Origin of the sequence: Shewanella loihica PV-4 (assembly GCF_000016065.1) — a bacterium.
Taxonomy (GTDB): Bacteria; Pseudomonadota; Gammaproteobacteria; order Enterobacterales; family Shewanellaceae; genus Shewanella; species Shewanella loihica.
Genome location: NC_009092.1, coordinates 4,091,159 through 4,206,501 on the forward strand (window position 1 = coordinate 4,091,159; position 115,343 = coordinate 4,206,501).

93 protein-coding genes, 3 tRNA genes and 7 rRNA genes (2 of these 103 running past the window's edge) are annotated in these 115,343 nt (G+C 53.1%); 49 read left to right on the forward strand and 54 right to left on the reverse strand.

What is annotated here, in order from left to right:
- From SHEW_RS17725 to ampD, 7 genes are all read right to left on the reverse strand, one after another.
- Positions 1 to 1,035, reverse strand: partial view of an EAL domain-containing protein gene (locus tag SHEW_RS17725; RefSeq protein ID WP_011867224.1) — the beginning only. The gene continues 3,420 nt to the left of window position 1, outside the view; only the first 1,035 of its 4,455 coding nucleotides appear in the window; the start codon lies at positions 1,033 to 1,035; its stop codon lies beyond the left edge, outside the window.
- Positions 1,036 to 1,177: 142 nt separating this feature from the next.
- Positions 1,178 to 2,605 (reverse strand): dihydrolipoyl dehydrogenase, encoded by a 1,428-nt coding sequence (gene lpdA / locus SHEW_RS17730; protein WP_011867225.1) that lies wholly within the window; start codon positions 2,603 to 2,605, stop codon positions 1,178 to 1,180.
- A 153-nt stretch (positions 2,606 to 2,758) separates the two neighbouring features.
- Positions 2,759 to 4,711 carry a pyruvate dehydrogenase complex dihydrolipoyllysine-residue acetyltransferase gene (gene aceF / locus SHEW_RS17735; RefSeq protein ID WP_011867226.1) on the reverse strand — a complete coding sequence of 651 codons (1,953 nt, stop codon included), beginning with the start codon at positions 4,709 to 4,711 and terminating at the stop codon, positions 2,759 to 2,761.
- Between the two features lie 11 nt (positions 4,712 to 4,722).
- On the reverse strand, positions 4,723 to 7,389 hold the full coding sequence (aceE, locus tag SHEW_RS17740) for a pyruvate dehydrogenase (acetyl-transferring), homodimeric type (protein WP_011867227.1): 2,667 nt from the start codon (positions 7,387 to 7,389) through the stop codon (positions 4,723 to 4,725).
- A gap of 69 nt (positions 7,390 to 7,458) precedes the next feature.
- Complete coding sequence (pdhR, locus tag SHEW_RS17745) at positions 7,459 to 8,211, reverse strand: pyruvate dehydrogenase complex transcriptional repressor PdhR (RefSeq protein WP_011867228.1); 753 nt, start codon at positions 8,209 to 8,211, stop codon at positions 7,459 to 7,461.
- 238 nt (positions 8,212 to 8,449) lie between these two features.
- On the reverse strand, positions 8,450 to 9,301 hold the full coding sequence (gene ampE / locus SHEW_RS17750) for a beta-lactamase regulator AmpE (RefSeq protein WP_011867229.1): 852 nt from the start codon (positions 9,299 to 9,301) through the stop codon (positions 8,450 to 8,452).
- A gap of 62 nt (positions 9,302 to 9,363) precedes the next feature.
- The gene (gene ampD, locus SHEW_RS17755; protein WP_041406754.1) at positions 9,364 to 9,909 is read right to left on the reverse strand and encodes a 1,6-anhydro-N-acetylmuramyl-L-alanine amidase AmpD; all 546 of its coding nucleotides are present in this window, start codon (positions 9,907 to 9,909) and stop codon (positions 9,364 to 9,366) included.
- Positions 9,910 to 10,194: 285 nt separating this feature from the next.
- Between ampD and nadC the strand changes: the two genes are divergently transcribed.
- Both nadC and SHEW_RS21030 read left to right on the forward strand, forming a co-directional pair.
- Positions 10,195 to 11,076, forward strand: a complete 882-nt coding sequence (gene nadC, locus SHEW_RS17760; protein ID WP_011867231.1) for a carboxylating nicotinate-nucleotide diphosphorylase — start codon at positions 10,195 to 10,197, stop codon at positions 11,074 to 11,076.
- Positions 11,077 to 11,983: 907 nt separating this feature from the next.
- Positions 11,984 to 12,337 (forward strand): type IV pilin protein, encoded by a 354-nt coding sequence (locus SHEW_RS21030; RefSeq protein ID WP_011867232.1) that lies wholly within the window; start codon positions 11,984 to 11,986, stop codon positions 12,335 to 12,337.
- 167 nt (positions 12,338 to 12,504) lie between these two features.
- Here SHEW_RS21030 and SHEW_RS17770 read toward each other — a convergent pair whose 3' ends face one another.
- Entirely contained in the window at positions 12,505 to 13,875 is a 1,371-nt protein-coding gene (locus tag SHEW_RS17770) for an O-antigen ligase family protein (protein ID WP_011867233.1), read from the reverse strand.
- 341 nt (positions 13,876 to 14,216) lie between these two features.
- Between SHEW_RS17770 and pilB the strand changes: the two genes are divergently transcribed.
- From pilB to mutT, 7 genes are read left to right on the forward strand one after another with little or no spacing between them, the layout of a single operon-like run.
- Complete coding sequence (pilB, locus tag SHEW_RS17775) at positions 14,217 to 15,926, forward strand: type IV-A pilus assembly ATPase PilB (protein ID WP_011867234.1); 1,710 nt, start codon at positions 14,217 to 14,219, stop codon at positions 15,924 to 15,926.
- 36 nt (positions 15,927 to 15,962) lie between these two features.
- A complete protein-coding gene (locus tag SHEW_RS17780; protein ID WP_011867235.1) occupies positions 15,963 to 17,231 on the forward strand; it encodes a type II secretion system F family protein in 1,269 nt (422 codons plus the stop codon).
- A 38-nt stretch (positions 17,232 to 17,269) separates the two neighbouring features.
- Complete coding sequence (locus SHEW_RS17785; protein ID WP_011867236.1) at positions 17,270 to 18,181, forward strand: prepilin peptidase; 912 nt, start codon at positions 17,270 to 17,272, stop codon at positions 18,179 to 18,181.
- A 20-nt stretch (positions 18,182 to 18,201) separates the two neighbouring features.
- Positions 18,202 to 18,807: a dephospho-CoA kinase gene (gene coaE, locus SHEW_RS17790; RefSeq protein WP_011867237.1), complete on the forward strand. Its 606-nt coding sequence runs from the start codon at positions 18,202 to 18,204 to the stop codon at positions 18,805 to 18,807.
- Positions 18,808 to 18,815: 8 nt separating this feature from the next.
- Complete coding sequence (gene zapD / locus SHEW_RS17795; protein ID WP_011867238.1) at positions 18,816 to 19,550, forward strand: cell division protein ZapD; 735 nt, start codon at positions 18,816 to 18,818, stop codon at positions 19,548 to 19,550.
- A gap of 48 nt (positions 19,551 to 19,598) precedes the next feature.
- Entirely contained in the window at positions 19,599 to 19,811 is a 213-nt protein-coding gene (gene yacG / locus SHEW_RS17800; RefSeq protein ID WP_041407493.1) for a DNA gyrase inhibitor YacG, read from the forward strand.
- Positions 19,812 to 20,201, forward strand: coding sequence for an 8-oxo-dGTP diphosphatase MutT (gene mutT, locus SHEW_RS17805; protein ID WP_011867240.1), 390 nt, complete (start codon positions 19,812 to 19,814; stop codon positions 20,199 to 20,201).
- A 905-nt stretch (positions 20,202 to 21,106) separates the two neighbouring features.
- Here the strand turns inward: mutT and rrf (SHEW_RS17815) are convergent.
- From rrf (SHEW_RS17815) to SHEW_RS17875, 12 genes are all read right to left on the reverse strand, one after another.
- Positions 21,107 to 21,222, reverse strand: a 5S ribosomal RNA gene (gene rrf / locus SHEW_RS17815).
- A 113-nt stretch (positions 21,223 to 21,335) separates the two neighbouring features.
- A 23S ribosomal RNA gene (locus SHEW_RS17820) occupies positions 21,336 to 24,228 on the reverse strand.
- A gap of 251 nt (positions 24,229 to 24,479) precedes the next feature.
- Positions 24,480 to 26,024, reverse strand: a 16S ribosomal RNA gene (locus SHEW_RS17825).
- Between the two features lie 1,635 nt (positions 26,025 to 27,659).
- A 5S ribosomal RNA gene (gene rrf, locus SHEW_RS17835) occupies positions 27,660 to 27,775 on the reverse strand.
- A gap of 9 nt (positions 27,776 to 27,784) precedes the next feature.
- Positions 27,785 to 27,860 (reverse strand) — tRNA-Thr (locus SHEW_RS17840).
- An 83-nt stretch (positions 27,861 to 27,943) separates the two neighbouring features.
- Positions 27,944 to 28,059: ribosomal RNA gene (gene rrf / locus SHEW_RS17845) — 5S ribosomal RNA — on the reverse strand.
- 113 nt (positions 28,060 to 28,172) lie between these two features.
- Positions 28,173 to 31,065, reverse strand: a 23S ribosomal RNA gene (locus SHEW_RS17850).
- A 244-nt stretch (positions 31,066 to 31,309) separates the two neighbouring features.
- A tRNA-Ala gene (locus tag SHEW_RS17855) sits at positions 31,310 to 31,385 on the reverse strand.
- Between the two features lie 114 nt (positions 31,386 to 31,499).
- A tRNA-Ile gene (locus tag SHEW_RS17860) sits at positions 31,500 to 31,576 on the reverse strand.
- A gap of 119 nt (positions 31,577 to 31,695) precedes the next feature.
- Positions 31,696 to 33,240, reverse strand: a 16S ribosomal RNA gene (locus SHEW_RS17865).
- Together the 16S, 23S and 5S rRNA genes with 3 tRNA genes alongside form the textbook arrangement of a ribosomal RNA operon.
- A gap of 721 nt (positions 33,241 to 33,961) precedes the next feature.
- On the reverse strand, positions 33,962 to 36,685 hold the full coding sequence (gene secA / locus SHEW_RS17870; protein ID WP_011867241.1) for a preprotein translocase subunit SecA: 2,724 nt from the start codon (positions 36,683 to 36,685) through the stop codon (positions 33,962 to 33,964).
- 58 nt (positions 36,686 to 36,743) lie between these two features.
- Positions 36,744 to 37,643, reverse strand: coding sequence for a M23 family metallopeptidase (locus SHEW_RS17875; protein WP_011867242.1), 900 nt, complete (start codon positions 37,641 to 37,643; stop codon positions 36,744 to 36,746).
- A 27-nt stretch (positions 37,644 to 37,670) separates the two neighbouring features.
- On the opposite strand from SHEW_RS17875, the gene SHEW_RS17880 reads away from it, so the two are divergent.
- Positions 37,671 to 38,126, forward strand: a complete 456-nt coding sequence (locus SHEW_RS17880; RefSeq protein WP_011867243.1) for a DUF721 domain-containing protein — start codon at positions 37,671 to 37,673, stop codon at positions 38,124 to 38,126.
- A 3-nt stretch (positions 38,127 to 38,129) separates the two neighbouring features.
- On the opposite strand, the gene lpxC is transcribed toward SHEW_RS17880, so the two are convergent.
- The 15 genes from lpxC to mraZ all read right to left on the reverse strand — a co-directional run bounded on the left by lpxC (position 38,130) and on the right by mraZ (position 55,106).
- Positions 38,130 to 39,050, reverse strand: a complete 921-nt coding sequence (lpxC, locus tag SHEW_RS17885; protein WP_011867244.1) for a UDP-3-O-acyl-N-acetylglucosamine deacetylase — start codon at positions 39,048 to 39,050, stop codon at positions 38,130 to 38,132.
- Positions 39,051 to 39,228: 178 nt separating this feature from the next.
- Positions 39,229 to 40,404, reverse strand: a complete 1,176-nt coding sequence (gene ftsZ / locus SHEW_RS17890; protein ID WP_011867245.1) for a cell division protein FtsZ — start codon at positions 40,402 to 40,404, stop codon at positions 39,229 to 39,231.
- 34 nt (positions 40,405 to 40,438) lie between these two features.
- Positions 40,439 to 41,674, reverse strand: a complete 1,236-nt coding sequence (gene ftsA / locus SHEW_RS17895) for a cell division protein FtsA (RefSeq protein WP_011867246.1) — start codon at positions 41,672 to 41,674, stop codon at positions 40,439 to 40,441.
- Between the two features lie 3 nt (positions 41,675 to 41,677).
- Positions 41,678 to 42,442, reverse strand: a complete 765-nt coding sequence (locus tag SHEW_RS17900; protein WP_011867247.1) for a cell division protein FtsQ/DivIB — start codon at positions 42,440 to 42,442, stop codon at positions 41,678 to 41,680.
- A 143-nt stretch (positions 42,443 to 42,585) separates the two neighbouring features.
- Positions 42,586 to 44,040 carry a UDP-N-acetylmuramate--L-alanine ligase gene (gene murC, locus SHEW_RS17905; RefSeq protein WP_011867248.1) on the reverse strand — a complete coding sequence of 485 codons (1,455 nt, stop codon included), beginning with the start codon at positions 44,038 to 44,040 and terminating at the stop codon, positions 42,586 to 42,588.
- Positions 44,033 to 45,127: an undecaprenyldiphospho-muramoylpentapeptide beta-N-acetylglucosaminyltransferase gene (gene murG, locus SHEW_RS17910; protein WP_011867249.1), complete on the reverse strand. Its 1,095-nt coding sequence runs from the start codon at positions 45,125 to 45,127 to the stop codon at positions 44,033 to 44,035. Before murG ends, murC begins: the two co-directional genes overlap by 8 nt.
- Complete coding sequence (gene ftsW / locus SHEW_RS17915) at positions 45,128 to 46,342, reverse strand: cell division protein FtsW (protein WP_011867250.1); 1,215 nt, start codon at positions 46,340 to 46,342, stop codon at positions 45,128 to 45,130. It lies immediately after the preceding gene.
- Entirely contained in the window at positions 46,335 to 47,666 is a 1,332-nt protein-coding gene (gene murD, locus SHEW_RS17920; protein WP_011867251.1) for a UDP-N-acetylmuramoyl-L-alanine--D-glutamate ligase, read from the reverse strand. The genes ftsW and murD overlap by 8 nt, the downstream gene beginning before the upstream one ends.
- A gap of 6 nt (positions 47,667 to 47,672) precedes the next feature.
- Positions 47,673 to 48,755: a phospho-N-acetylmuramoyl-pentapeptide-transferase gene (gene mraY / locus SHEW_RS17925; RefSeq protein WP_011867252.1), complete on the reverse strand. Its 1,083-nt coding sequence runs from the start codon at positions 48,753 to 48,755 to the stop codon at positions 47,673 to 47,675.
- On the reverse strand, positions 48,755 to 50,125 hold the full coding sequence (locus tag SHEW_RS17930) for a UDP-N-acetylmuramoyl-tripeptide--D-alanyl-D-alanine ligase (protein WP_011867253.1): 1,371 nt from the start codon (positions 50,123 to 50,125) through the stop codon (positions 48,755 to 48,757). Before SHEW_RS17930 ends, mraY begins: the two co-directional genes overlap by 1 nt.
- Positions 50,122 to 51,591: a UDP-N-acetylmuramoyl-L-alanyl-D-glutamate--2,6-diaminopimelate ligase gene (murE, locus tag SHEW_RS17935; protein ID WP_041406759.1), complete on the reverse strand. Its 1,470-nt coding sequence runs from the start codon at positions 51,589 to 51,591 to the stop codon at positions 50,122 to 50,124. Before murE ends, SHEW_RS17930 begins: the two co-directional genes overlap by 4 nt.
- Positions 51,588 to 53,324, reverse strand: coding sequence for a peptidoglycan glycosyltransferase FtsI (locus SHEW_RS17940; protein ID WP_011867255.1), 1,737 nt, complete (start codon positions 53,322 to 53,324; stop codon positions 51,588 to 51,590). The genes murE and SHEW_RS17940 overlap by 4 nt, the downstream gene beginning before the upstream one ends.
- A complete protein-coding gene (gene ftsL, locus SHEW_RS17945) occupies positions 53,321 to 53,635 on the reverse strand; it encodes a cell division protein FtsL (protein WP_011867256.1) in 315 nt (104 codons plus the stop codon). The genes SHEW_RS17940 and ftsL overlap by 4 nt, the downstream gene beginning before the upstream one ends.
- A 37-nt stretch (positions 53,636 to 53,672) precedes the next feature.
- A complete protein-coding gene (gene rsmH / locus SHEW_RS17950; RefSeq protein ID WP_011867257.1) occupies positions 53,673 to 54,614 on the reverse strand; it encodes a 16S rRNA (cytosine(1402)-N(4))-methyltransferase RsmH in 942 nt (313 codons plus the stop codon).
- A gap of 33 nt (positions 54,615 to 54,647) precedes the next feature.
- Positions 54,648 to 55,106, reverse strand: a complete 459-nt coding sequence (gene mraZ / locus SHEW_RS17955) for a division/cell wall cluster transcriptional repressor MraZ (RefSeq protein ID WP_011867258.1) — start codon at positions 55,104 to 55,106, stop codon at positions 54,648 to 54,650.
- 414 nt (positions 55,107 to 55,520) lie between these two features.
- Here mraZ and SHEW_RS17960 point away from each other — a divergent pair, with 414 nt between their 5' ends.
- The 3 genes from SHEW_RS17960 to SHEW_RS17970 all read left to right on the forward strand — a co-directional run bounded on the left by SHEW_RS17960 (position 55,521) and on the right by SHEW_RS17970 (position 57,830).
- Entirely contained in the window at positions 55,521 to 56,231 is a 711-nt protein-coding gene (locus SHEW_RS17960) for a peptidase (protein ID WP_011867259.1), read from the forward strand.
- Positions 56,228 to 57,355, forward strand: coding sequence for a PepSY domain-containing protein (locus SHEW_RS17965; protein ID WP_011867260.1), 1,128 nt, complete (start codon positions 56,228 to 56,230; stop codon positions 57,353 to 57,355). The genes SHEW_RS17960 and SHEW_RS17965 overlap by 4 nt, the downstream gene beginning before the upstream one ends.
- 166 nt (positions 57,356 to 57,521) lie before the next feature.
- A complete protein-coding gene (locus SHEW_RS17970) occupies positions 57,522 to 57,830 on the forward strand; it encodes a hypothetical protein (RefSeq protein WP_011867261.1) in 309 nt (102 codons plus the stop codon).
- Positions 57,831 to 57,872: 42 nt separating this feature from the next.
- Here the strand turns inward: SHEW_RS17970 and glpK are convergent, their stop codons facing one another.
- From glpK to leuA, 7 genes are all read right to left on the reverse strand, one after another.
- Positions 57,873 to 59,369, reverse strand: a complete 1,497-nt coding sequence (gene glpK, locus SHEW_RS17975) for a glycerol kinase GlpK (protein WP_011867262.1) — start codon at positions 59,367 to 59,369, stop codon at positions 57,873 to 57,875.
- An 11-nt stretch (positions 59,370 to 59,380) separates the two neighbouring features.
- Positions 59,381 to 59,878 (reverse strand): nuclear transport factor 2 family protein, encoded by a 498-nt coding sequence (locus tag SHEW_RS17980; protein WP_011867263.1) that lies wholly within the window; start codon positions 59,876 to 59,878, stop codon positions 59,381 to 59,383.
- Positions 59,879 to 60,104: 226 nt separating this feature from the next.
- A complete protein-coding gene (locus SHEW_RS17985; RefSeq protein WP_041406760.1) occupies positions 60,105 to 61,457 on the reverse strand; it encodes an outer membrane protein transport protein in 1,353 nt (450 codons plus the stop codon).
- A gap of 566 nt (positions 61,458 to 62,023) precedes the next feature.
- Positions 62,024 to 62,629, reverse strand: coding sequence for a 3-isopropylmalate dehydratase small subunit (leuD, locus tag SHEW_RS17990; RefSeq protein ID WP_011867265.1), 606 nt, complete (start codon positions 62,627 to 62,629; stop codon positions 62,024 to 62,026).
- A gap of 9 nt (positions 62,630 to 62,638) precedes the next feature.
- The gene (leuC, locus tag SHEW_RS17995) at positions 62,639 to 64,039 is read right to left on the reverse strand and encodes a 3-isopropylmalate dehydratase large subunit (protein ID WP_011867266.1); all 1,401 of its coding nucleotides are present in this window, start codon (positions 64,037 to 64,039) and stop codon (positions 62,639 to 62,641) included.
- Positions 64,039 to 65,133 carry a 3-isopropylmalate dehydrogenase gene (gene leuB, locus SHEW_RS18000; RefSeq protein ID WP_011867267.1) on the reverse strand — a complete coding sequence of 365 codons (1,095 nt, stop codon included), beginning with the start codon at positions 65,131 to 65,133 and terminating at the stop codon, positions 64,039 to 64,041. The genes leuC and leuB overlap by 1 nt, the downstream gene beginning before the upstream one ends.
- A gap of 55 nt (positions 65,134 to 65,188) precedes the next feature.
- Positions 65,189 to 66,760, reverse strand: a complete 1,572-nt coding sequence (gene leuA / locus SHEW_RS18005; RefSeq protein WP_011867268.1) for a 2-isopropylmalate synthase — start codon at positions 66,758 to 66,760, stop codon at positions 65,189 to 65,191.
- A gap of 581 nt (positions 66,761 to 67,341) precedes the next feature.
- Here leuA and SHEW_RS18010 point away from each other — a divergent pair.
- Positions 67,342 to 69,027: a nucleotidyl cyclase domain-containing protein gene (locus SHEW_RS18010; protein ID WP_150099987.1), complete on the forward strand. Its 1,686-nt coding sequence runs from the start codon at positions 67,342 to 67,344 to the stop codon at positions 69,025 to 69,027.
- Positions 69,028 to 69,096: 69 nt separating this feature from the next.
- Here the strand turns inward: SHEW_RS18010 and recQ are convergent, their stop codons facing one another.
- Complete coding sequence (recQ, locus tag SHEW_RS18015) at positions 69,097 to 70,929, reverse strand: DNA helicase RecQ (protein ID WP_011867270.1); 1,833 nt, start codon at positions 70,927 to 70,929, stop codon at positions 69,097 to 69,099.
- A 238-nt stretch (positions 70,930 to 71,167) separates the two neighbouring features.
- On the opposite strand from recQ, the gene SHEW_RS18020 reads away from it, so the two are divergent.
- The gene (locus SHEW_RS18020) at positions 71,168 to 71,632 is read left to right on the forward strand and encodes a thioesterase family protein (RefSeq protein WP_011867271.1); all 465 of its coding nucleotides are present in this window, start codon (positions 71,168 to 71,170) and stop codon (positions 71,630 to 71,632) included.
- Between the two features lie 156 nt (positions 71,633 to 71,788).
- A complete protein-coding gene (rarD, locus tag SHEW_RS18025) occupies positions 71,789 to 72,676 on the forward strand; it encodes an EamA family transporter RarD (protein ID WP_011867272.1) in 888 nt (295 codons plus the stop codon).
- On the opposite strand, the gene SHEW_RS18030 is transcribed toward rarD, so the two are convergent.
- The 5 genes from SHEW_RS18030 to radC form a co-directional block, all read right to left on the reverse strand.
- Positions 72,647 to 73,186 carry a hypothetical protein gene (locus SHEW_RS18030; protein ID WP_011867273.1) on the reverse strand — a complete coding sequence of 180 codons (540 nt, stop codon included), beginning with the start codon at positions 73,184 to 73,186 and terminating at the stop codon, positions 72,647 to 72,649. The genes rarD and SHEW_RS18030 overlap by 30 nt on opposite strands.
- Before the next feature lie 186 nt (positions 73,187 to 73,372).
- Positions 73,373 to 74,695, reverse strand: coding sequence for an amino-acid N-acetyltransferase (gene argA, locus SHEW_RS18035; protein WP_011867274.1), 1,323 nt, complete (start codon positions 74,693 to 74,695; stop codon positions 73,373 to 73,375).
- A gap of 323 nt (positions 74,696 to 75,018) precedes the next feature.
- On the reverse strand, positions 75,019 to 75,192 hold the full coding sequence (rpmG, locus tag SHEW_RS18040) for a 50S ribosomal protein L33 (protein WP_007651290.1): 174 nt from the start codon (positions 75,190 to 75,192) through the stop codon (positions 75,019 to 75,021).
- 6 nt (positions 75,193 to 75,198) lie between these two features.
- Positions 75,199 to 75,435: a 50S ribosomal protein L28 gene (gene rpmB, locus SHEW_RS18045; protein WP_011867275.1), complete on the reverse strand. Its 237-nt coding sequence runs from the start codon at positions 75,433 to 75,435 to the stop codon at positions 75,199 to 75,201.
- Between the two features lie 123 nt (positions 75,436 to 75,558).
- Positions 75,559 to 76,236 (reverse strand): RadC family protein, encoded by a 678-nt coding sequence (gene radC / locus SHEW_RS18050; protein WP_041406764.1) that lies wholly within the window; start codon positions 76,234 to 76,236, stop codon positions 75,559 to 75,561.
- 135 nt (positions 76,237 to 76,371) lie between these two features.
- On the opposite strand from radC, the gene coaBC reads away from it, so the two are divergent.
- From coaBC to folE, 5 genes are all read left to right on the forward strand, one after another.
- On the forward strand, positions 76,372 to 77,568 hold the full coding sequence (gene coaBC, locus SHEW_RS18055) for a bifunctional phosphopantothenoylcysteine decarboxylase/phosphopantothenate--cysteine ligase CoaBC (protein WP_011867277.1): 1,197 nt from the start codon (positions 76,372 to 76,374) through the stop codon (positions 77,566 to 77,568).
- Positions 77,565 to 78,023: a dUTP diphosphatase gene (dut, locus tag SHEW_RS18060; RefSeq protein WP_011867278.1), complete on the forward strand. Its 459-nt coding sequence runs from the start codon at positions 77,565 to 77,567 to the stop codon at positions 78,021 to 78,023. Before coaBC ends, dut begins: the two co-directional genes overlap by 4 nt.
- 130 nt (positions 78,024 to 78,153) lie before the next feature.
- Complete coding sequence (slmA, locus tag SHEW_RS18065) at positions 78,154 to 78,747, forward strand: nucleoid occlusion factor SlmA (protein WP_011867279.1); 594 nt, start codon at positions 78,154 to 78,156, stop codon at positions 78,745 to 78,747.
- 149 nt (positions 78,748 to 78,896) lie between these two features.
- Positions 78,897 to 80,861 (forward strand): alpha/beta hydrolase family protein, encoded by a 1,965-nt coding sequence (locus tag SHEW_RS18070; RefSeq protein ID WP_011867280.1) that lies wholly within the window; start codon positions 78,897 to 78,899, stop codon positions 80,859 to 80,861.
- A gap of 225 nt (positions 80,862 to 81,086) precedes the next feature.
- A complete protein-coding gene (folE, locus tag SHEW_RS18075) occupies positions 81,087 to 81,731 on the forward strand; it encodes a GTP cyclohydrolase I FolE (protein WP_011867281.1) in 645 nt (214 codons plus the stop codon).
- An 81-nt stretch (positions 81,732 to 81,812) separates the two neighbouring features.
- Here folE and pyrE read toward each other — a convergent pair whose 3' ends face one another.
- Positions 81,813 to 82,454: an orotate phosphoribosyltransferase gene (gene pyrE, locus SHEW_RS18080; protein WP_011867282.1), complete on the reverse strand. Its 642-nt coding sequence runs from the start codon at positions 82,452 to 82,454 to the stop codon at positions 81,813 to 81,815.
- Positions 82,455 to 82,537: 83 nt separating this feature from the next.
- On the reverse strand, positions 82,538 to 83,251 hold the full coding sequence (rph, locus tag SHEW_RS18085; protein WP_011867283.1) for a ribonuclease PH: 714 nt from the start codon (positions 83,249 to 83,251) through the stop codon (positions 82,538 to 82,540).
- A 181-nt stretch (positions 83,252 to 83,432) separates the two neighbouring features.
- Between rph and SHEW_RS18090 the strand changes: the two genes are divergently transcribed.
- From SHEW_RS18090 to SHEW_RS18100, 4 genes are all read left to right on the forward strand, one after another.
- On the forward strand, positions 83,433 to 84,296 hold the full coding sequence (locus tag SHEW_RS18090) for a YicC/YloC family endoribonuclease (protein WP_011867284.1): 864 nt from the start codon (positions 83,433 to 83,435) through the stop codon (positions 84,294 to 84,296).
- A 179-nt stretch (positions 84,297 to 84,475) separates the two neighbouring features.
- Positions 84,476 to 84,706, forward strand: a complete 231-nt coding sequence (locus tag SHEW_RS20470; protein WP_011867285.1) for a helix-turn-helix domain-containing protein — start codon at positions 84,476 to 84,478, stop codon at positions 84,704 to 84,706.
- A complete protein-coding gene (locus SHEW_RS18095) occupies positions 84,699 to 86,654 on the forward strand; it encodes a DUF2075 domain-containing protein (RefSeq protein WP_011867286.1) in 1,956 nt (651 codons plus the stop codon). The genes SHEW_RS20470 and SHEW_RS18095 overlap by 8 nt, the downstream gene beginning before the upstream one ends.
- Before the next feature lie 136 nt (positions 86,655 to 86,790).
- Entirely contained in the window at positions 86,791 to 87,402 is a 612-nt protein-coding gene (locus tag SHEW_RS18100) for a paraquat-inducible protein A (protein ID WP_011867287.1), read from the forward strand.
- A gap of 120 nt (positions 87,403 to 87,522) precedes the next feature.
- Here the strand turns inward: SHEW_RS18100 and SHEW_RS18105 are convergent, their stop codons facing one another.
- The 4 genes from SHEW_RS18105 to SHEW_RS20180 form a co-directional block, all read right to left on the reverse strand.
- Positions 87,523 to 88,809: an acetyl-CoA hydrolase/transferase family protein gene (locus SHEW_RS18105; RefSeq protein ID WP_011867288.1), complete on the reverse strand. Its 1,287-nt coding sequence runs from the start codon at positions 88,807 to 88,809 to the stop codon at positions 87,523 to 87,525.
- 179 nt (positions 88,810 to 88,988) lie between these two features.
- Complete coding sequence (locus tag SHEW_RS18110) at positions 88,989 to 90,053, reverse strand: phosphotransferase enzyme family protein (protein ID WP_011867289.1); 1,065 nt, start codon at positions 90,051 to 90,053, stop codon at positions 88,989 to 88,991.
- Positions 90,046 to 90,990 (reverse strand): NTP transferase domain-containing protein, encoded by a 945-nt coding sequence (locus tag SHEW_RS18115; RefSeq protein WP_011867290.1) that lies wholly within the window; start codon positions 90,988 to 90,990, stop codon positions 90,046 to 90,048. Before SHEW_RS18115 ends, SHEW_RS18110 begins: the two co-directional genes overlap by 8 nt.
- An 88-nt stretch (positions 90,991 to 91,078) precedes the next feature.
- Complete coding sequence (locus tag SHEW_RS20180) at positions 91,079 to 92,272, reverse strand: hypothetical protein (protein WP_011867291.1); 1,194 nt, start codon at positions 92,270 to 92,272, stop codon at positions 91,079 to 91,081.
- Between the two features lie 239 nt (positions 92,273 to 92,511).
- Between SHEW_RS20180 and gmk the strand changes: the two genes are divergently transcribed.
- From gmk to SHEW_RS18240, 24 genes are all read left to right on the forward strand, one after another.
- Positions 92,512 to 93,135, forward strand: coding sequence for a guanylate kinase (gmk, locus tag SHEW_RS18125; RefSeq protein ID WP_011867292.1), 624 nt, complete (start codon positions 92,512 to 92,514; stop codon positions 93,133 to 93,135).
- 59 nt (positions 93,136 to 93,194) lie between these two features.
- On the forward strand, positions 93,195 to 93,476 hold the full coding sequence (rpoZ, locus tag SHEW_RS18130; RefSeq protein ID WP_011867293.1) for a DNA-directed RNA polymerase subunit omega: 282 nt from the start codon (positions 93,195 to 93,197) through the stop codon (positions 93,474 to 93,476).
- A gap of 13 nt (positions 93,477 to 93,489) precedes the next feature.
- Positions 93,490 to 95,595: a bifunctional GTP diphosphokinase/guanosine-3',5'-bis pyrophosphate 3'-pyrophosphohydrolase gene (gene spoT / locus SHEW_RS18135; RefSeq protein ID WP_011867294.1), complete on the forward strand. Its 2,106-nt coding sequence runs from the start codon at positions 93,490 to 93,492 to the stop codon at positions 95,593 to 95,595.
- A 34-nt stretch (positions 95,596 to 95,629) separates the two neighbouring features.
- Positions 95,630 to 96,013 (forward strand): deaminase RidA, encoded by a 384-nt coding sequence (ridA, locus tag SHEW_RS18140; RefSeq protein ID WP_011867295.1) that lies wholly within the window; start codon positions 95,630 to 95,632, stop codon positions 96,011 to 96,013.
- A 68-nt stretch (positions 96,014 to 96,081) separates the two neighbouring features.
- On the forward strand, positions 96,082 to 96,786 hold the full coding sequence (trmH, locus tag SHEW_RS18145) for a tRNA (guanosine(18)-2'-O)-methyltransferase TrmH (protein ID WP_011867296.1): 705 nt from the start codon (positions 96,082 to 96,084) through the stop codon (positions 96,784 to 96,786).
- Positions 96,787 to 97,127: 341 nt separating this feature from the next.
- Entirely contained in the window at positions 97,128 to 98,783 is a 1,656-nt protein-coding gene (locus tag SHEW_RS18150) for an AMP-binding protein (RefSeq protein WP_011867297.1), read from the forward strand.
- Positions 98,784 to 98,959: 176 nt separating this feature from the next.
- Positions 98,960 to 99,892 (forward strand): calcium/sodium antiporter, encoded by a 933-nt coding sequence (locus tag SHEW_RS18155; RefSeq protein ID WP_011867298.1) that lies wholly within the window; start codon positions 98,960 to 98,962, stop codon positions 99,890 to 99,892.
- A gap of 199 nt (positions 99,893 to 100,091) precedes the next feature.
- Positions 100,092 to 100,757, forward strand: a complete 666-nt coding sequence (locus tag SHEW_RS18160; protein ID WP_011867299.1) for a tetratricopeptide repeat protein — start codon at positions 100,092 to 100,094, stop codon at positions 100,755 to 100,757.
- Between the two features lie 100 nt (positions 100,758 to 100,857).
- Positions 100,858 to 101,949 (forward strand): sensor histidine kinase, encoded by a 1,092-nt coding sequence (locus SHEW_RS18165; RefSeq protein WP_011867300.1) that lies wholly within the window; start codon positions 100,858 to 100,860, stop codon positions 101,947 to 101,949.
- 7 nt (positions 101,950 to 101,956) lie between these two features.
- Positions 101,957 to 102,553, forward strand: coding sequence for a response regulator transcription factor (locus SHEW_RS18170; RefSeq protein ID WP_011867301.1), 597 nt, complete (start codon positions 101,957 to 101,959; stop codon positions 102,551 to 102,553).
- A 144-nt stretch (positions 102,554 to 102,697) separates the two neighbouring features.
- Positions 102,698 to 104,773 (forward strand): ATP-dependent DNA helicase RecG, encoded by a 2,076-nt coding sequence (gene recG, locus SHEW_RS18175; RefSeq protein ID WP_011867302.1) that lies wholly within the window; start codon positions 102,698 to 102,700, stop codon positions 104,771 to 104,773.
- Between the two features lie 126 nt (positions 104,774 to 104,899).
- Positions 104,900 to 105,772, forward strand: a complete 873-nt coding sequence (locus SHEW_RS18180) for a DUF3014 domain-containing protein (RefSeq protein ID WP_011867303.1) — start codon at positions 104,900 to 104,902, stop codon at positions 105,770 to 105,772.
- 192 nt (positions 105,773 to 105,964) lie between these two features.
- Positions 105,965 to 106,699, forward strand: a complete 735-nt coding sequence (locus SHEW_RS18185) for a beta-ketoacyl synthase chain length factor (protein WP_011867304.1) — start codon at positions 105,965 to 105,967, stop codon at positions 106,697 to 106,699.
- Positions 106,692 to 107,513, forward strand: coding sequence for a lysophospholipid acyltransferase family protein (locus SHEW_RS18190; protein ID WP_011867305.1), 822 nt, complete (start codon positions 106,692 to 106,694; stop codon positions 107,511 to 107,513). The genes SHEW_RS18185 and SHEW_RS18190 overlap by 8 nt, the downstream gene beginning before the upstream one ends.
- Complete coding sequence (locus SHEW_RS18195; RefSeq protein WP_011867306.1) at positions 107,491 to 107,745, forward strand: phosphopantetheine-binding protein; 255 nt, start codon at positions 107,491 to 107,493, stop codon at positions 107,743 to 107,745. The genes SHEW_RS18190 and SHEW_RS18195 overlap by 23 nt, the downstream gene beginning before the upstream one ends.
- Positions 107,746 to 107,753: 8 nt before the next feature.
- Positions 107,754 to 108,002 carry an acyl carrier protein gene (locus SHEW_RS18200; RefSeq protein ID WP_011867307.1) on the forward strand — a complete coding sequence of 83 codons (249 nt, stop codon included), beginning with the start codon at positions 107,754 to 107,756 and terminating at the stop codon, positions 108,000 to 108,002.
- The gene (locus tag SHEW_RS18205; protein ID WP_011867308.1) at positions 108,002 to 108,550 is read left to right on the forward strand and encodes a COG4648 family protein; all 549 of its coding nucleotides are present in this window, start codon (positions 108,002 to 108,004) and stop codon (positions 108,548 to 108,550) included. Before SHEW_RS18200 ends, SHEW_RS18205 begins: the two co-directional genes overlap by 1 nt.
- Entirely contained in the window at positions 108,547 to 109,908 is a 1,362-nt protein-coding gene (locus tag SHEW_RS18210; RefSeq protein ID WP_011867309.1) for an AMP-binding protein, read from the forward strand. Before SHEW_RS18205 ends, SHEW_RS18210 begins: the two co-directional genes overlap by 4 nt.
- Complete coding sequence (locus tag SHEW_RS18215; RefSeq protein ID WP_011867310.1) at positions 109,901 to 110,272, forward strand: ApeI family dehydratase; 372 nt, start codon at positions 109,901 to 109,903, stop codon at positions 110,270 to 110,272. Before SHEW_RS18210 ends, SHEW_RS18215 begins: the two co-directional genes overlap by 8 nt.
- Positions 110,272 to 111,990, forward strand: coding sequence for a glycosyltransferase family 2 protein (locus SHEW_RS18220; RefSeq protein WP_011867311.1), 1,719 nt, complete (start codon positions 110,272 to 110,274; stop codon positions 111,988 to 111,990). The genes SHEW_RS18215 and SHEW_RS18220 overlap by 1 nt, the downstream gene beginning before the upstream one ends.
- Complete coding sequence (locus tag SHEW_RS18225) at positions 111,991 to 113,553, forward strand: HAL/PAL/TAL family ammonia-lyase (RefSeq protein ID WP_011867312.1); 1,563 nt, start codon at positions 111,991 to 111,993, stop codon at positions 113,551 to 113,553.
- A 10-nt stretch (positions 113,554 to 113,563) separates the two neighbouring features.
- Positions 113,564 to 113,998 (forward strand): acyl-CoA thioesterase, encoded by a 435-nt coding sequence (locus SHEW_RS18230; protein WP_011867313.1) that lies wholly within the window; start codon positions 113,564 to 113,566, stop codon positions 113,996 to 113,998.
- Complete coding sequence (locus SHEW_RS18235; RefSeq protein WP_011867314.1) at positions 113,995 to 114,768, forward strand: outer membrane lipoprotein carrier protein LolA; 774 nt, start codon at positions 113,995 to 113,997, stop codon at positions 114,766 to 114,768. Before SHEW_RS18230 ends, SHEW_RS18235 begins: the two co-directional genes overlap by 4 nt.
- A protein-coding gene (locus SHEW_RS18240; RefSeq protein WP_011867315.1) for an MMPL family transporter crosses the window boundary here: on the forward strand, positions 114,765 to 115,343 show its 5' portion. It continues 1,947 nt past the right edge of the window; 579 of the gene's 2,526 nt are visible here — the first part of the coding sequence; it begins with the start codon at positions 114,765 to 114,767; its stop codon lies beyond the right edge, outside the window. Before SHEW_RS18235 ends, SHEW_RS18240 begins: the two co-directional genes overlap by 4 nt.

Below are 115,343 nucleotides of genomic sequence, written 5' to 3' on the forward strand. Positions count from 1 at the left end.
AATCTGATAAGGGGCGTTGCGTGTAAAGTTGTCCAGCACGAAATCGGGATCGTCGGCGATGATCGCCAGGCCATCACCCGAGCCACCGACCCAGACCAGGTCGTTGTCGTCCACCGCCAGGTCATAGATGTAGTCGAGATCCGCCGCCAGTTTCAGTTCATTGCTAAAGTGCTTTATCTCAAGGGTGTCCGGGTGCCACTTGATCAGCCCCTCGCGCCCCGACAGCCACAGAAAGCCGAGCTTATCCTGGGCCATCTGGGTCACGTAGAAGGGGATCTGCTCTACCTTCTCCAGGGTTAACGAATCCGGGTAGACACGATACAGGCCGTTGCTCGAGCCCAGCCACAAACGCCCCGCCCTGTCTTCGAACAGGTTCTTTATCTGGCCCTGCTCTTCGGTCCAAGGGAAGATGCCTCTGAGCATCCCCAGGCTGTCTCTAAGCTGCAGCTCATAGCTCTTACCAACGATCAGCTGGGCATCGCCAAATTGCGACAGCACAAACCAGGGCATATCCGGGTCGCTCGGCAAGGCACTGATAAAGGTGAGCGTCATCGCCTTATAATCGAGTCGGTACAGCTCGCCGACATAGCTGAGCAGCACATAGCTACCATCTTTCTGGCGGGTGACCGCCTGCAGCCCGCTGGGATGAAACTCGGGAAACAGCTTGTCGCTGCCCAGCTGGACAAACTCATCTTTGACTATGTCATACAGGTAGGTGTTGGCATAACTGCTGACCAGCAGATGTTGCTTACTCAGGGATTCGGTGAGATAGATATATTCGTCGGAGAGGCGGATATGGTTGGCGTCTTTATCGATACGCCGCGCCTTGGTATCGCTGATGCGGTACAGCCCCTGCTCAGTGGAGAGCCAGGTATAGCCATACTCATCGAAGCTGATGTCGTTTACCGTGGCATTGTTGAGGCCGTCCCGCGCGCTAAAGACCCTCTGTACCAGATCGCCCGCTATACTTGGCGCGGTAAAGCCAATCATGAAAAGCAAACAGCCTAGTAAGCGTAACGCCTGGGTAAAACTCATAGAGGATCCCATCTCAGACAGACAGCACAACGGGGTTGGGGCATAGCGCGAGAAACTTATTATTGTTACAAAAATATAATATATAAGTTAGCCAGCCAAAAAAAAAGCGCTCAATGAGCGCTTTTTCGGATTTCAGAAGCAATTACTTTTTCTTCTTTGCCTTAGGGTTAGGCAAATCGGTAATTGAACCTTCGTAGATCTCAGCCGCTAGACCAACAGACTCATGCAGTGTTGGGTGAGCGTGGATGGTCAATGCCAGATCTTCGGCATCACAACCCATCTCGATAGCCAGACCGATCTCACCCAGCAGCTCGCCACCATTAACACCCACGATAGCACCACCGATCACGCGATGAGTTTCCTTATCGAAGATCAGCTTAGTCATACCCTCTGAGCAATCAGAGGCGATTGCACGACCACTCGCCGCCCATGGGAAGCTTGCTGTCTCGTAAGCGATGCCTTGCTCTTTAGCTTCTTTCTCGGTCAGACCAACCCAAGCCACTTCAGGATCTGTGTAGGCGATTGATGGGATCACCTTAGGATCGAAGTAGTGCTTCATGCCAGCAATCACCTCGGCAGCGACGTGGCCTTCATGCACACCTTTGTGTGCCAGCATAGGCTGACCCACGATGTCACCGATAGCATAGATGTGTGGCACGTTGGTGCGCATCTGCTTGTCGACATTGATGAAACCGCGCTCATCGATGTTTACGCCAGCCTTGTCGGCGTCGATCAGCTTGCCATTAGGTGTACGGCCAATAGCCACCAATACTGCGTCGTAACGCACTGGCTCGGTCGGTGCCTTCTTGCCTTCCATAGAGACATAGATACCGTCTTCTTTCGCTTCAACGGCAGTCACCTTGGTCTCAAGGATCAGGTTGAACTTGTTCTTGATCTTCTTGGTGTAGACGCGAACGATATCTTTATCGGCAGCAGGGATAACCTGGTCGAACATCTCAACCACGTCGATTTCACTACCCAGTGATGAGTAAACGGTACCCATCTCAAGACCGATAATACCGCCGCCCATGACCAGCAGCTTGCCAGGCACTTCTTTCAGCTCAAGCGCATCGGTCGAATCCCAGATGCGTGGATCTTCATGAGGAATGAAAGGCAGTTGAATTGGACGAGAACCCGCAGCGATGATCGCTTGCTCGAAGTGAACCACTTTCACGCCGTCTTCGCCGGCAACTTCGATGGTGTTAGGACCGGTGAACTTACCCAGGCCGTTAACCACGTTCACTTTACGCATCTTAGACATGCCGCCAAGACCGCCGGTCAGCTGGCTGATAACACTCTGCTTAAACTCACGTAGCTTATCGAGATCGATCTGTGGCTCGCCAAATACCACACCGTGGTTTGAGATGGCCTTAGCTTCTTCGATCACCTTTGAAACGTGCAGCAGTGCCTTAGATGGGATACAACCCACGTTCAGACACACACCACCTAGGGTGCTGAAACGTTCTACGATAACAGTCTCCAGGCCTAAGTCGGCAGCACGGAATGCTGCTGAATAACCTGCAGGGCCTGCACCTAAAACCACTACCTGAGTTTTGATTTCGTTACTCATGTTTTCCTCTATTCTTTCTCATTGTGTTGGGAGGAATTCCGGCCCAACCCATTATGACGCCAGCTTTTTGAACGTTAGTTCTTGTAAGGTGGCCGCATTTTAACCTTTCAAGGAGTTAAACAAAAGGCTACTCATGGTGAGTAGCCTTCATCATTACAAAATAAGTGTGCGTATGTCGGACAGCATACTTGACAGGGTCACGCTGAAGCGTGCCGCCATGGCGCCGTCGATCACACGGTGGTCGTAAGATAAAGAGAGCGGCAACATTAACTTAGGCTCGAACTCTTTACCATTCCACTTAGGTTTAATTTCAGACTTAGAAACCCCTAAGATCGCCACGTCAGGATAGTTAACGATAGGCGTAAATGCCGTACCACCGATGCCACCCAGGCTAGAGATGGTGAAACAGCTACCCTGCATGTCGGCCGCTTTCAGCTTGCCGTCACGGGCCTTAACCGAGATCTCCATCAGTTCGGCCGACAGCTCTATGATGCCTTTCTTGTCGACATCACGAACCACAGGCACAACCAGACCGTTTGGCGTATCAACCGCCACACCAATATGGTAGTACTTCTTCTTGATCAGCGACTCACCGTCGGCGCTCAGGCTGGCGTTAAACACTGGGAACTGCTGCAGTGTCTTGGCAACCGCCTTCATCATGAAGACCAGAGGCGTGATCTTAACGCCAGTCTTCTGCTTGGCGGCAATCTCGTTTTGCTGCTTACGGAAGGCTTCCATCTCTGTGATGTCGGCTTCGTCGAATTGAGTCACGTGTGGAATAGTGACCCAGTTACGGTGCAGGTTAGGTCCAGATATCTTCTGGATACGGCTCAGCGGCACTTCTTCCACTTCACCGAACTTAGCGAAATCAACCTTAGGCGCTGCAATCACCTGCAGCCCCCCCTCACCGGCGCCCACGCTAGTGGCCGCAGAGGCTTTAGGACGAGACAGTTCATACTTGATAAAGGCCTGAACGTCTTCCTTGAGAATACGTCCCTTAGGACCAGTACCAGTTACCTGAGTCAGGTCTGCACCAAACTCGCGAGCCAGACGGCGAACCGCTGGCGAGGCGTGTACGGCACCGGTTACCGGCTTGCTACCGGCACTCGGGTGATGGGGCACAGGCGGCTTGCTCGCCGCAGGCGCTGGTGCGCTGGCTTGTGCAACTGGCGCAGGTGCTGCAGCGGCCGGAGCAGGAGCGGCAACAGGCGCACTCGACTGTGTCTCTATGGTCGCGATGACGCTGCCCTGAGAAACCTTGTCGCCCACCTTAACGGTCACAGAAACCAGCTTACCGGCGAACGGTGCAGGGACTTCCATGGTGGCCTTGTCGGTTTCCAGGGTGATCAGGCCTTGGTCGGCCTCAATCACATCACCGGCCGCAACCAATACCTCGATAACATCGACGTCAGACGCATCGCCGATATCGGGCACGCTAATCTCTTTCACTTCGATGCTGGCAGCGGCCGCTGGCGCAGCCTCTGCGCTTGGTGCTGGAGCCGCGCTTGCCGCAGGAGCCGCAGCTTCACCGCCGCTCACCTCAAGCATCAGAACCAGAGAGCCTTGAGAGACCTTGTCACCAACGGCCACTTTCATCTCTTTCACCACACCGGCTGCAGGTGCAGGTACTTCCATGGTCGCCTTGTCAGTTTCAAGCGTGATAAGCCCTGTGTCGACATTTATGCTGTCGCCCACGGCCACCAGCACTTCAATCACGTCGACATCTGAGGCATCGCCGATATCCGGCACTGTCACTTCAATCACTTGTGCAGAGGCTGGCGCTGAAGCAACAGGCGCTGCCGGAGCGGGTGCAGCTGGAGCGGCAACAGGTGCAGATTCTGCTGGTGCAGGCTCGGCGGCCTGCGCCTCACCCGCTTCCATCATGGCGATAAGTGTACCTTCAGAGACGGTATCGCCCACGGCTACCTTAATCTCGGCAAGCTTACCGGCGAAAGGCGCAGGAATATCCATGGTCGCCTTGTCGCTTTCGACGGTAATGATCGATTCTTCGGCGGCGAGGGTATCGCCTACCGCAGCACAGATCTCGATAACCTGTACTTCATCCCCACCGATATCGGGGACTAAAACTTCTTTTAATTCAGCCATGCTCTATCCCCTTACGCGAACTGTGGGTTGATCTTGTCAACATCGATGCCGTACTCGGCAATTGCTTGCGAGAGTACTTCAACTGGCAACTCGTTGCGGTCAACCAGCGACTTCAGTGCGGCGATCACGATGAACTTGGCATCCACTTCGAAGTGGTGACGCAGGTTCTCGCGGCTGTCACTGCGGCCGAAACCGTCGGTACCCAGCACCTTGTAATCGGTAGGAACATAGGCGCGTAGCTGCTCGCCATATATCTTCATATAGTCGGTGGCAACAACGGCTGGAGAATCGCTAGACAACACCTGGCTGATATAAGCCTGCTTAGGCGTTTCGGTTGGGTGCAGCATGTTGTAACGCTCTGCCGCCTGACCGTCGCGAGTCAGCTCGTTGAAGCTGGTCACGCTGAATACGTCTGACGAGATACCGAAGTCTTTCGCCAGCGCCTGCGCCGCCTTACGAACTTGTTCAAGGATGGTGCCACAGCCCATTAGCTGTACCTTACCCTTGCCGCTACCAGACACTGATTCCAGCTTGTAGATACCCTTGACGATACCTTCTTCGGCACCCTCTGGCATCTCAGGCTGAACATAGTTTTCATTCATCGTGGTCAGGTAGTAGAAGATATCTTCCTGGTTTTCGCCATACATGCGACGGATACCGTCTTGAACGATAACTGCAATCTCATAACCATAGGTCGGGTCGTAAGAGATACAGTTAGGAATAGTGTTAGCCAATACGTGGCTGTGACCATCCTGGTGCTGCAGACCTTCGCCGTTCAGGGTAGTACGGCCTGACGTGCCACCAACCATGAAGCCACGAGCACGCATATCACCTGCCGCCCATGCCATGTCGCCGATACGTTGGAAACCAAACATAGAGTAGTAGATGTAGAATGGGATCATTGGCGTATCGTTAACCGAGTAGCTGGTCGCCGCTGACACCCAAGAAGACATGGCGCCTAGCTCGTTGATACCCTCTTGCAGTACCTGGCCCGACTTGTCTTCGCGGTAGTAAGCCACCTGATCCGAGTCTTGTGGTACGTACTTTTGTCCTTCGTGAGCATAGATACCCACCTGACGGAACAGACCTTCCATACCGAAGGTACGCGCCTCATCCGGGATGATAGGGACAATGTTCTTACCTATCTTCTTATCTTTCAGCAGCGCAGTCAGAATACGGACGAACGCCATTGTGCTTGAGATCTCACGACCGTTAGAGCCCTTGAGGATAGAGTCGAAGATCTTCAGTGAAGGCACTTCGAGGTCTTCACTGAACTTCTGACGGCGAGCAGGCATAGAACCGTGCAGCGCGGCGCGGCGTTCCTGAAGGTACTTCACCTCTTCCGAATCTGGACCTGGGTGATAGAAAGGGATCTCTTCTAGCTTGTCGTCAGGGATAGGGATATTGAAGCGATCGCGGAAGTAACGTACGGCGCTGATGTCCATCTTCTTAACGTTGTGCGCGATGTTCTTACCTTCACCGGCATCACCAAGACCATAACCTTTAACTGTCTTAGCCAGGATTACGGTTGGACGACCCTTAGTGTTCTTAGCGTGTTGCAGCGCGGCATAGATCTTCACTGGATCGTGACCACCACGGTTGAGGCGCCAGATGTCGTCGTCAGACATGTTAGCAACCATCTCGGCCGTTTCAGGGTACTTACCGAAGAAGTGCTCACGGGTATAAGCGCCACCTTTGGCCTTACAGTTTTGGTATTCGCCGTCGACGGTTTCTTCCATCAGCTGCAGCAGCTTACCGCTGGTGTCGCGAGCCAATAGCGGATCCCAGTAGCGACCCCAGATGACCTTAGCCACTTCCCAGCCAGCGCCGCGGAATTCGCCTTCAAGCTCTTGAATGATCTTGCCGTTACCACGTACAGGACCATCTAGACGCTGCAGGTTACAGTTAACGATGAAGACCAGGTTGTCCAGCTCTTCACGAGCGGCCAGACCGATAGCACCTAGCGTTTCTGGCTCGTCACACTCACCATCACCCAAGAAGCAGTATACGGTTTGCTCAGAACAATCTTTCAGACCACGGTCGGTCAGGTATTTCAGGAAACGTGCCTGATAGATAGCCTGGATAGGACCCAGACCCATAGAAACTGTTGGGAACTGCCAGTAGTCAGGCATCAACTTAGGGTGCGGGTAAGATGATAGACCCTTGCCGTCCACTTCCTGACGGAAGTTAGCCAGTTGATCTTCGGTCAGGCGACCTTCGAGGAAAGAGCGCGCATAGATACCAGGAGCGATATGACCCTGGAAGTAAACCAGGTCACCACCATCCTTCTCGTTTGGCGCACGGAAGAAGTGGTTGAAGCAAACATCGTAAATGGTTGCACTAGAGGCGAAACTGGAAATGTGGCCACCCAGCTCAAGATCTTTCTTCGAACCACGCAGTACCATGGCCAAGGCGTTCCAACGAATGATGGCGCGAATGCGACGCTCCATCTCTTGGTTACCTGGCATATGAGGTTCCTGACCGGCAGGAATCGTGTTGAGGTAGGCGGTGGTCGCCTTATAAGGCAGATGTGTACCGTTACGACGAGCCTTGTCGATTAGTTTCTCAAGAAGAAAATGAGCACGTTCCGGACCTTCTTGCTCTAATACGGCTTGTAATGAATCGACCCACTCTTGAGTCTCTAACGGATCTAAATCTTGCAGCATATGTTCAGACATTTCGCAGTCCTTCCCTATATACATTAATTGTATGAATTGAATAATAAAAAGTGGCAGCTAGACCTAAGCCTACGCGCCACTCTTCAAACGGCGCAGACTACGCTGCAACCGGCTATCTTCTTCCCTCACAGACAACATCACTTCCTCAATGTAGCTTAGATGCTCGTTTGAGGCTTCTCTTGCGGCTTCGGGATCACGGCGCACGATGGCGGCAAGAAGATCTTGCCTATGCTCGTTCGCCATTTTAGAGGCATCAGCTCTGCGCTTTAGCAACTCTAGGTTTTGCGCCACATTCTTATGCAGCACGGGAGATAAACTCAGTACCAAGTGCAGCATAGCCACGTTGTGAGAGGCCTCGGCAATGGCGCGATAAAAACACACGATCGCCTCTGCCTTCGCCTCGATGTCAGACGCAGCTTCTACCGCTTGGATTTTTTCTTTGATGTTTTGCATGTCGGCATCGGTACCCCGAAGTGCCGCAAAGTAAGCCATCATGCCTTCAGTGGCGTGACGAAACTCGAGAAGATCATACTGACTCTCGGAATCGCTGTGCATCAGCTCCACAATAGGATCGGCAAGACTCTGCCAAAGTTGCTCTTTGACATAGGTACCACCGCCTTGACGACGCAGCAGCAAGCCTTTTGCTTCTAACTTTTGAATTGCTTCACGAAGAGATGGTCGAGAGACTTCGAATTGCAGTGCCAATTCACGCTCTGGTGGTAATTTCTGACCCGGTTGCAGACTCCCCTCCAGGATCATCTGCTCCAGCTGATTCATGATCACGTCAGAAATTTTTGGCTGGTTGATTTTGCTATAAGCCATATGGCCCTCAGCTCCTATTGTAAATTGGTCTTACCAATTTAATTGACTGAGCGCACTTTATCAAATCACATTTCAGATGTCCAGTTCGTGATCTGCTTCATGTAAACTCACGATTTGTGAGAATAGCTTATATTTATGATTAAGGGGTCTGACCATTGCTCCAAGCACCTAGAGTTGGCATTAAGCAGAAGCAAGGAGGCGAGTCAGGCGCTAAATAGCCACCGGTCTCGCCCAGTCCCTACACTACCACCCCGAAGATCGTCAGCAAAGAGAGACCGATCACGAGTAAGATAAAGTTTCGCTTACTCAACTGTAGCAAAGAGATGGTCGATTGGACGCAAATTGGTGTAGGTGAATTAAATTCAACTGTCTCTGCCGCCAAGGCAACCTCGGAAATCACATCTCGCGCAGGACAGCGCCAGCATAGTGCCTGCTGCCGCCAACGGCTAAATGCCAGCGAAAAGTGGCCACTGAGTACGTAACCCAGCGCGATCAAGCGGCTCGGCAGCCAATCTAGTAGCATCAAGGCGGTATCCACTAAGGGAAGATCCGCGCCTCGGCTCTTGGCATCGTCTGAGAAATAACGCACGGTACAATAAAGTACGGCACCGGCCGGTCCGAAGAAGATAAGGTATAAGGCCACGGCACCATAGAAACGGTAGTTAAGCCAGGCAACGGTTTGCCCGACCTTCTCGCCAAGATCCTGCTCGGAAACGGCATTGAGTGACACATAGGGATCGAGCTCATCGGCAAAATGGTAACAAGCCTGGGCATCGCCGCGGCAGGCTGCCTGTATATACTGTTTGAAGACCTGACGCTGTTTGAGATGACTAAAACAGAGAATCGACACCCCAACCCAGAGCCCAAGGCTCAACAGCCCCCAAAACATGCCGGCCACGAACCAGGCCAGCACCTGCACAGCTATCGCTGGCAGAATCAACGCAATCGCCATCATAAGGTCATTGGTTAGCTGCTTGCGACCAAAGAAACTCTTGGCATACAAGGCTAATAGGGTTTCTAGCTGCCATGCCTGGGGTAATAGCTTGAGGCGCTCAATCATGATCGCCAACAATAAGGAAAACAGTGCCATCTTACTCCCCTCTCCCTTCCATCTGATTATTTTACTTTTGGTCAATGAAACTATTGAGTAGCTTAGCCAGTCACTAGGCTGACGCGATATCTGTGCCAGTCGAAACTCTCACCCGGATCTGTCTTACGCCCTGGCGCGATGTCACTGTGCCCGACGATAAGATTTCTATTGAGCATAGGATATGCGTCAAACAAGACCAAGGTTAATTGCGTGAGCCGCTCATACTGCTCGTCGGTATAGGCGAGGCTATCTGTTCCTTCAAGCTCTATACCTATGGCAAAGTCGTTACAACCCGTTCGCCCTGCAAACGAGGAAACGCCTGCGTGCCAGGCGCGATCATCACAGCTAACATACTGCACCAACTCGCCGTCTCGCCGGATCAAAAAATGTGCCGACACCTCTAACCCTTGTAGGTCGCAAAAACTTTCATCGGCCTGAATATCCAAACAACCTTGAAAAAGCTGATCGATATAGGGCAAGCCAAACTGCCCGGCAGGCAGGCTAATGTTGTGGATCACCAGCAGGCTCACCTCATCATCTGGACGGGCATTAAAATGTGGCGAGACACATTGTCGACACTCTCGAATCCAACCTTTATGCAATGTCATGTTAGCCACAGACCAATCTACCTCCAAACAATATCAAGCCGTTAGCACTTTAACCCAATTCGGATAATAGCTGCCAGTCACACGAGACCAATGATTACAAATCGGCACAAATTGCGTCTATCTTCACCGCGTAGCGCTAAATATCCCTGCTTTTTCAATCAGGGATTTGTTACTATTAACGGCATATAGCTAAGTGCTCGCAGCCTTTGAATCAAGAGAGATAACCCATTCGAGCCACAAGTGATGCGCTCAGGGAGTGCGGCGAGCCGCCATGAGGAAAGAAAGATGCTGGAAAATGACATTAGATTAGCCGTCAAAGTCGCACTCGAAGAAGATTTAGGTTTTCAGGCCGATTCAAATCTTACTGCCGAAGAAAAGTTAAGTCTGGATATCACGGCTCAGCTTATTCCTAGTGATAAGTATGCGCAGGCTAGCTTGATCACCCGCGAAGAAGGGGTCTTTTGTGGTAAGGCCTGGGCAGAACAAGTCTTTAACCAGCTAGGTGGTGAAGTTGCCTTACATTGGCATGTGGACGATGGCGATCTCGTCTTACCGAACCAAGTGCTTTGTGAAATGTCAGGTTCGGCCCGTGCCATCCTGACCGGTGAGCGCACCGCGATGAACTTCATCCAGACACTATCAGGCGTTGCCACCCTAACCAAACTCTATGTCGACAGACTGGCGGGCACCCACTGCAAGCTATTAGATACCCGCAAGACGATTCCAGGTCTGCGCACGGCGCAAAAATATGCCGTCACCTGCGGTGGTGGCAAGAACCATCGTATCGGCTTGTTCGATGCCTTCCTGATCAAGGAAAATCACATCATGGCCAGTGGCTCAATTGCCTCTGCCATTAATGCCGCCCGCCAGCTTGCCAGCGATAAGCTAGTGGAGGTCGAAGTCGAAAGCATAGACGAACTCAAGCAGGCACTCGATGCCGGCGCCGATATCGTCATGCTCGACAATTTTGACGTCACCATGATGATAGAGGCGGTAGAGCTAAATAATAGCTATAACGAAAACCAGCGTGTAAAACTCGAGGTATCGGGCAACGTGACGCTAGACACCATCTCAGATTATGCCAAGACAGGCATAGACTACATTTCAGTCGGCGCCCTCACTAAGCACGTCAAGGCGCTGGATTTGTCGCTACGACTCAAAGACTAGTTTAGAGTCGCTATAACCTGAACGACTATTACCAGCTGTCAGTCTGATCACCAACCAGACTGGCAGCAACATTTTAGCAACAAACAATCTTCTTAATTACTATTGTTCAAAAACCAATCGCCCGATAAACACTATGAGCGCAGCTAAAAATTTGACACTGTTGCGATGAGTGCCAATTTTTCGGTCAAAGTCATAATTACGCTATAACTTTTTTTACAAAAAAAAATTTTATTAGACAAATTCACCATCAAATTAGTACTTTGATGCGATTTACGGTTCCCTTTTTGTTAACTTTGTACTAACTTTGGCTATAGGCGAGATGGCCCTTTCGGCCAGCTTACCATGAAGGTAAACCGACTTAGTAAGTCGGAAGCATTAATTATCGTTAATTGAAGATTTTCTAGACTAGCGACAAGTTTAATGAAACATACCGTTAACAATCTCTGTGTTTGCGAGAGCGCGATACGGGCAAACATTAAACAAGTCACAGCTTAAAAGCCTGCTGGAAAAAGTTAAGATGCTGACGATAAAGATATGATTTCTACTGACTAAATTGCCAAATGGTGCAGTTTGCCGAATGAAGATTAATCAAACTTAGAGTGAAAGCCAAGAATGTAGAGGTAAAGCATGGTAAAAATTGCCAGCTTACCGAACTCATTTTAGGAATTCATAAAATACTAGTTGATAGCAATAACGATTTGACCAAGGACGACGTCAAAAGCTACGCAGGAGCAAGCTGAAATAGCGGTCTCAGCACCACATTCTAAGGTAGTGGCTATGATATTGGTTACTTGTACAAGTTTAACTATTACTATAGGGTTAACACTAGAATAGTTGTGCTGCCATCCTGCTATAGTCAGCATTAGGATGAGTCGAATCAGAGTTCTGTCAAACGGAGAGAGTAAAAATGAAAGGTATCAAGAAGACTAACGCTAAGGGTTTCACCCTGATTGAATTAATGATCGTTGTTGCAATCATCGGTATTCTCGCCGCAATTGCACTGCCTGCTTACAAAGAGTATGTAAACAAAGGTAAGATCAATGCCTGCCTAGGCGAAGCGACTGCCTATGTTAAAGCTGCATCAGCTGCGGTAATTGGTGAAACAACAATTCCCGATTTCGCTCCAACCTCTTGTACAGGGGCTATTACTAAGCCTACAAACCTGGCCTCTCTGACAGGTACAGCAACTACTAAAGCGCAAGACGAGAACACCACAACTATTAGTTGTGACTGGCCAACGGCTACTTGTAAAGCATCTTAATGTATAAAGATCTGAAAAAAGGCCGCTAGCTCGGCCTTTTTTTTTACTGCGTAAATCCTTTCAATTCTCAGCCAATCCATTTGAATTTTACTCTGCAAAATAATTGCATGATGCAAAAATCTGCATAAAACTTTAAAAAACAACTCGATATTTCACCTTCGAAAAACTTAATTCATCACATTTCCTCTCAACCATATCCGAGGGAAGAAGCCAGCAGAGAGTCCTTCATGATTGTATGAAATAAACATTACCGCCGAAAAAAACGTAACGACTAAGAACTGCATTATTATAATCCAACGTTTAATGCGACAATCATCAATACAATCATTTTGCTGTGGGCTAGATATAGATAAAGCTAATACAAGAGAAAACAATAATTGAGAAAAAGGCATGACTAGTACTCCACTCAACTGTGAATAGCACAACCCAGACAGCAAAGAAAAATAAAATGGATATTTTGAAAAAGACTCGTTTATTCCTACCGACTTCAAAACGTTAAATACAACATGCAATGCCACCATAACAAAAATCAAACAAACCAATACACCATTCTCATATAAAACTTGCATAATAATATTGTGGGGATGCGCATGGGGAAAGGGCTTTCCTTCTGCCCAGGTGAAACTCATCGGACCAAACCCCAACCAAGGAGAATCAGGAATAGCCTTCAATATAAACAACCAAAAATCCAATCGACCTGAGCTAGTCGTTCTGAGTTGAAATGTTACATTATCAAAAAGATAATAAGGAATTATCTTAATTAGTAACAACCACAGCAAGATACCAAAGGCCAATGGCCGTAACACCTCATAAAGAAAGCCTATTCGCCTTTCTCTTTCCAAGTTAAATAAGAACAAAATAAAAACCAGAAAAAGTGATAAAATTGCACCACGAGCATCGGTCTGAAGAAATACTAACCAGTGCAGCGTCACAATAAAAACAGAGAGCTTCTTAAACTTCCTCAAACCATCACAACAGAATGGAATATATAACAATGGAACAATCATAACCTGCAACTGATTAAAGAACCTTGCATTAGTATAATCAGAAATCAAACCGTGAATATCGAAGCTATTGACATCCACATAGGAGAAAATCAAAAACAGAGAGTACTTAAAAAGAGTCAGTAGTGAAAAGAACAAAACACCAGCAAACAATACGGAACACAACGTTTTTTCATCTAAACTTCTTAATGACACCGAAAAAAAATAAAACGCTGTTATTAACATACAAATGTTGGTTACATCAACAAATGCCCAGAACACATGCCGACTAAAGAGTGCAGACACCAATAACAACAAAACGAAAACAGTAAAACCAACTGCCTTATAAAAAGATACATGAAAGGTTATATCTTGCTTAGTGAAACAAAGGCCTAACAAACACAACCATATAAAGCCAACAACCAAAAATCTTTTCAGATCATATTCATTTTCAAGCCCTAATAAAAAATACAAGTCATAAGAAAAAAGTGTTCCTGCAACGAAAATAATAAATAAACCAACAAACACTCCTAACGCATACACTCTTGTAGTCATTTCTCCACCTAAAATAGCACACAGCCTCCATAGACATTAGCATACAGGAACACTAACTAGTAACCACTCGCTTTTATTAAAATTTTCGCCCTTGCACCTTACTAGGTTTAAGAGACTAAACAACAAAGCACAAGACACCACAACTGTGGCACTTTCATTGCCTAAACTCACTCTTTGACTAATTTGGCGATATTGTCAAAATATTGTCAACAAAAGGAATTTTTACTAATACCGTCACTAAGCTCGTCTCTACAAAAAAAGCATATTTTCTATATTGACAAAAATGACAAATCCATAAAAAAGCGTTACTATTTTAGAACTTCTGTTCATTTGGAGCACTCATGCCTTCAACCGGTCTACATTTGGGATTATCGACCCTTTTTATTCGCAAAGGACTACTTAGCGAAGAGCAATTGTCAGAAGCCGTAGATCTATCCCGTAAAAACAAGCAACCTCTAGTCAGTACTTTAATTGCTACCAAAGTGCTTTCAGCTAGGGAAGTGGCAGAGCTATGCTATGAAGAGTATGGTACGCCTTTGTTGGACTTAAATGAATTTGATATCAGCAGCATTCCGGAAGCATTCCTAAATAAAAAGCTAATTGAAAAACACAAGTGTCTTCCATTATTCAAGCGTGGAAACCGTCTATATATAGGGACTTCCGATCCTACCAATATTGCAGCATTAGAAGACTTTCAATTTAGTGCAGGGTTACATGCGGAGGCGATTCTCGTTGAAGATGACAAACTAACAGTCGCTCTTGAGAAGGTTTTAGAAGAAGATATCTCTGCGCTCGATTTAGATGGCATAGATGAAGATTCACTATCCGGCATTGAAATTACAGATACCGACAAGCGCCAGGAAGAACAACAGGGCGACGCAAGTGACGATGCTCCTATCGTCATATATATAAACAAGATACTCACCGACGCCATACGTAAAGGCGCGTCAGACTTACACTTCGAACCTTATGAAAAACGCTATCGTATTCGATTTCGCATCGATGGTATTTTACATGAAGTATCAGAACCTCCTGTTAACTTATCAGGACGAATTTCAGCGCGTCTAAAAGTAATGTCAAAACTCGATATCGCCGAACGTCGAGTTCCTCAAGATGGCCGAATTAAGATGAAGCTGTCTCGCACTAAATCTATCGATTTTCGTGTCAGCACCTTGCCGACAATTTGGGGCGAAAAGATCGTAATGCGTATCTTAGACTCCTCTTCTGCCCAACTCGGAATTGAAAAGCTCGGCTACGAAAATGATCAACGCAAACTCTATGAAGAAATGTTGGCAAAACCTCAAGGCATGATCTTGGTAACCGGCCCTACAGGCTCAGGTAAAACAGTATCCCTTTATACAGGCCTTAATATTCTCAATACCGAAGAGCGCAACATTTCAACCGCTGAAGACCCAGTCGAAATTAACTTAGAAGGCGTCAATCAGGTTCATATTAACTTGAAGGCTGGACTCACCTTCGCCTCGGCGCTGCGCTCTTTCTTACGTCAAGATCCCGATGTGGTCATGGTGGGTGAGATACGTGACTTGGAAACCGCCGAAATTGCCATTAAAGCAGCACAAACCGGTCACTTGGTACTTTCGACCCTTCATACCAACTCGGCTGCCGAAACGCTAACTCGTCTGATAAATATGGGCGTCCCAGGTTACAACATTGCCAGCTCAGTTAACCTAATTATCGCCCAACGTCTCGCCAGAAGGCTTTGTACCGAATGCCGTCAACCGGAAGAAGTCCCCGAACACGAACTACTGAAACTCGGTTTTACACAAGCACAAATTGATGAAGGCTTTACCGTCTATAAGCCAGTTGGCTGTGACCTTTGCTCTGGCGGTTATAAGGGGCGTGTCGGTATTTATGAGGTGATGAAGATGTCAGATGAGATTGCCCGTACTATTATGGAAGGAGGAAATTCTTTGCAAATTGCCACCCAGGCTAAAGAGCAAGGAATGCGAGATCTCAGAGAATCTGGACTACGAAAGGTTATTGCCGGCGTAACAAGTATTGCCGAAATAAATCGTGTAACTAGCTTCTAAACCTCAGCTAAACAAGATTAATTAAAGGACATTATAATGGCTACCGCATCGCTTGCTAAAACATCAACTAAAAAGCAAAAAGCAGCCAAAGCTCAACCTAAAGTGGTCACTTTTGAATGGAAGGGAACTAACCGCGACGGAAAAAAAACCTCAGGCGAATTGAGAGGGACGTCACCTGCCGAAATAAAAGCACAACTAAAATCGCAAGGCGTCAACCCAAAAGTTGTCAAAAAGAAAGCTGAACCTCTATTTAAGAGTGATCCAAAAATAAAGGCAATGGATATCGCCATGATCACACGCCAGATTGCGACAATGTTGGCGGCAGGTGTCCCCATTGTAACAACCCTTGAGATGCTAGGGCGCGGTCACGAAAAGCCTAGAATGCGCGAGTTACTTGGAACAATTGTGGCTGATGTGCAGTCCGGTATACCACTATCCGACTCTTTAAAACCCCACAGACAATATTTTGATGATCTTTACGTTGATTTGGTTGGTGCTGGAGAACACTCAGGTTCCCTAGATGCCGTATTTGACAGAATTGCAACGTACAGAGAAAAAGCTGAAGCACTAAAATCAAAAATAAAAAAGGCAATGTTCTATCCTGCTGCCGTTATCGTTGTTGCTATAGCTGTTACAACACTATTATTGTTATTTGTTGTACCGCAGTTTGAAGACATATTTGCTGGTTTTGGAGCTGAGCTCCCGGCATTTACACAAATGATTGTAAGTATCTCGCGATGGCTTCAATCTTCTTGGTATTTTTTTGTAATAGGCATAGTTGTCTCTATTTGGTCATTTAAAAAGGCTCATTTAAAATCGGCGGGATTCCGAAATAAAGTAGATGAGCTAGTGCTGAAAATCCCAATTATTGGTGAAATTTTACACAAGGCGGCAATGGCAAGATTTGCGAGAACTTTAGCAACAACCTTTGCAGCAGGTGTTCCCCTAATTGATGGACTAGAATCTGCCGCCGGAGCATCTGGTAACTATGTCTACCGCAGCGCACTTACGAAAGTTCGTACAGAGGTAATGTCTGGGATGCAAATGAACGTCGCTATGCGTACCACAGGACTTTTCCCGGACATGCTTATCCAAATGGTTATGATAGGTGAAGAATCTGGTGGCCTCGATGATATGCTAAATAAGATAGCGAACATATATGAAATGCAAGTAGATGACGCAGTTGACGGATTATCTAGCTTAATTGAACCAATGATGATGGTCGTCATTGGTACACTCGTTGGGGGGTTAATTATAGGGATGTACCTCCCTATCTTCCAGATGGGTAATGTCGTCGGCGGCTAACCCTTAAATTTTTCGAACAATAAAAATAAACTTTATCAATGACTGAATTTATCCAATTAATGGCTCAGTACCCTTTGCTGTTTGCCGCAATTTCTTTTGTCTTTGCAGCCGTGATTGGCAGCTTTTTAAATGTAGTCATTCATCGCCTTCCGGTGATGATGAAAAGAGAATGGCAAGAGGAATGCAACCAATATCTCGACGAATACCACAAGGCTACCGTTACAGAAATTAAAGATAAGCTAGCCCAGCCTATCGATGATTTTCCGGAAAAATACAATCTTATCGTTCCTGGCTCATCTTGCCCTAAGTGTAAAACCGATATAAAACCTTGGCACAACCTCCCCGTAATTGGGTGGTTAATGTTAGGAGGTAAGTGCGCTCATTGTAAGACAAGTATTTCTGTAAGGTATCCCATCATAGAGGCCTTAACAGGATTTGCAGTGGCCTACCTCGCTTACCATTTTGGCCCGACCTGGCAATTTGTCTTTGCCACCTTGCTAACCTTCGGCCTGATAGCTTTAACAGGGATAGATCTCGATGAAATGCTATTACCTGATCAGATCACACTGCCACTGCTATGGCTAGGCCTACTTATAAATCTAAATGGCACCTATGTCTCGATTACAGATGCGGTCATTGGCGCTTCTGCAGGCTATATGAGCCTTTGGAGCGTGTTCTGGGGATTCAAAATATTAACCGGCAAGGAAGGTATGGGTTATGGCGACTTTAAGCTATTAGCCGTATTCGGTGCCTGGTTTGGCTGGCAATTACTGCCCCTCATCATCCTGTTATCCTCCATTGTTGGCGCACTAGTTGGCTTGCTGCTCATCGTCAATAAGAAGATCAATTCTGGCAATCCCATACCATTTGGCCCTTATATCGCCTTAGCAGGCTGGATAGCCATGATTTGGGGTGAGAATATAGTAAATTGGTACCTATCTACCTTATAGCCTTTAGCTAAGAAAACATCATGTCGAAATTTGTTGTAGGCCTCACCGGCGGTATAGGAAGCGGCAAGACAACTGTCGCCAACTTGTTTGGCGAATTGGGTATTGATCTTGTTGACGCAGATGTTGTCAGTAGAGAGGTTGTCGCCAAGGGAACAAAAGGGCTAACCGAAATTGCTCACCATTTTGGTCCAAGCGTCCTACTTGAAAATGGTGAGCTCAATCGCGCTGCTTTAAGAGAAAAAATTTTTAACGACCCATCTGCAAGAGAGTGGTTGAATAACCTCCTGCACCCGTTAATTCGGACGGAAATGTTAACACAATTGCAAAATGCGACCTCGGCCTACGCAATTTTAGTTGTCCCCTTGCTATTTGAGAACGGTTTAGATAGGTTAGTCAATTGCACTTTAGTGGTTGATATTTCGCCAGAGTTACAAATAAAGCGGACCACTGAAAGGGATGCTGTCGATGCGCAGCAAGTAAAAAATATAATAGCTAGCCAGGCGAGCAGAGACGAAAAACTATCTAAAGCCGATGATGTTATCGATAATCGAGGTGATATCTCGGCATTAAAAGAAAAAGTCGCTGCATTACATAATAAATACATAAAATTAGCCGCTCAGACTTGATAATCGTCATGAATGAATTGATCTATGAACAACCGCTAAACGAGAAGACTCGAAGCTACCTTAGGCTAGAGTACCTCGCTAATCAGGTGCAAAGTAATTTAGATCAAGATCATCAACATCGTTGTTTCTATCCGTTATTTTCTCTTTGTGAACTCACCGAACGTTGTGACTATCGCGGTGAAATTATAAAAGACATCGATAAGCAGCTCATAAACCTCAAAAAATGGCAGCACCTCCCCCACATCGATGAGCAGCAGGTAGAAGGCTATATCGATCAGATGCAAGAGGCGAGAGTTAAGCTAATCCGCTGTGAACGACCCGGTCAAAAACTAAAACAAGACAGATTTCTCTCAGCATTACGTCAGCGATTCGGCATGCCAGGTGCCTGCTGTAATTTCGATCTACCCCAGCTACATTACTGGTTAGCCAAACCCTGGGAAGTACGCCAGCAAGAGTACAAGAACTGGACAGAACATTTCGAATGCCTGTTAACACCAATCAAATTACTACTTGAGCTCACCCGTAAAACAACCGTTTATAACCCTGCAACGGCCACCGCTGGCTTTTATCAAGGGTCGAGCACTCAAGCCCTCTCACTTATCCGAGTGAAGATAGATCCCGCTCAGGGATGCTACCCCACCATCAGTGGCAACCGTAACCGCTACGCCATACATTTCGTCTTATTTGACCAACAAAAACACTCAGACAGATCGATAGACTTTATGTTGGCAACCTGCACCTAAAGTGGTTTACCATAGCCGACTGTTACAAACCGGCCTATGGGAATGTTTATGCCAACCACAGTTAAGTGCCCTACCTGCCAGAAAGAGGTGCTTTGGTCAAAAGAATCTCAATTTAAACCCTTCTGCAGTGAAAGATGTAAGCTGATCGACCTTGGCGACTGGGCATCAGAAAAGCACGCCATCCCAGTAAAACCCGAGTTTGATCCCGAAGCCCTAGATTCATTAGGCTATGAAGAAGCAGACTTTTTTAAGGATCATTAAATGAAACGTGTGCACGTCGCGGTAGGCATAGTATTCGATGAACAAGAGCAGATCTTACTTGCCAAACGCCCAGATCACCTACACCAAGGTGGGAAGTGGGAATTTCCTGGTGGCAAGGTCGAATCTGGTGAGACAACCTCCGAAGCGCTGATAAGAGAGTTAAGGGAGGAAGTTGCAATAAAAGTTACCTCCACAAGCCCCTTAATGGCAATTTCCCACGATTATCCGGATAAACAGGTATATCTTGATATCCATACAGTAAAATCCTTTTCTGGTGAAGCTCAGGGACTTGAAGGCCAAGAAGTTAAATGGGCTAGACTCGACGAGCTCAAAGACTTTGACTTTCCAGAAGCCAATACGCCCATCATAGAAAAACTCCTCTCGTTATAGCAACGAATCCGAAGCCCGAAAATTAGCTCGGGCTTTAACCCTCCCTTCCTAACAAATCACAATCGCTATCAACACATCACTCCCCGAAGAAGGAGCTTCTCGAATAATTACGATCAATATGAGATAAGCGACTTATCACACCTATTTTTGATTAAAGAAATCCACCACTCATCCAAAAAGTAATGTCCCACTAAGTAATCAGGCTTGATAATAATGGGTTAAGCGTAATGCAGACAATTTAAAGTCCCACATAGACTCTAATACCTATACTGCAAAGTTTTCGCTAAGAGCTTGAGAGCCTTGTTTGCGTGAGTAATCCACACAAATGCAAAATGCTCACGACTTCACCAAGTTAATCATTCTGTCCTCTCTTACTTATACCAACAGCGAATGGGTATCGAGTAATAGCAATGGGCTCAAGCTAGAAACCCCACCGTATTGAATTAAGAGTGAATAAATAAAATCAAGGTCTCTCACATAGGGGCGTAAGACATCCGCTTATCAAGCGCAGCTTCATGGATGACGGGAGCGCGAAGCAGCTAGGCTGCGAGCTGAGGGCCCCGACCGCCATGGATGGCGGAAATGCAGTTAATGATTGGAGCACTTAACTGCCACCCACGAAGTGGCTGTGGGCTGCGTGTGAAGTAGCACTTTCGCGCGACCTACATGGATGTAGGAAGTGCCTTAAATTGCCAGGAGCAATTTAGGCGCCTGTCATGGCCAGCTCCGCTAAAGCTTCGCGCTCATAAGCACATCGCTATCGCGATATCCGCCCTACTTCACATGGAAATGTACCTCACTGCGTTCGGGCTCTTTATATTCCCCATGTTCGAGTCGATATTTCAAAAGCTGTTAAACGAAAAAATCCCCAGCACAAGGTGCTGGGGATTTATCGTTTATTAGGCGCCTGGAAATGACCTACTCTCACATGGGGAGACCCCACACTACCATCGGCGCGATTGCGTTTCACTTCTGAGTTCGGGATGGGATCAGGTGGGACCACAATGCTATGGTTTCCAGACAAATTTGGAAATTTAGAAAGCTGTTTGAGTTCGCACTTCAATCAAGTACTTTTGTATTCTTTTGATTACGTAAAACCATTACTTACTTTGCAGTAAAACCCTTTTGGGTTGTATGGTTAAGCCTCACGAGTCATTAGTACAGGTTAGCTCAACGCCTCACAACGCTTACACACCCTGCCTATCAACGTCCTAGTCTCGGACGGCTCTTTAGAGACCTTAAAGGTCTAGGGATGACTCATCTTAGGGCTCGCTTCCCGCTTAGATGCTTTCAGCGGTTATCGATTCCGAACGTAGCTACCGGGCAATGCCATTGGCATGACAACCCGAACACCAGCGGTTCGTCCACTCCGGTCCTCTCGTACTAGGAGCAGCTCCCTTCAATCATCCAACGCCCACGGCAGATAGGGACCGAACTGTCTCACGACGTTCTGAACCCAGCTCGCGTACCACTTTAAATGGCGAACAGCCATACCCTTGGGACCGACTTCAGCCCCAGGATGTGATGAGCCGACATCGAGGTGCCAAACACCGCCGTCGATATGAACTCTTGGGCGGTATCAGCCTGTTATCCCCGGAGTACCTTTTATCCGTTGAGCGATGGCCCTTCCATTCAGAACCACCGGATCACTATGACCTGCTTTCGCACCTGCTCGACGTGTATGTCTCGCAGTTAAGCTGGCTTATGCCATTGCACTAACCGTACGATGTCCGACCGTACTTAGCCAACCTTCGTGCTCCTCCGTTACTCTTTGGGAGGAGACCGCCCCAGTCAAACTACCCACCAGGCACTGTCCTCAACCCCGATTCAGGGGCCAGAGTTAGAACATCAACACTACAAGGGTGGTATTTCAAGGATGACTCCACGAGAACTGGCGTTCCCGCTTCAAAGTCTCCCACCTATCCTACACATGTAGGGTCAATGTTCAGTGCCAAGCTATAGTAAAGGTTCACGGGGTCTTTCCGTCTAGCCGCGGGTATACGGCATCTTCACCGCAATTTCAACTTCACTGAGTCTCGGCTGGAGACAGCGTGGCCATCATTACGCCATTCGTGCAGGTCGGAACTTACCCGACAAGGAATTTCGCTACCTTAGGACCGTTATAGTTACGGCCGCCGTTTACCGGGGCTTCGATCATGAGCTTCTCCGAAGATAACCCAATCAATTAACCTTCCGGCACCGGGCAGGCGTCACACCGTATACGTCATCTTGCGATTTTGCACAGTGCTGTGTTTTTGATAAACAGTTGCAGCCACCTGGTATCTGCGACTCCCGTCAGCTTAGAGAGCAAGTCTCATCACCAACAGGAGCGTACCTTCTCCCGAAGTTACGGTACCATTTTGCCTAGTTCCTTCAGCCGAGTTCTCTCAAGCGCCTTGGTATTCTCTACCCGACCACCTGTGTCGGTTTGGGGTACGATTCCTACTAACCTGAAGCTTAGAAGATTTTCCTGGAAGCATGGCATCAACTACTTCATCACCGTAGTGACTCGTCATCAACTCTCAGTATTAGGTGCCCGGATTTGCCTAAGTACCCTACCTACAGCCTTAAACGCGGACAACCAACGCCGCGCTAGCCTAGCCTTCTCCGTCTCTCCATCGCAGTTAGCAGAAGTACGGGAATATTAACCCGTTTCCCATCGACTACGCCTTTCGGCCTCGCCTTAGGGGTCGACTCACCCTGCCCCGATTAACGTTGGACAGGAACCCTTGGTCTTTCGGCGAGGAGGTTTTTCACCCCCTTTATCGTTACTCATGTCAGCATTCGCACTTCTGATACCTCCAGCGTGGGTTACCCCTTCACCTTCAACGGCTTACAGAACGCTCCTCTACCGCACTAGCGCAAGCGCTAGTACCCATAGCTTCGGTGTATTGCTTAGCCCCGTTATATCTTCCGCGCAGGCCGACTCGACTAGTGAGCTATTACGCTTTCTTTAAATGATGGCTGCTTCTAAGCCAACATCCTAGCTGTCTAAGCCTTCCCACATCGTTTCCCACTTAGCAATAACTTTGGGACCTTAGCTGATGGTCTGGGTTGTTTCCCTTTTCACGACGGACGTTAGCACCCGCCGTGTGTCTCCCGAGTAGTACTCATTGGTATTCGGAGTTTGCAAAGGGTTGGTAAGTCGGGATGACCCCCTAGCCTTAACAGTGCTCTACCCCCAATGGTATTCGCTCGAGGCGCTACCTAAATAGCTTTCGAGGAGAACCAGATATCTCCCGGTTTGATTGGCCTTTCACCCCCAGCCACAAGTCATCACCGCATTTTTCAACATACGTGTGTTCGGTCCTCCAGTTGATGTTACTCAACCTTCAACCTGCCCATGGCTAGATCACCGGGTTTCGGGTCTACACCTTGCAACTAAACGCGCAGTTAACACTCGGTTTCCCTACGGCTCCGCTATTCGCTTAACCTCGCTACAAAATGTAAGTCGCTGACCCATTATACAAAAGGTACGCAGTCACGGTCTCAAGAACCGCTCCCACTGCTTGTACGTATACGGTTTCAGGTTCTATTTCACTCCCCTCACAGGGGTTCTTTTCGCCTTTCCCTCACGGTACTGGTTCACTATCGGTCAGTCAGGAGTATTTAGCCTTGGAGGATGGTCCCCCCATATTCGAACAAGATATCACGTGTCCCGTCCTACTCGTTTTCACCTAAAGTTAGTTTTCATGTACGGGGCTATCACCCTGTATCGCTGTGCTTTCCAACACATTCCACTAACACCCTCTAGGCTTAAGGGCTAATCCCCGTTCGCTCGCCGCTACTAGGGGAATCTCGGTTGATTTCTTTTCCTAAGGGTACTTAGATGTTTCAGTTCCCCTCGTTCGCCTCACTAAGCTATGTATTCACTTAGTGATGACACCTTATGGTGCCGGGTTTCCCCATTCGGACATCGTTAGCTCAAATGCTTGTTACTAGCTCGCCAACGCTTTTCGCAAGTTACTACGTCCTTCATCGCCTCTGACTGCCAAGGCATCCACCGTATACGCTTAGTCACTTAACCATACAACCCAAATGAGTTTCATCTGAGTCGCATCGCAACTAACGGTTTCTACTTTCGCCAAAAGAATACTCAAGTCACTTGATTAAAGTGTGTTTTGAGAACTCAATTATTTTTCGCAATAATCTTTCGATTATTACTATCAGCTTTCCAAATTTTTAAAGAACAAGCATCGTCGCTCGGACGTGCCACTCGCTCTAACAAGAACAAGTTATCTGTGTGAACACTCAACAAATATCAGTCAATCGTATAGGTAAGGAGGTGATCCAGCCCCAGGTTCCCCTAGGGCTACCTTGTTACGACTTCACCCCAGTCATGAACCACACCGTGGTAAACGCCCTCCCGAAGGTTAAGCTATCTACTTCTGGTGCAGCCCACTCCCATGGTGTGACGGGCGGTGTGTACAAGGCCCGGGAACGTATTCACCGTGGCATTCTGATCCACGATTACTAGCGATTCCGACTTCATGGAGTCGAGTTGCAGACTCCAATCCGGACTACGACCGGCTTTGTGAGATTAGCTCCACCTCGCGGCTTCGCAACCCTCTGTACCGACCATTGTAGCACGTGTGTAGCCCTACTCGTAAGGGCCATGATGACTTGACGTCGTCCCCACCTTCCTCCGGTTTATCACCGGCAGTCTCCCTAAAGTTCCCGGCATTACCCGCTGGCAAGTAAGGATAAGGGTTGCGCTCGTTGCGGGACTTAACCCAACATTTCACAACACGAGCTGACGACAGCCATGCAGCACCTGTCTCAGAGTTCCCGAAGGCACCAATTCATCTCTGAAAAGTTCTCTGGATGTCAAGAGTAGGTAAGGTTCTTCGCGTTGCATCGAATTAAACCACATGCTCCACCGCTTGTGCGGGCCCCCGTCAATTCATTTGAGTTTTAACCTTGCGGCCGTACTCCCCAGGCGGTCTACTTAATGCGTTAGCTTGAGAACCCAGTGTTCAAGACACCAAATTCCGAGTAGACATCGTTTACGGCGTGGACTACCAGGGTATCTAATCCTGTTTGCTCCCCACGCTTTCGTACCTGAGCGTCAGTCTTTGTCCAGGGGGCCGCCTTCGCCACCGGTATTCCTTCAGATCTCTACGCATTTCACCGCTACACCTGAAATTCTACCCCCCTCTACAAGACTCTAGTTGACCAGTTCGAAATGCAGTTCCCAGGTTAAGCCCGGGGCTTTCACATCTCGCTTAATCAACCGCCTGCGTACGCTTTACGCCCAGTAATTCCGATTAACGCTTGCACCCCTCGTATTACCGCGGCTGCTGGCACGAAGTTAGCCGGTGCTTCTTCTGCGAGTAACGTCACAGCTAACGGGTATTAACCGTTAACCTTTCCTCCTCGCTGAAAGTGCTTTACAACCCGAAGGCCTTCTTCACACACGCGGCATGGCTGCATCAGGCTTGCGCCCATTGTGCAATATTCCCCACTGCTGCCTCCCGTAGGAGTCTGGGCCGTGTCTCAGTCCCAGTGTGGCTGATCATCCTCTCAGAACAGCTAGGGATCGTCGCCTAGGTGAGCCATTACCTCACCTACTAGCTAATCCCACCTAGGTACATCCAATCGCAGAAGGTCCGAAGATCCCCTCTTTTCCCCCGTAGGGCGTATGCGGTATTAGCAGTCGTTTCCAACTGTTATCCCCCTCGACTGGGCAGTTCCCTAGGCATTACTCACCCGTCCGCCGCTCGTCATCTTCAAAAGCAAGCTTTTGAAATGTTACCGCTCGACTTGCATGTGTTAGGCCTGCCGCCAGCGTTCAATCTGAGCCATGATCAAACTCTTCAATTAAAAGTTTTTGTGTTTGGCTTGCGCCAAACGACTCAATGAATTCTGATTCACATAAATGACTCGGAAGAATCATCTACATGTTTGTACATATTGCTATGGACTCTCATCGTTGCATTGAGATTTAAATCGTTTTCGATTAACTCAATACCTGTGAGTGTCCACACAGATTTCTTGTTTTATCTTGTTAAAGAACGTTCGCCTCATACTGGAGTCCAGCGGGCTAGGGCTGCGTATTCTACGCTTCTCCCTGTCGGCGTCAAGCGCTTTTTTCAAAAGATTTTTAAGTGGTTAATTACTGTGCTTTCGCGTTGTAACTACCGGCTTAAAAACTCGAACCGCTTATCGCCTTGACTCGACATTCGTTACTTACTCACTTGGTAAGTAGCGCCGTTTGCCGTGTCAGTGGGAGCGCATTATAGGGAGCCAAATCTTTTTCGCAAGGGCTTTTTTCAATAAAAATGAACTCATTTTTTATACCTGACATAAGCACACCCTTTACACCAATTGCGCACAAAGTTATCCACAAAAGCGATAATTGAAGCACTGGCACAGGCTGGTCACCGCTTACCTTCAAACACAGTAAACTGGCTAACTTAAGAAACTTGAGCGCTAACACACCCATGCGCTTTCTATAAACAAAAGGAAATAGCTATCGCCTTTACGATCAGAATAAATACCTACCCATCACTTCTCAGGTAGAAATTAGGGCAACGAAGAGGTAGAGATAGAGATAGAGATAGAGATAGAGATAGAGATAGAGATAGAGATAGAGATAGAGATAGGCAATCTCCACACTGTCTTAGAAGGAGTTCTGATAACAGGCCAGCTATTGAATTAAGAATGAGGTATCCACTAAGCGATTGACGTACTACCTACCATGAACGCCCAAAAGCCGTAAGGAATGTAAATTAACTCTAGAACAGTACAAACAACTTAGCTCACTGAAACATTACGTTATTACGGTCAACTTAACTAAGGAGATGAAGAACTTTTTGGATCTTTAGCGCCTATCATGGACAGCTTCGGCCAAGCTCTCCAAATCCTCCATCTTCTGCACCAAATTGCATTTGATCGACGCAAATACTTCTCTCCTATTCCGCTATGATTTGTGGACATGTCGATTTAGCAGTATCCATTTATCGAACTATCGCATGAGGCGTAAGAGATCTGATTATCTAGCTCATCTGGATGGTTGGATCGTGAAGGTACCTGTGGCTAGGCTGCAAGCTGAGAAGCAAGAGAGCCCTGAACGGCGGAAGTGTCGGCATTGCAGAATGCATTATCAACCTCTGCATGGGATTGCACCTCACTCGTAAGAACGCTTTACCTTCCCCATGTTCGAGTGAGATTCCTCGTTATTAGACGCCTGAAAATAACCTGCTCGGTTCGTGAAGCGAATACATGGGTGTGAAAGTAAGGCTCTTTGAAAAAGCAGTACTTAGCCTGACTTGAACACGGAGAAGCTATGCTTCGCGGCCGATGACAAGGCACATGGATGTAGCGAATGTCATAAACGCAGGATGCAGTTTATGACCACGCTCGGCGGCGGGGTGACATCGGGGTAAAGTTTTTTCTCAGCGTGTAGAAAGTAAAAAGCCCTAGCGTTTTAGGCTAGGGCTTTTTGCTATATTAGGCGCCTGGAAATGACCTACTCTCACATGGGGAGACCCCACACTACCATCGGCGCGATTGCGTTTCACTTCTGAGTTCGGGATGGGATCAGGTGGGACCACAATGCTATGGTTTCCAGACAAATTTAGTGGTGCTGATACCCAGAATCGAACTGGGGACCTCATCCTTACCAAGGATGCGCTCTACCGACTGAGCCATATCAGCACAAAACTGTTAAATAACTATGCGTCTTACTCTAAATGCGCTTGGTTATTTTGCTTATACCTTAAAGGTTAAGCGAAATTAGTGTCTGGAAATGACCTACTCTCACATGGGGAGACCCCACACTACCATCGGCGCGATTGCGTTTCACTTCTGAGTTCGGGATGGGATCAGGTGGGACCACAATGCTATGGTTTCCAGACAAATTTGGAAATTTAGAAAGCTGTTTGAGTTCGCACTTCAATCAAGTACTTTTGTATTCTTTTGATTACGTAAAACCATTACTTACTTTGCAGTAAAACCCTTTTGGGTTGTATGGTTAAGCCTCACGAGTCATTAGTACAGGTTAGCTCAACGCCTCACAACGCTTACACACCCTGCCTATCAACGTCCTAGTCTCGGACGGCTCTTTAGAGACCTTAAAGGTCTAGGGATGACTCATCTTAGGGCTCGCTTCCCGCTTAGATGCTTTCAGCGGTTATCGATTCCGAACGTAGCTACCGGGCAATGCCATTGGCATGACAACCCGAACACCAGCGGTTCGTCCACTCCGGTCCTCTCGTACTAGGAGCAGCTCCCTTCAATCATCCAACGCCCACGGCAGATAGGGACCGAACTGTCTCACGACGTTCTGAACCCAGCTCGCGTACCACTTTAAATGGCGAACAGCCATACCCTTGGGACCGACTTCAGCCCCAGGATGTGATGAGCCGACATCGAGGTGCCAAACACCGCCGTCGATATGAACTCTTGGGCGGTATCAGCCTGTTATCCCCGGAGTACCTTTTATCCGTTGAGCGATGGCCCTTCCATTCAGAACCACCGGATCACTATGACCTGCTTTCGCACCTGCTCGACGTGTATGTCTCGCAGTTAAGCTGGCTTATGCCATTGCACTAACCGTACGATGTCCGACCGTACTTAGCCAACCTTCGTGCTCCTCCGTTACTCTTTGGGAGGAGACCGCCCCAGTCAAACTACCCACCAGGCACTGTCCTCAACCCCGATTCAGGGGCCAGAGTTAGAACATCAACACTACAAGGGTGGTATTTCAAGGATGACTCCACGAGAACTGGCGTTCCCGCTTCAAAGTCTCCCACCTATCCTACACATGTAGGGTCAATGTTCAGTGCCAAGCTATAGTAAAGGTTCACGGGGTCTTTCCGTCTAGCCGCGGGTATACGGCATCTTCACCGCAATTTCAACTTCACTGAGTCTCGGCTGGAGACAGCGTGGCCATCATTACGCCATTCGTGCAGGTCGGAACTTACCCGACAAGGAATTTCGCTACCTTAGGACCGTTATAGTTACGGCCGCCGTTTACCGGGGCTTCGATCATGAGCTTCTCCGAAGATAACCCAATCAATTAACCTTCCGGCACCGGGCAGGCGTCACACCGTATACGTCATCTTGCGATTTTGCACAGTGCTGTGTTTTTGATAAACAGTTGCAGCCACCTGGTATCTGCGACTCCCGTCAGCTTAGAGAGCAAGTCTCATCACCAACAGGAGCGTACCTTCTCCCGAAGTTACGGTACCATTTTGCCTAGTTCCTTCAGCCGAGTTCTCTCAAGCGCCTTGGTATTCTCTACCCGACCACCTGTGTCGGTTTGGGGTACGATTCCTACTAACCTGAAGCTTAGAAGATTTTCCTGGAAGCATGGCATCAACTACTTCATCACCGTAGTGACTCGTCATCAACTCTCAGTATTAGGTGCCCGGATTTGCCTAAGTACCCTACCTACAGCCTTAAACGCGGACAACCAACGCCGCGCTAGCCTAGCCTTCTCCGTCTCTCCATCGCAGTTAGCAGAAGTACGGGAATATTAACCCGTTTCCCATCGACTACGCCTTTCGGCCTCGCCTTAGGGGTCGACTCACCCTGCCCCGATTAACGTTGGACAGGAACCCTTGGTCTTTCGGCGAGGAGGTTTTTCACCCCCTTTATCGTTACTCATGTCAGCATTCGCACTTCTGATACCTCCAGCGTGGGTTACCCCTTCACCTTCAACGGCTTACAGAACGCTCCTCTACCGCACTAGCGCAAGCGCTAGTACCCATAGCTTCGGTGTATTGCTTAGCCCCGTTATATCTTCCGCGCAGGCCGACTCGACTAGTGAGCTATTACGCTTTCTTTAAATGATGGCTGCTTCTAAGCCAACATCCTAGCTGTCTAAGCCTTCCCACATCGTTTCCCACTTAGCAATAACTTTGGGACCTTAGCTGATGGTCTGGGTTGTTTCCCTTTTCACGACGGACGTTAGCACCCGCCGTGTGTCTCCCGAGTAGTACTCATTGGTATTCGGAGTTTGCAAAGGGTTGGTAAGTCGGGATGACCCCCTAGCCTTAACAGTGCTCTACCCCCAATGGTATTCGCTCGAGGCGCTACCTAAATAGCTTTCGAGGAGAACCAGATATCTCCCGGTTTGATTGGCCTTTCACCCCCAGCCACAAGTCATCACCGCATTTTTCAACATACGTGTGTTCGGTCCTCCAGTTGATGTTACTCAACCTTCAACCTGCCCATGGCTAGATCACCGGGTTTCGGGTCTACACCTTGCAACTAAACGCGCAGTTAACACTCGGTTTCCCTACGGCTCCGCTATTCGCTTAACCTCGCTACAAAATGTAAGTCGCTGACCCATTATACAAAAGGTACGCAGTCACGGTCTCAAGAACCGCTCCCACTGCTTGTACGTATACGGTTTCAGGTTCTATTTCACTCCCCTCACAGGGGTTCTTTTCGCCTTTCCCTCACGGTACTGGTTCACTATCGGTCAGTCAGGAGTATTTAGCCTTGGAGGATGGTCCCCCCATATTCGAACAAGATATCACGTGTCCCGTCCTACTCGTTTTCACCTAAAGTTAGTTTTCATGTACGGGGCTATCACCCTGTATCGCTGTGCTTTCCAACACATTCCACTAACACCCTCTAGGCTTAAGGGCTAATCCCCGTTCGCTCGCCGCTACTAGGGGAATCTCGGTTGATTTCTTTTCCTAAGGGTACTTAGATGTTTCAGTTCCCCTCGTTCGCCTCACTAAGCTATGTATTCACTTAGTGATGACACCTTATGGTGCCGGGTTTCCCCATTCGGACATCGTTAGCTCAAATGCTTGTTACTAGCTCGCCAACGCTTTTCGCAAGTTACTACGTCCTTCATCGCCTCTGACTGCCAAGGCATCCACCGTATACGCTTAGTCACTTAACCATACAACCCAAATGAGTTTCATCTGAGTCGCATCGCAACTAACGGTTTCTACTTTCGCCAAAAGAATACTCAAGTCACTTGATTAAAGTGTGTTTTGAGAACTCAATTATTTTCGCAATAACCTTTCGGTTATTACTATCAGCTTTCCAAATTTTTAAAGAGCGGGCTTAAAAAAGCCAAAGATAAATTCTGCATTTATCTTTGGCATCTCTAACCATAACTGCATGCTCTCTTTAAGAGCAAATGGTGGAGCTATGCGGGATCGAACCGCAGACCTCCTGCGTGCAAGGCAGGCGCTCTCCCAGCTGAGCTATAGCCCCATTACATGCAGCGAACAAAGTATACCATTGCCAATTCGAGTTGAAACAAGGCATGTATTGAGGACGTTTAGCCTGCTAAACGACGAAATACATAACGCAGTATCAACAAAGAATTGGTGGGTCAGAGTGGACTTGAACCACCGACCTCACCCTTATCAGGGGTGCGCTCTAACCAGCTGAGCTACAGACCCATTTCTTTTTGGCTTTTGATTAAGAATCAAAACCCTCAAAAATATCTTTCGATACTTTGCTCTATCTTCTATCAAGTAATCTGTGTGAACACTCAACAAATATCAGTCAATCGTATAGGTAAGGAGGTGATCCAGCCCCAGGTTCCCCTAGGGCTACCTTGTTACGACTTCACCCCAGTCATGAACCACACCGTGGTAAACGCCCTCCCGAAGGTTAAGCTATCTACTTCTGGTGCAGCCCACTCCCATGGTGTGACGGGCGGTGTGTACAAGGCCCGGGAACGTATTCACCGTGGCATTCTGATCCACGATTACTAGCGATTCCGACTTCATGGAGTCGAGTTGCAGACTCCAATCCGGACTACGACCGGCTTTGTGAGATTAGCTCCACCTCGCGGCTTCGCAACCCTCTGTACCGACCATTGTAGCACGTGTGTAGCCCTACTCGTAAGGGCCATGATGACTTGACGTCGTCCCCACCTTCCTCCGGTTTATCACCGGCAGTCTCCCTAAAGTTCCCGGCATTACCCGCTGGCAAGTAAGGATAAGGGTTGCGCTCGTTGCGGGACTTAACCCAACATTTCACAACACGAGCTGACGACAGCCATGCAGCACCTGTCTCAGAGTTCCCGAAGGCACCAATTCATCTCTGAAAAGTTCTCTGGATGTCAAGAGTAGGTAAGGTTCTTCGCGTTGCATCGAATTAAACCACATGCTCCACCGCTTGTGCGGGCCCCCGTCAATTCATTTGAGTTTTAACCTTGCGGCCGTACTCCCCAGGCGGTCTACTTAATGCGTTAGCTTGAGAACCCAGTGTTCAAGACACCAAATTCCGAGTAGACATCGTTTACGGCGTGGACTACCAGGGTATCTAATCCTGTTTGCTCCCCACGCTTTCGTACCTGAGCGTCAGTCTTTGTCCAGGGGGCCGCCTTCGCCACCGGTATTCCTTCAGATCTCTACGCATTTCACCGCTACACCTGAAATTCTACCCCCCTCTACAAGACTCTAGTTGACCAGTTCGAAATGCAGTTCCCAGGTTAAGCCCGGGGCTTTCACATCTCGCTTAATCAACCGCCTGCGTACGCTTTACGCCCAGTAATTCCGATTAACGCTTGCACCCCTCGTATTACCGCGGCTGCTGGCACGAAGTTAGCCGGTGCTTCTTCTGCGAGTAACGTCACAGCTAACGGGTATTAACCGTTAACCTTTCCTCCTCGCTGAAAGTGCTTTACAACCCGAAGGCCTTCTTCACACACGCGGCATGGCTGCATCAGGCTTGCGCCCATTGTGCAATATTCCCCACTGCTGCCTCCCGTAGGAGTCTGGGCCGTGTCTCAGTCCCAGTGTGGCTGATCATCCTCTCAGAACAGCTAGGGATCGTCGCCTAGGTGAGCCATTACCTCACCTACTAGCTAATCCCACCTAGGTACATCCAATCGCAGAAGGTCCGAAGATCCCCTCTTTTCCCCCGTAGGGCGTATGCGGTATTAGCAGTCGTTTCCAACTGTTATCCCCCTCGACTGGGCAGTTCCCTAGGCATTACTCACCCGTCCGCCGCTCGTCATCTTCAAAAGCAAGCTTTTGAAATGTTACCGCTCGACTTGCATGTGTTAGGCCTGCCGCCAGCGTTCAATCTGAGCCATGATCAAACTCTTCAATTAAAAGTTTTTGTGTTTGGCTTGCGCCAAACGACTCAATGAATTCTGATTCACATAAATGACTCGGAAGAATCATCTACATGTTTGTACATATTGCTATGGACTCTCATCGTTGCATTGAGATTTAAATCGTTTTCGATTAACTCAATACCTGTGAGTGTCCACACAGATTACTTGATAAATTGTTAAAGAGCGTTAGCACATCCCGGTGATTCCCGAGTGGCTAGGGCTGCGTATTCTACGCAATCCCTTGTTCGCGTCAAGCAGTTTTTGCAAACTTTTTGATGCTTCACTTTTCAGTGCCTGACCACCTTATCGCCTTAGCTACCAAGTGTTTCGACGCTGCGTTGTCTGCTTTGCCGTGTCAGTGGATGCGCATTATAGGCAGTTCTGATTTGCGCGCAAGTGGTTTTTTAAGAAAAATCAGACTTTTTTCGATCTTTTTAGATAGTCACATCATACGCACTATTTACCCCCAAAGTTATCCACAAATATCGGCATTTAGGCCAATTTTATACCTGCTGGTCATGGAACCTCGAGGATCAAAAAAGCCATCCTAAGGATGGCTTTTTATTATGCTTGGCTAAATCAGCCCACTTGCTAAGTTATGGCTTAACTAATGCCTTTGCTTAACTAATGTTTTTGTTTAACTAATGTTTTTGTTTAACTAATGTTTTTGTTTAACTAATGCTGTTGCTTAACTAAGTCTTAGCTCAACTTGGTCTTAACTCAACTTGCCGTGGCACTGCTTATACTTACGTCCCGAACCACAAGGGCAAGGATCGTTACGGCCAACCTTCTCCCCCTCACGCACCACTGGCTGAGTAGCGGCCAAGGCTTGCGCCTCTTCTGCGCCAACGAGGGCTTCAGCCTCGGCGTGCTGATAATCGCGACGCACCTTAGCTTCTTCCTGGCGACGACGCTCTTCCATCTCTTCGACATCAGACTGAGCCTGAACCTGTACCTTTGAGAGAATGCTGATCACGTCATGTTTTAAAGATTCCAACATCTGCTGGAACAGCTCGAAAGACTCACGCTTATACTCTTGCTTAGGATTCTTCTGCGCATAGCCACGTAGGTGGATCCCCTGACGCAGATGATCCATCGCCGCCAGATGCTCCTTCCACAGGCCATCCAGGGTCTGCAACATCACGGCTTTCTCGAATTGACGTAGCACCTGGGCACCGACCATCTCTTCTTTAGCCTTATATGCCTTTACCCAGATCTCGACGATACGCTCACGCAGCGTCTCTTCGTGCAGGTCATCTTCCTTATCCAACCACTCCTGAACAGGCATTCTTAACGCGTACTCTTGCTCGAGACGTGTCTCTAAGCCGGCAATGTCCCACAGCTCTTCAACCGATTGTGGTGGAATGTACTGATCAATAAGGCCGTTAACCACATCGGCCTGGATGTTCACGATAGTGTCTTGAATGCTCTCGGCATCCATCAACTCGTTACGCTGAGCATAGACTACCTGACGTTGGTCGTTGGCCACGTCATCGAATTCCAGCAGTTGCTTACGAATATCGAAGTTACGTGCCTCAACCTTACGCTGGGCGTTTTCAATCGCGCGGGATACCCATGGATGCTCGATCGCTTCACCTTTCTCCATACCAAGCTTCTTCATCATAGATGAAACACGCTCAGAGGCGAAGATACGCATCAGGCTGTCTTCCATCGACAGATAGAAGCGTGATGAACCTGCATCACCCTGACGACCCGAACGGCCACGTAGCTGGTTATCGATACGACGCGACTCATGACGCTCGGTACCGAGAATATGCAGACCGCCAGCGGCCACCACTTCGTCGTGGCGCACCTGCCAATCGGCCTTGATCTTGGCTTTCTGCTCGGCAGTTGGGTTCTCGAGGGCATCGATCTCCATGTTCCAGTTACCGCCTAACACGATATCGGTACCACGACCGGCCATGTTAGTTGCGATGGTCACCGCGCCACTGCGACCCGCTTGGGCAACGATCTCGGCTTCACGCTCGTGGAACTTAGCGTTAAGTACCTCGTGAGGGATCTTCGCCTTCTTGAGCATGCTATGGAGCAGCTCAGATTGTTCAATAGAGACAGTACCCACCAATACAGGTTGGCCACGGTCTCGACAATCTATGATGTCTTTGATGATGGCATCGTACTTCTCTTCCGCCGTCAGGTAGACCAGATCCGCATGGTCCTTACGTACCATAGGACGGTTGGTCGGGATAACTACGGTATCCAAGCCATAGATGTGTTGGAATTCGAACGCTTCGGTATCGGCAGTACCTGTCATACCGGCCAGTTTTTCGTACTGACGGAAGAAGTTCTGGAAGGTGATAGATGCCAGCGTCTGGTTTTCATTTTGAATATGAACCCCTTCTTTGGCTTCTACCGCCTGGTGCAGACCTTCCGACCAGCGACGACCCGGCATGGTACGACCCGTGTGCTCATCGACGATGATCACTTCGTTGTCTTGTACTATGTAGTCGACATCTTTTTCAAACAGGGTATGGGCACGTAGCGCCGCGTTGACATGATGCAGCAGTGAGATATTAGCCGCAGAGTAAAGCGAATCGCCTTCGGCCAACATGCCACGTTCGGTCAGCAGGACTTCTACCTTCTCTTGACCACGCTCCGTCATGTGAACCTGCTTTGCCTTCTCATCAATAGAGTAATCGCCATCGCCGATCTCTTCCTCAGTATCTTCCTTGTCCTGACGGATAAGGTGAGGGATCAGGGTGTTGATCTTGATATAAAGCTCAGAGCTGTCTTCTGCGGCGCCCGAGATGATCAATGGCGTACGCGCCTCATCGATCAGAATCGAGTCGACCTCATCGATCAGTGCATAATGCAGTGGGCGCTGCACGCGCTCGTTAGGCGAAAATGCCATGTTGTCGCGCAGGTAATCGAAACCAAATTCGTTGTTGGTACCATAGGTAATGTCAGACGCGTAGGCCATCTTCTTCTCGGCCTGACCCATACCGGCGATGTTCACGCCGACAGTCATACCCAGGAACTCAAATAGAGGGCGATTGTTTTCCGCGTCACGACGGGCAAGGTAGTCGTTCACTGTGATCACGTGAACCCCTTTGCCGGTCAGGGCATTTAGGTAGGCAGGAAGTGTTGCGGTCAGCGTCTTACCTTCACCGGTACGCATCTCGGCGATACGGTTACTATCGAGCACCATACCACCCAGCAGCTGCACGTCGAAGTGGCGCATCTCAAACACACGCTTAGAGGCTTCGCGCACTACGGCAAAGGCTTCCGGCATGACGTCGTCCAGCGTCTGGCCCGATTCCAATCGCTGCTTAAACTCGGCCGTCTTGGCCTTGAGTTCCTCGTCGGAAAACTTCTCAAAATCCGCTTCGAGGGCATTAATCTTTGTGACAATCTTACCGAGAGTTTTTAGGGTGCGATCGTTACGACTACCAAATATTTTTGTCAGTAATTTACCAAACATCTGAACCACTTTTATGTTGTTGGCTAAGTCCCTGTCGAGTCTAAAAGCCTATTTTAGTTTAACCTGCCTTGCGGTAGACATACTTCTTAGGATCTATCTGCTGTCCACCACGCAACACTTCATAATGCACATGGGGACCGGTCGAACGACCCGTACTCCCCATTTTGGCAATACTTTCGCCTTTTGCGACCACATCACCTACAGCTACTGACAAAGACTTATTGTGTCCATAGCGAGTTCGCAGACCATTGCCATGATCTATCTCGACCAACTCACCATAACCAAACATATTGCCTGCCCATGTTACGACGCCGCCCGCGGTGGCGACAACATCGGCTCCCTCTTTACCAGCAAAGTCTATGCCTTTATGCATGGTTCTGCGGCCGTTAAAGGGATCATTGCGTAAACCGTAGGGCGAAGACAACCAACCTTTCTGGATGGGACGCCCTGAGATATAACGTTCTTCATCTATATGGAGATTAGATGTCACCGTTTCAAGTAGTGATAATTGAACATTATTGTTATCTATTCGTGACACTAGCCTATCCATGTCCTGGATAAGCTGATCGAGTTCGATGTTGCTGCCCAGTTCGCTCAGGCCGCCAACACCTACTTCAGAAGAGAAATCGAATTGATCTTCGAGTTTGTAATCTTTTGCAACTTGCTGGCCCAGAGCCTCGAGACGTGCAAGCTTGGCCTGCATCTTAGCCACGTGGGTAACCAAGATCGCCAATTGCGATTCGGTCGCGCCTTTAAGTTCGATAAGCTCGTTTTTCTGCTCTTCGCGAGCGACACGTTCGTTATCGACGCTGGCCTGCTGTTGCTGAATTTGTTTGGCGTTATGCTGATATAAGCCAGTGCCTGCGGCAATAAGCAAAACCGGTAATAATAGCCAACGCTTACCCGGCTGCCAGCGCGTCGCACCATTCCGACCTTGAATAAAAACTGTTACACTCATAGCCTCATTAAGCCATTTTATTATGTTATGAAAAAGCCCCCGCAGGACCTCAGTCAATTACTGCTTCAGCAGGGTCAATTGCCCTCTATCGCCGAAAAAGCAGAACTACTGCTTCACCTGGATCACCATGTTAAACAGGTGATCACCGGTCCTGTCTCGGAACAACTAAAAGTCGCCAACTTCCGTCAAGGTGTGCTCGTTATCGAAACCAGTACCGCCGCATGGGCCGCAAGAATAAACTTCCAAAAACCCAAACTTTTACAGCAGTTACAAGCCGAAACGCTCCCCATGCTGTCCGCTATCGAGGTTAAAGTCAACCCAAGCCTGAAAATGTATGAGACAAAATCAAAGCAGGCTCACAACCAGATAAGCGAAACCGCTGCGGCGCATATCGACGCCTTGGCCGAGCATATAGAAGGTTCCCTAGGCCAAAAACTAAAACGGCTGGCTGCTTTAGCCAGCCGTTCAAGGCAATCCAAATAGGCGTTACGCCAATACCGCACCCGCAGGCACGGCGAAACTGACTGGTACCTCTTCTTCTTTCTCGAAGCTTACCAATTCCCAAGCATCTTGCTCGGCTAACAGGGCACGAACCAGCTGATTGTTCAGCGCGTGGCCTGTTTTGAACGCACGGAATTCACCGACGATAGCGTGACCGGCGACATAGAGATCACCGAACGCATCGAGAATTTTGTGCTTAACAAACTCGTCCTCATAACGCAGACCATCGGGGTTGAGGACGCGGTATTCATCAAGCACAACGGCATTTTCCATGCTGCCACCTAATGCCAGGTTATTGGCACGCAGATATTCGATGTCGCGCATAAACCCAAAGGTTCTGGCGCGGCTGATATCGCGAACGAAGGCAGAAGAGGAAAAATCCATCACCATATGCTGCTGACTTCTGGCGATCTCAGGGTGATTAAAATCGATCGCGAAATCGACTCGGAAACCCTTGAATGGACGCAGTTCGGCCCACTTATCACCATCTTCAACACGCACAGGGCGCTTGATTCTTAGATATTTCTTTGCTGCGCTTTGCTCCTGAATGCCGACAGATTGCAACAGGAAGACCCATGGGCTGGCGCTGCCATCCATAATGGGGATCTCAGGGGCATCGACTTCGATTGTCGCGTTGTCTATGCCTAAACCTGCCAGGGCGGCAAACAGATGCTCAATCGTTGAGATACGAACACCTTCGTCATTCACAAGCGCCGTACACATGGTCGTCTCACGCACTTGATCCGCCTTGGCGGCAATGGCCACGCTTGGCGTCAAGTCGGTACGAACCAACACGATCCCTGTATTAACTGGCGCGGGTTTGATCGTCAAAGTCACCTTGTTACCGGAATGCAATCCGACACCGGTGGTCTTAACCATTTCTTTAACAGTTCTTTGAAAAATCATTTAGTTACCCGTTATATCACAACCAAAAAGCGTTTATTCCTGCACAGCAAAGCGGCGCACAAAGGCGCAGCAGGTCGGACATGCTAGCATATCTTTGCCAATTCACCAAAATTTACCGACGAAAATCGTCGTACCACATTCAGGTATATGGCGCCGACTAGCACGCTCCGTCCTGAAACTAGTCAGCTTGCTTACGCAAAAATGCCGGTATATCTAAGTAATCAAGGTCACTCTTAGGCGCAGCGGCCGCGGCTGGTTGTGCTACCTGCACAACATTACCCGCCCCCATTGCCTGTGGGACAGCTTCTTCCACTGGAAGTTCAATCTTGACCTCAGGTGCTGGCATCGGCTCTGGACGCGGCGCAGGCTTAGAAACCAGTTGAATATCAGGCTTCTTCTCGGCGCCGATACCGGTTGCAACGACGGTTACACGCAGCTCGTCGCTCATCTCTGGATCGATAACCGCACCCACAACCACAGTCGCGTTGTCTGATGCATAAGCCTTAACATGGTTACCCACTGTCTCGAACTCTTCGATGCTCATGTCCATACCGGCGGTGATGTTCACCAATACGCCACGGGCACCCGCCAGATCGATATCTTCCAGCAGCGGGCTGGCCACGGCAGCTTCGGCCGCTTCTTCGGCGCGATCTTCACCGCTGGCGACGCCTGTACCCATCATGGCGTTACCCATCTCAGACATCACAGTCTTAACGTCGGCGAAGTCGACGTTAATCAGACCCGGACGGGTGATCAGCTCGGCAATGCCTTGTACCGCGCCGAGTAGCACGTTATTGGCCGCCGCAAACGCATCTAACAGTGAAGTGCCACGGCCCAGGACCTTGAGCAGCTTCTCGTTAGGAATAGTGATCAGCGAGTCCACATGCTTGGCCAGCATCTCGATACCCTGGTCGGCATAAGCCATACGCTTCTTGCCTTCGAATGGGAACGGCTTGGTCACCACGGCAACAGTCAGGATCCCCTCTTCACGGGCGATCTCGGCCACGACAGGTGCGGCACCTGTACCCGTACCACCACCCATGCCGGCGGCGATAAAGATCATGTCCGAGCCCTTGATTGCGCTGCGGATATTCTCTCTGTCTTCTTCGGCCGCCAAACGACCGATCTCTGGGTTGGCGCCTGCGCCAAGACCCTTGGTGACATCGCGACCCAACTGAATGGTCGTACCCGCCGCCGACTTACGTAGCGCCTGGGCATCGGTATTGGTTGCAACGAACTCAACACCCTCGATATTGTGTTTCACCATATGCTCGACGGCGTTACCACCACCGCCACCGACGCCGATGACCTTGATCACCGCCTCATCGGAATGACTATCCATGATCTCAAACATGGTCTTTTCTCCGTTTTAGTCTGCGTTATTAACCTTAAAACTCACCCTTAAACCAGCTCTGGACCCGATTCCAAAGACTGGTCACCCCTTGGCGCTCGGGGCGCTCGAACTGTCGCTCGAGCACACGTCTTGCACCATAATGTAACAACCCAACACCCGTGGAGTAGATGGGCTGGTTCACATATTCAAATAATCCTTTCACCGGCAACGGCTCGGCTACCCTAACCGGCATGCCAAAGGTCGCCTCGGCGACATCTACCGCGCCTTCAATCGATGCGGTACCGCCCGTGAGTACGATACCGGCGGCAACCTGATCTTCCAGGCCGCAGTCGCGCAACTCTTTACGCACCAGCTCGAACAGCTCCTGATATCTTGGCTCGACTACCTCGGCCAAGGTATGGCGCGACATGGTGCGCGACGGACGTCCGCCGACCGATGGCACCTCTATGCTGTCTTCGCGGCTCACCATGGCGCTTCTGGCGCTGGCGTACTGCACCTTAATCTGCTCAGCATGTGACAGCGGCGTACGGAAGATCTTGGCGATATCGCTGGTCACCTGGTTACCGGCCACAGGCACCACGGCGCAGTGACGCAGGGCGCCATTGGTGTAGATGGTGATATCTGTGGTGCCGCCGCCCATATCCACCAGGCAGACGCCAAGGTCTTTCTCATCGTCGGTGAGCACAGCATCAGCCGAGGCGATGGCCGAAAACACCAGGTCATCTACCTTCAGGCCGCAACGCTCGACACTCTTGGTAATATTCTTGGCCATGTCGTTGGCGCAGGTAACGATATGCACCTTGGCTTCCATACGCATACCCGACATGCCGATTGGGCTGCGGATACCGTCTTGTACGTCGATGGCATACTCTTGTGGCAAGACGTGCAGAATACGACGCTCGGTCGGGATCTTCACCGAGCGGGCGGTGTGGATGACGTTGTCTACATCTTCCTGAGTCACCTCTTCGTCGTTAATCGACACCATGCCATTTTCGTTCTGACACTGGATATGCTTACCCGAGATGCCCAGGTATACCGAGGCGACCTGACAATCGGCCATCAACTCGGCCTGATCCAGCGCGCGTTGTACACTACGCACGATAGAGTCGAGATCGTTTACCCCGCCCTTATCCATACCGCGGGAGGGGTGACTGCCGAGACCGACCACACTGATCTCACCATCGGGTAGTACCTCACCGATGATCACAGCAACTTTGGACGTTCCTATGTCTAATCCAACGATCAGATTTCTATCTTGATTCTTGGTCATTAATTAACGGCTCTCATCTTGTGCTTCATCCCAACCTACGGCCAATCCGGTATCGTAGCGCAAATCGACTCGGGCAACGGGCTTATCCTGTTTCACCAATGTGGGATACACATGGATAAAGCGCTGCACCCTTGCCATCTTATCTTCCCTTCCCAGCTTCAACTCTATGCCGTTGGCCAGCACGGCTAACCAGGCATGTCTGGGGCTTAACTCTAAACGGGCCAAATCGAACCCGTTGATCTTCAATAGTTCACTGACCTGGCGATAGTTAGTCAACACAGACTTCGCCTGATCTTCCGGGCCGACCAGATTAGGCAGCAGGCCTATGCCCTCACGATGGGGCGCCTTAAACACCTGCCCCTGCTCGTTGAGCCAATCTGTCTCGTTCCAGTGGGCGACCGGCGTCTGCTCCACCAGATACACCTTTAACTTTGCCGGCCACTCGCGTCTCACCGAGGCGTGGTAGACCCAGGGCAGATTTTCCAGCGCCTGCTGTACCTGATTCACATCCGCCGAGAAGAAGCTTCTCTGCATCAGATCCTGCAGCGCACTGCGTATCTCGGCGTCACTGGTAAACTGCCTGTCACCCTTGATCGCCACCGCCTCAATTGGCAGGGCATCGGCGTCGTTCAGTACCAGGTGAAGCTTCCAGCCTCCCATGGATAAACCACAGATCACCAGGAACAGAAAAATCAAGCCGAAACACAGGTACCAATCGACCTGTCCCAACCTGCTTTTCCAACCGCTACCTAGCTCTCTTAAGGACACTGCTTATCGCCCTAATGCATCATTAAATGTATAAAAATCAATCAATTCATTACCAGAGGGCAGCCCTAAGGAACCGGCCATTATAACTACCTCACCTCTAGCGTCAAAAGCTTCATCGAGGCCAGGGCAAGATGCCCTCAACCTCATTGGTTTTCCGACTCAAACTGCAGACCGGCATCGGCCAGCTGACGACTCAGGGCGCCGATATTGCCTGCCCCTTGGGTCAGCAGCAGATCGCCCCCCTGCAACACCCCAGGCAATATCGTCTGTAACTGCTCGGGCTCGGCCACGAAGATAGGATCTAGCTGGCCACGCTGACGAATCGAGCGGCACAGGGCGCGGCTGTCTGCACCGGGTACTGGCGCCTCTCCGGCGCTATAAACATCGAGCAGTAACAGGCAGTCCACCTGAGCCAGCACCTCGACGAAATCGTCATAGAGATCCCGGGTGCGGCTATATCTGTGTGGCTGATAGATCATCACCAGACGCTTATCCGGCCAGCCGGAACGCGCCGCCTTGATGGTTGCCGCCACCTCGCTGGGGTGATGACCATAGTCATCGACCAGCATCACCTCGCCAGCTGTGGTAGTGAACTCACCCAGCTGCTGGAAGCGACGACCTATGCCCTGGAACTCATCCAGTGCGCGGATGATCGCCTCATCTTCAATCTCATCTTCTGTGGCCACGGCTATGGCCGCCAGGGCATTGAGCACATTGTGACGACCCGGCAGATTAACCCTCAGGTCCAGATCTGCCATCCCTTCACGGCGCACGGTAAAGCGTGAGCTATAACCCTGCTGCTCGAAGTTAAGCGCCTGCACGTCGGCATCTTCGCTAAAACCATAGGTCACTACCTTACGGCCGATGCGGGGCAGTATCTCTCTCACCACGGGATCGTCGATACAGGCCACGGCCACGCCGTAGAACGGCAGGTTATGCAGGAAATCGACGAAGGTGGATTTCAGCTTCTCGAAATCTCCCTCATAGGTATCCATGTGGTCGGCTTCGATGTTGGTGACCACACTCACCATGGGTTGCAGATGCAGGAAGCTGGCATCGCTCTCATCGGCCTCGGCGATCAGGTAACGGCTCTTACCCAAACGGGCATTGGTGCCGGCACTGTTCAGCAGGCCGCCGATCACGAAGGTCGGATCCCGCTCGGCCTGACCATAGACGCTGGCGATCAGGCTGGTAGTGGTCGTCTTGCCATGGGTACCGGCCACCGCCACACCGTGGCGATAACGCATCAGCTCGGCCAACATCTCTGCCCGGCGAACGATGGGGATGCGTCGCTCCTGGGCCGCTAAAATCTCTGGGTTACTGGCATCGATGGCCGTCGAGACCACCACCACATCGGCGCCCTCGACCTGATCGGCGCTGTGACCGATGAAGATCGCCGCGCCAAGGCGCTTCAGGCGCGCCGTCACGGCATTCTCGGCGATGTCGGAACCGCTAAGACGATAACCTTCGTTTACCAAGACCTCGGCAATACCGCCCATACCCGCGCCGCCGATCCCCACAAAGTGGATCCGCTTAACGCGACGCATCTCTGGAATGATGGTTCTTAATTGGGCGTACTTCTCTTCGGTTTTAATCATCTTTTTCCTTACTTGCCAGCGCGATACACACGGCGGCGACCCGCTCTGTGGCATCTAATACGGCAACACTCTTGGCCAGCTGCCCCATCTCGATGAGGGCCTTACGGTCTGACGCCAAGATCTGCAGCTTGCTGATCAACTTCTCACTATCTAATACTGTCTGCGGCAGCAAAAATGCGCCGCCCGCTTCCACCAAGACCTGGGCATTCTTGGTCTGATGATCGTCTACCGCATGGGGGTAAGGCACCAAGAGACTCGGTAGCCCCACCGCCGCTACCTCTGACACCGTCAGGGCGCCCGCACGGCACAGAATCACATCGGCCCAGCGATAGGCCGCTTCCATATCATCGATAAACTCGGCCACCTTGACGCTGCCGGATTGCCCCAGCTGCAGGTATTCCGCCTCCACCTGTGCCTGATTACCCTTGCCCACCTGATGCCATACCGTCATCGAATGGTGCTGGGCCACGGCCGCCGTCACGCTCGGCATCAGGTCGTTAAATATCTTGGCACCCAAGCTGCCGCCGACCACCAACACCCTAAGAGCATCGTCCGGAACGATAGGCTGCTCGCTACGTCCCAGGGCGATCAGCTCGCTACGGATCGGGTTGCCCACCACCTCGGCATTGCCCTCGAAGGTGTTTTCGAAGGCGCACAGCACACGGCTGGCGATGCGTGACAACAATTTGTTGGTCATGCCTGGTATGGCATTTTGCTCATGGAGCACCAGAGGGATGCCGCTCAGCTTGGCCGCTACCCCACCCGGGCCGCTGGCGAATCCGCCCATGCCGAGCACCACATGGGGTTTAAACTCTTTGATCACCTCACGCGCCTGCATGATGGAGCGCAAGATCTTAAAGGGCGCTGCGAGCTTACGGATCAGGCCGTTGCCGCGCACCCCCTTGATATCGATAAAATCGATATCGAAACCATGCTGAGGCACCAGACGTGCCTCCATGCGATCGGCGGTGCCAAGCCAGCGCACCTGCCAACCCTGTTTGGCTAACGCTTTGGCCACGGCAAGCGCCGGGAACACGTGTCCGCCCGTGCCGCCCGCCATGATCAAAATACGTTTCTCTGACGCCATCTATTTCACCTTACCTTGTACTGCCTGGATCAGGCTTAATCTTCTCTCATGATCGATACGGATCAATATCATTGCCGCCGCCGTCATCACCCACAGGCTACTGCCGCCATAACTGATAAAGGGCAGTGTCAGCCCCTTGGTGGGTAGCATGCCTATGCTGGCGCCCACGTTGACCACAGTCTGGAAACAGATCCAGATGCCGATGCCATAGGCCAGATAGCCCTCGAATGCCCGATCGCCAAGCAGACACAGGTTACCCAGCTTTATCGCTCTCAGGGCGACAAACAGCAGTACCGACAACACGGCGATGATGCCGAGAAACCCTAACTCTTCGCCGATCACGGCAAAGATAAAATCTGTGTGGGCCTCGGGCAGGTATTCCAGCTTCTGAATGCTGTTCCCCAGGCCCTGTCCCAGCCAATCGCCGCGGCCATAGGCCATCAAGGATTGGGTCAGCTGATAACCGCTACCGAAGGGATCCTGCCAAGGGTCCAGAAACGAGGTCACCCGTCGCATACGGTAAGGCTCAAGCAATACCAGGCCGACGAAGGCCATGGCCCCGGTCAAGATCAGCGCGAAGAAATCGAGTAATCTTGCACCCGCTAAAAACAACAAACCGACGGTGCCGACAAACAACACCACCACGGTACCAAGATCCGGCTGTAGCAGGATCAGAAAGGCATACACGGCAAACACGGCAATCGGCTTATAGAAGCCTTTGGCGTTTTCCCGCACCTCCTGATGCCGCCGCACCAGATAACCCGCCATATAGATGGCGAAGGCAAACTTGGCGATCTCGGCCACCTGAATGCGGATAGGCCCCACCGACAACCAACGGGTCGCCCCGTTTACCGTGGTACCCACGATCGGCACAGCCACTAACATGATGCCGACGACCAGCAGCAAGATAGGACTCAGCTGCTGCCAGCTATGCATCTCTATCTGCAACACCACCGCGGCGATCAGGGCGCACCCCATCAGGTAGGCCACATGGCGCCACACGAAGTGGTAGGGGTTGCCCGTCAAACTCGTTGCCTCTGGCATAGAGGCCGACATCACCATGATGAAGCCGAAACTTATCAGGGAGATGATCGCAAACAGCAAGGCTCTGTCATAGAGCTGCATGCCCGGCGCTTCGCGTTGACTAAACAGGTTCGGCAGCGACCAGCTAAGGGAGCTGCCAAACAGGCTTAGTTGACGCTCGTCGCTACGCATGCATCACCTCTTGGGCCAAGGCTTCCACCTGGGCACGAAAATCATCGCCCCTGGCCATGAAGTTGGCGTACATATCTAGGCTTGCACAGGCAGGCGACAGCAGGACCAGATCGCCCGGCTTAGCCAGCTGAGCCGCCTGAGCGACCGCCTCTTGCATCGACTCGACGCGAATAGCACCGTCGAACTGCTCTGCGATTCTGTCTCCATCCTTACCCAGGGTGATCACCTGACCGACGCCCAGCAGTGCGCCCCGTAGCGTCGAGAAATCGGCGCCCTTGCCGTCACCGCCGGCGATTAAAATAATCTGACCCTCATGGTCACTCAGCCCCTGCAGGGCCGCTATGGTGGCGCCCACATTGGTCGCCTTGGAATCGTTCACATAGCTCACGCCCTGATGCTTACCCACGAGCTCGCATCTATGGGCCAGCCCCTTGAACTGTTTCGCCACCTCGACCATGGCCGCCTTATCGACACCGGCGCTATCGGCCAGCGCCATGGCGACCAGCAAGTTGGCCTGGTTGTGACTGCCCACCAGTGAAACCTGAGCGCCGGCAACATATTCGGTCGTACCATGTACCAGGACGCCGTGGTTAACGCCCCATTCATCCCCCTCGGGCAGAGAGAGGCCAAAGCTGTTCTGGTTCATCGGCTCATTCGGGCGAGTCAGCAGATCGTCGCGATTGAAGATCGCCAGCTTGGTCTGGTCATACAGACGCAGCTTGGCCTGACGATAACTCTCGAGATCCGAATACCTGTCCATGTGATCTTCGCTGATATTCAGGCAGGTGGCACTGATGCAGTTGAGGCTGGATGTCGTCTCCAGCTGGAAGCTAGATAGCTCGAGCACAAACAGCTCATGGTCACCATCCAGCAGGTCCAGCACGGGCACGCCGATATTGCCGCCCACGGCCACCTTGAGGCCCGCCTTGGCGGCCATCTCACCCACCAGCGTGGTCACGGTCGACTTACCGTTAGAACCCGTGATGCCGATGACGCAGGCGGGGCGATCTGCCAGCGCTCTGGCAAACAGCTCGACATCGCCGACGATATCTATGCCCATATCCACCGCGGCTCGAACCTCAGCGGTATCCAGCGGGATCCCGGGGCTAACGACTATCTGGCTAGCCTGTACCAGGTAGCGGCAATCAAAACCGCCGGTGAGCAGTAGCACCTCGGGAAACTCCTGGCTCAGGGTCTCGCGACCCGGCGGATTCTCGCGGCTGTCCATCACCAGTGGCGTGATCCCCTGCTTAATGAGATAACGCACCACAGAGAGCCCTGTGGCCCCCAATCCTAATACTATGTGCGTATACTGACTCGCCATGGCGTCTTACCTTAACTTTAAGGTTGCTAAGCCTAGCAACACCAGGAAGAGGGAGATGATCCAGAAACGCACGATCACCCTGGGCTCGGGCCAACCTTTCAGCTCGTAGTGGTGATGGATGGGTGCCATCCTGAAGATACGTTGACCGCGCAGCTTATAGGAGCCGACCTGCAGGATCACAGAAACTGTCTCCATCACGAAAACGCCCCCCATGATCACCAATAGGATCTCCTGACGCACCAACACGGCGATGGTGCCCAATGCCGCCCCCAGAGAAAGGGAGCCCACGTCACCCATGAAGACCTGGGCCGGATAGGTGTTGAACCACAAAAAGCCCAATCCCGCACCGACGATGGCGGTACAGACGATCACCAGCTCGCCCGAGCCAGGCAGATAAGGAATATGCAGGTAGTTGGCAAACTGCACGTGGCCAGACAGATAGGCGATCAACGCAAAAGCAGCAGCTACCATCACGGTCGGCATAATCGCCAGACCATCCAGACCATCGGTCAGGTTCACCGCGTTGCTCGAACCTACTATGGTGAAGTAAGCCAGCAGGATGAAGAAGGCGCCCAGCTGTGGCATCACATCCTTAAAGAAGGGCAAGACCAGTTGGGTTTCGCCTTCACTGCCCGCCGAGGCGTACAGATAGAAGGCGATGGCCAAGGCAGCCAGGGATTGCAAGATATACTTCCAGCGCGCGATAAGCCCCTTGGTGTCCTTGCGCACTACCTTGCGATAATCGTCGATAAAGCCGATAAGGCCGAAGGCGCCCAGCACGAAGAGCATGACCCACACGTAGCGGCTACCCAGATCGCCCCACAGCAATACGCTGATAAAGACGCCGGCCAAGATCAACAGGCCACCCATGGTCGGTGTGCCTCGCTTGGCAAAATGCGACTCGGGTCCTTCATTACGGACCACCTGACCTATCTGCAGCAGTTGCAGACGCTCGATCATCTTGGGTCCCCACCACAGGCTAAACACCATGGCGGTCAACAGCCCCAGGATCGCCCTGAAGGTCACATATGAGAAAACGTTAAACCCGGTATAAAACTGGGTTAGATACTCAGCCAGATAAACCAGCATTAAAACAACTCCTTGCGCTCAAAGGCGGCAATGAGGGCCTCGACAACCCGCTCCATTCTGGCGCTTCGAGACCCCTTAACTAACACAGTCACCTTGCCGGTTAACTGGTTAAAATAACTAACTAAATCAACAACCAATGCATCTAAGTCGGTGAAATGCTTGCCGGCGAAAGCTTCGCTACTCGCCCGACTCAACTCTCCCAGTGAATACAAGGCATCGATCCCCTGCTGCTTGGCCTTCTCGCCCAGCTGCCGATGTAAAAGGGACGCATTGTCACCTAATTCGCCCAAATCGCCCAGCACTAAACAGCGATTTCCTTCAATTTCTTGAAGCCAGTCGATTGCCGCTCCCACCGAGGCCGGATTGGCGTTATAGGTGTCGTCTATCAGCAAGAAACGTCCCAGACGCGTCGGCTGCATACGCCCCTTCACGGGTTGTAACCGCATAAGCCCTTGAACTATCTCATCCAGCGACAATCCCAGCGCCAAACAGATGCTGGTCGCCGCCAGGGCGTTACTCACCTGATGACGGCCCGACAACGGCAGGCTGACGGTACGCTGCTCATCCAGATACGCGATTCGAAAGCGATAACAGCCCAAGGCGTCGGCGCTGAGCTCATCGGCGCTGACATCTGCAGGATTCCCCTGGGATGAAAAACTCAACTGGGTATGGCTAGCGGCCGCGCGGCGCATCACATCGGCAAATGCGTCGTCTGCGTTGATCACGGCGACGCCATCCTTAGCCAGGTGGAGGAAGATCTCAGACTTGGCCTTAGCCACGCCTTCGAGCGAGCCAAAACCCTCTAAATGCGCCGAGGCGACATTATTAACCATCGCCACATCGGGTTGCACTAAAGATGAAGTGTAATTAATCTCACCGAGATGATTGGCACCCAGTTCGAACACGCCATATTCGTGTTGCGGCTCGAGGCGCAGCAGGGTCAGGGGCACGCCGACTTCGTTGTTGAAGTTGCCCGCGGTATAGAGCACCTGATGCTGGGTCGACAATATAGTCGCCACCATCTCCTTGACGCTGGTCTTGCCGTTCGAGCCGGTCAGGGCCACGCTCTTGGGCGCGACGCACTGCTTCACATGGGCACCAATCTGGCCCATGGCTTTCTGGCTGTTAGCCACTATGAGTTGCGGCGCGGCAATCGGTAGTTCACGCTCCACCAGCAGGGCGCTGGCGCCATCCATCACCGCCTTGGCCGCAAAATCGTGGGCATCGAAACGTTCACCTTTTAAGGCGACAAACAGAGTCTGTGCATCCACCACCCGGCTATCGCTCGATACCTTGCTGACGCTTAAATCGTCGCCGATATGCTTGGCATTCAGTACCTTGGCGAGCTCTGACAGTTTAAGTGGGATCATTTGCCGCCCCTCGCAATTGCCGCCGCCAGGGCGCGTTCATCATAATCCAGGCGTTTGCCGGCGATCTCCTGATAGGTCTCATGACCCTTACCGGCCAGCAAAATGAGGTCGCCGTTGGAGGCCAGGGTCACCACCTCGCGGATCGCCTGTTGTCTATCGACCTGAGTCAGGGCGATCTGCGGCTTGTTGAGTCCGGCCAATACATCTTGAATGATCGCCATGGGATCTTCGCTGCGAGCATTGTCGCTGGTCACCATGACGCAGTCGGCATTCTCCTCGGCGGCGCGGGCCATCAAGGGCCGCTTGCCCTTGTCACGGTCGCCGCCACAGCCAAAGACACACCACAGCTTGCCGCGGCAGTGACCACGCAGGGCTCGCAGCGCCTGCTCTATGGCGTCCGGCGTGTGGGCGTAATCCACCACCAGGGTGACACCTTCTTGCGTGGTGAAACGCTCCATGCGTCCCGCCACAGGTTTGAGGCTGGACACCTGAGTCAACAGCTGCGCCATGGCGTAGCCGCTCAGATAGAGGGCGCCCAAGGCCGCGACTAAGTTAGACAGGTTGAAGATACCCAGCAGGGGCGAGTCGATCTTCGCCTCGCCTTCGGGCCAGACTAAGGTCGCGCTAACGCCTTGGCTATGCTGCTTGACCTCTTTGGTATAGATAGCAGCGCCTTCCTGGCCTTGAATACTAAAGCCCACCAAGCCCTTGCAGCGTTTATCCTGGATCCACTGACGCCCAACAGGGTCGTCTAGGTTGATCAAGCCGTGGCTCAGTGAACTGAATCTAAACAGGCGCTGCTTAGCCGCGCCATAGGCATCCATAGAACCGTGATAATCCAGATGATCCCGACTCAAGTTAGTAAACACGGCCACATCGAAAGGCACTGCGTCTACGCGCCCCTGCACCAAGCCATGGCTGGACACCTCCATGGCGCACACGGCGGTGCCCTGGCGGTCAAAATCTTCTAGCTGGCGCATCACGGTAATGGGATCCGCCGTGGTATTACCGCTGTCGACCAGCTGGCCCCACAGGCCATTACCTAGGGTGCCCATGACGGCGGCCGGCTTGCCCAGACCGTCGCTTAGCTGAGCGATAAGTTGGGTTACGGATGTCTTACCATTGGTGCCGGTCACGCCGATCAGCTTGATCCTATCCCGTCCCAACACATAGAGCTGAGAGGCGAGCGCCGACAGCTGACGCTGCAGCTGAAAGAAATAGATACGCAGGCCATTGTCCTGACTCACCTTGCCATGCTCTGCCGGGTCGTCGGTATGAATAAGTGCCGCTACGGCTCCTTGCGACAGGGCGGTATCGACATAGTCTCTGCCATCGACCCTGTGACCAGGCACGGCGACAAACACGCTGCCCTGGCCTATCTCTCGACTATCCAGCGTCAGATGGCTGAGGGACTCGCCACCGGCATAATGAAACCAGGGGGCTAGGAGATCGCATAGGTGCATTATTCGCCCCTCCTGACATTACCGGCCAATTGAACTTTTTCTCGAGCGCTGATCGGCTCAACATTTAACATCTGTAGTGCCCCTGACATCACTTTGGCAAACACGGGAGCGGCCACATCGCCGCCATAATAACGATCGCCCTTGGGCTCATTGACTACCACCACCATGGCGAGTCTCGGATTGTGTACGGGCGCGACCCCGGCAAACAGGGCGACATAATCTTCACCATAGCCACCGGCCACGGCCTTACGGGCGGTACCCGTCTTACCCGCAACCGGGTAGCCGTCGATATGGGCCTTCTTGGCCGTGCCGCCTGGCTCGGTTACCCCGATCAGCATCTGCATCACGCTGCGGGCCACCTCGGGAGAGATCACCTGCTCGCCCTCGGGCTCCTTCTTCAGCTTGAGGATCGATGAGGGATAAAGCACGCCGCCGCTACCCAACATGGCGTACATGCGGGCGATCTGCAGTGGTGTGACGGTCAGGGCATAACCGAAGGAGAGAGTTGCCCGCTCAAAATCGGACCAACGTCGACGGTCGTGAATAAGACCGGCGCTCTCGCCCGGCAGGTTGATGCCAGAATAGTTACCCAGCCCCATGGCCTGATAGTAACCCAGCAGCTCCTGTACCGGCATAGACAAAGCGATCTGTGTCATCCCCACGTTACTGGAATGCACCAAGACATCACCGAGAGACATGTCGCCATAGTTGCGACCGTCGCGCACTATCTTGCCGCCGATACGCACGCGGCCCGGATGTGTTTTGAAGATCTGATCTTCCTTGATGGTGCCGGCCTCGAGCGCCGCGGCGACCACGAAGGGCTTGATGGTGGAACCCGGCTCATAGGCGTCGGTCAGGGCCCGGTTACGCATGCGATAGCTTTGCAGGTTATCCCGGGAGTTAGGGTTGTAGCTGGGGGTATTAGCCATGGCCAACACCTCGCCGGTGTGCACGTCGAGCACCACGATAGAGGCCGAGGTAGCCTGATTGATCTCGGTGGCGCGCTTGATCTCGCGGTAGGCCAGCTGCTGAATGCGCTGATCGATACTCAGCACTAGATCGTTAGAGCTCTCGCCGGTCTGTACCGTATCCAGACGCTCGACCACGTGACCGTCGCGGGACTTACGTACCTTATGTTTGGTGGGCGTACCTGTGAGCCAGTCGTTGTAGGTGCTCTCGATCCCTTCGATGCCCTTATCGTCGATATTGGTCAGGCCCACCAGCTGCGCGCTGATCTCACTGGTAGGATAGTAGCGGCGCGATTCGGCCTTGAGGTAGACGCCGGGCAGCTTAAGCTGCTTGATATACTCGGCCACCGCAGGTGTAACCTGACGCTTTAAGTAGGTAAAACGTTTCTTGGGGTTAGTCTGCACTCGCGCCAGGATCTCCTCCTTGGGCTCGTGCAGCACGTCGGCCAGCGCCTGCCAGCGGCGCATATCGGCGAAGCCGTTACGATCGTGCACCACCTTAGGATCGGCGTAGACCGCCTTGACGGGTACGCTCACCGCCAGCATCTCACCGTTACGGTCGGTGATCATGCCACGGTGCACCTCGTTACTCGTGGTACGCAGGGTGCGCATGTCACTCTCGTGACGCAGTTTTTCAGGCTCTATGATCTGAATATAGGCGGCGCGGCCCACCAGGCTGGTAAACAGCAGACACACGAAACCGACCACGACGTAGAGACGCCAGTGGATCAGCTGTGGTTTCTGTTTACGTTTCGCCTGCTTGCTCATGGTACTCTCACCACCACTTCTTCGTTGGGTAACGGCCGCTTCATCTCCAGCTCTTTCGTGGCAATCCGTGTCACCCTGCTATGTTCCGACTGCGACTGCTCTTCCAGCAACAGGTTGCGCCATTCGATATCCAAGCGGTCACGCTCCTGCAGCAACTGATCCCACTGGCTGGTGTACTTGCGACTGGAATGGCTGGTGTAAACCACCAAAATGGCATTCGCAATCACAATAAAAGCCATCAATAGCACCCACTTGTGGTGCCAAAGATCGAGTAATACGATACGAGTCAGGTTAAGTTGTGACTTACTCACTAGCGTTCCCCTAGTCTCTTACGTCTGCTCGACAGGATTAGTAGTCTAATCGCTCGGCAACCCGCAACACTGAGCTACGCGCTCTGGCATTGCGGTCAATCTCCTCGGCCGACGGCTTAATCGCCTTACCCACGGCCTTGAGTAATCGTGTCTTATTTATTTCGGCCTCGGTCAGCGGTAACCCGTGGGGCACAGACTCACCTTGGCTATGGCGGCGAATAAAACGCTTCACCATACGGTCTTCCAGCGAATGGAAGCTGATCACCGACAGACGTCCCTGGGGCGCCAATACCGTAACCGCCCCTTCCAGCGCCTGATCGATCTGCTCCAGCTCGCTGTTGATATAGATACGGATCGCCTGAAACACACGGGTCGCCGGATGCTTATTACGCTCCTTGCTCTTGCTCACCCGAGCGATCAGATCCGCCAGCTCCTTGGTACGCAAGAAAGGCGTCTTGTCTCTGTCGGCGGCGATGCAGCGGGCGATATGGCGGGCGTTCTTCTCCTCGCCATAGGTCTTAAATACCCAGGCCATATCTTCTATCTCGGCGCGGGCCAGCCACTCGGCGGCGGTCTCCCCCTGGGAGTTGTCCATGCGCATGTCCAGCGGACCGTCACGCAGGAAACTAAAGCCACGCTCGGCATCGTCTAGCTGAGGGGAAGAGACCCCAAAGTCGAACAGAATGCCGTCGATCTTGCCTCTGAGGCCGAGATCGTCGACATATTGGGCCAGCTGGCCAAAACCACCGTGAACGATAGAAAAACGCGCATCATCGGCAAATTGCTCTGCGGCGGCGATCGCCTGAGGATCGCGGTCGATGGCGATCAGGCGACCATTAGGGCCCAATTGCTTGAGCACTTCACGAGAGTGTCCGCCGCGGCCGAAGGTGCCATCGATATAGATGCCCTCTGGCTTGATGTTGAGTCCGGCTACTGTTTCCGTCAGCAGCACGGATAAATGCGCAAATTCTTGAGTCATCGCTCTCTTCTTTAACTTATGGTTATTCTCTTATCACAAAGAGAAGTCCGCCAAACGCTCACTATTGGCAAAGGCATCGCTTTGAATCGTTTCACGGCTAAGTTCAATCTGTTGCTGCCAGGCCGCCTCATCCCACAGCTCAAACTTGTTCAATTGCCCCACCAGCATGGCATGCTTGTCCAGATTGGCATATTGGCGTAGCGGTGGGGGCAGTAGCAGGCGACCATTGCTGTCTAACTCGCACTCATGGGCGTAACCGAGTAACAAGCGCTTCATGGCGCGTTCTGGTCCCTGGGTATCCGACAGCAGTAACAGCTTGGCTTCTATCGCTTTCCAAGCCTCGAGTGGATAGATGAGCAAACAGGCGGCATCGAAATCGACCGTGATCACCAGCTGGCTGTTAAAATCGACGTGCAGGCGCTCGCGGTATCGCTTTGGGATCGCGATCCGGCCTTTGGCGTCAAGATTAATAGCACTCGCTCCACGAAACACGTTAGCTCGTCCTTGTTTTTCTGGTTAATAGATCCACAAATATCCACAATTTCCCACAAATGCTAAGTTTAGAGATAGTGTGCAAGCATTGTCAAGGGATGCCACCATTTATAAAGCCAGTATTCAAGCGGGTTCGCAGCCAGTTTGTAAATTTGTAACTACAGCCAAACCAGGGACAATTTGTGGGAATTTCAGGGTCAAATATGTTGAAAAAACAAACAGAAGTGGAGGACCTACAGGCTTTGGTGGATCGATAAGTGGATCGCCGTCCCAAATTCAGGCCATGATCTGTGGGATCGGCGCGAGCAGATGAAACCGACGCGTCTGTTCGACCCTAAGCAGTTGGAGTCACGCCCATTATGCCTTGCCCAAAGGCAGCTTGATCCCTATGATGGCCAATAAAAACACAAAATCATGCTAACACCCAAACAGAGCCGCTGGCTTCGAAAATCACACAAATGGTTGACCCTGTTCATGGGGGCACAACTCCTCATCTGGTTAATTTCCGGCCTTTATATGGTGATCATGGATATCGACTATATCCATGGCGATCATCTCGTTGACGAGTCCAGGCTCACGCTGGACGCTAGTCAGCTAACCATATCGCCCGAGGCGATCCTCTCACGCTATCCCGAGGCCAATAGACTAGAGCTACTCCCTACAGCCCTTGGCCCTGTCTATAAACTCAGGCTCGACGGCAAACCTCTCTATCTCTCTGGCCAAGATGGCGAGCCGCTCGAGCCGCTAAACCAACAGGATGCGATGCGGCTTGCTGGCTTGCTTCATCCCGGCGACCTATCAAACGCCAGCAGTGAGCTGTTAACCGAATCGGCACCGGCCGAGATAGGTGGGCGTCACCTGCCCCTGTGGCAGATAAACCTTAACGATGCCTTCGACTCACGCCTCTACATCTCGGCCAGCAGCGGCGAGTTAGTGGCCAAGCGCCACGACTTCTGGCGCCTGTTCGACTTCATGTGGATGCTGCACATCATGGACTATGACACAAGGGAAGATGTGCACAATCCGCTGCTGACCGGCTTTAGTCTGCTGGCGCTACTGACGGCGCTTTCCGGCGCCCTGCTACTGCTCATCGCCTTTAAACGGGGCGAGGAGGAGCCAGCATGAGACTTAGCATAATTAGCGCAAGAAGTTTACATCGCATCCTGGGGCTCATCGTCGGTGCCCAGCTTCTCATCTGGACCCTAACCGGACTGGCCTTTAACCTGATCGACGATCAGCTATTAGATGCCAATGTCATGCGCACCAAGCCTGGCAAAGAACAGCAAAACAGCGTCAGGTTAATTCAACCGACAGTGACATTGGCAGAGATAATGGCAGAAATGACAAACCAACAGACAAACAGTGCCTATCAGCAAATAGACCTGAAACGCGTCGAGCTCGCCGCGCTGCTGGAGCGCCCGGTCTATCGCCTGAGGACGAGCGCCGGCACCCTCGCCTTTTGGGGCGATACCGGCGAGGCGGTGAACCTGGATAACGAGCAGCTGATACGGCTCGCCCGGCAGAGTTATTTAGGGGAGGTCAGGCTCTCCTCTCCCATTGTCGATAAAGAAGCAGCGCAGCGCTATGGCGGCAACCCGGCCTTCTATCGTTTCGATACCCAGGATAAGCTAGGCACACAGATCTTCATCGACGGCCAGAGCGGTCAGGTCAAGGCCCACGAAAACCAGGGCTCGCGATTCAAGCAGCTGCTCTTCATGCTGCACTTTATCGACTATTTCCCGAATAATGGCGTGAGCTTCAATCACCTGGCGACCCAGCTGATTGCCTTCGCCGCCCTGCTGCTCGGTCTCAGTGGCGCCTGGGTACTGGTGCGCAAACTGGCCGCCGGTGACTACTTCAGCTGGCAGGTAAATAGAAGCGCAGACAAGGGTAAGCGGCAATTAACCTTACTCTCCCCGGACGGTGAGCCGCTCGAAAGCCTCATACTGGCGCCGGGCAATCTGCTAGATAATCTTAACCACGACAGAACCCGCATCCCCAGCCAGTGTGGCGGTGGTGGTCAGTGCGGCATGTGCCGCGTCCGCTTCCTGGAGCAGGCGCCGCAGGCGACCGTCGAAGAGCAAACTCGCCTCAAGCAGGAACATTTAGCCCTGGGCATTCGCCTCAGCTGTCAGCATAATTGCCACCAAGGCAAGATAGCGCTCACCAGCCGCGCGCAGCTAAGGTTCTGGCAGAAGGCACAGAGTGATGCCGAGCAGGCAGTGCGTCCGGCTCAGGCCTCCTCGTAAACGAAAGCGACCCTAGTGAACGACAGAAGCCTTCTTGACCGAAAGCTGCCCTCATGAACGAAACGGCCACTTTGAACGAATATAGCGAACAAGATGTCTAAATTTTAAGCAGAAGCGGCCGATAAATAGGTTAGAGGAGTTACACCTAACCGAAAGAGGAGGAGAGATGGTTGCCCTAGATAGCCTGTACGCCATGTTAGCCAGACCGGTACAACGCGTGGTAACACGTAAGCGCGTGGTGGATCAGACTGAACACATAGATGCCATCCATGCCGACAGTCATGAGGCGCCCCAGTCGCAGCTGCCGCCCCATCTGGAACGTCGTCGCCAGACTGACAGGCGCATCAACCCCAGACCCGGACGCGACGATCGCCGCGGCCAGGCGAGACGCCTACAGGCCCAGAAACAGGCCGAAGAAGAGGCAGAAAAAGAAGCGCTGAATTCACCACTGCCCCGTATCGATATCGACGTCTAGTATCGACTGCTAATATCAACGCCTAATGTCAGTATCTAGCGGTTAAGCCACAGATTCGCTGGTCACCTGAGCAACCGCGCGTTTCCATCCAAGATACAAGGCTTCACGTTCATCGTCGGCAATGGCTGGCTTAAAGCAGCGCTCCACGCCCGCCTTGTGTTTCAATTCGGCTGTCGATTGCCAAAAGCCTACCGCGAGTCCCGCCAGGAAAGCCGCCCCCATGGCCGTGGTTTCCGTCACCTTAGGTCGCTGCACCTCGACATCGGTAATATCCGCCTGAAACTGCATCAGAAAATCGTTGGCGACCGCGCCACCATCCACCTTGAGCTGTTTCAGCTGCACGCCACTGTCTTTGGTCATGGCATCGAGCAGATCCCGGCTCTGATAGGCGATCGCCTCGAGGGCGGCACGAATGATATGGTTGCGATTCGCGCCCCTGGAGAGGCCGACCAAGGCGCCGCGGGCGCTGGCATCCCAGTAAGGCGCCCCGAGCCCCACGAAGGCCGGCACCAGATACACACCGTTGTTGTCGCTGACCTTAAGGGCAAAATATTCCGTGTCCTGGGCATCGCGGATCAGCCCCAGCTCATCGCGCAGCCACTGAATGGTGGCGCCTCCCATGAAGACCGAGCCCTCCAGGGCATAGTTGACCTCGCCCTTTGGCCCCACGGCTATGGTGGTCAGCAGGCCATGGTTAGATTGCACCGCCTGCAGACCTGTGTTCATCAACAGGAAACAGCCTGTGCCATAGGTATTCTTTGCCATCCCCTCGTCGATACACAGCTGACCGAACAGGGCCGATTGTTGATCCCCCGCCATACCGGCCACGGGGATCTCGCCACCCTCCCCGGCAATTCGGGTCTTGCCATACACGGCGCAGGAGGGCTTCACCTCGGGCAGGATACTCGCGGGAATTTCCAGCGCCTCGAGCAACACAGGATCCCAGGCCTGCTGATGTATGTTGTACAGCATGGTGCGTGAAGCATTGGTGGGATCTGTCACATGCACCTTACCCTCGGTAAGTTTCCACACCAGCCAGGTATCTATGGTGCCAAACAGCAGCTCACCGGCCTCGGCCTTCTCTCTGGCGCCCTCGACATTGTCTAGGATCCAACGGATCTTGGTAGCCGAGAAATAGGGGTCTAACACCAAGCCTGTATTCTGCCTGATGTAATCCTCATAGCCCTCCGCCCTCAGGGATTCACACAGGGGTTGGCTGCGGCGACACTGCCAGACGATGGCGTTATAGATGGGTTTACCCGTGGCCTTGTCCCACAGGACAGTGGTTTCACGCTGATTGGTGATGCCGATGCTAGCGACTTCGTCGCTGTGGATCCCCGCTCTGGCGAGCGCCTCGATCAGGGTCGAGCTCTGGGAGGCCCAGATCTCCATGGGATCGTGTTCCACCCAACCCACCTTAGGATAGATCTGGGAAAATTCTCGCTGGGAGATGGCGACCACATTGGCGTCGTGATCGAAGATGATGGTACGCGAACTGGTCGTGCCCTGATCGAGCGCGATGACATACTTCTGCTGCACGAACGCCTCCGCTACTGCTGGTTAGGCTGGTTCGGATCGAGCTCTGGCTCTGGCTCAGACTCGACTTGCTCGGCGGCCTCTAACTGCTCGTCACAGGCGTGGGCGGGCAGATACCAAAACTCGGCTATCTTACCGTCCTGCACGCGGAAATTACCTACGCTGCACTGGCTGAGTTGCTCACCATCGTTCTCCCAGGTCACACGCTCTACCGTGCTGACATAGTGAGAAGAGTCGATCAGCTCGAGTATGGTGGCCTGGGCGCCGGTGAGGGTCTCGAAATAGTCTGTCATGGCGGCGCCAAATTGCGCCTTATCCGAGGTTTCAACCTCTATCTTGCTGCCAGAGATATGCATCCAGCGCACATCGTCCGACACATGGGTCAGCATTTTCTCGACACTGTGCTGGTTATAGGCGTCGATAAACCCTTTCACCACTTGCGTCGCACTCGGGTCGGCGAAGGCCGATATCGGCAGTAATGCTATGCTTGCAGCCAGAAGATAGGGTTTCATGGGACACCTCTTATTGTTGGTTCATCGCGCCTATCGCCCCGCTCTGTTGGCTGTGGGGCAATAGTGGATCGATTAGCGCTAAAAATATGTTGATAATTAGACGAATATAATCCGATGAAGTTCAGATAGCCAACAAATATTCAGATAAAAAAATGCCCCACATAGGTGAGGCATTTTCGTTTAACTTAACTAGCCCTTGGGCTTTAAGTTGCACTAGGGCATTAAGTTACATCTTGTAGCTTAACTGAGCGCCCAGCAACCAGACATCGCCACCCGCTTCACCGTTAAAGCTCACCTGAGCCAGGTTCATCAGGTTCATGGTCTCGTTGATCGGCGCATCACCGTGGGCCTTGATGTAAGTCACGGCAAAGTCCAAAGTCAGGTTCTTAGAGGCTTGATAGCCAGCACCCGCACTGAACCACAGACGGTCTGAATCGGGGATAGTGATGGTGCGATACTCATCTTCTACCGCCGTCTTATCCAGCGCCACACCACCTCGTACCAGCCACTTATCGCTTAGCTGATAGCTGGTGCCCAGGGCAAAACGCCAGTTGTCTTTAAAGTTCTCAACCTTCACCAGGTCCGACTCCAGGCCGCCAACAGGCTTCTGCTCGCCTGGGAAGTAAGCCACCAGTTGATCGAACACGCTCCACTGGGTCCAGTTAATGCTGGCATGCATCGCCCAGTTGTCGGTGAGCTGATGGTAAGAGGCCAACTCGGCAAAGGCTGGTAGCTCGAGTGGCATATAACCCTCGATCTCCACATCCTGACCACCGTTGTAGATCAGGCCAGAGGCATGACCGTCGAGTTCCAGCTCGACGCCACTGTGATAGGCCAGACCGATACGGTGCGCCGGGTTGATCTGCCAGCTGGCACCCAGCTGCCAACCGTAGCCAATATCATCGCCTTCCATCGATTTCAGGCTAGTGCCACCTGGTGGTAGTGCGCCTGCGATCTCGGCAGGCAGAGTAGGGATCGCCTTGATGCCATCGACCCAAGCCGGCGTAGAGGCGCCAATCTTACCTTCGCCATAGACGATACGCAGGCCCGCACCGACAGAAACGGCCTCAGACACCTTGTAAGCCAGATTTGGATTGAACTCCACAGTGGTCACTGAAGTTTCTTTACCAAAGATAGCGGTAGGATGCGTGCTCGGCACCTCGGTCGCCAGACCATAGTTAGAGTTAACCGCTAAACCCCAGGTCCACTGGTCGTTAAGCTGGTTAGAATAGTAGAAGTTAGGCACCAGGGCGTCGTCAGCCACATCCAGGGCATCGGCGTTCATGGTCACACCCTGAGGCCCTAACACAGGTGAAGCCAGAGTCACGTCGCCCTCAACGTCGACGTTTGGCATTACATAGATACCACCCAGCGACAGCTGACGTCCCTCGAGGTAGGTCAACATAGCAGGGTTGCGCGCCTGAGCAGCGGCGTTGTCGGCCATGGCCGCCTCACCCGCAAAGGCACGGCCTAGACCCGTGGCAGAATATTCGGCAAGTTGAAATCCAGCGGCCTGAACTTGAGATAGCGGCGTGGCGATGGCAGCAACTACAGCTAAAGATAAAATATGCTTCTTCATCATGGCTCTCTTGTTATTATGACAACCTAGAGCAAAGGCTCCAGATATTGAGTGAGCCGCAGTCTACTGATGCAGAATATCTTTACAAGCAAATAATGAATTTAAGCGAATAATGCTGGCTAAAACGCCTAAATAGCATACAAAAACCAGCCAAAACCGACTTTTAAACGCCAACCAAAGTACAAAAATGTGATCTACGTTCACTTAATGGGGTTTACAAAAATCAGAAATCACAAATAAAGATCAATAATATCAACCAATTAAAACAAATACGTTTGATTAACACCTGTACGCCTGAAAACAGTAAAACCACCAGCATAAATCACTAGCTAATTGTGCATATGACTAGCTAACGGCTGGATACCACAATAAATAACTGAAAAATATAGACTTAACAAGATTCATTACCACTAATGTAAACAAAAAGCCGACCACAGCAAACTGTGATCGGCTCTATTCGATAACCCTAAGGTACAGATGTACGCCTAATTTCTAGTACGTCAAACTCCTAAAGCGTCTAATCCCTAAAACATGTATCGGGCGCAAAGAGTTAGGCCTTCTTAGCTTTAGGCCCGCCAGCCGGGGATTTCGGTTTCATAAGCCGCTATCGCCTCGCCGTAACCCAGGCTGATGCCTATGGCATCCAGGCCGTTTAGCAGGTTATGACGTGCCGACGGGGCGATTTCGAAGCTAAAGCTTGCGCCCGAAGGAGAGGTCACAGTCTGTGCCTGCAGATCCACGCTCACCTGAGCGCCCTCTTCGGCTTCAACCTCTCGCATCAACTGCACCACCTCCGCCTCGGTGAGGCGAACCGGCAAAAGGCCGTTGTTGATGGCGTTGCCATAGAAGATATCGGCAAAACTTGGCGCTATGATCACCCTAAGGCCAAAATCGGCCAGGGCCCAGGGCGCATGTTCACGACTCGAGCCACAACCAAAGTTCTCCTTAGCCAGCAAGATAGAGGCTCCTTGGTAACGGGGCCGATTCAGGCTGAACTCAGGATTAGGCTGATCGCCGGCATCGTCCAGATAACGCCAGTCGTGAAACAGGTGAACCCCGAAACCGTCACGGGTGACCTTAGAGAGAAACTGCTTAGGGATGATCTGATCCGTATCGATATTGGCACTGTCGATGATCACCGCAAGCCCTGTATGTGTGGTAAATGGTTGCATCTCTCCCTCCTAGTATGGCTTGCGAATATCGACGAAATGACCGGCAATCGCCGCGGCGGCGGCCATGGCAGGGCTCACCAGGTGAGTGCGGCTACCGCGTCCCTGACGACCCTCGAAGTTACGGTTACTGGTCGAGGCGCAGCGATCCCCGGCCTCCAGCCTGTCATCGTTCATCGCCAGACACATGGAGCAACCCGGCAGACGCCATTCAAACCCAGCATCGATAAAGATCTTATCCAGGCCTTCCGCCTCCGCCTGCTCCTTCACCAAGCCTGAGCCCGGCACCACGATAGCCGTGACACCGGCGGCCACTTTACGCCCCTTGGCCTGCTGAGCCGCCGAGCGCAGATCTTCGATGCGCGAATTGGTACAGGAGCCGATAAACACCTTGTTAATGCTCACGTCAGTCATCTGAGTGCCAGGGGTGAGCGCCACATAGTCCAGTGCCTTCTCGATACTCGCCTTCACCGTCGGGTTTGTCTCATCTTCAGGGTTAGGCACGCACTGATCGATCGCCACCACTTGGCCTGGGTTAGTGCCCCAGGTCAGCTGAGGCGCGATATCGCTCGCCTCCAGCACCACATGGGCATCGAACATGGCATCCTCGTCCGACTTCAGCGCCTTCCAAGCGGCGACCGCCTGCTGCCAAGCTTCGCCCTTAGGCGCAAACTCACGGCCTTCTAGGTAATCAATGGTGGTCTGATCCGGCGCTATCATGCCCGCCTTGGCGCCCATCTCGATCGCCATGTTACAGACTGTCATGCGCCCTTCCATCGACAGGGCGGCAATCGCCTCGCCGCAGAACTCCACCACATAACCCGTGCCGCCATCCATGCCTATCTTGCCTATGATGGCCAGCACGATATCTTTGGCGGTGATCCCATCGGCCACCAGGCCGCGCACCTCAATCTTCATGGTCTTGGCTTTCAGCTGGCGCAGGGTTTGGGTGGCCATCACATGCTCCACCTCAGAGGTGCCGATGCCGAAGGCCAGGGCGCCAAAGGCGCCATGGGTCGCCGTGTGCGAGTCGCCGCACACAATCACAGTGCCCGGCAGGGTGATACCAAGCTCGGGGCCCATCACGTGGACAATCCCCTGATTCTTATGATGAATATCGTATAAACGCACACCAAACTCTTTACAGTTTTGTGCCAGCGTCTCCACCTGAGTGCGCGCCATGGGGCTGAGCGCATCCAGGCTGGCGCTCTTGGTCGAGGTGTTGTGATCCATGGTGGCAAAGGTCTTCTCTGGCGCCCGTAATTTACGGCCGGCGACTTTCAAGCCGCTGAAGGCCTGGGGCGAGGTCACCTCATGCACCAGATGGCGATCGACATAGATAAGCGGCGCCTCACCTTCGGGGGCGGCTACGATATGGCTATCCCATACCTTTTCATACAGTGTCTTCGCCATTAGTTTGCCTCTCTGACTGCTTGGGCAATATAGTCGCCCATCTCGCGGGTTGATTTTGCCTTGTCACGCTGATCCGCGGGCAAGAGTTCTCCAGTTAAATAGCCATCGCTCAATGCTTTGGCGACCGCATCTTCAATCGCCTTGGCCGCCGCTTCTTCCTTGAGGCTATGACGCAGCAGCAGCGCCGCAGACAGGATCTGCGCTATCGGGTTGGCGATGCCTTGGCCGGCGATATCCGGCGCGCTGCCACCGGCAGGTTCATACAGACCGAAGCCATCGCTGTTGAGACTCACCGATGAAAGCAAGCCCATGGAGCCGGTCAGCATGGCGATCTCATCTGAGATGATGTCGCCAAACAGGTTTGAGCAGAGCATCACATCGAAATCGAAGGGGCGACGCAGCAGCTGCATGGTGGCGTTATCGATATAGATATGCTCGAGCGCCACATCCGGGAACTCCTTGGCCACCTCTTCAACCACTTCACGCCACAACACAGAGCAGGCCAGTACGTTGGCCTTATCCACAGAGGTTACCTTCTTGCGACGACCTCGAGCAGCCTCAAAGGCGATCTTGGCGATGCGGCGCACCTCGCGGCGGCTATAGCGCATGGTGTCAAAAGCCTCTTCCTGCTCGCCCTCACCCTGGCGCCCTTTGGGCTTACCGAAGTAGATGCCACCGGTCAGCTCGCGCACGCAAAGCACGTCGAAGCCCTGGGCCGAGATGTCGCTACGCAGCGGCGACATATGCTCCAGGCCAACATGTAGCTTGGCCGGACGCATGTTACAAAACAGCTCGAAGTGCCCCCGCAGCGGTAATAAGGCGCCACGCTCTGGCTGATCATTTGGAGGCAGATGTTCCCACTTAGGGCCACCTACCGAGCCGAATAGGATAGCGTCGGCCTCCTCGCAGCCCTTCAGGGTCGACTCGGGTAGCGGACAACCATGATGGTCGATGGCCGCGCCGCCCACATCATATTCGCTATACTCGATATCCAACGAGAAACGCTCTTCCACCGCCTTTAGCACCTTGCGTGCTTCGGCCATAACCTCGGGGCCGATCCCATCACCGGCCAATACCGCGACTTGATAACTCATACCTCAAGTGACTCCCTGCAATTAATTGTCTTTATGCTGTTTAATTCGAAATTTGTTATACGCCGCCTAACTCGGTGCGCGCCTGTTTTAACTTATGCTTGTTTTCGGCCACCTTGTCCGCGCGCCAGGTCAGATTCATCACGTGGATCAGCGCCGCTGCCGAGGCCTCGACCACATCGGTCGCCAGGCCCACACCATGGAAGCTCTGATCATGATACTTGGCGGTGATATCCACCTGTCCCAGGGCATCTTGCCCTTGGCCCTTGGCGCTAAGCTGATAGCTGCTGATGTTGATCTCACAGCCGCTGGCGCGGGCAATCGCCTTGTAGGCCGCATCGACCGGGCCGTTACCCGTTGCCGCCTCTGTTACCGCCTTGCCGTCTATGCTTAGGGTCACTGTGGCGGTGGCCTGTCCCTGAGTCGAATCTGAGTGCACCACCAGCTGCTGCAAGCCATAGTGGTTTTCATCTTCCGCCTGAGCCTCTACATATACCAAGGCCTCCAGGTCATAGTCGAACACCTGCCCCTTCTTGTCAGCCAGCTTCAGGAAGGCCTCGTACAGGGTGTCCATATCATAGTCTTGCTCGCCATAGCCCATCTCTTCCATGCGATGCTTGATCACGTGGCGGCCGGAGCGGGAGGTCATGTTCAGGTTGTTGCGGTTCAGGCCGATACTCTCTGGCGTCATAATCTCGTAGGTGTTTTGTGACTTCAGCACGCCATCCTGATGGATACCCGAGGAGTGGGTGAAGGCGTTGGCGCCGACGATCGCCTTGTTGGCCTGTACCGGCATGTTACACAGCTGACTCACCAGATTAGAGGTGCGGTGGATCTCTTTGGCGTTGATCCCCGTCTCCAGCCCCAGGCTGGCCTTGCGAGTGGCGATGATCATGGCGATCTCTTCCAGAGAGCAGTTACCGGCGCGCTCGCCGATGCCATTGACGGTACACTCGATCTGACGCGCCCCATGCTGCACCGCGGTAATAGAGTTTGCCACCGACAAGCCCAAGTCGTCGTGACAGTGCACCGAGATCACCGCCTGATCGATATTCGGTACCCTGTCGAACAGGTTTTGAATGATGCCGCCAAATTCGCTCGGCACCGTATAACCAACTGTGTCGGGAATGTTGATAGTCTTGGCGCCCGCCTTGATGGCGGCCTCGACCATGCGGCACAGGTTATCTATTGGGGTACGACCGGCGTCTTCACAGGAGAACTCCACATCATCGGTGAAGCGGCGGGCATATTTCACCGCACCGACCGCCATGTCCAGCACCTGATCGAAGGAGCGCTTAAGCTTACTCTCCACGTGTATGGTCGAGGTCGAGATAAAGGTGTGGATACGGAACTGCTCCGCCACCGACAAGGACTGGGCCGCGGCGTCGATATCTTTCTCAAGCGCCCTGGCAAGTGCACAGACCCGGCTATTCTTGATGGTGCGGGCAATGGTCTGCACCGACTCGAAATCACCCGGCGATGAGACGGGAAATCCCACCTCCATGACGTCCACTCCCAGACGCTCGAGTGACAGTGCTATCTGTAGCTTTTCCTTAACCGTTAAACTCGCCGCTAATGCTTGCTCACCATCTCGTAAGGTCGTATCAAATATTATCACTCGGTTAGACATCTGGTTTCTCCATGGTACGTCTAGGCTCTAATTTTGGGTGTTCGTCGAATCCATAAACAAAAAAACCCCGCGTTGTTGGGCGCGGGGTTTATGAATGATGGGTGTGTTATTAAGCGTGCAACACTACATTCTCCGCGCAGGACCTGCGAGAATGAGAATAAGGAGGCTGAGGAGTGCACGGTTAATAGTCGTCATTGTATTCAGTAAAAGTAATTAATTATTCGTTTCGCTTCGAAAGATTGATTAATATTTAACGTGTGTCTGTTCAATAGTCAACCCCATATTTTTCATGTTTGCCACATTAGACCAGATAAAAATCTTGATTAACTGCGCAAATCTAACCATTTATTTGCTCACAAGAGTGACTAAGTGATTAAATTCAGCATACTAGGTCATTTGTCGAGCATTCCCTCTGATTCCAATCGCAGGCGCTATTTTTTATGCAATTGCTGATGAAAAATCAGTATAATGCCGCCAAAGGAAACAGAAACAGCACACTCGTTCCGGAGCTTTTAAAAATGGATTTTCGTCTCATAGTGTTAAGTCTCAGCCTCTGGCTGATCCCAGCTTATGGGGACACTATGACAGAGTTAGATGAGTTGGCCCAAACCGTCTACCAATATCCCAACAAGACACTGACACAGATCTCGGCGCTGGAACAACGCCTGGATCAGGAAGCCACGTCTGAAGAAAATCGTCTGCGCCTCTCGCTGCTCAAATGTGAGGCCTTCGTGCAGCTGGGCGAAAACGAAGCCGCCATCAACCTGGGCCGCATGAGTGAGGCCAAGGCCAAGTCGCTCAAGCTTAATCAGCTCAGCCCCTACTTTCTCAACTGTATGGCCGCGGCCTATATCGATTATGGCGACCTCAGACAGGCGCTGACCCTGCTGGATTCCGCCATCTACCTCTCTCGCGAGCAACAGCAGCCCCAGTCCTTAGTCAACGGCCTGATGCTGCGTGGCAAGATAGATACCCATATCGAAAGCCAGAGCAGCGCGCTGGAAGATCTACGCCTAGCCCAAGATATCTACCCGGATACCGAGAAACAGAGACCTCAATGGCTCACCCCGCCAAGGCCCTATGTGCAACTGGCCATGGCCGAACTGCTGCGAACCAAGGGCCTCTACAATCAGGCGTTCAATAATGCCAAGGGTGCGCTGGATAGCGAACAGACCACGGGAAAGGTGAGGCTGACAGTGCTACTCACCCTGGCCAAGATCGCCCACTACAACCAAGAGGTGAAGTTCAGGGACGACATGGTGCTCGAGGCCAAGATACTGCTGCCCGAACTCGCCACGGCGACTGAGCTGGCCGAGAGTTATACCCAACTGGCAGAAATTGAGTTTCTACGGGGAAATGATAAGAGCGCCATTCAGCTGCTCAATATCGCCCTCAACACCTTCGACAAGCAGAAGAAGATCAACGACAGCCTGAGGGCCAATCGTCTACTGGCCAATATTCAATTGGCGAACGGCGAGCAGGCCCTGGGGACAGAGCTGATGCAGAAGGCGATCGCCATCGGCGAGCGCACCAATCAGTTTGACGAGCTCGTCTATTGCTACGGCATCCTGAGCCGCTACTTTGCCGACATAGGCCAATACAAGGACGCCTATCAGTATCAGCTGAAACGCTTCGAGATGGCCCAGCGCAGCTATGAGTTTCTTAAAGACACTCGACTGCTGCAGATCAAGGCCCAGCTGGGACGTTACCAGCAGCTGGCACAGGACAATCAGCCTAAGCCCATCAAGCTCGATGCCCACATCAGCGACAGCTATGGTCTTATCGGCATCCTGGTGCTCTTCCTGCTGCTGACGCTGTTTATTCTGCTCAACCGTATCAGAATGCCTAAGACGCCGCTGCAGGTGAGCCAGAGAGATGAGCCGATGAGCACCCAGGAGAAGATGGAGGCCCTGCTGACCAGCGCCAAGCAGATAGGTTTTCCTATCACCATCTTGCTGATCAATCCCAGCCATCTGGCCAAGGCCGATGTCGACAGGCTACTGACCCGTTTGTCACAGAAGATCCGCCAGCAGGATATCTTGCTGAGCACCAGCGCCGATCAGATATTGATCATGCTGCCCTTCACCTCGCTGGCGGGCGCCCAGCTTATCGCCCGCCAGCTGAGCGCCATCATAGAGCCGCTACAAAATGGCGCCCGGGTTAGCATGGGGATGGCGGTGATGCAGCATCACGACACCCTCTCCTCCTTAGTTAAAAGGGCCAGTGTCGATCAACTGAGTAAATACAGCGGTCAGCAGGCACACTAAGCTTGGTAGCAAGCAGCGCCTGAATATACAGAGTCTTGGTAAGCAGAGCCTGAGTTAGCAAAATATTGGCTAGCTGCGGGTGAGGTAGTCGTTGATCTCGTCAAGAAACTCGCCGCCGAAACGATTTAGCTTGGTCTCGCCCACGCCGTTCACCGCCAGCATCTCGCCGGGGCTGGTCGGCAACATGGCGGCCATCTCCGCCAATGTGGCGTCGTTAAACACCAGATAGGGCGGCACATCCAACTCTTCTGCCAGGCTGCGACGCAGCTGCTTCAGGCGGGCAAACAGTTTCCTGTCGTAGTTAATCGGTGCCCGGCTACTGCTGCGACGCTTCACATGTGTGGTGATGCTGATCCGCGGCTCGGCGAGCTGCAACGGCAGCTCCCCCTTAAGCACTGCCCGCGCCTGAGGATTAAGCTTAATGGCCGAACCTCTGGTGATATCCTGACTGGCGAAACCCAGGTGAATGATCTGACGTATGATACTGAGCCAGAACTCATGGCTCTTCTCCTTGCCTATACCCCAGGTCGACAGCTTGTCGTGGCCACGGTCGACCACAGAGGCCGCCTTGGAGCCGCGCAGCACCTCGATAAGATGATTTACACCAAACTTCTGCTGCAGGCGGAAGATGCAGGAGAGCACCTTCTGGGCATCCTCGACGCCGTCGTACCGCTTGGGTGGGTCTAAGCAGATATCACAGTTTCCGCAAGGCTCGGACGCACTCTCGTCGAAGTAATGCAGCAGCACCTGACGGCGACAGGTTTGCGCCTCGGCAAAGGCCGCCATGGTATTGAGCTTGTGGTACTCCACCTGCTGCTGCGGACCCGGCTCCTGCTGCTCGATGAGATGGCGCACCCGTCCGATATCGGCGGGATCGAACAGCATAAAGGCCTCGGCATCCAGGCCATCACGGCCGGCGCGGCCCGTCTCCTGGTAATAGGCCTCGACGCTCTTGGGAATATCGTAATGCACCACGAAGCGCACGTTGGACTTGTTGATCCCCATGCCAAAAGCCACGGTGGCTACCACGATATCTAATTGATCTTTTAGGAAACGTTCCTGAATATCGGCGCGCTCCTCCTGGGTTTTGCCCGCGTGATAAGCATCGGCATGATAGCCCTGCATACGCAGACGCTCGGCCACCTCATCCACCCGACGACGACTGCTACAGTAGATGATGCCACTGTTGCCATTCTGCGCCTGGATAAACTGCCTGAGCTGATTGGCGGCGTTGAGCTTCTCCGCCACGGTATAACGAATGTTGGGGCGATCGAAGCTGGTGAGCAGCTCAAAGGGCGCTATACCCAGTCGCTGGCAGATATCCTCGCGCGTCGCCTTGTCGGCAGTAGCCGTTAGCGCCATCATGGGCACCCGAGGAAACAGCTGCTTCAGCTGACCAAGGGCCGCATATTCGGGGCGGAAGTCGTGCCCCCACTGGGAAATACAGTGAGCCTCGTCGATGGCAAACAGGGAGAGCGGCAGGTTATGCAGACGCTCGATGAAGCTGTCGGTCAGCAGGCGCTCGGGTGATACATACAAGAGCTTGAGTTCGCCGTTATGCAGCTGGCGATAGATGGTCAGCGCCTCTTCCCGCGACTGTGACGAGTTGAGGTAGGCCGCGGCCACGCCCATCTGTTTCAGGCTATCGACCTGATCTTTCATCAGGGAGATCAGCGGCGACACCACCAGGGTCAGCCCGTGTAAGACGAGTGCCGGCAGCTGATAACACAGGCTCTTACCGCCGCCGGTAGGCATTATAACCAGAGCATCCTGGCCGCCGCAGACCTGCTCTATCACCTCACGCTGACCCGTCCTGAAGGTGCGATAGCCAAACACCGTCTGCAGGCAGGCGGCGAGCGGATCGCTATCGGTCACGTCGGGAGAAGTTAAGGCTAAGTCCATGGCGCTCGGTAATCATTAATTTGGCCGCTTATTCTAATCAAGCCGGCTCGGCTTGTCTCATCTATCCGGGTATTAATTACCACCTCGCCCCCATCGATTGATGAAATTTTATCCGCAGGCTTGCCTCGCCCAGTGCATTAGCGATAGATTAAATGCTCTAACCATTAGGCTAACGAATGCCCAAACTTTACCCGCTTGTCCCCAGCAAGCAGCGTAGGACAAAACAAGGAGTGCCCCTATGACGACGCCCATACAAGCGCAGACCCTGGCCAGTGTAGCCGATATCTTCGATACCAAGGTGCCCTTTCATAACCTCTTGGGGATGGATATCAAGCGTTACGATCTGCAGGGCGTCGAGGTCGAGGTGAAGATGAAGAAAGACCTCATAGGCAACATTCATCAGCAGATCCTCCACGGCGGCGTGACCGCTACCGTACTAGATGTGGTGGGCGGCCTGACGGCCTTCTCTGGCCTGGTAGCCAGCCGAGACGACTGGTGTTTAGAAGATCTGCAGCAGCGCCTAAAAACCTTAGGCACCATAGATCTGCGTATCGATTATCTCAGACCAGGGCGCGGCGAGATCTTTACCGGCACGGGCACAGTGATCAGGGCCGGTAACCGAGTCTCAGTCTGCCGCATGGAGCTGCACAACGAGAAGGGCTCGCATATAGCCTTCGGCACTGGCACTTACATGGTGGGCTAGCCAGCTAATCCCTCTATAAATTACCGTCAATTTAGTGAGACGCGCTGGCAAGAGACAGCTCCAGCGCGAGGCGCGAAAAGAATGCTTATGGCCGCTTGAGTCACGCGGCTTAGGCGCCTACAATGCCACTCCCGCACTTTTTCTAAATCCTAAGCTATGGCCGATATTGAGTATCGTAAAGGGGTAGCGCTCGCCATCTGCGCCTACTGCCTCTGGGGCTTTGCTCCCCTCTATTTTAAGCTGCTAAACCATGTGTCGGCGACCGAGATCCTGCTGCATCGCGTGATCTGGTCCTTCGTCTTCATGTTGATCTTGATGCAATTTATCGGTGGTTTCGCCAAGCTACGTGCCCTATTTAGGCAACCTAAACAGCTCGGGGTATTAGCGCTCACCTCGGTTCTGATCGCCGGCAACTGGTTGCTGTTCATCTGGGCGATCAACAATGATCATATGCTCGACGCCAGCCTAGGCTACTTCATCAACCCCCTTATTAACGTATTGCTGGGCATGGTGTTCCTACAGGAACGTCTGCGTAAGCTACAGTGGGCGGCCGTATCACTGGCCTGCGCCGGCGTACTGATCCAATTGATCTCTTTTGGCTCGATTCCTGTGGTGTCCCTGGGGCTTGCCGCCTCATTCGGCGTTTACGGCTTGCTGCGCAAGAAGGTCAATATCGACGCCAAGACGGGACTACTGGTCGAGACGGCCATCTTAGTGCCTGTGGCCCTGCTCTATCTGGCAATGAATCTCGATGACACCAGCATCCTGGAAAATAGCTGGCAGATGAACCTGCTGCTGATGGCGGCCGGGATCGTCACCTCGATTCCCCTGCTCTGCTTTGCTGGCGCCGCCACGCGTATCCCATTGTCTATGCTAGGCTTCTTCCAATATATTGGCCCCAGCATCATGTTTATCATGGCCGTCAGCCTGTTTAACGAACCCTTCGATCTCGAAAAGGGGATCACCTTCGCCTTCATCTGGAGCGCCCTGGTGATCTTTACCCTGGACCTGGCGTTAAAGAGTCGGCGTAAGCAGACTGGCTAACAAGGCCTCCGGCTGCTCCAGACTCAAGATCAACAGATAGCCCTCGGTCGTCGGCAAAACCAATACCTGGCCGTCGCCGGTGACCGACAGTAGGGCCTTATTTGTCCTGTCGCTGGCATCTGCCAGCTTAAACCACCCCAGCGAATAACCCGGCATGCCCACACCGTTGCTGCGATAGCTCAGTTTAGGCGCATCATCTTCTCCCAAGCTGACGATTTTAGCCTCAGCCGGCATCAGGCTTTGACGCGGTAACTCGACCCGGTAGAGGGGAATATCCACCAGCATAGTGCTTGGTGTTAGGCGAACGCTGGTATCATGGGCCTTGTAGAACACCCAGGAGAGCAGGCCCAATACGGCGATCACCATCCCCGCAGAGGCATATTTTGCCTTCTTAGGTAAGGGCTTCACCATCAGCAAGACTAGCACCAAGGCGACACCCAGCAGCATAGACAGGAAGATCCCGCTGGATGCCGAATCTAAGGTCGTAAGTTGAAAGACTTGAGTATCCATCTCTAAATATCCTCTTGAAACATTTGGGCATGCAAGCAGATCATCCCTGAGCCCAACCCTAACATGAACCGATAACTTGAGTGTGGCGCTCTCGACATATTATGTCAAGAGTCGTTGCTGTGAGTTAACTTGGACACACAAAAAGACCACCCCAAGGGTGGCCTCTTTCATCGGATGGGTTTAGCGTTATTGAAGATCTAAGGCGAGAATCTTCGACTTGCGCTGATAGTTATACAGCTGCTTCTTCTTGTTTGGCAGGGCATCGACCTCGACGATCTGGAAGCCATGCTCGAGGAACCAGTGAATGCTGCGGGTCGTCAGCGCAAACAGGCGAGCATAACCACGCACCTTGGCCTGACCTATGATGTTCTTCAGCAAGATGCTGCCGCGGTCGGCATCACGATAATCGGGATGCACCACCAGGCAGGCAAACTCTCCGGCATTGTCCTCCTCGAAGGGATAGAGGGCCGCGCAGCCGATCACTAGGCCATCACGCTCGATCAGCATAAACTGCTCTATCTCCATCTCCAGCTGCTCACGCGAGCGGCGCACCAAGACCCCAGCTTGCTCCAGCGGGCGGATGAGGTCCAAGACACCACCGATATCGGCAATGGTGGCTCTGCGCAGACGCTCGGCACTCTCGGTCACTATCTGGGTACCGATACCGTCACGGGAGAACAGCTCCTGCAGCAAGGCGCCATCATCGAGATAGCTGACGAAGTGGCAGCGGGCCACACCGTTACGACAGGCGTCTATGCTGGCCTGTAAGAAGGCCCGTGTTCCTACACACCAATTGTCTTCATCGGTCAGCTCAGACAAGATTCGCTGAGCATCGGTTGGCATCAGCTCGGCAATCACCTCGCCGTTGCTGTCGAGTATCCCCTCCTTGGCACTGAAACCTATCATCTTGTCGGCCTTGAGCTTCACCGCGATCTGGGTCGCGACCTCTTCGGCGGTCAGGTTAAAACACTCGCCGGTCACAGAGGCCGCCACCGGTCCCAGGAGCACTATGCCGTGGTTGTCCAGCTGACGCCTGAGGCCCGCAACATCGATACGTCTCACCTTGCCACTCAGGCAGTAGTCGACGCCGTTATCCACTCCTAAGGGCTGGGCTATCACGAAGTTACCGCTGACCACGTTGATCTGCGCCCCTTGCATCGGGGTATTGCTCAAACTCATCGACAGGCGCGCGGTAATGTCCAGCTGCAGACCGCCCACCACCTGCTTGATCACCCTGAAGGACTCTTCATCGCTGATGCGCACCCCGTTGTAATACTCAGGTGCAAGATTATGCGCGGCCAAGGCCTCATCGATTTGCGGTCTGGCGCCATGGACCAGCACTATCTTGATCCCAAGGCTGTGAAGCAGGGCGATATCGTTGATGATGGAGCGAAACTGACTCTGCGCCAGCGCCTCACCGCCCAACATGACCACAAATGTCTTGCCCCTGTGTGCATTCACATAGGAAGCAGAATGACGAAACCCCTCGACTAACTCAGTAGTGCGCACCCGCGTAACCTCAACAATAAATATGTGACAATATCGTCCCAGACGAATAACAAGCCGATTTTATTGCATTTAAATTCACATTAAAAGCATTTGTTGTCATCGAAAGCGATATTTTTTCATCACAAAGAGACAATCTGCTTAAGCATAGCAGAACAGATTAAGATCAGAGGCTTAGGTAGAGGTCGGAATCCGTCGGCACGCAGGGTTATCACCTGGGAACTTATCTAAAAAATAGAAATGAGCTGGCCAACGGCATGGGGAAATTTAGGGCAAAAAAAAGCCCCTGCTATGAGGGGCTTTTTCCAAAAAACGTGAATCAAGAATTACTTGATTTTCGCTTCTTTGTAGATAACGTGCTGACGGATAACGGGATCAAATTTCTTGATCTCCATCTTTTCAGGCATGTTACGCTTGTTTTTCTCAGTCGTGTAGAAGTGACCTGTTTTAGCGCTAGAAACTAGCTTGATCTTCTCACGGTTACCTTTAGCTTTAGCCATGGCTTATTACACCTTCTCGCCGCGGGCACGAAGTTCAGCAACAACAACTTCGATACCTTTCTTATCGATAATACGCATACCTTTAGTAGATACACGTAGCTGTACGAAACGCTTTTCGTCTTCTAACCAGAAACGGTGGTTCTGTAGGTTAGGTAAAAAACGACGACGAGTCGCGTTCTTAGCGTGCGAACGGTTGTTACCAACCATCGGCTTCTTGCCAGTAACTTGGCATACTCTTGACATGTCAATCTTCTCCAAAAACAATTTAACGCTCGAGCATTAATGTACCTCGAATATGGCCGTCGCCCGAGGCACACAAAGAGGGCGCATTTTATACAGGATCTAAAATCAAAGATCAAGGGATATTCAATCTATCCATCCCCTCTCTGCAAACGAAACTATCTCACGATCGCCTACAACCATATGGTCTAGCAGCGAAACATCTATAGTCGCCAACGCGTATTTCAATCGCTCAGTAATTCGCCGATCAGCATGACTGGGCTCAGCCCCCCCGGAAGGATGGTTGTGGCACACAATTACCGCTGCGGCTTTTTTCTCAAGCACTAGGCTTACCACTTCTCGTGGATAAACCGAGGCTGAATCTATGGTGCCACGGAACAATTCGACGAACTGAATCACCCTATGCTGACTATCGAGCAATAAGATGGCAAACACTTCGTAGGCACGATCCGCCAATTGTCTCATTAAATAGTCCCGAGTTAAATCAGGATCTGACAAAATCTTTCCTCTTTGTAGATTTTCTTGCGCGATCCGCTTGCTTAACTCGATGGCTGCCTGCAATTGAGCATACTTTACCGGGCCGATCCCCTGAATATCACACAGCTCACTCAAGGAGGCGCTAAACAGCGCCCTGAGGCCACCGAAGTGGGTTAACATGACTCTGGCCAGGGACACGGCGCTTTGCCCCTTGAGGCCGTTTCTAAGCAGCACCGCCAGCAACTCGGCATCGGAGAGCTGAGCGACACCACTGCGCAGCAGTTTTTCTCTGGGCCCCTCTCCCTGAGGCCAATCTTTGATTGCCATAAACACTCCTTGTCTCGGCGCCATCTGCACACCTAGGCTTTAGAGTATGGTCTAGTTTTTAAAAACTTGTATCCTCAACTTCGGCAGGATTGTGGTATGGTTAGCGGGCAAAATTAAACGCGATTAGTGATCAACATGAGTCTAACCAATAAAAAGATATTGCTGGGAATTGGCGGCGGCATTGCTGCTTATAAGTCTGCCGATCTGGTCCGCCGCCTGAAAGAACGCGGCGCCGATGTACGTGTCGTCATGAGCCAAAGCGCGCAAGAATTTATTACGCCGCTGACCCTGCAGGCACTGTCGGGACATCCCATTGCCACCGACCTGTTAGACCCGGCGGCCGAAGCCGCCATGGGGCATATCGAACTCGCCCGCTGGGCCGACTTAGTGTTGATCGCTCCGGCAACCGCCAACCTGATCGCCCGCATCAACGCCGGCATGGCCGATGAGTTAATCACCACCACCTGCCTGGCCACAGAAGCGCCTGTAGTGCTCTGCCCGGCGATGAATCAGCAGATGTATCGGAACGTCGCCACCCAGGAAAATCTGGACAACCTGAGAAAGCGTGGTCTCACCATCTGGGGACCGGCATCTGGTAGCCAGGCCTGTGGCGAAGTCGGCCCAGGCCGCATGGAGGAGCCTCTGGTGATCGCCGAGCGCGTCGAACACTTCTTTGCGCCAAAGCTGCTTCAGGGAATATCGATACTGCTGACGGCGGGCCCAACCCGCGAAGCAATCGACCCCGTGCGTTACATCTCTAATCACAGCTCGGGCAAGATGGGCTTTGCCCTAGCACGCGCGGCGGCCGAGATGGGCGCTAAGGTGACGCTGGTCTCCGGCCCGGTCAATCTTGAGACGCCGATGAATGTCAATCGCCTCAACGTCGCCTCGACCCAGGAGATGCTCGACGCCGTGATGCAGCAGGTACACCACAGCGATATCTTCATCGGCTGCGCTGCGGTCTGCGACTATCGCACCGCGGATATTGCCGACGAGAAAATTAAGAAATCTGCCACAGAGATGTCACTTGCGCTTGTACGCAATCCTGATATCTTAGCCACGGTCGCGGCCCATGAGGCACGTCCATTCACGGTAGGATTTGCCGCCGAGACCCAGGATGTAGACCATTACGCCAAAGACAAGTTGACCCGCAAGAAATTGGATATGATCGCCGCCAATGACGTATCCGACCCGGCCATCGGCTTCAACAGCGATAGCAATGCCTTGAAGGTTTTCTGGCAAGGAGGCGAGCACGCCCTGCCCGCCACAGATAAATATACCCTGGCGAAGCAACTACTCACCCTAATCGCACAGCAGATGAAGACAGCATGAAGACGCCCATAGAACTCAAGATCCTCGATTCTCGCATCGGCTCACAGTTTCCGCTTCCCGCCTACGCGACACCGGGCAGTGCCGGCATGGATCTGCGTGCCATGATAGAAACCACAATGGTGATTCAACCGGGTGAAACCCAGCTGATCCCAACCGGTATCGCCGTGCATGTGGCCGATCCCAGCCTGGCGGCCGTCATCCTGCCGCGCTCCGGCATGGGCCACAAACATGGCATAGTGCTGGGCAACCTGGTCGGTCTTATCGACTCTGACTATCAGGGTCCCCTGATGGTCTCTTGCTGGAACCGCAGCAACGAGCCTTTCACCTTGGAGATTGGCGATCGCCTGGCGCAACTGGTGTTTGTGCCTGTGGTACAAGCCGAATTTAAATTGGTCGACGAATTCGACACCTCAGATCGAGGCGAAGGCGGTTTCGGCCACTCGGGTACTCAATAGTTAGCTACCTATTAGCCAAATTCTCGATAACACGGCACTCACAACCTAGACACGCCGCATAGAATAATTAGAGAGTCATGGGCAGCGCCTGCCCATCGGCTCCTGTAGTAATTAAGTAAAGGATACTTAGATGGCTGCAAGCCCTAAAATCAACCGACGCGAACATATTCTTCAATGTCTGGCTACCATGCTAGAAACCAGTCCCGGTCAACGAATCACCACGGCAAAACTTGCCGCCGAGGTGGGCGTGTCTGAGGCGGCGCTCTATCGCCACTTTCCCAGCAAAGCGAGAATGTTCGAGGGGCTGATCGACTTTATCGAAGAATCGCTGCTATCGCGCATCAACCTCATCATGGATGAAGAGAAAGACACCATGAGACGCTGTCAGTTGCTGCTGCAACTCTTGCTGGTATTTGCCGAGCGCAACCCAGGGATCTCCCGCGTACTCAACGGCGACGCCCTGTTAGGCGAAAATGAGCGACTACGGAACCGTACCGGCCAGATCTTCTCCAAGGTTGAGACTCACCTGAAACAGATCCTCAGAGAGAAGACCTTGAGAGAAGGCAAAGGCTTTAACCTGGACGAGGCAATCCTGGCTAACCTACTGCTGGCCGTGGCCGAAGGCCGCATCGCCCAATTCGTGCGCAGCGACTTCAAAAACAAGCCCACAGAACACTTCGCCGAGCAGTGGCAGTTTATTCAGCAGCAGCTACTTCAGAGTTAACTAATATCAATAAAAACAGCGACCTGTAATACACTGGTCGCCGTGTTTTTCTAGACAAAAGTATTGCACTCGTAAATCCATTGTTTTACCCTCCTTGGCGCAACAAACCCACAAAAACTCTATAACAATTGCGCGTACAAGGATGTTATATGAAACTAATTCAGTCGTTTAGTTTAGCCTGCCTCTGCCTCATCAGTAGCCAAGTCACGGCTTCAAACAAAGATATTACCGAGCTTTTTAGCCGCTCAGCCGAATTTTCTAACGTGCAGATCTCCCCCGACGGAGACTACCTCAGCGCCATCACCTCCCACGAAGGTAAGCATATGCTGATGATTCTGGACGCCAAAACCAAGAAACCGACCAATGTGGTTCGCTTTCCGGACAACGCCCAGGTAGGGCAATACGTTTGGGTTAACAATGAGCGTGTCGTGCTGGCTAAGGAATACCTAAAAGGCTGGAGCGACCATCCCATCTATTATGGTGAGCTGATGGCTGTCAATGCCGATGGTTCTAAGCCAACCTATCTGTTCGGTTATAAAGGCGGTGAGCAACAAACGGGTTCTCGCATCAAGAAAAATACAGCGATACAAGCCACAGCCTATATTCTCGATCCTATGCCTGAAGATGATCGCTACATGCTCATCCAAGCGCTCCCTTGGGGCTCCGGCAGCGCAAACACAGTGGAGAATCTTCAGCAAGTTTATAGAGTCGATGTCTACAAGGGAACACGTAGAAAAATTGCGACCTCACCTATCTCCTACGCTCGATTTCTACCGGATCATGATGGCGAAGTTCGCTTTGTCAGTGGTACCCGCGACTACGTTAGTTCCCAGCTCTATTACCGCAAAGATGATGAATGGGTCGACACAGATAAGCTGAATTTAAATCTCGATGATATTACTCCTATCGCCTTCGGTGATGATGAGAACAGTGTCTATGTACTCGGCAGCGAAAACGGTAAACCTAAAGGGGTCTATTTAGTCGATATCAAGAGCGGTAAAAAGCAGCTTATTAGCCAGGACAAGGTAGTCGACCCGAGCAATGTGTGGATCAACCGCGTCAACAAACAACTCTACGCCGTAGAATATGAGAATGGCTACCCGACCTATGAGTTTGTCGATAATGATGAAAAACTGGCCACCACACTGAAACAGCTGCTCACCGCACTGCCTGGCCATCAGGTTCATCTCGTCAGCCAGACCAACGACATGAGCAAACTGATCATCAAGGCTTTCAACGATAGAAATCCTGGCGACTACTACATATTCGATGCCACCAGCAAGAAGCTTGAATATCTAGTCTCACAAAAGAAATGGTTAGATCCCGATAAGATGGCCGAGATGAAGCCAATCAGCTTTACCGCCAGAGACGGTAGAGTGATCAGTGGATATCTCACATTGCCCTATGGCAAAGAGGCTAAGAATCTGCCGCTCGTGGTCAATCCTCACGGCGGTCCACATGGTCCAAGAGACTGGTGGGGCTTTGACGACCAGAACCAGTTGATCGCTAGTCAAGGCGCCGCCGTGCTGCAAGTAAACTTCCGCGGGTCGGGCGGCTATGGTAAAGAATTTGAGCATGCTGGCCACCAGAAATGGGGCACGGAGATCCAGTACGATATTATCGATGCCACCAAATATGTCATCGAAAAAGGCTTTGTGGACAAAGAGCGAATCTGTATTGTCGGCGGCAGCTTTGGTGGATACTCGGCGCTACAAAGCCCAATCCTGGCACCGGATCTATTCAAGTGTGCCATAGGCTTCGCCGGTGTCTATGATCTCGAGTTGATGTTCAACGAAGGGGATGTACAAGGGCGCCGCGCGGGTGAACGTTACCTGAAGCAGGTACTAGGCGAGAACGAAGCCATGCTTGAGCAGATGTCGCCTAGCAAGAACGTCGACAAACTCAAAGTAAACTTGCTACTGGTGCATGGCGGTGAAGATGAGCGAGCGCCAATCGAACAGCTCGAAGCGCTGGAAGAAGGGCTCAAGAAACACAACTACCCTTATGAGAAACTGGTCATGGACGATGAGGGCCACGGCTTCTATAACGATGAACATAGGGCGAAATACTACCGTCAGATGATGAGCTTCCTCAAAGACAACCTTAAGCTCTAAACCCCTTAAATACCCCAAAAGCCGATTGCCACAATCGGCTTTTTTGTTAATCCCCTAGTATTTCTGGGTATAAATTACCCGCAATTCAGGGTATCCTCCCTGACCCGCCGCCCTATGTTTACTGGCGCCGGACAGGCTATAATGAATATCTTAAAGGTTAATTTGTTAAAAACATTAGTAAATTAACCTTACTGAATAGACCACTATCTGATGGTGGAGGACACGATGGCATTAAGTGAAGCAGCAAAGCAGGTGCAAACTGCATTATTAGAGCGTGGTCTTGAGACGCCCATGGTCCCGTGCGGACTGAGTAGCGAGGCGCGCAAAGAGAAGATTGAGCACCATATGCGCGAGATCTTAACCTTAATGTCACTGGATCTGCGCGACGACAGCCTGGTCGAGACCCCTAAGCGTATCGCCAAGATGTATGTGGATGAGATCTTCTCGGGCCTGGACTACGAGAACTTTCCCAAGATCACGGTTATCGAAAACAAGATGGGCTTCGATGAGATGGTCAAGGTCAACGACATCAGCCTCACCAGCACCTGTGAGCACCACCTGGTGACCATAGACGGCGTCGCTACCGTGGCCTACCTGCCGCGCAAAAACATCATAGGCCTGTCTAAGATCAACCGTATCGTGCGCTTCTTTGCCCAGCGCCCTCAGGTGCAAGAGCGCCTAACACAACAGGTATTGGTGGCGCTACAGACACTGCTTGAGACCAAAGATGTAGCGGTCAAGATGGATGCGGTGCATTACTGCGTCAAATCACGCGGCGTGATGGACTCTACCAGCACCACGACCACCACGGCCCTGGGCGGCATCTTCAAGTCAAACCCAGCCACCCGCGCCGAGTTCCTAAGCAATTAAGCCAATGGCTTTAAGCGAGCTCCACTCAATAAAAAACGCTGCCTAGGCAGCGTTTTTTTGTTTCACGACAATTGATATCGATTAGATACCGTATTGGTCGCGATAGGCGCTTACCGACGCCAACTGATCTTCCATGCCAGGTTTTTCCGACAGGTAGTTGATCAGATCTTCCAGCTTGATGATAGAGACGATATTGCAGCCAAAGTCGCGCTCGACTTCCTGAATAGCCGACAGCTCGCCCTTGCCTTTCTCCTGACGATCCAGCGCAATCAACACGCCCGCCAGCTCGGCATTGTGTGCCTCGATGATCTCCATCGATTCGCGAATCGCAGTCCCTGCGGTGATCACATCGTCCACCAGCATCACGCGGCCCTTAAGCTCGCTGCCCACCAGGCTGCCACCCTCGCCGTGATCTTTCTTCTCCTTACGGTTAAAGCAGTAAGGCATATCGATATCATGGTGATCGCACAGAGCCACCGCCGTGGTGGTCGCGATAGGAATCCCTTTGTAGGCCGGGCCAAACAGCAGGTCATACTCGATACCCGAATCCACCAGCGCCGCCGCGTAGAAGCGACCCAGACGCGCTAGATCACGCCCGGTGTTAAACAGGCCGGCATTAAAGAAGTAAGGGCTAGTGCGGCCTGACTTTAACGTAAATTCGCCAAAACGTAATACCTGACGCTCAAGGGCAAACTCAATAAACTCACGTTGATAGGCTTTCACAATCTCTCCTTTTTAAAATGTAAGGGTACGCTCAATTCGATTTAAAAAAAGGACCCCGTAGGGTCCTGATCAAAAAATAATGATTAACTCAATGCCGCCTTCTGCACATCGACGATCTCGCGAATGCCGTGCTTGGCCAGATCCAGCAAGCTGAGTAGCTCTTCATGACTAAAGGGTTCACCCTCGGCAGTGCCCTGGATCTCGATGATCTTACCGGTTTCTGTCATCACCACGTTCATGTCGGTCTCGGCGGCGCTATCTTCCACATACTCAAGATCGCAGATAGGCTCACCCTTGTAGATGCCTACGCTGACGGCGGCAATCAAAAACTTAAGTGGGTTGGTCTTAATCAGTCCCTTACCACGAGCCCAGTTGAGCGCATCAACCAGGGCTACACAGGCACCGGTAATGGCAGCGGTGCGGGTACCACCATCGGCCTGAATCACGTCACAGTCGATCACGATAGTGTTTTCACCCAGTGCCTTCATGTCTACCGCTGCGCGTAGAGCGCGGCCGATTAGACGCTGGATCTCCTGGGTACGGCCAGACTGCTTACCACGGGCAGCCTCGCGATCCATACGGCTGTGGGTCGAGCGTGGCAACATGCCATATTCGGCGGTTACCCAACCTTGGCCCTGACCTTTCAGGAAGCGTGGCACCCCTTCGGTGAAGCTCGCGGTGCACAGCACCTTAGTTTCGCCAAATTCGATTAATACAGAACCTTCTGCATGGGCAGTGAACTGTCGCGTAATGGTTACCGGACGAGATTGAGCTGGGGTTCTGTCACTTGGGCGCATTGGCATTTCCTGTTTGAAATAGAGATAAGCAGATTTGGCTGCATATTATAGGGGCTTGCGCGCTTCGATGCCATGTTAATCATGACCCAAAGCGTAAAGGGAGGAGAGTTTGCTTTAACCCTGCATCTCATCAGACTATAATCCAAGGTCACTAAATCGATTTAAACTATTGGAATTACCCATGATCCAAAGCATGACAGCCTATGCTCGCATCGAGCACAAAGCACAATGGGGCACCGCCTCCTGGGAGATCCGCTCGGTCAATCAACGTTACCTTGAAACCTACCTGCGACTGCCAGAACAGCTGCGCAGCCTGGAGCCTGTCCTCAGAGACCGTCTGCGTAAACGTTTAAATCGCGGCAAGATTGAGGTCAACCTGCGCTACGATCTTGGCGAAGAAAAGAATAACGACCTGCAACTCAATCAGGCGCTGGCCAGCCAGATCATTCAGGCGGCCAACTGGGTCAAGCAGGAAGCCGGTCAAGGCGAGATCAACATAGTCGACGTGCTGCGCTGGCCGGGCGTAATGTCAGGCAGCGAGCAGGACATGGATGCCATAGGCAAAGAGCTACTGTCCGCCTTCGACAGCGCGGTCGATCAGTTTATCGAGGCCCGTGGCCGCGAAGGCGACGCCATCAAGACCATGCTAGAGACGCGTCTAGAGGCCATCGAGGGCCAGGTCGCTATCGTTCGCCAGCACATGCCTACCGTGATGCAGTGGCAGCGCGACAAGCTCACCAACCGTTTAGCCGAGATCCAGGGCGAATTGGATCCCGCTCGTCTAGAGCAGGAGATGGTGCTACTGGCGCAGAAGATGGATGTCGCCGAAGAGATGGACAGACTCGACGCCCACGTCGCCGAGACCCGCCGCATCCTCAAGAAAGGCGGCGCCCAGGGCCGACGCTTAGACTTCATGATGCAGGAGTTTAACCGCGAGTCCAACACCCTGGCCTCCAAGTCCATCAGCTCAGAGGTCACCGCCGCCGCGGTCGAACTCAAAGTGCTTATCGAGCAGATGCGCGAGCAGATCCAGAACGTCGAGTAAACTCAATAAAATGCAAGCTCTAGCTTTATTCCAAGCTAGAGCTTTTCTCCATTCCCTCCGAAATAAATCGTGTCACTTCCTCGATACGACCTCCCCAATTTGTGACTTATAGTCCGTAGACTGATAAGTCACACCGATTCAAGATGCAAATCATATCCCACTGATATTTAGACATAATCATGAATGTGATTTTGAGCCGTTTCGGACAAAGACTAAAACAAATACGAACTCAACAAAGATTAAGCCAAGAACAGCTAGCTGAAATCTGCGAACTAGATCGAACATATATCAGTGGTATAGAACGTGGCGTTCGTAATGTTGCACTAATTAATATCGTAAAATTAGCCAATGGTTTAAAGGTAAGCGCCTCATCTCTACTTGAATTTGATGTTGAGACCAAACATGACTAGGCGTGCTTTTTATTCAGCTCCACTTAATGAGTTTCTATTAGAAAATCCCCAAGCTATTTTAGGCAAAATATCGCAACTCCATACCCAAGATATTAAGCATCACCAAACCTCCGCATGGACAGTGCAAATTGCTGCAATTCAAACTGCTTTGGTCAACATCCCATCTGATAAAGGCTGGGTATTCTTTGAGTTTCTTATCCCTCGAATGGGTCGTCGTGCAGATGTAGTCCTCATTTATTCTGGCATTATATTTGTGCTGGAATTTAAAATTGGTGCATCTAATTATCTATCCCAAGATCTCCGCCAAACTCATGGCTATGCATTAGATTTAAAAAACTTTCACAGAGGAAGTCATGGTAAATGTATTGTTCCTATTCTAGTAGCGACCGCGACAGAAAACTCATTTAGCGACATCTGCTTCGCGGCAGATTATGTTGCTTCGCCAATATGCATTAATATTGCTCAACTACATCAAACCATCACCCAAATATCCATTCAGCACAAACAACCTGATTTTAGGGGAGATGAATGGGCTAAGACGGGATATATGCCAACACCAACAATTGTCGAAGCCGCTCAAGCTTTATACGCATCTCACAATGTAGAAGACATTGCTCGAAATGAAGCCGACAATCAAAACTTAGGCAAAACTTGCAATGAATTAATCAAACTAATTCACCAGTCTCGAACACAAAAATCAAAAGCTATCTGCTTTGTAACCGGAGTTCCAGGCGCGGGGAAAACATTGATAGGTGTTAATCTTGCCAACGCTCATTCCATTCCCGAAGAAGATGAGTATTCGGTATTCTTAAGCGGTAATGGTCCTCTAGTGACTGTATTACAAGAAGCATTGGCTAATGATGCTTCCAAGCGAACAAACTCTACAAAAGCTAGAGAACGGCAGAAAACCAGTCAGTTTATTCAAAATATTCATCGTTTTAGAGATGAGGCTCTGGATGGCTCAATACCGCCAGAAAAAGTAGTAATCTTTGATGAAGCACAACGAGCATGGAATCTAGAGCAAACCTCCAAATTCATGCAAACTAAACGCGGTTATCTCAACTTCAATCAATCAGAACCTGAATTTCTCATATCGGTCATGGATAGACATCAAGATTGGGCTGTGATTATTGCGCTTATTGGAGGTGGACAAGAGATAAACACTGGTGAGGCTGGGTTGAGAGGCTGGTTAGACGCTCTTGAAAACCGCTTCGCTAACTGGAATGTATACTGCTCACCGAACATACTTACTAGTAATTATATCTCTACAGATGTTTCGCCTGATCATTTAGAAAACGTGAACATCTTACCAAACCTGCACTTAGCAACTTCAATGCGATCTTTCAGAGCTGAGAAACTATCTGACTTCGTACACCATGTTATCGCTGGTGATGGAAAAAAAGCTAAGGAATTAAGCGACCAATTACAGCAGGTATACCCACTAAAAATCACCCGAGATTTAAATAAAGCCAAAAAATGGCTACGAACTCAAACTCGAGCAAATGAAAGCAAAGGGCTTCTCGCCTCCTCCAATGCTATTCGTCTAAAAGCTGAAGGAATACATGTTAAAAATCGCTTTGACCCAGCAGCATGGTATTTAAATCCTCAAGAGGATATCCGCTCATGCCATTTTCTCGAGGATTGCGCGACAGAGTTTGATATCCAAGGCCTAGAACTAGATTGGTGCCTAGTAGGTTGGGATGCCGATTACCGTCATAACGGTGATAAGTTTGAACATTGGAAATTTAAAGGAACAAAATGGCAAAATCGCAACAAAGATGAGGACAAACGCTACCTTGAAAATGCTTATCGAGTTCTGTTAACTAGAGCAAGACAAGGAATGGTGATATTTATTCCAGAAGGAACCGATATTGATTCAACAAGAAAAAAATCACTCTACTTACATACGTATCAATATCTGCTGGATTGTGGCTTTAAAATGATTTAGCCGCAATCTCACCATTCCCTTAATTGCTTCATCACGTTTAGCCTTTCGCTTTACACAACTCAGGCTCTAAAAAAGCGCATCGATTATGAACTTAGTCCCTATTAGGCACAATTTTTCTAGCAAAAATGGAGACCCCATGTCACAACGGAGTAAATGGCCTCAATTACTAGTGATTCTTATCGCTCTGGCCCTGCTTATCCCTGGACTCAGCCTACCTATGCTGAGCCTTGATGGCCAGGCGGACAAATCTAAATTTGCCCAGACAAGCATAGAACTGATGACAGAAGACGGTGAGATGCGCGGACTGCTGGGGTCTGTATCCGCCTTTCTCGGCTTTAACGAGCTTGAGGGTCAGGTGGAGATATATCGCAAGCACCGCAGCATACTGGGGACGGTGCAAGATCTAATGCAAAGCGGTAACCTGCTGGTCGGCATCATGATAGCCACTTTCTCGGTGATCATTCCCACCCTTAAGCTATTGGCGCAGGCGGTACTGGTTTTCGCACGTGGCAGCACGGCTACCCTGCTCACACGCCTTATCGATGCCATCGGCAAGTGGAGCATGGCCGATGTATTTGTGGTGGCCATCATTGTCAGCTACCTCGCAGGTAACGCCGAGGATCAGATGGGTGAGCTAATCATAATGCACGCCCAGCTCGAAATCGGCTTCTGGTTTTTCACTGGTTACTGCCTGTTTGCCATCGCTTCCAACATCATGATGAGCAAACCTAAAACCACCTCGGCCTAACCCGGCAACTTGAAAGAGAAAAATTCAGTCTGAGCCGAGCGATACTCAAGAGATCTAACGCAATAAAAAAGCCCCCTTATTGTTATAACGCAATAGGGGGCTTTGTTCGATATAGGCAGGCTAAACCCTTAACCCCCACATATCGAAGGTCTCCTTGCAGAGCTGCTCCCTAAAATCGGGGTGGGCGATATCGATCAACGCCCGGGCGCGCTCTCGCAATGACTTGCCGCGCAAATTAGCCGCGCCATATTCTGTGACTATGTAGTGCACATGGGCACGGGTGGTGACCACACCGGCTCCGGGAGAGAGTACCGAGGCGATACGCGACACCTTGCCGCCCGCCGCCGTGCTGGGCAGGGCGATCACCGAGCGGCCCCCTTCCGACAGGCCTGCTCCGCGGATAAAGTCCATCTGGCCACCAACACCGGAATAGATACGGGTGCCTAGAGAGTCGGCGCAGATCTGTCCCGAGATATCCACCTGCAGCGCCGAGTTAATCGCCATCACATTAGGGTTCTTACGAATGATCGAAGTGTCGTTGACCTGTTCAATATCCATGAAGATCACAGAGGGGTTATCGTCCACATAGTCATACAGTCGCTGACTGCCCAGGGCGAAACCTGTGACCAGCTTGCCTGGATGCACCTTCTTGCGACTGTTGTTGATCACCCCCTGCTCGACCAGATTCAACACCCCATCGGAAAACAGCTCTGTATGTACCCCAAGGTCTTTATGCTCAGTGAGGCAGGAGAGTACGGCATCTGGGATGGCGCCTATGCCCATCTGCAGGCAGTCGCCGTCGCGCACCAACTTGGCGACGTGCCGGCCTATGGCCAAACTGGTCTCGTCGCTGGCCGCCAGCGGATGTTGTGGCAGCGGCATGCTCTGCTCGAACACGGCGGCAAACTTGTCGTAATGGATGAAGCCATCACCATGGGTGCGTGGCATACAGGGGTTGATATGGGCGATGATCTTGCCCGCCACCTGACAGGCCGCCAGCGTCGCCTCCACAGATATTCCGAGCGAACAGATACCATGCTTATCCGGCGGCGATACCTGAACGATCGCCGTGTCTATGGGCTGCTCGCCAGAGCGGAACAGCTTAGGCACCTCGGAGAGAAAGATGGGCACATAATCGGCGTCCCCCTGCTGCAGCAGCAGGCGGGTCGGCAGACCACCGAAGAAACAGCGATGACGCAGATGGCCTTTGAGGCGTGGATCGCTGAGGGACTCGGCACATTCGGTATGCAGTTGCAACAGAGTCAGGTCTTGCCGGGTCAGGGCATGCTCGGCCAAGGCATCGAGTAAAAGCTTAGGGGTGGCGCCCATGGAATGGGTCCAGAGGGTCTCACCGCTCTGGATCAGGGCAACGGCTTCTCGCGCAGTATTACAGATAATGGGTGGCATCTATCTCACCTATAGTCGGAAAACTGAGTGCAGTGTACGAACTAACTTAACGCTTTGATAGCAAACTTATCAATGAGTTCACCTTAAGTTGATCTTGAGCAAGTGAGTGTCTATTCGGCATAAGATAAATACGCCGATGGCCACAAAAAAGGGGGCCCAACGGCCCCCTTTATCACGCACTATTTTAGATAAGCCTTGAGGCTATCGCTCTGACTCAACAGACTCTTATAAAGAGTAAACTGGTTGACCGCACGCTCGAGATTATGGTTCTCATGGTGGATATGAAAATAGACATCGCCGTTAAGGTGATCCGTTAAGAAACGTACCCCGATCATCAGGCTGATCACCCTGGCGCCCAGCCAGAGGCTTTGACGCTCGGCATCGCTCAGCACCTCGCCAAGCTCACCCAGGTAACCGCGGCAGATGGCGGCGAAGATAGGCTCGCGCACCTCGACCCTGGCGAGATTGGTGGAGTCCTCGGCCTCTGGTGAGGTAAAGGTTCGCACCATGTCGCCAAAGTCATACATCAGGTGTCCCTGCATGCAGGTATCGAGATCGATAATCGCCATGCTGCTCATGTCGCGCTTATCAAACAGCATGTTATTGATCTTGGTGTCGTTGTGACAGACACGTGGCGGCAGCAGCACCTCGACTTCGCTAAGCTCGTTCAAAAGCTCATCTTGAGAAAGAGCAAAGTCTACCCATTCCTGACACTCTTTGAGACGTCCCTGGCTGTTTTTAGCGACTGCCGCTTGCAACTGGGCGATACGCCCAGGCAGGTGATGAAACTTGGCAATCACATCCTCGAGCTGACTGGCATCGAGATCGCTCAGTGCACGGGAAAAGTGACCAAAGGCCTTGGCCGCAGATTCTGCCTGCGCCGCATCGGCGACCACTTCTATGCTGTGGCTAAAGGCCAGATAGGTGATGGCGCGCCAAAAACCTTGATCGCCTAAGTCCAGCGCCAGCTCGCCCTGTGAGTCTGTCACCGGCTGCACCACACTCAGGCGATACTCACCAGCCTCATGTTTGGCGAGCAGATGCTCTGCCACCTTCTGGGCGTTGCTCACCAGGGCGTGGGGTTGAGTAAAGACTTCCGTGTTGAGACGCTGCAGCACAAACTCGCCCTCTGGCCAGCGCACGAGAAAAGTATCATTGATATGACCGTTCCCAAGGGGACTCACTTTGGCCGAAGCGGTTACGCCAAAGTGCGGCAGCACCTGCTGCCTTATAAAATCAATCACCCAGTAACTCCATTAATTTTTGTTTTACCCAATCAATATCTTGCGGATAGGTCACCCCTAACCAGGTATCCGGGGTTTGGCTCACAAATACCTGTTTAGCCTGCGCCTCATCGGTTAAGGCGGCTTGCACCACGGCGGGAAGGTAACATTCGCTGTCCGGCTTATTCCCCTGCTGGGTCACAAATTCTGCCAAGGCCTCGCCCAGGAGATCGAAGATATCCGGGGTAAAGCCCCAACAGGTCATCGAGGCCATCGCCTCGAGGGCCAAATTGCTCTGTCGTCCCTGATGCGAGCCCACCAGATTATCACCTTGCCAGGCAATATTCAGCCACTCTTCGACAGAAATCAGCAGATTATCCTGGGTAACACAAATGCCACGATTGACGCCGCCATGATCCGACAGCGTCTCCTTGAGAGGATAGGCCACCATCTGCCACCGATTCGGCCGCAGCTTAAAGCCTTGAGCCAGCAGGGCGAAGGCCTGATCGCCATAGTAATCGTCGGCATTGATCACCGCCATGGGACCGGATACAAATTTACGAGCACTCCACAGCGCATGAGCCGTGCCCCAGGGCTTAGTTCTATTGCTTGTCAGTGCTTCGAGAATAGTGCCGTTCGCAGATTCGCCACTTGGTACAGGTAGGTCTGTCAGCTGCTGCACACAGAAATGCAGCGCAAATTGAGGCGGCAAGCCTGCCAGGCGCGCCTGAATACTCGGGATCAGCTCGGCGCGGGTCACTATCACGGCCGCTGAGAAGCCTGCCTCGATGGCGCTGGCGATCGACAGCTGCAACATGGTCTCGCCCTTGGGCCCTAGCTCGGCGAGCTGCTTGTCGCCGCCGAAACGGCTTCCCAGGCCCGCCGCCATGATCACTAGGGTCAAGGATGGATTGTTATCATCCCCATTGGACACTGCATCAGTTAACTTCATCGACATCTAACCACACGAGCCAATGGCTCGTCTTAAATAAGAAAGATAGGGGCGGCAGCATAACCACCCATAACATACTCATGGAATTAGGGAATTAGAGATAAGGCCTGAAGGCCGGCTCCTTGGCCAGCGCCGCCTGACTGCCCTTGAGGCTAAACTCGTAGCCGCACAGGGTCAGGCTGCCGCGCATGGCAATATCATTGATGATGGCGGGCGTATCCAGCGGCGAGAAACGCGCCTGGGTCGAGGTGTCAGCCAGCAGACTCACCGTCATAGGCCGATAGCTCACGCCATTGTTAAAGGTCAGGTTCTTACAACTGCTGTCACCCTCGGCGCTGGCGAGGGACCAGATGGTGCCGGGCTCGCCCCGCTCACCCAGCCAGCTGAGCATCAATACCTTACCCTCGAGTTGCACCTTAAAGCCGTCTGGCATAGCCACCTGCTTGATGTTTGTCGATGACGACTGGGCAATCAGCTTCTCGGGCTCTGACTCTGCTGCAACTTGTTCGGTAGCATCATCGCCCCCAAGCCAGAACAGGCTGCCAAGCAACAGCGACAGGCAACCGAAGCCTAACAGGGCGCCGCGAGGATGGCTCTTTATGGCGGTTAAGCTTATACCAAACAGCTTAGCCAGCTGCTCCCCGAGCGTATTAACTCCTTGCGCCAACCTGTCCTGGGGTTGGCTAGCTTGGGACAGGCTAGCTTGGAAATATTTGTCTTTTGTAGCATCACTTCGATAGACCTGCTGCGCATCGAGATCAGACGCCATGGCAGATGCCTGCTCAAACCCAGGCTCATTGTCCTGCGCCAGTTCTTGCCCTAATGCGTGTTCTGGAGCATGAGCAAACGCAGGCGAATCCCCCGCCAGGGTCGGCTCAACCCGGGTGCGGCGCTGATTACTCGCCATCAAGGGGCCACTGTAGCCCAGGCTATCGAAGGGGGCAGATGTCTTAGGCTGAGGACGAGAAACGATAAAGCCCACCGCCAAAATACTTAAGATGAGGGCGACCCAGTTTGGCCAGGCCTGCTCGGCAAAGACCAGACTGGCGGCCAGCAGCAGTGGCCCGGGGACGACCGCCAATGCCAGCAGACGCTGGGCGGTTATCAGGCGACGGCTAGCGCTAAGTAGCGAGACGGCGATTAACGGCAGGGCCAACAGCAACAAGATGCCATGACCGGCAAACAGCAGGGAGAAGAGATAGATGAGGCAGAGTGAGGCACCACTAATGACAAGAAAACGCAGGCTGGTATCCACGCCCTGGCGACAGAAAAAGGTGTTTAACGACATAAAAAATCCCACTTCACGGCTATCTCAGCAGAGAGTCTACTGGATCTCGCCCCGGATGACGCTTAATTTTGGTTAATTTTCCCGGCCAGCCCAATGCCTACAAAACAATTACCCGTCCAAAGCAATCTCCATCCAGCCAGAAATCAGTAGGAAAGCTCAACAGACCCTAGCCTAAATTTACTACTAGGCTGTATAATGTCTGGCTACCTAAAACGATACAGCCTTTGGATAGCAATTACATGACCGCTCGCGGAAACCTCTTTATCATTTCAGCGCCCAGTGGCGCCGGCAAGTCTTCACTTCTTAGCGCTATTTTGCAGGATAAACCCGCCGATATGAAGGTCTCTGTGTCACACACGACACGCCAACCCAGAGTCGGCGAAGTCGATGGCGAGCACTATCATTTCGTCAACGTCGACGAATTCAAGGCGCTGATCGACAAGCAGGCCTTCTTCGAATGGGCCGAGGTGTTCGGTAACTATTATGGCACCTCTAAGGCGGCCATCGAGGTGATGCTGGAAAAGGGCATAGACGTGTTTCTCGACATCGACTGGCAGGGCGCCCAGCAAGTTAAAGAGATGATGCCAGAGGCGATTGGCGTCTTCATCCTGCCGCCCTCTAAGGCGGAGCTTGAGCGTCGCCTAACCGGCCGTGGTCAAGACAGTGCCGAGGTGATTGCTGGCCGTATGGCCCAGGCAACCTCGGAGATCTCTCACTATGGCGAATATGACTTCATCATAGTGAACGATGACTTCGAGCAGGCACAGGTGGATTTAAAGGCAATTATTCGCAGCCAACGCCTCACTCGTGCTAGTCAAATTCATGCTCAAAATGATATGCTTAATGATCTGTTGGCAGACTAACTGTCATCGTGTACAATTTTGCGTCATTTTTTCACCCATAAACACTGGAGTTTCAATACATGGCTCGCGTAACTGTAGAAGACGCCGTAAACCAAATCGGCAACCGTTTTGATATGATCCTGGTTGCAGCGCGTCGTGCTCGCCAAATCGCTGTGCAGGGCAAAGACCCTATGGTTGAAGAAGAGAACGACAAGCCAACGGTTATCGCTCTACGCGAAATCGAACTTGGCCTGGTTACCGCCGACACACTAGACGCCGATGAGCGTCAGACCGTCCGCGAACGTGAAGCAGCCGAAATCGCTGCCGTTGCCGCCATCGCCGAAGGCCGCAACACTATCTAAGGAGTGAAGCCACTTGTATCTGTTTGAAGGTCTCAAGGAGTCTGCGTCAAGTTACTTAGAAGCGACGCAGGTAGAATTACTCAAGCAGGCCTATCAGGTAGCGCGCGATGCTCATGAAGGGCAGATGCGCACGAGTGGCGAACCCTACATTACCCATCCGGTTGCGGTTGCCCGCATCTTGGCCGATATGCGTCTCGATCATGAGACACTCATGGCCGCCCTGCTGCACGACACCATTGAAGATACCCCTGTCACCAAAGAAGAGCTCTCGGAGCTGTTTGGTGAGTCTGTGGGCGAGCTGGTCGAAGGCGTCTCCAAGCTGGACAAGCTAAAGTTCAGAGACAAGAAAGAAGCTCAGGCGGAAAACTTCCGCAAGATGATGATGGCCATGACCCAGGATATCCGGGTGATCCTCATCAAGCTGGCCGACCGCACCCACAACATGCGCACCCTTGGCGCCCTGCGTCCCGACAAGCGTCGCCGCATCGCCCGCGAAACCCTGGAAATTTACGCCCCCATCGCCAACCGTCTGGGTATTCACAATATCAAGACTGAACTGGAAGATCTGGGCTTTCAGGCCTATTACCCCATGCGCTACCGGGTACTCAAAGAGGTGGTCAAGTCTGCACGTGGCAACCGAAAAGAGCTGATCCAGAATATCGAAGGCGCTATCAAGACCCGCCTCGAAGACACAGGTCTCAAGGGCACGGTCAAGGGCCGAGAGAAAAACCTCTATTCCATCTACAACAAGATGTGTAACAAGGAACTCCAGTTCCAAGAGGTGATGGATATCTATGCGTTTCGGGTGATCGTCGACTCCATTGACACCTGTTATCGCGTCATGGGCGCCATGCACGGCCTGTATAAGCCGCGTCCCGGTCGCTTCAAAGATTATATTGCCATCCCCAAGGCTAACGGTTATCAGTCGCTGCATACCTCGCTATTTGGTCCACACGGCGTACCGGTGGAGATCCAGATTCGTACCGAAGATATGGATCAGATGGCCGACAAGGGGGTTGCGGCCCACTGGCTCTACAAGGGCGCCGGTTCGGCCCAGCAAGGCACCACCACTCAGGTGCGTGCCCGCAAGTGGATGCAGAGCCTGCTGGAGCTGCAACAGAGCGCCAGCACCTCCTTCGAATTCGTCGAAAACTTCAAGACAGAGCTGTTCCCGGAAGAGATCTATGTCTTCACCCCAGAGGGACGCATTCTCGAGCTACCTGTGGGCGCCACTGCGGTGGACTTTGCCTACGAGGTGCATACCGACGTGGGCAACACCTGTGTCGGCGCGCGGGTCAACCGTCAGGCCTATCCGCTGAGTCAGCCGCTGATTTCCGGTCAGACTATCGAGATCATCACCGCCAAGGGCGCGCGCCCCAACGCCGCCTGGCTCAACTTCGTGGTGACGGGTAAGGCACGCGCTAAGATCAGACAGCTGCTCAAGAGCCTCAAAGAAGACGATGCCGTACTGCTCGGCAAGCGTCTGCTCAACCACGCCCTGGGCGACATCAAGCTCAAGGATATCCCTCAGGAGCAGATCGATAAGGTGGTGAGCGAGACCAAACACGCCACCCTAGATTCCCTGCTGGCCGACATCGGCCTGGGCAACGCCATGAGCATAGTGATTGCCCAGCGTCTCAAGGGCGATCGGGTCGAGCAGCACGAACATAAAGAATCCAACATGATGCCGATCCGCGGCGCCGAAGGCATGCTGGTCTCCTTCGCCAACTGTTGTCGCCCTATCCCAGGTGATGCGGTGATCGCCCATGTGAGTCCGGGTAAAGGCCTGGTGGTGCACATGGAAAGCTGCGCCAACATCCGCGGTTATCAGGGCGAGCCAGACAAGTATATTCCTGTGCACTGGGATAACGCCGAGGGCGTCGAGTTCCAGGCCAACCTGCGCATCGAGATCGTCAACCACCAGGGCGCGCTGGCCAAGATCACCTCTATCGTGGCCGCCGAGGGCTCGAATATCCATAACCTGAGCACCGAAGAGCGCGACGGCCGGGTATTCTTGATTAACTTACGGATCTCGGTCACCGACCGGGTCCACTTAGCCAACGTGATGCGCCGTATCAGGGTACTGCCGGAAGTGCTGCGCACATCGCGTAATCGTTAGTTCCACCACTATTAACCTAAGTAGAGAGAGCGTTATGGCAGAGAAGATCATCATTGCAACCGACAAGGCCCCACAGGCGATCGGCACCTATTCTCAAGCTGTTAAAGTTGGCAGCACAGTCTATCTGTCTGGCCAGATCCCGCTGAACCCAGAAACCATGCAGATGGTTAGCGACGAGTTTGAAGCCCAGGTCGTGCAGGTGTTCGACAACCTGACCGCCGTGTGTGAAGCCGCCGGTGGCAGCCTGAAGGATATCGTTAAGCTGAACATCTTCATGACAGATCTGGCCAACTTCGCCACGGTAAACGAAATCATGGGTCGCTACTTCGAGCAGCCATATCCTGCCCGCGCCGCCATAGGCGTTAAGCAGCTGCCGAAAGACTCGCTGGTCGAGATGGATGGCGTGATGGAGCTGTAAGCTCTAAGTTGACACCAAAGGGCGCTGCGGCGCCCTTTGTTCTTGATAAACATTACAAACGAAACATCATGAGCCCAGAACGCTTCAAACGCATCAACCAGATGCTGGACAACCGCCAGACCGACCTCACTGTCTGCCTGGACAAGGTGCATAAAACCAACAATATCGCCGCGGTGATCCGCACCGCCGACGCCGTGGGCATACATCAAATCCACGCCGTCTGGCCCGATATCGAGATGCGCGTCTCGGGCAATACCGCCTCGGGCAGCCAGCAGTGGGTCAAAACCATCAAGCACTACCACATGGATGAGGCCGCGGCCCAGTTCAAGGCGGCGGGCATGCAGATTCTGGCCACCAACTTCTCAGAAAATGCGGTGGATTTTCGCGACATCGACTATACCAAGCCGACGGTGGTGATCATGGGTAACGAACGCGACGGCGTCAGCGAGGAAGGGCTGGCCATCGCCGATCAGCAGATCATCATCCCCATGATAGGCATGGTGCAGTCCCTCAATGTGTCTGTGGCCTCCGCCCTGGTGATGTATGAAGCACAGCGTCAACGCGCCGAGGCCGGTATGTATGGCCAGCGCACCCTAGACGACGCCTACTGCCAGACCATGCTGTTCGAGCAGGGCCACCCTGTGTACGCCAAGGCCTGTCGACGCAAGAAGATCCCCTATCCCGCCATCGACGAAAAGGGGCAAATTGTCGCCGACGAGACCTGGTGGCAGCGGATGCGCGCCCCGGACCCGGACGCCGAGCCAGAAGCCTAAGTTCGTTTCTCGGGAAAGCGAAACGCCTCGCTTTCCCCACACGCCCGATGCTCGCCTAGCAAAGGATTCCTTTCAGGGCATTCTTGCTAGGGCGTTCTTACCAGAGCATGCCTACCAGAGCCTTCGAGCTAAGACTATGACAATTGGCCTTTTATTCCGGCAAAACAATTGTCATAGATCACATTCTTCGCCATACTCAAAGACGCGCATAAAAAGTGGCCAGGCGCTCTCATCGCAGAGAAGGGCCCACTCAATAATGGGGGTTGTTGAGTCTCGCTCCGGCATTGGCCGAGCGAACCAAGTTGCGTCTCCTTTAACAAGAATAACGATGGAATGGCAAGATGGACTCACTATTCAAATCACCGGTCGACATGTTGCATCACTGGGTCGAGCAATATGGCGATAGCACCTACCTGAAACAACCCATAAACGGTCAATACGTTAACTACAGCTGGCGCGAAGTGCAGCAGAAGATGCAGCAGATCGCCGGCGCCCTGCGTCACCTCGGCCTGGAGCCGGGCGACAAGGTGGCTGTGTTATCGAAGAACTGCGCCGAATGGTTCATTACCGATCTGGCGCTGATGCACGGCGGCTATATCAGCGTGCCCATCTATCCTACCGCCAACGCCGACACCATTCGCTACGTGCTGGAGCACAGCGAATCCAAGGCGATCTTTATCGGTAAGCTGGACTACTGGGCCGATCAGGAGGCCGGGGTCGGTGGCGACATACTGCGCCTTGCCATGCCCTACGACACCATGCCGGCACAATACCAGTGGGACACACTGCTCAAGCTGGGCCACCCCTTAGTCGAGGCCGAAGCGCCGACGCCCGAGCAGATCATGACCATCATCTACACCTCGGGCTCGACCGGTAAGCCTAAGGGAGCGATTCAGACCTTCGCCAGCTATGAGTGGACCTGCCGCGCCGTGGTGCGCGACCTCAAGACAGATGTCGAAGACAGGCTGCTCTCCTACCTGCCGCTGGCCCATATTACCGAGCGTGTCGCCATCGAGGGCTCCTCCTTCTATTCCGGCAGCAGTGTCGCCTTCGTCGAGAGTCTCGACAGCTTCGTTGCCGACGTGCAGCGGGCAAGACCGACCGTCTTCTTCTCTGTGCCTCGCCTGTGGAGCCTGTTCCAGAAGAATATCATCGACAAGATCGGCTATACCAAGCTCAACATACTGCTGAAGATCCCCTTCGTCAGCTCGCTGGTGAAGAAGAAGATCCATCAAGGGTTGGGCCTCGAACATTGTCACCTGCTAGGTTCCGGCTCTGCGCCTATCCCGCCTTCGTTGATCGCCTGGTATCACAAGATTGGCCTTAACATCTGTGAAGCCTGGGGCATGACGGAAAACAGCGCCTACTCCATCATCAACCACCCCTTCGATGCCAGCAAGATAGGCACGGTCGGGCGTGCGGTAGAAGGCTGTAGCGTCAAGCAGGGCGACAACGGCGAGCTGCTGATCAAGAGCCCAGGCCTGATGAGTGGCTACTACAAGCAGCCGGAGGTCACCCAGGCCAGCTTCGACGAAGATGGCTATTTCCGCACCGGCGATCTCTGCTCAATCGACGCCGATGGCTGTGTCACCATCACGGGCCGGGTCAAGGACAACTTCAAGACAGCCAAGGGCAAGTATGTCGCCCCAGTGCCTATCGAGCGTAAGCTGGCCCAGGATCCTCACGTGGAGCTGATCTGCATCATAGGCTCTGGCCTGCCACACCCTGTCGCCCTAGTACAGCTCTCCGAGGGCGCGGCCTTGCAACCCAAGGAAGAGGTGCGCGCCTCACTCAAGGCGACCCTGGACAGCATCAACCCTAACCTGGAATCACACGAAACCGTCGATGCCATCATAGTGGTGAGCGAGCCCTGGGATGTGGATAACGACGTGCTAACGCCGACCCTGAAGATCAAGCGCCATGTGCTAGAGCAGAGATTCAGTGCCAAGGTCGAAGGCCAGCGCGGCGGCGTGGTGCGCTGGGAAGATGAGCTCTAAGCTAGCTTGTAAACCCAGTCGCTAAGACAATGACCTAAAAACACGCCATCTGGCGTGTTTTTTATGGGGCAATCTGTGACGAGATAAACAAAGTTTAATAGCTCCCCCCTAAATTTTTGTTGCCTAAAATTGTGCAACCTCTATGCTTGGCGCCCCGCTACTGTAGAGAGTCAATCATGTTCACCCCGCTAGCCCTTATCGCTGGTCTGCTCATCCTTATTCTTGGCGCCGAATCCCTGGTGCGTGGCGCCAGCGCGCTGGCCCTAAAACTGGGCGTCACCCCGCTGATCATCGGCCTCACCATAGTCGCCTTCGGCACCAGCGCCCCCGAGCTGGCGGTGAGCCTCAAGTCGGCCCTGGCCGGCAACTCTGGCATCGCCCTGGGCAATGTCGTCGGCTCCAACATCGCCAACATAGGCCTAATCCTCGGCCTGACGGCCCTGGTGCGCCCAATCGGTGTGCAATCTATGATGGTCAAGCGCGACATTCCGCTGATGCTGTTTGCTAGCCTGCTCTTCTGGGGGCTGATCAGCGACGGTAGCCTCAGCCAACTGGACGGTGCCCTGCTCTGCTCCATGCTGATCGCCTATCTGGGGATGAACTACCTGTTCGATAAGCAGCAGGCCGATACCGAGTCGATGGAGCTCAAGCCGCTCGCGCCTCTGCTGGCCGTGGTGCTACTCCTCGTTGGTATCGCCATGTTGGTCGGCGGCGGCATACTCTTTGTCGACGGCGCCGTGGCCCTCGCCAGACAGCTGGGAATGAGCGAGCTACTTATCGGCCTGACCATCATCGCCATAGGTACCAGCATGCCAGAGCTGATCACCTCACTGGTGGCCGCCAGACGCGGCGAGAGCGATATCGCCATCGGCAACCTGGTGGGCTCTAACCTGTTTAATATCCTGGGGATATTGGGGATAACCGCCATTATCCACCCCATCACCGCCAGCGTGCCCAAGCTGGACATGTTGGTGATGGTTTCGCTGGCACTGCTGCTTCTGCCTCTGGCCTGGAGCGGCCTGCGCGTGGGCCGACGTGAAGGCGCCTTGCTGCTGCTCTGCTACCTCGTCTACCTGGGCTATTTGATCCTCTCCGCCCAATCCCTATGAGTTAGCGCCGCCTTTTTAGCGCTAACAATTTAGCCCTTCCAATTTAGCGCTACCAATTTAACGCTACTGCCGATAAGGAATGACAAATGTCATCCCTTATCGGTGACATCTGTGCCTGCACAAAAATCGCCATCAGGCAGATACTCTCCTTAACCCAGCTACTGGGCATTACGCAACACAGGTACTTAAGGAGAAGCCAATGAAAACACTTATCATCGCCACCAGCCTGGCCCTACTCAGCCCGCTGAGCCAGGCCAATGACATTACCGAGATAGACAGCGCCGCCAATCAGATGGATATCGCTCGTCTAAGCCAATTGAGCGACCAAAGCCAAGGCTATGAGCAGGCCTACGCCCTCTATCGCATGGCCATCAGTGCCAACATTCTCAGCCAGAAGGATCAGGCCCAGGCGGCATTGACCCGCGCCGAGAAGGCGTTGTCGCCCATTGCCGACCAAGGTGAAGCCGCCACCCTACTGGCCTCTGTCTACGGCATGCAGATAGGCTTAGACATGAGTCAGGCCGCCAAATACAGCACTAAGATGGCCGGTGCCCTCAATGACGCCGAAACCTTGGTGCCCCAGAGCCCCCGACTGGCACTGGTCAAGGCGATCGCCGCCTATTCCAGCCCTAAAGACCATGGCGGCAGCATGAAAAATGCCATCGCTTTTAGCTCAAAAGCCATTGATCTATATCGAGAACCTTGCGATAACATCTGTTGGGGAGAGGCAGAGGCCTACACCTGGCGCGGCTTAGCCAAGCAGAATCTCGGTGACAAGGCGGGAGCCATTGCCGATTGGCAGGCCGCCCTGCAGGTACAGGCCGATTATGCCTGGGCAAATTTCCTGCTCAAACAGAACCACTAAGGTAATCGGCTCAATATCGGTTGCCACTAAGCCAGATGGCTAAGCGTTAGAGCGCTCATAGCGCAACATCATAGACTTAGTGGCACCTAGGATAAAGAAGATGGACAAATACCCTATTCCACACACCCTAGATATCGAGCGGGCGACCGAAGATAAGCTCGCCTGGGTCTATCTGATCAACCTGGGCTTCTATTTCATCCCGCTGTTCTTACAGACTATGCCCACCTGGCACATAGTCCTGAGTCTGGTCGTGCTGGTGCCCTTTATCTACTGCTATTTTTGGGCCCACCGCAGCCCGAGTAAAACCGCCTACCAGCCTATCTTGCTGATCATCGCCCTGGCCTGTCTCATCACGCCAATTAATATCGGCTCGCTGTCCCTGTTTACCTTTGCCGGTTTCTTTATCGGCTTTAACTACTCCCTGCCCAAGGCCTTCGCCAGCCTTATCGGCTTAGCCGTCATCCTGACGCTGTTGAGCCTAACCCTAGGTATTCACTACTACTTTGCGGTTTATGGCGTCGCCCTGATCACCGGCGTGGGTTTCTTTGGTGTGGCCGAGCGTAAGCGGGTCGAAGCCAAACGCGCCCAGCGGCAGAGTCAGCAGGAGATACGCCAGCTCGCCACCATGTTAGAGCGTGAACGTATCGCCCGGGATCTGCACGACATCATGGGGCACTCGCTCTCCTCTATCTCACTCAAGGCGGAGCTGGCGCGCAAACTATTGGCCAAGGGGCAAGCCGATCAGGCCAGCGCCGAGCTGGCAGAACTGGAAACCATCGCCCGAGACAGCCTCAGCCAGATCCGCCAAACGGTCTCAGGCTACAAACACAAAGGGTTAGACGCCGCCCTGACGCACCTGTGCCAGATGCTGAGGGACAAGGGCATGGCCGTTACCCTCTCTGGTGAGCTGCCATCACAGCCACAGGAAATCGAGACCCAGTTGATCCTCAGCCTGACCGAGCTATGCAACAATGTTGTGCGTCATAGCCAAGGCGATAGCTGTAATATCGACTTGTCGGCAACACCTCAGGGGCTGCGGATCTCGATTACAGACAATGGTAAGCTGAGGCAGCTCAGCGAAGGCAATGGCCTCACCGGCATACGCGAGCGACTGCGCCCCTTAGGTGGTACACTCAGTATTGGGCTCGAGCCAAACCCACAATTTATCATCGAGTTACCAAATCAGGGATAGAGACAGGATGAAGATATTACTCGCCGAAGATCAAGCCATGGTCAGGGGCGCACTGGCCGCGCTCCTCACCCTCGAAGGCGACTTTGAGGTGATCCAGGCCTGTGACGGTGACCAAGCCCTGAGCCTGCTCAAGCAACAGGAGTTCGACCTGCTACTGACCGACATAGAGATGCCAGGCCTCAGTGGCCTGGAGTTAGCCCAATGGTGTCAAAATCAAGCGGCGCCCATTAAGGTCATCATCCTGACCACCTTCGGCCGTGCAGGCTATATCAAGCGTGCCATCGAGGCGGGCGTGGGTGGCTTCTTACTCAAGGACGCGCCCTCCGAGACACTGATCCAGGCAATTAACGCCGTCAGCCGCGGCAAGCGCATCATAGATCCCGAACTGGCCATCATGGCCGTCGGCGAACAAGACCCGCTGAACGATAAGGAACGCCGGGCGCTCAGGCTCGCCAGCGAGGGACGCTCCAGCGCGGAGATCGCCGCCAGCCTCTTCATCGCCGAAGGCACTGTGCGTAACTATCTCTCCGAGGCCATCGCCAAACTCAATGCCAGCAATCGCATCGACGCCGCTCGCATCGCCAAGCAAAAGGGCTGGCTGTAGCCTCAGACTATGACCTCAGGCTTTAACCTGTCATGGTTAACGCGAGATTGCGTTCATGCCGAACTCTGATAGTATATGTATATATTTACAGTAATAGACTCAGGTTCTGGTTAAATAGAACGCTAAATCAAATGGGTACAAAGCGTGGATAGACTCGATCTCATGGCTGTGACAGAGTTAAAGGGCGTTGCCGCCAAGATGGCGCAGCGGCTGGAGAAACTCGGCATCAATACAGTTCAGGATCTGCTGTTTCACCTGCCGCTACGCTACGAAGACCGCACCCAAATCTATCCCATCGCCGCCCTCTATCCCGGTAGCTACGGCACCATAGAGGGGATCATACAATCGACCCAGATCGTCCAGGGCCGCAAGCGTATGCTCACCTGCACGGTGCGTGACGACTCGGGCACCATAACCCTGCGCTTCTTCAACTTCTCCGCCGCCATGCGTAACGGCCTCGAAGAGGGCGAGCGCATTCGCGCCTATGGCGAGGTGCGTCGGGGCAAGCTTCACCGGGAGATCATCCACCCGGAATACAAGATGCTCAACGGCGAGAGCGACTTTAGCCTCAGCGATACCCTGACCCCCATCTACCCGACCACAGAGGGACTCAAGCAGGCCAGCTGGATCCGTTTGACGGATCAGGCCCTGGCGCTGCTGGCCCATGGCGCCCTGACCGAACTATTGCCGCCTCAGCTGAGGCCCAATCAACTCTCATTGGTCGACGCGTTGCAGTTGCTGCACAGACCCCCGAGCGAGGTCAGCCCCTTTGCCCTGGAGCAGGGCACGCATCCGGCGCAGCAAAGGCTGATCCAAGAGGAACTGCTGGCCCACAACCTGAGCATGTTACAGCTCAGGGCCCGCAGCAATCATGATAAGGCCATCGCGATGCAGCCCACCGGGCAGCTACTCAATCCCTTCCTGGCATCCTTACCCTTTAAGCCCACTGGCGCCCAGCAGAGAGTGGTAGCCGATATCACCCAAGATCTCGACAAGGCACACCCTATGATGCGCCTGGTGCAGGGCGATGTGGGCTCGGGCAAGACGCTAGTGGCGGCGCTGGCGGCGCTACAGGCCATAGAGAGCGGCTATCAGGTGGCCATGATGGCGCCGACGGAACTGCTCGCCGAGCAGCACGCCAACAACTTCGCCGCCTGGTTTGAACACCTCGGCCTAACGGTCGGCTGGCTGGCGGGTAAGCTCAAGGGCAAGGCGCGGGCGCAGTCGCTGCAGCAGATTAAGAGCGGCGAGGCCCATATCGTCATCGGCACCCACGCCATCTTTCAGGAGCAGGTGGAGTTCAATCGCCTGGCGCTGATCATCATCGATGAGCAGCACAGGTTCGGGGTGCATCAACGTCTGGGGCTGCGAGAGAAAGGGATCAGGCAGGGCTTCCACCCACATCAGCTGATCATGACGGCAACCCCTATCCCCCGCACCTTGGCGATGACCGCCTATGCAGATCTCGATACCTCCATCATCGACGAGCTGCCGCCGGGGCGTACGCCGGTGACCACGGTCGCCATCTCAGACAATCGCCGCGGTGAGGTGATCGATCGCGTGCGCCAGGCCGCGCTGCAAGATGGGCGTCAAGCCTACTGGGTCTGCACCCTGATCGAAGAATCTGAGGTGCTGGAATGTCAGGCCGCAGAAGACACGGCCGAGGAGCTTAAGCAGCTGCTGCCCGAGCTCGCCATCGGCCTGGTGCATGGCCGCATGAAACCCGCCGAGAAACAAGCGATCATGGACGCCTTCAAGGCCGGCAGCATACAGCTACTGGTGGCCACTACAGTGATCGAGGTGGGGGTCGATGTGCCCAATGCCAGCCTGATGATCATCGAAAACCCCGAGCGTCTGGGGCTCGCCCAGCTGCATCAGCTGCGGGGGCGTGTCGGCCGCGGCGCCGTGGCCAGCCACTGTGTGCTGCTCTACAAGGCGCCGCTTTCCCACACCGCCACCCAGCGCCTGGGAGTGCTTAGAGACAGTAACGACGGCTTCGTGATCGCCCAGAAAGATCTGGAGATCCGCGGGCCGGGTGAGGTCTTAGGCACCAAGCAGACAGGTATCGCCGACATGAAGATAGCGGACTTGGTACGGGATCAGGCCCTCATCCCCCACATACAGAAACTGGCCCAACATGTGATGCAAGAGGTGCCGGAAAATGTTGACGCCATAGTGCTGCGTTGGTTAGGGGAGCGCCAGCAATACGTGCAGGCCTAACTCAGCTAACAATTAAATATTTTTTATTTCACTGGCCGCCCCTAGACAAGCCCGGTGAATTTTGCAGAATGGAAAGAGGCCTCTGTGGTCACAGGGCTTATTCCAGCCACAATTCAAGGAAATCTCATGCAAGTCAGTCAAGAAGATAGAATTGCCCCACAGACAGCGCGCAGCGGGATCAATGCGCTCAGCATTGCCGTGGTGATCATACTAGTGTTGCTCGCCGCCGGCGCCTACTATTTCCTGGGCAGTGACGAGCCCGCGCCCGAGCCTGAATTGCCAGCCCCTATTACCCTGCCTGAGCCAGAGCCGGAGCAGCCCTTGCCAACCGATGCGGCCCTGCCTGAGCCAGAAAACCTGGCGCCGGAGCCTGAAGCACAGGTAGAAGAAGCACCAGCCGAGGCGGTTGAGACCCTACCGACACTGGCCGAAAGCGATCAATATGTTCATGACAAGACGGTCGAAGTCGCCAACGGCATGAAGATAGACCCGCTACTGGTCGAAAAAGATATCGTCAGACACTTCGTGGTGTTCGTCGACAACCTGGCCCAAGGCGAGCTGGCCCGGAAGGTGAGCCCACTCAAGGCGCCCAACAGCAAGTTTACCGTCTCCGAGGTAACCAACAAGACCTACCTCAATCCCGACAGCTACCATAGGTATGATCTCTATGCGAACTTCGTCGATAACCTGGACGAGGAGCAGCTGCTTAGCACCTATAACAAGGTGAAGCCGCTGCTGGGTGAGGCCTTTGCCGAGCTGGGTTATCCCGACATGAATTTCGATGACCGTATGGTAGAGGCGATAGACGTCATGCTATCCGCCCCCGTCATCGACGCGCCGATTGAGCTGGACAGCGTCAGCGTAAACTATAAGTTTGTCGACCCTCAGCTCGAGAGCCTGCCCAACGCCCAGAAGCTGATGATCCGCATGGGTCCGGAAAACAGCAAGAAGGTCAAGGCCGCCCTGCGTAAGCTCAAGAAGCAGCTCAAACAGTCATAACCTCCAGCTCGCCCACCTCCCCGTGGGCGAGCTCCCTCCTACCTCCTCAGTTCACACTATCTAGCAACAGATCAATCACATATTTATGTCACCCGTCAAAGGGTGTACAATAGCCGCCCCACAAATACACCTTGTGGCTCAGTTTCTGGTTATGGAAAACATCAGCAAGACGCTGTATTTAGAGGCAAAGTAGTGCGGTTACACTTTCACATTCATTCTGCGGGCGCCTGGTCTCCCCTATACCAGTGCTTAAGCGATTGGCAAACATGGCCAACGCCGCCGGCAGATGCCGAGCAGCTCGCTCTGGCCGCCCCGGCGCTGAAGCAAGTGCCCGCCATGCAAAGGCGACGCTTTAGCAAGCTCACCAAGATGCTGTTGGATGTCGCCTTTCAGTGCGATGCGCCCGCCCAATGCCGTACTATCTTCGCCTCTCGCCACGGCGAGCTTAACCGCACAGTGGATCTGCTGCAGGACATAGTGCGCCAGCAGCCCATTTCGCCCATAGGTTTCAGCCAATCGGTGCATAACACCGCCAGCGGCATCTTCAGCATATTGACAGATAACCGCGCGCCTTCGACCTCGATCGCCGCCGGTGAGGCCACCCTCATCCAGGCCCTTGTCGAGGCCTATGGACAACTGGCGGAAGATAACGCGCCGCTGCTGCTGGTGTTTGGCGACGAGCCTGTGTCAGATATCTACAAAGAATTTACCCAGGAACCCGAGCTGCCGCTCGCCATCGCGCTGCAGTTGTCGCTATGCCAAGATCAGGTTTCAGGCACTCAGCTAGTCATTGAGACCAAGCCAGATGCCACCGAATTGGCGGCGGCGCAGCCGCTGAGCTTTGGCCAAGTGATCCACGCCATCGCCAGCCAGCAACCGCTCGAGGGGCGCCTGAATCAATACCTGGTGCGGATCTGTCATGACTAGTCAGGTCGTCGCCAAACGCCTGACCGGCATCGCCTATATTCCTCGCTGGCTGGGCGGGGTGAGCTGCTATATCGCCTTCGGTTTGGGAGGCCTGCTCAGCTCACTCACCATATTGCCGGTGCTGAGGTTCTGGCCCGGCAGCCAGCAGGTGCGCATCGCCCGGGTGCAGCGCGCTGTGCACCTGATGTTTCGTGGCTTCGTGCGTATGCTCACCTGGGCCGGGGTGATTCGGGTGACCACCCAAGATCTGCAACGGCTGGAAAGTGCCAAGGGCAAGGTGATCATCGCCAACCATCCGACCCTGGTCGACGTGGTGGTGCTGATCAGCCTGATGCCCAATGTCGGCTGTATCGTCAAGCAGGGACTATGGCGTAACCCCTTCCTGCGGGGCGTGGTCTCCTGCGCCGGTTATATTCCCAACCGCGGCGCCGATCTCCTCCTCAAGGATTGCAGCGAGGTGCTGGCCCAAGGCACTAACATGATCATCTTTCCCGAGGGCACACGTACCGTTAAGGGCGAGATAGTTAACGAATTTGCAAGGGGCGCAGCCAATATCGCCCTGCGCACAAACATAGACCTGATCCCCGTGGTATTAAGAACCAATGCCGTCGGCCTGACCAAGCAGGAACCCTGGTATGAGATACCTCGCCAAACCATAGGCATGAATGTCGAAGTAGGCGAAACTATCGAGCATATCAGGTATCATGCTCAAACGGGTGGAGACGCCAAGATGGCCCGTCAGTTGACGCGGGATCTCGAAGAATATTATAAACAACAACTTGATAAAAATTATGAGCTTACAAAACGAAATTAAACAACTCATCATAGATTGCCTGGATCTCGAAGATGTCAGCATCGACGACATCGACACAGATGCGCCGCTCTTTGGCGACGGTCTGGGACTGGACTCTATCGATGCACTTGAGCTGGGACTGGCCATCAAGAAGCAGTTCGATGTCAAAATCGAAGCCAACTCGGAAGCCACCAAGGCCCATTTCTACAGTGTTGCCAGCCTGGCAAGCTTTATCGAATCTCAACGCGGTTAGGAGGCAGCATGCAAAATCGTGAGCAAATTCTACAGATGCTGACTCAGATCCTGGTGGATGAGTTTGAAATCGATGCCGACGACATCACCCCAGAGGCATCCCTGTACCAAGAGCTGGATCTCGACAGCATAGACGCTGTGGATCTAGTGATTAAGCTACAACAACTCACGGGCAAGAAGATCCAGCCCGACGAGTTTAAGGCCGTGCGTACCGTCGACGACGTGGTAACGGCTATCGAAGGACTAGTGAAGCAGTAATGCGCCTGTTCCTGCAACTAGTCACCGGCCTAGTCGTGCTGGGGTACCCCCTGGCCGTCTACTTCGGCCTGAACTATTTGCCGCCGGGCGTGATCGCCCTCCTGCTCTGCTCTCTGCTCCTGCTCAGGCTCGCCTTGCAGAGGCAACAGGTCAGGGCCATGATGCTGCCAATCGTCGTGGGCATCTTCCTGACCGCGGGCAGCTACCTGGCGAAGCAGACTGCCTGGCTGCTCTACTATCCCGTGGTGATCAACCTGAGCATGTTGGCGCTGTTTGCCTACTCCCTCAAACATGGTCCCACCATGATAGAGCGTCTCGCCAGGCTGAAGGAGCCGGATCTTCCCGACGAAGCGATCCCCTACCTGCGCAAGGTCACCCAGATCTGGTGTGGTCTGTTTGTCTTCAACGGCGCCATGGCCCTCTACACCGCCAGCGCCACTAGCCTGGCGACCTGGACCCTCTATAATGGATTTATCGCCTATCTGCTGATCGGTACACTGCTCGGCGGAGAATGGTTATATCGCACCTTCTGGTTGAAAAAGTCATGACAGCCCTACTCAAACATTGGCTCAGGCATGGGCCGGCGAGCCAGCAGCTTATCAGCTTCAATCACCACGATATTCTGACGGGTGAGGCCTTTACCGCCCAAGTGGCCGCCATCTTCGAGGCCCTGAGCCAACACAAGGCGAAGCGCTGGCTGTTGGCCTGCGACAGCAGCGACCTGTTCGCGGTTGGCCTGTGCGCCGGTCTGCTGGCGGGTAAACAACTGATCCTGCCCGCCAACACCCAAAGCGGCACCCTGAGCGAACTCACCCATGAGTTCGATGCCGTGCTGGCAGACAGTCCGCTGTGCGAGGCCAAAGACTATGTCGCCCTGCATAAGGATCTCAAACATCCTGGCCCCTGGCCCACCAGCCAAACATTTGGCGAGTTAATCCTCTACACCTCAGGCTCCAGCGGACAGCCCAAGGCGATCACTAAGACGCTGGATCAGCTCGATGCCGAGGTGACGGTGCTGGAGCAGACCTTTGCCAATCACCTGCCCCAATGCAGCGTGATCGCCACCGTCTCCCATCAGCATATCTATGGTCTGTTGTTTAAGGTGCTCTGGCCCCTGGCCGCCAGTCGCCCCTTCTTGAGCGATCTGGTGGAGTACCCAGAGACCCTGACCTATTATGCCAACCTGTTCCCTAATCTCTGCCTGATCAGCAGCCCGGCGCAGCTCTCTCGCCTGCCAGATGCCCTGGAGCATCAGCCGCAGCTGCGCGCGCCCAGTCTGATCTTCAGTTCGGGCGGCCCGTTGAGCCTGGAGGCCGCCAATGCCATCGCCCACTGCTATGGCAAGCCGCCCATCGAGGTCTTCGGCAGCACGGAAACCGGCGGCATCGCCTATCGTCGTCAGCAGAACAACCAGCAGAGCTGGCGCGCCTTTGCCACCCATGAGATCAAGCAAGATCCAGACGACGGTGCCCTCTGGCTCAAGTCCCCTTATCTGGAAAGTAGCGACTGGCTCAGGTGTGACGACAAGATTCAGCTAATCGCTCCCGGTGAGTTCGTGTTGCAGGGACGACTGGATCGCATCGTCAAGATAGAGGAGAAGCGCCTGTCCCTAGTGCAGATGGAAGCCCTGCTGGAGAGCCACCCCTTGGTGGATCAGGCCGCGCTCGTGGTGCTGGAGCAGCCCAGGGTACAGCTAGGCGCCGCCATCAGGCTGTCTGCCGAGGGCAATACTTTGCTGGAACAGGAAGGTAAACTGGCGGTCAACAACGCCCTCAAGCAGCATCTGCTGAGTCAGTTTGAGCGTGTTACCCTGCCAAGACGCTGGCGTTACCCCGCCGAGCTACCGCTCAACACCCAGGGCAAGCGTATCCACAAGGAGCTGTTGGAGTTGTTTACACATGATTAAGTCAAACCTGCCACCCATCATGGCCAAACGTTGCCTGGAAGATGGCGTCGAATGGCAGCTGCGCATCGATGCCGACCTGCCCTATTTCGAGGGGCATTTTCCCGAGCAGGCGGTGCTTCCCGGCGTAACCCAACTGGATTGGGCGGTACAGCTGGGCGCCAGCGAATTTGGCTATGCGCCCCAGGTGAAGAGCCTAGAGGTGCTCAAGTTTCAACAGTTGATCCTGCCCGGCAGCGAGGTGCAACTGAAGATCAGCCTCAATCGCGCCAAACATAAGCTCACCTTCGCCTACTATCAGGGCGAGCAGCGCTTCGGCTCGGGCCGCGTCTGCCTGACGCCACACGACAACGAGGAGAGAGGCTGATGCAGCTGGCATTAGTCATCCCCAACTACAACCATCGCCAGGCGATCAAGGCTACCCTTGCACGCCTGGAGCCCTTGGGACTCACCTGTTATCTGGTTAACGATGGCAGCGACGACGAGACCCGACACCTGCTCTGCCAGCTGGCGGCGCAGCACGACTGGGTGCGCCTGCTGCATCATCCCTTCAACCGGGGCAAAGGCGCCGCGGTGATGACGGGCCTCAGGGCTGCCTATGCCGATGGTTTTAGCCATGCGCTGCAGGTAGACGCCGACGGTCAACACGATCTTGACGATATACCTAAGATGATCGAGACGGCTAAGGCTCAGCCCCATGCGCTGATCTCCGGCCTGCCGCAATACGATGAGTCCGTGCCCAAGGGGCGTCTCTATGGCCGCTATCTCACCCACTTCTGGGTCTGGGTCGAGACCCTGAGCCTGGATATTCGAGACTCCATGTGCGGTTTTCGCGTCTACCCTCTGGCCGCCACCGAGCAGCTGTTTCTCAACGAGGCACTGGGCGAGCGCATGGACTTCGATATCGAGGTACTGGTCAAGCTCTACTGGCAGGGCGTCGAGGTAAAACACCTGCCGACAAGGGTGATCTACCCAGAAGATGGCAGCAGCCACTTCCAGGGCTTCAAAGACAATGTGCGCATCTCCGCCATGCACAGCAAACTCTTCTTCGGCATGTTAAGACGCATGCCACAGCTACTGCGCCACAAGCGCAGCCGCCCCAAGACGGTGAAGCACTGGTCTCGCATGGGCGAGCGCGGCAGCTACTGGGGCATCAAGCTGTTGGCCACCAGTTATAAGCTGGGCGGCCACTGGCTATGCCGCGCCATCATGTATCCGGTGATCTGCTACTTCTTCGCCACCGGCCGCACAGCTCGGCACGCCAGCCAGACTTTCCTGCGTCAGGTGCAGCGACTCGAACCCAAACATCCGGATCTCCAGGGCGAGATAAACTGGCGCCACAGCCTCAAGCACTTCATCGCCTTCGGCAATGCGGCACTGGATCGTATCGACGCTTGGTGCGATCGCATCAAACTCAGCCAGGTCGACTTTCCCGACCGCGAGGTACTCGCCAAGCCGCTGGCCCAGGGACAAGGTGCCGTGCTGCTGGTCTCCCACCTGGGTAACCTGGAGCTTTGCCGCGCCATATCGATTCACCAGCGCAAGGTGAAGGTCAACGTCATGGTGCTGACCCAGAACGCGGAGAACTTCAACCGGGTACTGAAACAGCTAAACCCTGACAGTGCCCTGAACCTGATCCAGGTGACCGAACTGGGCCCCAGCACCTCTATGCTGTTGCAACAGAAGATAGAGCAGGGAGAACTCGTGGTGATCGCCGGCGATCGCACCTCCACCAGCAGTGAAGGCCGGGTGTTTTATGCCCCCTTCATGGGCAAGGCAGCGCCTTTCCCCCAAGGTCCGTTTATTCTGGCCAGCCTGCTGGACTGCCCCGTGTACCTGATGTTCTGCCTCAGGGAAAACGGCCGCTACCGGGTGCACGTAGAGCACTTTGCCGACACCCTCAAGGGGCCGCGTGCCGGCCGCATGGAACGACTACAAGCAGCGGTGAATCGTTACGCCGAGCGTCTGGAACACTACGCCCGCCGTGCACCGCTGCAATGGTTTAACTTTTTCGATTTTTGGCGCAAGGACGATGAACTCCTGCGCGAGGCCAAGCCTCAAACGCCTAACAGGACAGAGAAATAGATGACACAGACGACTCAATCCCCCGCCTCCGCCACCCTGGTCGAATTTGGCCAGCGTAATCTCAATCTCGAGGAGGTCGTTGCCATCGCCAAGGGCGCCAAGGCCCAGCTCAAGGAGAGCGCCGACTATCAGGAATATATCCAGAAAGGTGCCCGCTTTATCGACAGCCTGTTAGCCGAAGAGGGCGTGGTCTATGGCGTCACCACAGGCTACGGCGACTCCTGTACCGTCACAGTCGGCCTGGATCTGGTGCACGAACTGCCACTGCATCTGTCGCGTTTCCACGGCTGTGGCATGGGTAACATTCTCTCCGTCATGCAGGCCAGGGCCGTGATGGCGTGCCGCCTAAGCTCGCTGGCCGTGGGTAAATCTGGCGTCAGCTACGAACTGCTGAAACGCATCGAGACTCTGCTGAACCTGGGTATCACCCCAGTGATCCCGGAAGAGGGTTCTGTGGGCGCCAGCGGCGATCTCACCCCTCTCTCCTACCTAGCCGCCGTGCTAGTGGGTGAGCGCGAGGTGATCTACCAAGGCGAGCGCCGCGCTACCGCAGATGTGTACCGTGAACTAGACATTACCCCGTTGACTCTGCGTCCCAAGGAGGGTCTGGCCCTGATGAACGGCACCGCCGTCATGACGGCGCTGGCCTGTCTTGCCTACGACAGGGCTCAATACCTGAACCGTCTGGCCAGCCGTATCACTGCCATGGCCTCGCTGACGCTCAAGGGTAACTCCAACCATTTCGACGATATCCTGTTTGCGGCCAAGCCCCATCCGGGCCAAAACCAGATCGCAGCCTGGATACGCGAAGATCTCAACCACCACGAGCATCCACGCAACTCGGATCGCCTACAAGACAGATACTCGATCCGCTGCGCGCCGCACATCATAGGCGTGCTGCAAGATGCCCTGCCCTTCATGCGTCAGTTTATCGAGACCGAACTCAATAGCGCCAACGACAACCCTATCGTCGACGGCGAGGGCGAGCACGTGCTCCACGGCGGCCACTTCTATGGCGGTCATATCGGTTTCGTGATGGACTCGATGAAGAACGCCATCGCCAATATCGCCGACCTTATCGACCGACAGATGGCCCTAGTGATGGACCCTAAATTTAACAATGGCCTGCCCGCCAACCTCTCTGGCGCCCAAGGCAGCCGCAAGGCGATCAATCACGGCTTCAAGGCGGTGCAGATAGGCGTATCGGCCTGGACCGCCGAAGCGCTGAAGAACACTATGCCTGCCAGCGTCTTCTCACGCTCCACCGAGTGTCACAACCAAGACAAGGTGAGCATGGGCACTATCGCCGCCCGCGACTGTATGCGCGTGTTGCAACTCACCGAACAGGTGGCCGCGGCTGCGCTGCTGGCCATGACCCAGGGCATTCACTTGCGTATCGCCCAGGGCGAGCTCTGCCATGCCTCGCTCACCACCTCTGTCGCCAAGACCCTAGATCAGGTCAGCGCCGACTTTGAACTGCTCACCGAAGACAGCCCCCTGGAGACCGTACTCAGACAGACGGTAGACAAGATCCAGCAGGGACTGTGGGAAGTGTGTCACTAGGAGGCGCGAGATGAAGGCACTGCTCACCACAGAGATGGAGATGGTCATCCCCTTCCACGACGTCGACTCCATGGGGATCACCTGGCACGGTAACTATCTCAGATATTTCGAGATCGCCCGCTGTCAGCTACTGGACGAAATAGACTATGGCTACCGCAAGATGCAGGCCTCAGGCTATGCCTGGCCCATTATCGATCTACAGATTAAGTATGTGCAGGCCAGCACCTTCGAGCAGAGGGTCAAAGTAATCGCCAGCCTAGTAGAGTGGGAGAACCGTCTCAAGATCACCTATCAGGTACGCGACGCCGAGACCAATCAGCGGCTGACCAAGGGTTACACCGTACAGGCGGCGGTCGAGATGGAGAGCAAGGAGCTCTGCCTGGTCACCCCTGACTGCTTCAGAGACAAGATAGCCCACCTCCTTCCCAGCGAGGCGCAGGCATGATGACCCCCTGGTTTCACCGCATCACTTGGCTTCACCGCATCACTTGCCTTCACCGCACCGCTAAGGCCGGCCTGTTTTGCCTGCTGTTTTGTCCTATGTTCTGCCTGAGTCTCGTTAGTTTCGTAACTCTCGCAGAACAATCAACCGACTATGAGGCACTTTTTAAAGCGCCAGCAGACAATGCAGCCCTATCCAAGCTGGTGACCCGTCTGGGCGGCGGTGAGTCGGCAAGGGGCGCGTTTACCCAGTCCCGCTACCTCAAGGTGCTGAAGAAGCCGCTGGTGAGCCGCGGCGAGTTCCTGTTTCAGGACAAGCTGGGGATCGCCTGGCTACAGACAGCGCCCTTTCCCTCTGGCCTGGTGCTGACGCAAAACACCCTAGTGCAGATAGATGCCGACGGCAACCGCCAGATAAGCCACGCCGATGATAATCCACAGGCCGGCGCCATGGCGCAGATGATGCCCAAGCTGATGAGCGCGCTACTAGGCGGCGATCTCGCCCCCCTGGAGGCGCAATTTACCCTGCATCTGCAGCAGCAAGCAGAGTGCTGGCAGTTGGGCCTGGAGCCGATAGACCCCCTCATCAAGCAGGCAATGCCACGCATAGTGCTACAGGGAAGCGAGCAACTCGAGTCTCTCAGCCTGCTGGATAACCGCGGCGATCTCAGCGTGATCGAATTTAACGCCCTGGCGCAGCGTCCGTTGACGGCGGATGAGCAGGCCTATTTCAAACTCGACGCCGACCCTCGCCCCGCGACAGAGGCGAGATGATCCTCAGACTCAGCGACCGCCTGAGTCGCCTCTCTGCCAATACCCGCCTGGTTATCTGGCTGGTGCTGCTGGCCGCCATGGCGCTGCTTGCCGCCCAGGCGCTGAGCCGAGGCGCCGGGGTGCAGAGTGACATCTTGGCCATGCTCCCCAAGATCCAGGAAGATCCCCTCACCCAGAGGGCGATAGACAGGGTCGAGCAGCAGCTGGCTAATCGCATCTACCTAGGGGTCGTCAGCCCGGACCAGGCCACCGCCATCAAAGGCGCCAAGCAACTGCTCAGTGCACTTCAGGGGGCGCCTGAGGCTTTTACCCAGGTGCAGAGCGCCGATATGCAGGGCGCCCAGGCACTCAATCGCTTCTATTTTCCCTATCGCTTTCACCTGCTCACTACGCAGCAGAAAGCTCTGCTCGCAACTGGACAATTAGCCAAGTTAGAGGCTAATACGCTCGCTCAGCTCTACAATGCCTTCGGCTACGCCAATAGCCAACTATTGAGCCAAGACCCGCTTCTGCTCTACCCCGAGCTACTGAAACAACTCTCGCCCCAACGCCGACTCAAGGTGGTCGACGGCATT

Coding starts and splice junctions, on each gene's coding strand:
- lpdA (WP_011867225.1), bottom strand. CDS start 2,605: ATGAGTAACGAAATCAAAACTCAGGTAGTGGTTTTAGGTGCAGGCCCT.
- aceF (WP_011867226.1), bottom strand. CDS start 4,711: ATGGCTGAATTAAAAGAAGTTTTAGTCCCCGATATCGGTGGGGATGAA.
- aceE (WP_011867227.1), bottom strand. CDS start 7,389: ATGTCTGAACATATGCTGCAAGATTTAGATCCGTTAGAGACTCAAGAG.
- pdhR (WP_011867228.1), bottom strand. CDS start 8,211: ATGGCTTATAGCAAAATCAACCAGCCAAAAATTTCTGACGTGATCATG.
- ampE (WP_011867229.1), bottom strand. CDS start 9,301: ATGGCACTGTTTTCCTTATTGTTGGCGATCATGATTGAGCGCCTCAAG.
- ampD (WP_041406754.1), bottom strand. CDS start 9,909: ATGACATTGCATAAAGGTTGGATTCGAGAGTGTCGACAATGTGTCTCG.
- nadC (WP_011867231.1), top strand. CDS start 10,195: ATGCTGGAAAATGACATTAGATTAGCCGTCAAAGTCGCACTCGAAGAA.
- SHEW_RS21030 (WP_011867232.1), top strand. CDS start 11,984: ATGAAAGGTATCAAGAAGACTAACGCTAAGGGTTTCACCCTGATTGAA.
- SHEW_RS17770 (WP_011867233.1), bottom strand. CDS start 13,875: ATGACTACAAGAGTGTATGCGTTAGGAGTGTTTGTTGGTTTATTTATT.
- pilB (WP_011867234.1), top strand. CDS start 14,217: ATGCCTTCAACCGGTCTACATTTGGGATTATCGACCCTTTTTATTCGC.
- SHEW_RS17780 (WP_011867235.1), top strand. CDS start 15,963: ATGGCTACCGCATCGCTTGCTAAAACATCAACTAAAAAGCAAAAAGCA.
- SHEW_RS17785 (WP_011867236.1), top strand. CDS start 17,270: ATGACTGAATTTATCCAATTAATGGCTCAGTACCCTTTGCTGTTTGCC.
- coaE (WP_011867237.1), top strand. CDS start 18,202: ATGTCGAAATTTGTTGTAGGCCTCACCGGCGGTATAGGAAGCGGCAAG.
- zapD (WP_011867238.1), top strand. CDS start 18,816: ATGAATGAATTGATCTATGAACAACCGCTAAACGAGAAGACTCGAAGC.
- yacG (WP_041407493.1), top strand. CDS start 19,599: ATGCCAACCACAGTTAAGTGCCCTACCTGCCAGAAAGAGGTGCTTTGG.
- mutT (WP_011867240.1), top strand. CDS start 19,812: ATGAAACGTGTGCACGTCGCGGTAGGCATAGTATTCGATGAACAAGAG.
- secA (WP_011867241.1), bottom strand. CDS start 36,685: ATGTTTGGTAAATTACTGACAAAAATATTTGGTAGTCGTAACGATCGC.
- SHEW_RS17875 (WP_011867242.1), bottom strand. CDS start 37,643: ATGAGTGTAACAGTTTTTATTCAAGGTCGGAATGGTGCGACGCGCTGG.
- SHEW_RS17880 (WP_011867243.1), top strand. CDS start 37,671: ATGAAAAAGCCCCCGCAGGACCTCAGTCAATTACTGCTTCAGCAGGGT.
- lpxC (WP_011867244.1), bottom strand. CDS start 39,050: ATGATTTTTCAAAGAACTGTTAAAGAAATGGTTAAGACCACCGGTGTC.
- ftsZ (WP_011867245.1), bottom strand. CDS start 40,404: ATGTTTGAGATCATGGATAGTCATTCCGATGAGGCGGTGATCAAGGTC.
- ftsA (WP_011867246.1), bottom strand. CDS start 41,674: ATGACCAAGAATCAAGATAGAAATCTGATCGTTGGATTAGACATAGGA.
- murC (WP_011867248.1), bottom strand. CDS start 44,040: ATGATTAAAACCGAAGAGAAGTACGCCCAATTAAGAACCATCATTCCA.
- murG (WP_011867249.1), bottom strand. CDS start 45,127: ATGGCGTCAGAGAAACGTATTTTGATCATGGCGGGCGGCACGGGCGGA.
- ftsW (WP_011867250.1), bottom strand. CDS start 46,342: ATGCGTAGCGACGAGCGTCAACTAAGCCTGTTTGGCAGCTCCCTTAGC.
- murD (WP_011867251.1), bottom strand. CDS start 47,666: ATGGCGAGTCAGTATACGCACATAGTATTAGGATTGGGGGCCACAGGG.
- mraY (WP_011867252.1), bottom strand. CDS start 48,755: ATGCTGGTTTATCTGGCTGAGTATCTAACCCAGTTTTATACCGGGTTT.
- SHEW_RS17930 (WP_011867253.1), bottom strand. CDS start 50,125: ATGATCCCACTTAAACTGTCAGAGCTCGCCAAGGTACTGAATGCCAAG.
- SHEW_RS17940 (WP_011867255.1), bottom strand. CDS start 53,324: ATGAGCAAGCAGGCGAAACGTAAACAGAAACCACAGCTGATCCACTGG.
- rsmH (WP_011867257.1), bottom strand. CDS start 54,614: ATGACTCAAGAATTTGCGCATTTATCCGTGCTGCTGACGGAAACAGTA.
- SHEW_RS17960 (WP_011867259.1), top strand. CDS start 55,521: ATGCTAACACCCAAACAGAGCCGCTGGCTTCGAAAATCACACAAATGG.
- SHEW_RS17965 (WP_011867260.1), top strand. CDS start 56,228: ATGAGACTTAGCATAATTAGCGCAAGAAGTTTACATCGCATCCTGGGG.
- SHEW_RS17970 (WP_011867261.1), top strand. CDS start 57,522: ATGGTTGCCCTAGATAGCCTGTACGCCATGTTAGCCAGACCGGTACAA.
- SHEW_RS17980 (WP_011867263.1), bottom strand. CDS start 59,878: ATGAAACCCTATCTTCTGGCTGCAAGCATAGCATTACTGCCGATATCG.
- SHEW_RS17985 (WP_041406760.1), bottom strand. CDS start 61,457: ATGAAGAAGCATATTTTATCTTTAGCTGTAGTTGCTGCCATCGCCACG.
- leuD (WP_011867265.1), bottom strand. CDS start 62,629: ATGCAACCATTTACCACACATACAGGGCTTGCGGTGATCATCGACAGT.
- leuC (WP_011867266.1), bottom strand. CDS start 64,039: ATGGCGAAGACACTGTATGAAAAGGTATGGGATAGCCATATCGTAGCC.
- leuB (WP_011867267.1), bottom strand. CDS start 65,133: ATGAGTTATCAAGTCGCGGTATTGGCCGGTGATGGGATCGGCCCCGAG.
- leuA (WP_011867268.1), bottom strand. CDS start 66,760: ATGTCTAACCGAGTGATAATATTTGATACGACCTTACGAGATGGTGAG.
- SHEW_RS18010 (WP_150099987.1), top strand. CDS start 67,342: ATGACAGAGTTAGATGAGTTGGCCCAAACCGTCTACCAATATCCCAAC.
- recQ (WP_011867270.1), bottom strand. CDS start 70,929: ATGGACTTAGCCTTAACTTCTCCCGACGTGACCGATAGCGATCCGCTC.
- SHEW_RS18020 (WP_011867271.1), top strand. CDS start 71,168: ATGACGACGCCCATACAAGCGCAGACCCTGGCCAGTGTAGCCGATATC.
- rarD (WP_011867272.1), top strand. CDS start 71,789: ATGGCCGATATTGAGTATCGTAAAGGGGTAGCGCTCGCCATCTGCGCC.
- SHEW_RS18030 (WP_011867273.1), bottom strand. CDS start 73,186: ATGGATACTCAAGTCTTTCAACTTACGACCTTAGATTCGGCATCCAGC.
- rpmG (WP_007651290.1), bottom strand. CDS start 75,192: ATGGCTAAAGCTAAAGGTAACCGTGAGAAGATCAAGCTAGTTTCTAGC.
- rpmB (WP_011867275.1), bottom strand. CDS start 75,435: ATGTCAAGAGTATGCCAAGTTACTGGCAAGAAGCCGATGGTTGGTAAC.
- radC (WP_041406764.1), bottom strand. CDS start 76,236: ATGGCAATCAAAGATTGGCCTCAGGGAGAGGGGCCCAGAGAAAAACTG.
- coaBC (WP_011867277.1), top strand. CDS start 76,372: ATGAGTCTAACCAATAAAAAGATATTGCTGGGAATTGGCGGCGGCATT.
- dut (WP_011867278.1), top strand. CDS start 77,565: ATGAAGACGCCCATAGAACTCAAGATCCTCGATTCTCGCATCGGCTCA.
- slmA (WP_011867279.1), top strand. CDS start 78,154: ATGGCTGCAAGCCCTAAAATCAACCGACGCGAACATATTCTTCAATGT.
- SHEW_RS18070 (WP_011867280.1), top strand. CDS start 78,897: ATGAAACTAATTCAGTCGTTTAGTTTAGCCTGCCTCTGCCTCATCAGT.
- folE (WP_011867281.1), top strand. CDS start 81,087: ATGGCATTAAGTGAAGCAGCAAAGCAGGTGCAAACTGCATTATTAGAG.
- rph (WP_011867283.1), bottom strand. CDS start 83,251: ATGCGCCCAAGTGACAGAACCCCAGCTCAATCTCGTCCGGTAACCATT.
- SHEW_RS18090 (WP_011867284.1), top strand. CDS start 83,433: ATGATCCAAAGCATGACAGCCTATGCTCGCATCGAGCACAAAGCACAA.
- SHEW_RS20470 (WP_011867285.1), top strand. CDS start 84,476: ATGAATGTGATTTTGAGCCGTTTCGGACAAAGACTAAAACAAATACGA.
- SHEW_RS18095 (WP_011867286.1), top strand. CDS start 84,699: ATGACTAGGCGTGCTTTTTATTCAGCTCCACTTAATGAGTTTCTATTA.
- SHEW_RS18100 (WP_011867287.1), top strand. CDS start 86,791: ATGTCACAACGGAGTAAATGGCCTCAATTACTAGTGATTCTTATCGCT.
- SHEW_RS18105 (WP_011867288.1), bottom strand. CDS start 88,809: ATGCCACCCATTATCTGTAATACTGCGCGAGAAGCCGTTGCCCTGATC.
- SHEW_RS18115 (WP_011867290.1), bottom strand. CDS start 90,990: ATGTCGATGAAGTTAACTGATGCAGTGTCCAATGGGGATGATAACAAT.
- SHEW_RS20180 (WP_011867291.1), bottom strand. CDS start 92,272: ATGTCGTTAAACACCTTTTTCTGTCGCCAGGGCGTGGATACCAGCCTG.
- gmk (WP_011867292.1), top strand. CDS start 92,512: ATGACCGCTCGCGGAAACCTCTTTATCATTTCAGCGCCCAGTGGCGCC.
- rpoZ (WP_011867293.1), top strand. CDS start 93,195: ATGGCTCGCGTAACTGTAGAAGACGCCGTAAACCAAATCGGCAACCGT.
- ridA (WP_011867295.1), top strand. CDS start 95,630: ATGGCAGAGAAGATCATCATTGCAACCGACAAGGCCCCACAGGCGATC.
- trmH (WP_011867296.1), top strand. CDS start 96,082: ATGAGCCCAGAACGCTTCAAACGCATCAACCAGATGCTGGACAACCGC.
- SHEW_RS18150 (WP_011867297.1), top strand. CDS start 97,128: ATGGACTCACTATTCAAATCACCGGTCGACATGTTGCATCACTGGGTC.
- SHEW_RS18155 (WP_011867298.1), top strand. CDS start 98,960: ATGTTCACCCCGCTAGCCCTTATCGCTGGTCTGCTCATCCTTATTCTT.
- SHEW_RS18160 (WP_011867299.1), top strand. CDS start 100,092: ATGAAAACACTTATCATCGCCACCAGCCTGGCCCTACTCAGCCCGCTG.
- SHEW_RS18165 (WP_011867300.1), top strand. CDS start 100,858: ATGGACAAATACCCTATTCCACACACCCTAGATATCGAGCGGGCGACC.
- SHEW_RS18170 (WP_011867301.1), top strand. CDS start 101,957: ATGAAGATATTACTCGCCGAAGATCAAGCCATGGTCAGGGGCGCACTG.
- SHEW_RS18180 (WP_011867303.1), top strand. CDS start 104,900: ATGCAAGTCAGTCAAGAAGATAGAATTGCCCCACAGACAGCGCGCAGC.
- SHEW_RS18190 (WP_011867305.1), top strand. CDS start 106,692: ATGACTAGTCAGGTCGTCGCCAAACGCCTGACCGGCATCGCCTATATT.
- SHEW_RS18195 (WP_011867306.1), top strand. CDS start 107,491: ATGAGCTTACAAAACGAAATTAAACAACTCATCATAGATTGCCTGGAT.
- SHEW_RS18200 (WP_011867307.1), top strand. CDS start 107,754: ATGCAAAATCGTGAGCAAATTCTACAGATGCTGACTCAGATCCTGGTG.
- SHEW_RS18205 (WP_011867308.1), top strand. CDS start 108,002: ATGCGCCTGTTCCTGCAACTAGTCACCGGCCTAGTCGTGCTGGGGTAC.
- SHEW_RS18210 (WP_011867309.1), top strand. CDS start 108,547: ATGACAGCCCTACTCAAACATTGGCTCAGGCATGGGCCGGCGAGCCAG.
- SHEW_RS18215 (WP_011867310.1), top strand. CDS start 109,901: ATGATTAAGTCAAACCTGCCACCCATCATGGCCAAACGTTGCCTGGAA.
- SHEW_RS18220 (WP_011867311.1), top strand. CDS start 110,272: ATGCAGCTGGCATTAGTCATCCCCAACTACAACCATCGCCAGGCGATC.
- SHEW_RS18225 (WP_011867312.1), top strand. CDS start 111,991: ATGACACAGACGACTCAATCCCCCGCCTCCGCCACCCTGGTCGAATTT.
- SHEW_RS18230 (WP_011867313.1), top strand. CDS start 113,564: ATGAAGGCACTGCTCACCACAGAGATGGAGATGGTCATCCCCTTCCAC.
- SHEW_RS18235 (WP_011867314.1), top strand. CDS start 113,995: ATGATGACCCCCTGGTTTCACCGCATCACTTGGCTTCACCGCATCACT.